Source organism: Streptomyces sp. NPDC090127 (genome assembly GCF_044746945.1).
Classification (GTDB): Bacteria; Actinomycetota; Actinomycetes; order Streptomycetales; family Streptomycetaceae; genus Streptomyces.
In genome coordinates, this window is the sequence record NZ_JBIVDE010000001.1 from 631926 (window position 1) to 746414 (window position 114489).

General features: G+C 71.9%; 99 protein-coding genes (1 of these 99 cut by a window edge). 40 read left to right on the top strand and 59 right to left on the bottom strand.

The window, feature by feature from the left end:
• Positions 1-310 precede the first annotated feature (310 nt).
• Complete coding sequence (locus tag ACIPPS_RS02755) at positions 311-1768, bottom strand: DUF3152 domain-containing protein (RefSeq protein WP_401425993.1); 1458 nt, start codon at positions 1766-1768, stop codon at positions 311-313.
• A 35-nt stretch (positions 1769-1803) separates the two neighbouring features.
• Positions 1804-2817 (bottom strand): alpha/beta fold hydrolase, encoded by a 1014-nt coding sequence (locus ACIPPS_RS02760; RefSeq protein ID WP_401425996.1) that lies wholly within the window; start codon positions 2815-2817, stop codon positions 1804-1806.
• 133 nt (positions 2818-2950) lie between these two features.
• Here ACIPPS_RS02760 and ACIPPS_RS02765 point away from each other — a divergent pair, with 133 nt between their 5' ends.
• The 4 genes from ACIPPS_RS02765 to ACIPPS_RS02780 all read left to right on the top strand — a co-directional run bounded on the left by ACIPPS_RS02765 (position 2951) and on the right by ACIPPS_RS02780 (position 4981).
• A complete protein-coding gene (locus ACIPPS_RS02765; protein WP_401425998.1) occupies positions 2951-3169 on the top strand; it encodes a hypothetical protein in 219 nt (72 codons plus the stop codon).
• A 147-nt stretch (positions 3170-3316) separates the two neighbouring features.
• On the top strand, positions 3317-3976 hold the full coding sequence (locus ACIPPS_RS02770) for a TetR/AcrR family transcriptional regulator (RefSeq protein WP_401426000.1): 660 nt from the start codon (positions 3317-3319) through the stop codon (positions 3974-3976).
• 113 nt (positions 3977-4089) lie between these two features.
• Positions 4090-4317 carry a DUF3107 domain-containing protein gene (locus ACIPPS_RS02775; RefSeq protein WP_401426003.1) on the top strand — a complete coding sequence of 76 codons (228 nt, stop codon included), beginning with the start codon at positions 4090-4092 and terminating at the stop codon, positions 4315-4317.
• Positions 4318-4711: 394 nt separating this feature from the next.
• On the top strand, positions 4712-4981 hold the full coding sequence (locus tag ACIPPS_RS02780; RefSeq protein ID WP_401426005.1) for a hypothetical protein: 270 nt from the start codon (positions 4712-4714) through the stop codon (positions 4979-4981).
• A gap of 166 nt (positions 4982-5147) precedes the next feature.
• Here the strand turns inward: ACIPPS_RS02780 and ACIPPS_RS02785 are convergent, their stop codons facing one another.
• Positions 5148-5930, bottom strand: coding sequence for a ferritin-like fold-containing protein (locus ACIPPS_RS02785; protein ID WP_401426007.1), 783 nt, complete (start codon positions 5928-5930; stop codon positions 5148-5150).
• Between the two features lie 486 nt (positions 5931-6416).
• On the opposite strand from ACIPPS_RS02785, the gene ACIPPS_RS02790 reads away from it, so the two are divergent.
• Together ACIPPS_RS02790 and ACIPPS_RS02795 are read left to right on the top strand one after the other, a co-directional pair.
• Positions 6417-8591 carry a DEAD/DEAH box helicase gene (locus ACIPPS_RS02790; protein ID WP_401426009.1) on the top strand — a complete coding sequence of 725 codons (2175 nt, stop codon included), beginning with the start codon at positions 6417-6419 and terminating at the stop codon, positions 8589-8591.
• Positions 8592-8886: 295 nt separating this feature from the next.
• Positions 8887-9762, top strand: a complete 876-nt coding sequence (locus ACIPPS_RS02795; RefSeq protein ID WP_401426011.1) for an alpha/beta fold hydrolase — start codon at positions 8887-8889, stop codon at positions 9760-9762.
• Here ACIPPS_RS02795 and ACIPPS_RS02800 read toward each other — a convergent pair.
• The gene (locus ACIPPS_RS02800; RefSeq protein WP_401426015.1) at positions 9759-10697 is read right to left on the bottom strand and encodes an NYN domain-containing protein; all 939 of its coding nucleotides are present in this window, start codon (positions 10695-10697) and stop codon (positions 9759-9761) included. The two genes, ACIPPS_RS02795 and ACIPPS_RS02800, sit on opposite strands and share 4 nt — an antisense overlap.
• Positions 10698-10878: 181 nt before the next feature.
• Here ACIPPS_RS02800 and ACIPPS_RS02805 point away from each other — a divergent pair, with 181 nt between their 5' ends.
• Complete coding sequence (locus tag ACIPPS_RS02805) at positions 10879-11031, top strand: hypothetical protein (RefSeq protein ID WP_315891306.1); 153 nt, start codon at positions 10879-10881, stop codon at positions 11029-11031.
• Between the two features lie 125 nt (positions 11032-11156).
• Here ACIPPS_RS02805 and ACIPPS_RS02810 read toward each other — a convergent pair whose 3' ends face one another.
• The 4 genes from ACIPPS_RS02810 to ACIPPS_RS02825 form a co-directional block, all read right to left on the bottom strand.
• A complete protein-coding gene (locus tag ACIPPS_RS02810; RefSeq protein ID WP_401426017.1) occupies positions 11157-11762 on the bottom strand; it encodes a MarC family protein in 606 nt (201 codons plus the stop codon).
• Between the two features lie 361 nt (positions 11763-12123).
• Positions 12124-12984, bottom strand: a complete 861-nt coding sequence (locus ACIPPS_RS02815; protein WP_401426019.1) for a PHP domain-containing protein — start codon at positions 12982-12984, stop codon at positions 12124-12126.
• A gap of 256 nt (positions 12985-13240) precedes the next feature.
• On the bottom strand, positions 13241-13879 hold the full coding sequence (locus ACIPPS_RS02820) for a DUF6758 family protein (RefSeq protein WP_401426021.1): 639 nt from the start codon (positions 13877-13879) through the stop codon (positions 13241-13243).
• Positions 13880-14056: 177 nt separating this feature from the next.
• Positions 14057-14641, bottom strand: a complete 585-nt coding sequence (locus ACIPPS_RS02825; RefSeq protein WP_401426023.1) for a suppressor of fused domain protein — start codon at positions 14639-14641, stop codon at positions 14057-14059.
• 415 nt (positions 14642-15056) lie between these two features.
• Between ACIPPS_RS02825 and ACIPPS_RS02830 the strand changes: the two genes are divergently transcribed.
• The 3 genes from ACIPPS_RS02830 to ACIPPS_RS02840 all read left to right on the top strand — a co-directional run bounded on the left by ACIPPS_RS02830 (position 15057) and on the right by ACIPPS_RS02840 (position 18375).
• The gene (locus ACIPPS_RS02830) at positions 15057-16199 is read left to right on the top strand and encodes a magnesium and cobalt transport protein CorA (protein WP_401426025.1); all 1143 of its coding nucleotides are present in this window, start codon (positions 15057-15059) and stop codon (positions 16197-16199) included.
• Between the two features lie 32 nt (positions 16200-16231).
• Positions 16232-16741, top strand: a complete 510-nt coding sequence (locus ACIPPS_RS02835) for a hypothetical protein (protein ID WP_401426028.1) — start codon at positions 16232-16234, stop codon at positions 16739-16741.
• Positions 16742-17115: 374 nt separating this feature from the next.
• Entirely contained in the window at positions 17116-18375 is a 1260-nt protein-coding gene (locus tag ACIPPS_RS02840) for a CapA family protein (protein WP_401426030.1), read from the top strand.
• 101 nt (positions 18376-18476) lie between these two features.
• On the opposite strand, the gene ACIPPS_RS02845 is transcribed toward ACIPPS_RS02840, so the two are convergent.
• Complete coding sequence (locus tag ACIPPS_RS02845) at positions 18477-19268, bottom strand: hypothetical protein (RefSeq protein WP_401427178.1); 792 nt, start codon at positions 19266-19268, stop codon at positions 18477-18479.
• Positions 19269-19493: 225 nt separating this feature from the next.
• Here ACIPPS_RS02845 and ACIPPS_RS02850 point away from each other — a divergent pair, with 225 nt between their 5' ends.
• From ACIPPS_RS02850 to ACIPPS_RS02860, 3 genes are all read left to right on the top strand, one after another.
• Complete coding sequence (locus ACIPPS_RS02850) at positions 19494-20765, top strand: magnesium transporter MgtE N-terminal domain-containing protein (protein ID WP_401426033.1); 1272 nt, start codon at positions 19494-19496, stop codon at positions 20763-20765.
• On the top strand, positions 20755-21342 hold the full coding sequence (locus ACIPPS_RS02855) for a DUF1003 domain-containing protein (RefSeq protein ID WP_401426036.1): 588 nt from the start codon (positions 20755-20757) through the stop codon (positions 21340-21342). The genes ACIPPS_RS02850 and ACIPPS_RS02855 overlap by 11 nt, the downstream gene beginning before the upstream one ends.
• Before the next feature lie 79 nt (positions 21343-21421).
• The gene (locus ACIPPS_RS02860; RefSeq protein ID WP_401426039.1) at positions 21422-22555 is read left to right on the top strand and encodes an Mrp/NBP35 family ATP-binding protein; all 1134 of its coding nucleotides are present in this window, start codon (positions 21422-21424) and stop codon (positions 22553-22555) included.
• A gap of 90 nt (positions 22556-22645) precedes the next feature.
• Here the strand turns inward: ACIPPS_RS02860 and ACIPPS_RS02865 are convergent, their stop codons facing one another.
• The 5 genes from ACIPPS_RS02865 to sigE all read right to left on the bottom strand — a co-directional run bounded on the left by ACIPPS_RS02865 (position 22646) and on the right by sigE (position 27555).
• Complete coding sequence (locus ACIPPS_RS02865) at positions 22646-23275, bottom strand: hypothetical protein (protein ID WP_401426041.1); 630 nt, start codon at positions 23273-23275, stop codon at positions 22646-22648.
• A gap of 93 nt (positions 23276-23368) precedes the next feature.
• Positions 23369-23833 carry a sec-independent translocase gene (locus ACIPPS_RS02870; protein ID WP_401426043.1) on the bottom strand — a complete coding sequence of 155 codons (465 nt, stop codon included), beginning with the start codon at positions 23831-23833 and terminating at the stop codon, positions 23369-23371.
• A gap of 91 nt (positions 23834-23924) precedes the next feature.
• On the bottom strand, positions 23925-25742 hold the full coding sequence (locus ACIPPS_RS02875) for a trypsin-like peptidase domain-containing protein (protein ID WP_401426045.1): 1818 nt from the start codon (positions 25740-25742) through the stop codon (positions 23925-23927).
• 80 nt (positions 25743-25822) lie between these two features.
• Positions 25823-26800, bottom strand: coding sequence for an anti-sigma factor family protein (locus ACIPPS_RS02880; protein ID WP_401426047.1), 978 nt, complete (start codon positions 26798-26800; stop codon positions 25823-25825).
• Positions 26797-27555, bottom strand: a complete 759-nt coding sequence (gene sigE / locus ACIPPS_RS02885) for an RNA polymerase sigma factor SigE (RefSeq protein ID WP_401426049.1) — start codon at positions 27553-27555, stop codon at positions 26797-26799. Before sigE ends, ACIPPS_RS02880 begins: the two co-directional genes overlap by 4 nt.
• A 152-nt stretch (positions 27556-27707) precedes the next feature.
• Between sigE and ACIPPS_RS02890 the strand changes: the two genes are divergently transcribed.
• Positions 27708-28373, top strand: coding sequence for an O-methyltransferase (locus ACIPPS_RS02890; RefSeq protein ID WP_401426051.1), 666 nt, complete (start codon positions 27708-27710; stop codon positions 28371-28373).
• A 187-nt stretch (positions 28374-28560) separates the two neighbouring features.
• On the opposite strand, the gene ACIPPS_RS02895 is transcribed toward ACIPPS_RS02890, so the two are convergent.
• Positions 28561-28728, bottom strand: a complete 168-nt coding sequence (locus tag ACIPPS_RS02895; RefSeq protein WP_006346801.1) for a DUF3117 domain-containing protein — start codon at positions 28726-28728, stop codon at positions 28561-28563.
• Positions 28729-29042: 314 nt separating this feature from the next.
• Here ACIPPS_RS02895 and ACIPPS_RS02900 point away from each other — a divergent pair, with 314 nt between their 5' ends.
• The 3 genes from ACIPPS_RS02900 (at position 29043) to ACIPPS_RS02910 (ending at position 32479) form a co-directional block, all read left to right on the top strand.
• Positions 29043-29846, top strand: a complete 804-nt coding sequence (locus tag ACIPPS_RS02900; protein WP_401426055.1) for an enoyl-CoA hydratase/isomerase family protein — start codon at positions 29043-29045, stop codon at positions 29844-29846.
• 112 nt (positions 29847-29958) lie between these two features.
• On the top strand, positions 29959-31209 hold the full coding sequence (locus ACIPPS_RS02905) for an FG-GAP-like repeat-containing protein (protein WP_401426058.1): 1251 nt from the start codon (positions 29959-29961) through the stop codon (positions 31207-31209).
• Between the two features lie 37 nt (positions 31210-31246).
• A complete protein-coding gene (locus ACIPPS_RS02910) occupies positions 31247-32479 on the top strand; it encodes an FG-GAP-like repeat-containing protein (protein ID WP_401426061.1) in 1233 nt (410 codons plus the stop codon).
• 58 nt (positions 32480-32537) lie between these two features.
• Here ACIPPS_RS02910 and ACIPPS_RS02915 read toward each other — a convergent pair whose 3' ends face one another.
• The gene (locus tag ACIPPS_RS02915) at positions 32538-33122 is read right to left on the bottom strand and encodes a DNA-3-methyladenine glycosylase I (RefSeq protein ID WP_401426063.1); all 585 of its coding nucleotides are present in this window, start codon (positions 33120-33122) and stop codon (positions 32538-32540) included.
• The gene (locus tag ACIPPS_RS02920) at positions 33119-33535 is read right to left on the bottom strand and encodes a hypothetical protein (RefSeq protein ID WP_401426066.1); all 417 of its coding nucleotides are present in this window, start codon (positions 33533-33535) and stop codon (positions 33119-33121) included. The genes ACIPPS_RS02915 and ACIPPS_RS02920 overlap by 4 nt, the downstream gene beginning before the upstream one ends.
• A 103-nt stretch (positions 33536-33638) precedes the next feature.
• Here ACIPPS_RS02920 and folP point away from each other — a divergent pair, with 103 nt between their 5' ends.
• Complete coding sequence (gene folP, locus ACIPPS_RS02925) at positions 33639-34499, top strand: dihydropteroate synthase (RefSeq protein WP_401426069.1); 861 nt, start codon at positions 33639-33641, stop codon at positions 34497-34499.
• A gap of 197 nt (positions 34500-34696) precedes the next feature.
• On the opposite strand, the gene ACIPPS_RS02930 is transcribed toward folP, so the two are convergent.
• The gene (locus ACIPPS_RS02930) at positions 34697-35446 is read right to left on the bottom strand and encodes a TIGR00730 family Rossman fold protein (RefSeq protein ID WP_401426071.1); all 750 of its coding nucleotides are present in this window, start codon (positions 35444-35446) and stop codon (positions 34697-34699) included.
• 84 nt (positions 35447-35530) lie between these two features.
• Positions 35531-36613: a succinyl-diaminopimelate desuccinylase gene (gene dapE / locus ACIPPS_RS02935; protein WP_401426074.1), complete on the bottom strand. Its 1083-nt coding sequence runs from the start codon at positions 36611-36613 to the stop codon at positions 35531-35533.
• A 29-nt stretch (positions 36614-36642) separates the two neighbouring features.
• On the opposite strand from dapE, the gene ACIPPS_RS02940 reads away from it, so the two are divergent.
• On the top strand, positions 36643-37707 hold the full coding sequence (locus ACIPPS_RS02940; RefSeq protein ID WP_401426076.1) for a hypothetical protein: 1065 nt from the start codon (positions 36643-36645) through the stop codon (positions 37705-37707).
• A 300-nt stretch (positions 37708-38007) separates the two neighbouring features.
• Entirely contained in the window at positions 38008-38460 is a 453-nt protein-coding gene (locus tag ACIPPS_RS02945) for an ATP-binding protein (RefSeq protein ID WP_401426078.1), read from the top strand.
• An 86-nt stretch (positions 38461-38546) separates the two neighbouring features.
• On the opposite strand, the gene dapC is transcribed toward ACIPPS_RS02945, so the two are convergent.
• Both dapC and fdxA read right to left on the bottom strand, forming a co-directional pair.
• Positions 38547-39659 carry a succinyldiaminopimelate transaminase gene (gene dapC / locus ACIPPS_RS02950; RefSeq protein ID WP_401426080.1) on the bottom strand — a complete coding sequence of 371 codons (1113 nt, stop codon included), beginning with the start codon at positions 39657-39659 and terminating at the stop codon, positions 38547-38549.
• Between the two features lie 105 nt (positions 39660-39764).
• Complete coding sequence (gene fdxA, locus ACIPPS_RS02955; protein ID WP_003985062.1) at positions 39765-40085, bottom strand: ferredoxin; 321 nt, start codon at positions 40083-40085, stop codon at positions 39765-39767.
• Positions 40086-40197: 112 nt separating this feature from the next.
• Here fdxA and ACIPPS_RS02960 point away from each other — a divergent pair, with 112 nt between their 5' ends.
• Positions 40198-41208, top strand: coding sequence for a GNAT family N-acetyltransferase (locus ACIPPS_RS02960; RefSeq protein ID WP_401426082.1), 1011 nt, complete (start codon positions 40198-40200; stop codon positions 41206-41208).
• Positions 41205-42032: a tetratricopeptide repeat protein gene (locus ACIPPS_RS02965; RefSeq protein WP_401426084.1), complete on the top strand. Its 828-nt coding sequence runs from the start codon at positions 41205-41207 to the stop codon at positions 42030-42032. The genes ACIPPS_RS02960 and ACIPPS_RS02965 overlap by 4 nt, the downstream gene beginning before the upstream one ends.
• Positions 42033-42076: 44 nt before the next feature.
• Here the strand turns inward: ACIPPS_RS02965 and ACIPPS_RS02970 are convergent, their stop codons facing one another.
• Entirely contained in the window at positions 42077-42397 is a 321-nt protein-coding gene (locus ACIPPS_RS02970; RefSeq protein WP_401427181.1) for a hypothetical protein, read from the bottom strand.
• A 334-nt stretch (positions 42398-42731) separates the two neighbouring features.
• On the opposite strand from ACIPPS_RS02970, the gene ACIPPS_RS02975 reads away from it, so the two are divergent.
• Both ACIPPS_RS02975 and ACIPPS_RS02980 read left to right on the top strand, forming a co-directional pair.
• The gene (locus ACIPPS_RS02975) at positions 42732-43310 is read left to right on the top strand and encodes a phosphoesterase (RefSeq protein WP_401426087.1); all 579 of its coding nucleotides are present in this window, start codon (positions 42732-42734) and stop codon (positions 43308-43310) included.
• The gene (locus ACIPPS_RS02980; protein ID WP_401426090.1) at positions 43307-44881 is read left to right on the top strand and encodes an alkaline phosphatase D family protein; all 1575 of its coding nucleotides are present in this window, start codon (positions 43307-43309) and stop codon (positions 44879-44881) included. Before ACIPPS_RS02975 ends, ACIPPS_RS02980 begins: the two co-directional genes overlap by 4 nt.
• A gap of 71 nt (positions 44882-44952) precedes the next feature.
• Here the strand turns inward: ACIPPS_RS02980 and ACIPPS_RS02985 are convergent, their stop codons facing one another.
• From ACIPPS_RS02985 to ACIPPS_RS03000, 4 genes are all read right to left on the bottom strand, one after another.
• Entirely contained in the window at positions 44953-47379 is a 2427-nt protein-coding gene (locus ACIPPS_RS02985) for a hypothetical protein (protein WP_401426092.1), read from the bottom strand.
• 185 nt (positions 47380-47564) lie between these two features.
• Complete coding sequence (locus tag ACIPPS_RS02990) at positions 47565-47903, bottom strand: DUF6113 family protein (protein ID WP_401426094.1); 339 nt, start codon at positions 47901-47903, stop codon at positions 47565-47567.
• A gap of 2 nt (positions 47904-47905) precedes the next feature.
• Positions 47906-48823 carry an N-acetyl-1-D-myo-inositol-2-amino-2-deoxy-alpha-D-glucopyranoside deacetylase gene (gene mshB, locus ACIPPS_RS02995; protein WP_401426096.1) on the bottom strand — a complete coding sequence of 306 codons (918 nt, stop codon included), beginning with the start codon at positions 48821-48823 and terminating at the stop codon, positions 47906-47908.
• Positions 48824-48877: 54 nt separating this feature from the next.
• On the bottom strand, positions 48878-49072 hold the full coding sequence (locus ACIPPS_RS03000; protein ID WP_260229051.1) for a hypothetical protein: 195 nt from the start codon (positions 49070-49072) through the stop codon (positions 48878-48880).
• A gap of 175 nt (positions 49073-49247) precedes the next feature.
• Between ACIPPS_RS03000 and ACIPPS_RS03005 the strand changes: the two genes are divergently transcribed.
• Entirely contained in the window at positions 49248-51485 is a 2238-nt protein-coding gene (locus ACIPPS_RS03005) for a prolyl oligopeptidase family serine peptidase (protein ID WP_401426099.1), read from the top strand.
• A 1-nt stretch (position 51486) separates the two neighbouring features.
• On the opposite strand, the gene ACIPPS_RS03010 is transcribed toward ACIPPS_RS03005, so the two are convergent.
• From ACIPPS_RS03010 to ACIPPS_RS03070, 13 genes are all read right to left on the bottom strand, one after another.
• Positions 51487-52407 carry a hypothetical protein gene (locus ACIPPS_RS03010; RefSeq protein ID WP_401426101.1) on the bottom strand — a complete coding sequence of 307 codons (921 nt, stop codon included), beginning with the start codon at positions 52405-52407 and terminating at the stop codon, positions 51487-51489.
• 232 nt (positions 52408-52639) lie between these two features.
• Positions 52640-53722 carry an ABC transporter ATP-binding protein gene (locus tag ACIPPS_RS03015; RefSeq protein ID WP_401426103.1) on the bottom strand — a complete coding sequence of 361 codons (1083 nt, stop codon included), beginning with the start codon at positions 53720-53722 and terminating at the stop codon, positions 52640-52642.
• The gene (locus ACIPPS_RS03020; RefSeq protein ID WP_401426105.1) at positions 53715-54689 is read right to left on the bottom strand and encodes an ABC transporter ATP-binding protein; all 975 of its coding nucleotides are present in this window, start codon (positions 54687-54689) and stop codon (positions 53715-53717) included. The genes ACIPPS_RS03015 and ACIPPS_RS03020 overlap by 8 nt, the downstream gene beginning before the upstream one ends.
• A 6-nt stretch (positions 54690-54695) precedes the next feature.
• On the bottom strand, positions 54696-55682 hold the full coding sequence (locus ACIPPS_RS03025; protein ID WP_401426107.1) for an ABC transporter permease: 987 nt from the start codon (positions 55680-55682) through the stop codon (positions 54696-54698).
• Positions 55675-56598, bottom strand: coding sequence for an ABC transporter permease (locus tag ACIPPS_RS03030; RefSeq protein ID WP_401426110.1), 924 nt, complete (start codon positions 56596-56598; stop codon positions 55675-55677). The genes ACIPPS_RS03025 and ACIPPS_RS03030 overlap by 8 nt, the downstream gene beginning before the upstream one ends.
• Positions 56599-56680: 82 nt before the next feature.
• Positions 56681-58306, bottom strand: a complete 1626-nt coding sequence (locus tag ACIPPS_RS03035; protein WP_401426113.1) for an ABC transporter substrate-binding protein — start codon at positions 58304-58306, stop codon at positions 56681-56683.
• 173 nt (positions 58307-58479) lie between these two features.
• Entirely contained in the window at positions 58480-59643 is a 1164-nt protein-coding gene (locus ACIPPS_RS03040) for an ABC transporter ATP-binding protein (protein WP_401426115.1), read from the bottom strand.
• The gene (locus tag ACIPPS_RS03045; RefSeq protein WP_401427184.1) at positions 59636-60694 is read right to left on the bottom strand and encodes an ABC transporter ATP-binding protein; all 1059 of its coding nucleotides are present in this window, start codon (positions 60692-60694) and stop codon (positions 59636-59638) included. The genes ACIPPS_RS03040 and ACIPPS_RS03045 overlap by 8 nt, the downstream gene beginning before the upstream one ends.
• A 23-nt stretch (positions 60695-60717) precedes the next feature.
• Positions 60718-61662 (bottom strand): ABC transporter permease, encoded by a 945-nt coding sequence (locus ACIPPS_RS03050; RefSeq protein ID WP_401426117.1) that lies wholly within the window; start codon positions 61660-61662, stop codon positions 60718-60720.
• Positions 61655-62584, bottom strand: coding sequence for an ABC transporter permease (locus tag ACIPPS_RS03055; RefSeq protein WP_401426120.1), 930 nt, complete (start codon positions 62582-62584; stop codon positions 61655-61657). The genes ACIPPS_RS03050 and ACIPPS_RS03055 overlap by 8 nt, the downstream gene beginning before the upstream one ends.
• Before the next feature lie 128 nt (positions 62585-62712).
• Complete coding sequence (locus ACIPPS_RS03060; RefSeq protein WP_401426122.1) at positions 62713-64329, bottom strand: ABC transporter substrate-binding protein; 1617 nt, start codon at positions 64327-64329, stop codon at positions 62713-62715.
• A 435-nt stretch (positions 64330-64764) separates the two neighbouring features.
• Positions 64765-66666: a translational GTPase TypA gene (gene typA, locus ACIPPS_RS03065; RefSeq protein WP_401426124.1), complete on the bottom strand. Its 1902-nt coding sequence runs from the start codon at positions 66664-66666 to the stop codon at positions 64765-64767.
• Positions 66667-67036: 370 nt separating this feature from the next.
• Positions 67037-69535, bottom strand: a complete 2499-nt coding sequence (locus ACIPPS_RS03070; protein WP_401426126.1) for an ABC transporter substrate-binding protein — start codon at positions 69533-69535, stop codon at positions 67037-67039.
• Between the two features lie 265 nt (positions 69536-69800).
• Here ACIPPS_RS03070 and ACIPPS_RS03075 point away from each other — a divergent pair, with 265 nt between their 5' ends.
• The 4 genes from ACIPPS_RS03075 to ACIPPS_RS03090 all read left to right on the top strand — a co-directional run bounded on the left by ACIPPS_RS03075 (position 69801) and on the right by ACIPPS_RS03090 (position 73612).
• Entirely contained in the window at positions 69801-70028 is a 228-nt protein-coding gene (locus ACIPPS_RS03075; RefSeq protein WP_401426129.1) for a hypothetical protein, read from the top strand.
• 95 nt (positions 70029-70123) lie between these two features.
• Entirely contained in the window at positions 70124-70960 is an 837-nt protein-coding gene (locus ACIPPS_RS03080; RefSeq protein WP_401426131.1) for a hypothetical protein, read from the top strand.
• Position 70961: 1 nt separating this feature from the next.
• Positions 70962-72845: a fumarate reductase/succinate dehydrogenase flavoprotein subunit gene (locus ACIPPS_RS03085; protein WP_401426134.1), complete on the top strand. Its 1884-nt coding sequence runs from the start codon at positions 70962-70964 to the stop codon at positions 72843-72845.
• Entirely contained in the window at positions 72842-73612 is a 771-nt protein-coding gene (locus ACIPPS_RS03090) for a succinate dehydrogenase/fumarate reductase iron-sulfur subunit (RefSeq protein ID WP_401426136.1), read from the top strand. The genes ACIPPS_RS03085 and ACIPPS_RS03090 overlap by 4 nt, the downstream gene beginning before the upstream one ends.
• A gap of 100 nt (positions 73613-73712) precedes the next feature.
• Here the strand turns inward: ACIPPS_RS03090 and ACIPPS_RS03095 are convergent, their stop codons facing one another.
• Positions 73713-74732 (bottom strand): hypothetical protein, encoded by a 1020-nt coding sequence (locus ACIPPS_RS03095; protein WP_401426138.1) that lies wholly within the window; start codon positions 74730-74732, stop codon positions 73713-73715.
• 158 nt (positions 74733-74890) lie between these two features.
• On the opposite strand from ACIPPS_RS03095, the gene ACIPPS_RS03100 reads away from it, so the two are divergent.
• Positions 74891-77017 carry a TPM domain-containing protein gene (locus ACIPPS_RS03100; protein ID WP_401427186.1) on the top strand — a complete coding sequence of 709 codons (2127 nt, stop codon included), beginning with the start codon at positions 74891-74893 and terminating at the stop codon, positions 77015-77017.
• 89 nt (positions 77018-77106) lie between these two features.
• A complete protein-coding gene (locus ACIPPS_RS03105; protein WP_401426140.1) occupies positions 77107-77814 on the top strand; it encodes a PspA/IM30 family protein in 708 nt (235 codons plus the stop codon).
• A 178-nt stretch (positions 77815-77992) separates the two neighbouring features.
• Here ACIPPS_RS03105 and ACIPPS_RS03110 read toward each other — a convergent pair whose 3' ends face one another.
• From ACIPPS_RS03110 to ACIPPS_RS03135, 6 genes are all read right to left on the bottom strand, one after another.
• Positions 77993-80575: a SpoIIE family protein phosphatase gene (locus ACIPPS_RS03110; protein ID WP_401426142.1), complete on the bottom strand. Its 2583-nt coding sequence runs from the start codon at positions 80573-80575 to the stop codon at positions 77993-77995.
• A 147-nt stretch (positions 80576-80722) separates the two neighbouring features.
• Positions 80723-81142, bottom strand: a complete 420-nt coding sequence (locus ACIPPS_RS03115) for an ATP-binding protein (RefSeq protein WP_401426144.1) — start codon at positions 81140-81142, stop codon at positions 80723-80725.
• A gap of 143 nt (positions 81143-81285) precedes the next feature.
• Positions 81286-81708, bottom strand: coding sequence for a (deoxy)nucleoside triphosphate pyrophosphohydrolase (locus ACIPPS_RS03120; RefSeq protein WP_401426146.1), 423 nt, complete (start codon positions 81706-81708; stop codon positions 81286-81288).
• A 98-nt stretch (positions 81709-81806) separates the two neighbouring features.
• Positions 81807-81986: an SPOR domain-containing protein gene (locus ACIPPS_RS03125; RefSeq protein ID WP_401426148.1), complete on the bottom strand. Its 180-nt coding sequence runs from the start codon at positions 81984-81986 to the stop codon at positions 81807-81809.
• Positions 81987-82142: 156 nt separating this feature from the next.
• Entirely contained in the window at positions 82143-83852 is a 1710-nt protein-coding gene (locus ACIPPS_RS03130; RefSeq protein ID WP_401426150.1) for a purine-cytosine permease family protein, read from the bottom strand.
• Between the two features lie 317 nt (positions 83853-84169).
• Positions 84170-84922: a GntR family transcriptional regulator gene (locus ACIPPS_RS03135; RefSeq protein WP_401426152.1), complete on the bottom strand. Its 753-nt coding sequence runs from the start codon at positions 84920-84922 to the stop codon at positions 84170-84172.
• Between the two features lie 225 nt (positions 84923-85147).
• Here ACIPPS_RS03135 and ACIPPS_RS03140 point away from each other — a divergent pair, with 225 nt between their 5' ends.
• Positions 85148-86566 (top strand): glycoside hydrolase family 18 protein, encoded by a 1419-nt coding sequence (locus tag ACIPPS_RS03140; protein ID WP_401426154.1) that lies wholly within the window; start codon positions 85148-85150, stop codon positions 86564-86566.
• 236 nt (positions 86567-86802) lie between these two features.
• Here ACIPPS_RS03140 and ACIPPS_RS03145 read toward each other — a convergent pair whose 3' ends face one another.
• Together ACIPPS_RS03145 and ACIPPS_RS03150 are read right to left on the bottom strand one after the other, a co-directional pair.
• Positions 86803-87810, bottom strand: coding sequence for a DUF4190 domain-containing protein (locus ACIPPS_RS03145; RefSeq protein WP_401426156.1), 1008 nt, complete (start codon positions 87808-87810; stop codon positions 86803-86805).
• Positions 87811-88376: 566 nt separating this feature from the next.
• A complete protein-coding gene (locus ACIPPS_RS03150) occupies positions 88377-89951 on the bottom strand; it encodes a S8 family peptidase (RefSeq protein ID WP_401426158.1) in 1575 nt (524 codons plus the stop codon).
• A 178-nt stretch (positions 89952-90129) separates the two neighbouring features.
• Between ACIPPS_RS03150 and ACIPPS_RS03155 the strand changes: the two genes are divergently transcribed.
• Positions 90130-91251 (top strand): pyridoxal-phosphate dependent enzyme, encoded by a 1122-nt coding sequence (locus ACIPPS_RS03155; RefSeq protein ID WP_401426161.1) that lies wholly within the window; start codon positions 90130-90132, stop codon positions 91249-91251.
• A 169-nt stretch (positions 91252-91420) separates the two neighbouring features.
• Here ACIPPS_RS03155 and ACIPPS_RS03160 read toward each other — a convergent pair whose 3' ends face one another.
• The 9 genes from ACIPPS_RS03160 to ACIPPS_RS03200 all read right to left on the bottom strand — a co-directional run bounded on the left by ACIPPS_RS03160 (position 91421) and on the right by ACIPPS_RS03200 (position 102562).
• Entirely contained in the window at positions 91421-91651 is a 231-nt protein-coding gene (locus ACIPPS_RS03160) for a hypothetical protein (RefSeq protein WP_401427188.1), read from the bottom strand.
• Positions 91652-91674: 23 nt separating this feature from the next.
• Entirely contained in the window at positions 91675-93054 is a 1380-nt protein-coding gene (locus ACIPPS_RS03165; protein WP_401426163.1) for a WhiB family transcriptional regulator, read from the bottom strand.
• Positions 93055-93169: 115 nt separating this feature from the next.
• Positions 93170-93799, bottom strand: a complete 630-nt coding sequence (locus ACIPPS_RS03170) for a hypothetical protein (RefSeq protein WP_401426165.1) — start codon at positions 93797-93799, stop codon at positions 93170-93172.
• 11 nt (positions 93800-93810) lie between these two features.
• Complete coding sequence (locus ACIPPS_RS03175) at positions 93811-96063, bottom strand: hypothetical protein (protein ID WP_401426167.1); 2253 nt, start codon at positions 96061-96063, stop codon at positions 93811-93813.
• Between the two features lie 48 nt (positions 96064-96111).
• Positions 96112-96648, bottom strand: a complete 537-nt coding sequence (locus ACIPPS_RS03180; RefSeq protein ID WP_401426169.1) for a hypothetical protein — start codon at positions 96646-96648, stop codon at positions 96112-96114.
• 40 nt (positions 96649-96688) lie between these two features.
• Positions 96689-99697 carry an ATP-binding protein gene (locus ACIPPS_RS03185; protein WP_401426171.1) on the bottom strand — a complete coding sequence of 1003 codons (3009 nt, stop codon included), beginning with the start codon at positions 99695-99697 and terminating at the stop codon, positions 96689-96691.
• A gap of 7 nt (positions 99698-99704) precedes the next feature.
• Positions 99705-100340, bottom strand: coding sequence for a hypothetical protein (locus ACIPPS_RS03190; protein WP_401426173.1), 636 nt, complete (start codon positions 100338-100340; stop codon positions 99705-99707).
• A gap of 82 nt (positions 100341-100422) precedes the next feature.
• On the bottom strand, positions 100423-100689 hold the full coding sequence (locus ACIPPS_RS03195; protein ID WP_401426175.1) for a hypothetical protein: 267 nt from the start codon (positions 100687-100689) through the stop codon (positions 100423-100425).
• Positions 100690-100810: 121 nt separating this feature from the next.
• Positions 100811-102562: a conjugal transfer protein gene (locus tag ACIPPS_RS03200; RefSeq protein WP_401426177.1), complete on the bottom strand. Its 1752-nt coding sequence runs from the start codon at positions 102560-102562 to the stop codon at positions 100811-100813.
• A 290-nt stretch (positions 102563-102852) separates the two neighbouring features.
• Between ACIPPS_RS03200 and ACIPPS_RS03205 the strand changes: the two genes are divergently transcribed.
• The 6 genes from ACIPPS_RS03205 to ACIPPS_RS03230 all read left to right on the top strand — a co-directional run bounded on the left by ACIPPS_RS03205 (position 102853) and on the right by ACIPPS_RS03230 (position 109642).
• Entirely contained in the window at positions 102853-103341 is a 489-nt protein-coding gene (locus ACIPPS_RS03205) for a hypothetical protein (RefSeq protein ID WP_401426179.1), read from the top strand.
• Between the two features lie 14 nt (positions 103342-103355).
• A complete protein-coding gene (locus tag ACIPPS_RS03210; RefSeq protein WP_401426181.1) occupies positions 103356-104003 on the top strand; it encodes a hypothetical protein in 648 nt (215 codons plus the stop codon).
• A complete protein-coding gene (locus tag ACIPPS_RS03215; protein ID WP_401426183.1) occupies positions 104000-104812 on the top strand; it encodes a DUF4913 domain-containing protein in 813 nt (270 codons plus the stop codon). The genes ACIPPS_RS03210 and ACIPPS_RS03215 overlap by 4 nt, the downstream gene beginning before the upstream one ends.
• A 226-nt stretch (positions 104813-105038) precedes the next feature.
• Positions 105039-105737, top strand: coding sequence for a hypothetical protein (locus tag ACIPPS_RS03220; protein ID WP_401426184.1), 699 nt, complete (start codon positions 105039-105041; stop codon positions 105735-105737).
• 6 nt (positions 105738-105743) lie between these two features.
• The gene (locus tag ACIPPS_RS03225) at positions 105744-107867 is read left to right on the top strand and encodes a peptidoglycan DD-metalloendopeptidase family protein (RefSeq protein ID WP_401426185.1); all 2124 of its coding nucleotides are present in this window, start codon (positions 105744-105746) and stop codon (positions 107865-107867) included.
• Between the two features lie 38 nt (positions 107868-107905).
• Positions 107906-109642: a type IV secretory system conjugative DNA transfer family protein gene (locus tag ACIPPS_RS03230; RefSeq protein WP_401426187.1), complete on the top strand. Its 1737-nt coding sequence runs from the start codon at positions 107906-107908 to the stop codon at positions 109640-109642.
• 72 nt (positions 109643-109714) lie between these two features.
• Here ACIPPS_RS03230 and ACIPPS_RS03235 read toward each other — a convergent pair whose 3' ends face one another.
• Positions 109715-112219 carry a molybdopterin cofactor-binding domain-containing protein gene (locus tag ACIPPS_RS03235; RefSeq protein WP_401426189.1) on the bottom strand — a complete coding sequence of 835 codons (2505 nt, stop codon included), beginning with the start codon at positions 112217-112219 and terminating at the stop codon, positions 109715-109717.
• A 320-nt stretch (positions 112220-112539) separates the two neighbouring features.
• Here ACIPPS_RS03235 and ACIPPS_RS03240 point away from each other — a divergent pair, with 320 nt between their 5' ends.
• Positions 112540-114249, top strand: a complete 1710-nt coding sequence (locus tag ACIPPS_RS03240; protein ID WP_401426191.1) for a PucR family transcriptional regulator — start codon at positions 112540-112542, stop codon at positions 114247-114249.
• Positions 114250-114394: 145 nt separating this feature from the next.
• Here ACIPPS_RS03240 and ACIPPS_RS03245 read toward each other — a convergent pair whose 3' ends face one another.
• Positions 114395-114489, bottom strand: partial view of a 2OG-Fe dioxygenase family protein gene (locus tag ACIPPS_RS03245; RefSeq protein ID WP_401426193.1) — the 3' end only. The gene runs 637 nt beyond the window's last position; only the last 95 of its 732 coding nucleotides appear in the window; the start codon falls outside the window, past its right edge; it ends in the stop codon at positions 114395-114397.

Consider the following 114489-nt stretch of genomic DNA (forward strand, 5'->3'; position numbering starts at 1 on the left):
AGCCTCCCCGTTGCGTGGGGTTGGGGTGGGGGGGGCCGGGGTCCCGGGGGGGGGGGCGGGGTTGGGGGGGGGGGGGGGGGGGGGGCGGCCCGCCCCCCCCCCCCCCCCCCCCCACCGGAAGGGGTGAATGCACGTAACTTTCCCGCCCCGGTGGCGTTCCGTCGCGCTACGGGACGGTTCATGTACGCAGCGTCAGGCTGCGGCCACGGCGGGAGGCGCCGAACCGGCGCACGGATAACGAGGGGAGGCGCGCGGACGGGCGTCCGTCAGGCGCGCCGGGCAGGTGCCTCGGCGCGCTCCCCCTCAGGGGTCAACTCCCGGGGTGCACCCAGGGATTGGGGCGGCACTTGATGCCGTCGATGTCCAGCGACTTGGTCTGCTGCTGCATCACGGGAGCGAGCGCGCCGGGGGTGCGACAGGTGACGTGACCGTGCCCGAGCCGGTGGCCGACCTCGTGGTTGATGAGCATCTGACGGTAGGCGACCATCGCCTTGTCCCCGAAGGTGTCCGATCCCTGCGCCCAGCGGAAGGCGTTGATCATCACGCGGGAGGTGGCCGCGGAGTCGCAGGAGACGTTGTCGACGGTGGTGTCGAGGCCGGACTTCGCACACCACGTGCCGGTGGTGCCGGGGCTGGCGAGGGTTACCACGAACTCCGGCTCCCCGCCGGAGATCCGTTCGAAGGTCATGGCGCCTCGACCGGCCCAGCTCCGCGGGTCGTTCAGCGTCTGCTGCACGGCCCGCGCGAAGAGCTTCGAGTCGAGTCCGAGCCCCTTCTCGACGTCGACGCGGTAGCGGATCTTGCGCCCCTTGCCCGGCGCCTTGTCGAGCCCGGCCACGGCCTCGAACTCGCCCGATCCCTTGAGCTCGGGGTCGATCGGGAACTGAAGGGCCAGCAACTGCTCGTACGTGGGCGGCAGGACGGCCTCGGCGGGCGCGGGCGGGGGGTTCGCGGGCGTCAGCCGGTCGTCGGAGCGCGAGGTCCCGCCGTTCTCGACGGCCCGGTCGGTCGGCCCCTCGGCCGAGTGCGCGACGGCCCCGCCGGGCTCCCCCTCGGCGACCTGCCCCGCCACGACGACGGCGAGGACGGTGGTGACGGCGGCGGCCGCGATGCCGGTGAACGTCCGGCCCTTGCCGCCGGCCTTGGCCGGGGCCTCCTCGGGGAGTTCCTCGGGAACGTCGTCCGCGTCGCTCTCCCGGCGCTGGCCCGGGATGAGCGGCGGGGGCGCGTCGGCGCCCCCGGCCGGCGCGGTCCGGGCCTGCGCGCTCTCCGCCGGCGCGGTCCGGGTCTGCGCGGTCCGGGTCTGCGCGCCCTCCGCCTGCGCGCCCTCCGCCTGCGCGGACTCCGCCTGCGCGTCCCGGCGCGGCCCCTGCCAGGCGCCGTCGCGCGCGGAGCCGGTCCGCGTCTCGGGGTGCTCGGGGTGTCCGCCCCGTACGGCCCCGTCGGTGGGGGCGGTGTAGACGGGGGTGCCGTGCATGGGCGTGTCCCAGACGGGCCGTCCGGCGGGCGCGGGCCGCTGCCCGTACCCGCTCGGCGCCTGTCCGTACACACCGGGGCCCACGCCCTGCGCGTACCCGGTCCGCTGCCCCTGCGCGGCCCCGCGCTCCCGGGCGTAGCCGTCCTGGACAGCGGGGTCCTGCGGGTACGCGCCCTCGGCGCCCGGCGCGCGCCTGCGGCGCCCCGTACCCGTACCGGCCGCCGGCCGCCCCTGGTCCCGCCCCTGATCCTGGTCCCGCCCCTGCGCCGTCTCGGCGGGGGGAGTGGGCACAGGACCCTTACGACTATGTCGTCCCACGCCCCGGATCAGCTCCCGCCGCTGTCGTCACTGTCGTCCATGTCGCCGTCGTCGTGCGCGCCGGCCTCGTCGGCATCGATCAGTTCCCTGACGGCCTGAGCGACCGTCTCGGGGTACTCCATCATGGCCACGTGCCCGGCGTCCGGGAGGGTCAGCAGGCGCGAGCCGCGGAACGCCGCGGCCGCCCTGCGTGCCATCCGGTACGAGACGAGCTGGTCCCGCCCCCCGTAGACGAGCAGGGTGGGCGCGAGCACCCGTTCCGCCTGCCGCCACAGGCCGTGCTGGCCGCCGAGCGTATAGGCGTCGACGATGCCGCGCGAGCTGCGGGCCATGGCGTCCCAGAAGTACGGGAGTTCCAGGCGGCGCTCCATCTCCTCCACGGCGTGTCGCAGACCCTCGTCGGTGACCTGGCCGGGGTCTCCGTAACAGAGCGCGAGCACCCCCCGGACGCGCTGCTCCGGCGTCCAGTCCTTCGTCAGCCGTGCGAACAGCGACGGGACGCCCGGCAGCGCGAGCAGCGCGGTCGGCCAGGCGCTGCGCTGCGCGCGCAGCTCCGGCAGGGCGGGGGATACCAGGGTGAGCGTGCGGACCAGGTCGGGACGGACGGCGGCGACCCGGGTGGAGACGGCGCCGCCGAGCGAGTTGCCGATCAGGTGGACCGGGCCGCGGCCGGCGGCGTCGAGGTAGCGGATGATCGCCCGGGCGTGTCCGGTCACGGAGTAGTTGCCGTCGTCGGGCGGCGGGGAGTCGCCGAAGCCCGGCAGGTCGACGGCCTCGCCGTCGACGCGGTCCGCGAGCAGCGGCATCAGCGCCGACCAGTTCTGCGAGGAGCCGCCGAGGCCGTGGACGTAGAGCGCGGGCACGAGACCCGGCCGGTCGCCGGGCCGGGCGCGGACGGTCAGCGTGAGCCCGGGCAGTGCGACGGAGCGCAGCCGCTCGCCGTCGGCGACCCGTACGGCGCGGGTCCGCGACGAGTGGGGCGCGGCGGAGGTCCGGGTCTCCGGAAGCTCGGTCGACGACATGGCCGCAATATTACGAGACGATCACGCGGCGGCGCGTGTGTGTGGCGTCACAGGATCGGGTGCGCCGCGCGGAGTGTGCTCCTAGGCTCGGAGGAGAGGCGTTCGGACAGAACCCTCTGCCGGAAGGAACCGCATGACTGTCGATCCGACCGAGCCGGACACATTCGCCGAGGAAGAAGAGGTCGTCGTGCTCGACGAGGAGATCCCCGAGGCCGACGCGGCCGAGCAGCGCACCGAACTGCAGCAGCGCGAGGACGAGCCGCCCACGCATGTCGAACGGGACTCGGCGAACGAGGCGGACTCCTCCGAACAGTCGCGGGTGGTCGCGCACGACGAAGACGACTACCGCTGATTTGTTCGGTTTAACGTTGAATCGCCTGGCGCTCTCGGCGTCCGGTCCGTGAAATTGTGCGTCCGCACCGCGCACAGCCGGGTTACCCAAAAGTACGATGGCGGGCGCGGCGCCACAGCGCGCATGGATCGATTTTTGGGAGGCGGCGTGACAGCCATCGAGCAGACAGAGGCAGCACGCCCTCGGGGCACGCGCCTGCCGCGCCGAGCCCGACGGAACCAGCTCCTCGGGGCGGCCCAGGAGGTGTTCGTCGCGCAGGGGTACCACTCCGCCGCGATGGACGACATCGCCGAGCGGGCGGGCGTCAGCAAGCCGGTCCTGTACCAGCACTTCCCGGGCAAGCTGGAGCTCTACCTGGCCCTCCTCGACCAGCACTGCGAGGCACTGCTCCAGGCCGTGCGCACGGCCCTGGCGTCGACGAGCGACAACAAGCTCCGGGTCGAGGCCACCATGGACGCGTACTTCGCGTACGTGGAGGACGAGGGCGGCGCGTTCCGGCTGGTCTTCGAGTCCGACCTCACCAACGAGCCGGCCGTGCGCGAGCGGGTGGACCGGGTGAGCCTGCAGTGCGCCGAGGCGATCTCGGCCGTCATCGCCGAGGACACCGGCCTGTCGAAGGACGAGTCGATGCTGCTGGCCGTGGGCCTGGGCGGGGTCTCCCAGGTCGTGGCGCGCTACTGGCTCTCCAGCGAGTCCGCCATCCCCCGCGACAAGGCCGTGGCGCTGCTGACGTCGCTGGCGTGGCGTGGCATCGCGGGCTTCCCGCTGCACCCCACGGACGGCCAGCCGATCGCCGAGGGTCAGTAGCTGTTCGCTCCTGGCGTTCCGCCGGTACGCCGTGCGGGTCCCCTCACCGGGCTAATGTGTGCAGCGTACGGCGCGGGAGACGCGCAACGCTGACCGTTCGGAGGGACATAGCCGTGGAGGTCAAGATCGGCGTGCAGCACGCACCCCGGGAGATCGTTCTGGAGAGCGGGCAGTCCGCCGAGGAGGTCGAGAGCGCCGTTGCCGACGCGCTGGCCGGCAAGGCGCAGCTGCTCAGCCTCGCGGACGAGAAGGGTCGCAGGATCCTGATCCCGGCCGAGAAGATCGCGTACGTGGAGATCGGCGAGCCGGCGGTGCGCCGGGTGGGCTTCGGCGCTCTCTGAGCCGTCCGAGACGCTTTCCGACGACGTCGGATACAGCCCGTCACTGGGGAAGGGCCCGGCGGATTCGTTCCGCCGGGCCCTTCGTCCATCCGGGTGGGCTCCGCGCCTCGTCCGTGCGGGAGGCCCGCACCTCGTCCGTCCGGGAGACTCCGCACGTCGCTCGTCCGGGAGACTCCGCACGTCGCTCGTCCGGGAGACTCCGCACCTCGCTCGTCCGTCCGGGTGGGCTCCGCTTCGCACCTCGTCCGTCCGGGTGGGCTCCGTACCGGCCGTGGCGCCTGGGGCCGGGGCGAAGGTGCAGGTGGGGCGGGCGGGGAGGATTGCGTTCGAGTCGCCCCGGGTAGGACCGCTAACGACCGCAATGCCCGCCCCGCACCGCACGCGAGGTGATCACGTGTTCCTGGAAGCCCTCGGCTCCGCACTGCTCGGATTCGCCCTGGCCTGGGCCGCCGTGCACCGGCTGCCCGACCGCCTCCCCGCGCGCACGGTCGTCCTCACGACCGGGACGGCCGGGGCCGTCTTCGGAGCCCTGGTGACCCACGGCGCCCTCGGCCCGGGCCACGCCCTGCCGACGCTCATCGGTGCCGTGGCCATCGCCGCGGTGCTGCTCTCGCTGCTGATCCGCCCGGCCTCCCGCCGACTGCGCCGATCAGCGGCGGCGTGAGCAGCGCCTCCCCCGAGCCGGCCGAGACCGGCCCCCGTCTTCTCCCGCCCACGCCGAAGGGCCCGGCACCGACACGCGCGAGCGTGCCGGTGCCGGGCCCTTCGGACGGGCGGACAGCGGACAAGCGGACGTAACCCCTTCGGCGCTGGCAGCCGCGCCGAAGGCGTTACGCCGCGAGGCCGAGCGCGGCCATGCGCTTCGTGTGGGCCTCGGTGATCCGGGAGAACATGCGGCCGACCTCCGCCAGGTCGAAGCCGTCCGCGACACCGCCGACCAGCATCGTGGAGAGCGCGTCGCGCTCGGCGACGACCCGCTGCGCCTGCGAGAGCGCCTCGCCCATCAACCGGCGCGCCCACAGCGCGAGCCGGCCACCGACGCGCGGGTCCGCGTCGATCGCGGCGCGGACCTTCTCGACGGCGAAGTTTCCGTGGCCGGTGTCGTCGAGGACGGACAGCACGAGGCGACGGGTGTCCGAGTCGAGTCGGGCGGCGACCTCCCGGTAGAAGTCGCTGGCGATCGAGTCGCCGACGTAGGCCTTGACCAGGCCCTCCAGCCAGTCCGACGGCGCGGTCTGCCGGTGGAAGTCGTCCAGCGCCTTGGCGAACGGCTCCATCGCGGCCGTCGGCTCCGCGTCCACGGCGGCCAGCCGGTTCCGCAGCTGCTCGAAGTGGTGGAACTCGGCGGAGGCCATCTTCGCCAGCTCGGCCTTGTCCCCGAGGGTCGGCGCCAGCTTGGCGTCCTCGGCGAGCCGTTCGAAGGCCGCCAGCTCGCCGTAGGCCAGCGCGCCGAGCAGGTCGACGACCGCGGCGCGGTACTGCGGCTCGGCGGAGGCGGTGGCCCAGTCCTGGGCGGCGATCCCGGTGAGTTCCCCGGCGGTCTCCGCCGCGGTCTCGTCCGTGGTCTTCTCCGCGTTCTCTTCGGCGGGCGTGGCGTTGTCAGGCGTCTCCATGAAGCGCACAATAGCCCGCCCCCCGGGGCGCTCAAGGCCCTGGTCAGTCACTGTGACGGCGCCCTCATCGCGAATTCTCCCAACACACATGCGCGAATCCGGGGTACAGTGGTAAAGCGCCTGCTGAGTATGCGGACAAGTTTTCGCACGTTCGGACGTACACGGTGGGCCACGCATGAATGAGGATGCCCGGTCGGTGGCCCGACTGGCTCCGACCCGACAGCCCTCCCCGCGCACCCGCAGGAGGGTCCCTCAGCGGCACGACGCTCGAGCGACGGCAGTGGTCCCGCGCCACCCGGCTGTGATCCATTCGTCGATCCGGCCGGCAGCGAATCGGCACGGTACGACCCCCAGCGTTCGCCTCGCGCCGCGTCTCACAGAAGAGGCAGCACCCTGACTACGACTTTCCGAGAGCTCGGAATCCTTCCCGAGACGGCCGAGGCGCTCGAAGCCGTCGGCATCATCACCCCCTTCCCCATCCAGGAGATGACTCTTCCGGTCGCCCTCTCCGGCACCGACGTCATCGGCCAGGCCAAGACCGGCACAGGCAAGACCCTCGGTTTCGGTCTGCCGATCCTGGAGCGCGTCACCGTCCCCGCGGACGTCGAGGCAGGCCGGGCCAAGCCCGAGCAGCTGACCGACGCCCCGCAGGCCCTGGTCGTCGTCCCGACCCGCGAGCTGTGCCAGCAGGTCACCAACGACCTGCTCACCGCCGGCAAGGTCCGTAACGTCCGCGTGCTCGCCATCTACGGCGGCCGGGCGTACGAGCCCCAGGTCGAGGCGCTCAAGAAGGGCGTCGACGTCATCGTCGGCACCCCGGGCCGCCTGCTCGACCTGGCCGGACAGCGCAAGCTGGACCTGTCCCACGTCAGGGTCCTCGTCCTCGACGAGGCCGACGAGATGCTCGACCTGGGCTTCCTGCCCGACGTCGAGAAGATCATGAACATGCTTCCGGCGAAGCGTCAGACCATGCTGTTCTCGGCCACCATGCCGGGCGCGGTCATCGGCCTCGCCCGCCGCTACATGTCGCAGCCGACGCACATCCGCGCCACCTCGCCCGACGGCGAGGGCGTGACCGTCGCCAACATCAAGCAGCACGTCTTCCGCGCGCACTCGATGGACAAGCCGGAGATGGTCTCCCGCATCCTGCAGGCCAACGGCCGCGGGCTCGCGATGATCTTCTGCCGCACCAAGCGCACGGCGGCCGACATCGCCGAGCAGCTGCAGCGGCGTGGTTTCGCCTCCGGCGCGGTCCACGGCGACCTCGGCCAGGGCGCCCGCGAGCAGGCGCTGCGCGCCTTCCGCAACGGCAAGGTCGACGTGCTCGTCTGCACCGACGTCGCCGCGCGCGGCATCGACGTCGAGGGCGTCACGCACGTCATCAACTACCAGTCGCCGGAGGACGAGAAGACGTTCCTCCACCGCGTGGGCCGCACCGGCCGCGCGGGCAACAAGGGCACGGCCGTCACGCTGGTCGACTGGGACGACATCCCGCGCTGGCAGCTGATCAACAAGGCGCTCGGCCTCGACTTCCACGAGCCGGTCGAGACGTACTCCAGCTCCCCGCACCTGTACGAGGAGCTGGACATCCCGGCGGGCACCAAGGGCGTCCTGCCCCGCGCCGAGCGGACCCGCGCGGGTCTGGGCGCGGAGGAGCTGGAGGACCTGGGCGAGCCCGGCGGTCGCGGTGGCCGCGGTCGCAAGCAGGCCGCTCCGGCGGCCGAGGAGGCCCCGGCCCGTACGCGCACCCCGCGCCAGCGTCGCCGTACGCGCGGCGGCTCCACGGCGGACGAGACGGCCCCGGCCGTCGCTCCGGCCGCGGCCGCCGCTCCCGTCGCGGAGGACGCGCCCGCGGAGCCGCGCACGCCGCGCCGCCGTCGCCGTACCCGCCCCGGCGGGGCGTCGACCGCGCAGGTCGCGCAGGTCGCCGAGACGGCTCCCGCCGCTCCGGCCGCCGTCGCCCCGGTCGCGGAGGCCCCGGCCGCCGCGGTCGCCGTCGCCACCGCTCCGGTGGTCCGGCAGGCCAAGCCGGTCGACCGGGCCCCGCAGGCCCGCACCCAGGCCCCCGATGCGCCCAAGGCGCCGCGTCGTCGCCGGGCGCGCGTCCTGAACGCCGACGCCGACACGGTGGGCTTCCAGACCGTGGAGACCGCTGCGGCCGCCCTCGCGGCGGCGGCGCCGGTCGCCGAGCCCGTCGCGGCGCCGGTCGTCGAGACGGTGGTCGAGGAGCCCAAGAAGGCCCCCGCCCGCCGCCGTACGACCAAGAAGGCCGTCGCCGAGGTCGTCGAGACGGCTCCTGTGGCCGAGGTCGCCGAGGTCTCCGAGACGGTCGCCGAGGAGCCGAAGAAGGCTCCCCGTCGCCGTACGACCAAGAAGGCCGTCGCGGTCGAGACCAGCGAGGCGCCGGCCGTCGAGGCCGCTGCCGAGCAGGCCGTCGAGGAGGCCCCCAAGGCCCCCCGCCGCCGCACGACCAAGAAGACCGCCGTCGCCGCCGAGGCCCCCGACGCCTCGGAGCCGAAGACGGCGCCCCGCCGCCGTACGACGAAGAAGGCGGCCGCCGCTCCGGCGGAGGCCACCGGAACCGTCGAGGCCGCCGAGGCCCCCAAGGCCCCGCGCCGCCGCACGACGAAGAAGGCCGCTGCCGCCCAGCCCGAGAGCTGACGCGCACCGTACCTTCCCCGTGGCCCGGCCCCTCCCCAGGGGCCGGGCCACTGCGCTGCCCGGGCCGCCCGGGGCTCGGACGCGGGTCGGCCAAGCGCGAGCCCGGCCCGCGTCCGCCGCCGGCGCCCACCCGAGCTCAACCCGGCGCGAGCCCGGCCCGGGCCCGCCGGGGCCCGCCCGGGGCCCGCCCGGGCTCGACCCAGCGTGCTCCCTCACTCGCTCCGGCGCGCGCGCCCGTCGCGACTCCGCCCGGTCCGGATCCGGTCGTCGCTGAACAGCGGTTACAGTCCCTTTCATGAGCAAGCCCCGGTCCCTGGCGCTGCCCCCGCGCACCCGTGCCTACCGGCTGGGCACCACGCGCGGCGACTTCGCCGTCCTCGACATCGCGCCCGAGGGCGCGACGCGCGGCACGGTGCTGCTGCTGCCCGGCTACACCGGCAGCAAGGAGGACTTCCTCGCCCTGCTCACCCCCCTCGCCGAGCACGGCTACCGCGCCGTGGCCGTCGACGGACGCGGCCAGCACGAGACCCCCGGCCCGCGAGGGCGCCACGCCTACAGCCGCCGGGCGCTCGCCCTGGACGTGGTGGCGCAGGCGGCCGTCCTCGGCGACGGCCCGGTGCACCTGCTCGGCCACTCCTTCGGCGGCCTGGTCGCCCGCGCCGCCGCCGAGCTCGCGCCCCCCGCGTTCCGCACGCTGACCCTGCTCTCCTCGGGCCCCGGCCGGGTCGCCCGCCCGCAGCGGATCAGGGTCCGTGCGCTGCGCGGCGCGCTCGCGCTGCTGCCCAAGGAGCGGGTCTGGCTGGCCACGCGCTGGCTGGACAGCCGGGGCGAGCAGCCGGAAGCCGCCGACCCGCCGGAGATCGTACGGTTCCTCCGGCAGCGCTGGATGCGCACCAGGATCGCCCAACTGTCAGGTGCAGGAAGGCTGTTGCTGCGCGACCCGGACGGCACCGCACGCCTCGCCGCGCTGCCGCTCCCGGTGCACATCGCGTACGGCGCCGAGGAGATGGTCTGGCCCGTGCACGGCCTGGCCGCCGCGGCGGCGCACACGCACGCGCACCACACCGTGGTCGCGGGCGCCGGCCACTCCCCCAACGTCTCGCACCCGGAGGAGCTGGCGGCCCGGCTGGCGGCGTTCTGGGAGATCGGCGACCGCGTCCGTACGGGCTAGAACTGCGCCTGGAGGTGCTGCCAGAAGCCGTCGCGCAGCGCCCTGCGCAGGGCGGCGTGGCCGCGCAGGGACCGGCTGAGGAGCTTCTCGGCCTCGATGAGCAGGTCCTGGTCGACCGGTCCCGGCAGGTACGGGTGGCCGGGCAGCAGCTCGGCCAGCGCGTCGCTGCCCCGCTCCGCGAGCCACATCGCGGCGATCCGGGCGCCGATGAAGCGGACCTCCTCGCGTGAGGGCGGCGGCTCGCCCTCGTTCTCGTAGGTCGTGACGGGCCGTCGGCTGACGTAGGGGCGCCAGAAGTCGAGGTCGAAGGTGCGCTGGCTGTCGACCTCCCAGAGCAGCGGCTCGGCCTGGTTGCGCCCCTCGGCGGCCTCGATGCCCCAGAGGTGGACGCGGGCGCCGTAGCCCTGGGCGGCCTCGACGGCCGAGACGAGGTCCTCGTCGCCCCCGACGAGCGCGGCGTCGCTGATGGCGCGGTGACGGGCGAGGGACTCCAGGTCCGAGCGGATCAGGGAGTCGACGCCCTTCTGCTGGTTGTTGGCGTTGAGGTTGCCGAGCCGGACCTTGACGTCGGGCAGCTCGGCGATGGACTGCTGCTCGGGCGTGTGGATGCGGCGGCGGGCTCCGTCGTACCAGTAGACGCGCAGCAGCCGACTGTCGGCGAAGATCGTGCGGGCCTTGTCGATGAAGGCCTCGATGAGCCCTTCGGCGTCGAGGTCGAAGGAGCGTCGGTCCTCGGTGCCCGCCACAAGCAACCCGGCCGCAGCATAGACGTAACCCGCGTCGACGAAGATGGCATGGGTCGAAGGGGTCTTGGCCACTTCGGCGAGCATCCGCTGGAGGAGCTCATTGGTGCGCTCCAGGCGGTCGCGCAGGGCGTGGACCGGGTCGGGGACCGGGTCGGCGGGCGGCGATGGGGGTGTCTCTGCGTCGTTCATACAGGGCTCATTCTCCGCCTGGCGCGTGACGCCCGCCACCATCCCCCACCCCTAGTAGTTAGGCATCCAAAAAATTTCCTTAGCGTAGGGAATGTTTGCAGGATGCATGTCGTTGGACACTACGTAACAGGCACAGCAGTTCTCCATCAGGAGGATCAACTCCAGACGAAGGGAGAAGCCCTTGCGCTTCGAAATCCTGCGACTCGACGACATCGACGGCACGCCCGTCGACCGGACCGTCGTGGACGCCGCCTCCGTCAACCGGATCGTGCAGCAGGCCGCTTCGATCGGCCAGCGCATCTGGATCCGCCCGGCCGACAGCACGGCTTCGTAACACGGCAGCCGCACCGACGCACCGCGCCCCCGCATGGACTCCGACGACCGGAATCCGTACGGGGGCGCAGTGCTGTGCGGGCCCAGTGCGGTGGGGCGCTGTGCCGCGCTGTGCTGTGTGGGGGCTCACGCCCCCTGGATGACCTGGGTGACGCCGTTGATGATCTGCTGCACGGCGATGGCCGACAGCATCATGCCGGCGAGCCGGGTCACGAGCACGACACCGCCGTCCTTGATGACACGGATGATCAGCAGCGAGTAGCGCATGGTCAGCCAGAGCACGACGTGCATGGCGCCGATCGCGGCCCAGACCGAGACCTGCGCGCCGACGCCGTCGGCGTGCTGCACGGCGAGGATCACGGAGACGATCGCGCCGGGCCCGGCGAGCAGCGGCATGCCCAGGGGCACGAGGGCGACGTTGACGTCCTTGGTCTGCTTGGGCTCGTCGGTCTTGCCGGTGAGCAGGTCGAGCGCGATGAGCAGCAGGAGCAGACCGCCGGCGATCATCAGGGCGGGAACGGAGACGTGCAGATAGGCGAGGATCTGCTGCCCGAGGATCCCGAAGACGGTGATGACGCCGAAGGCGACGGCGACGGCCTGCCAGGCCATCCGCCGCTGCACCTTGGCCGGCCGACCGGAGGTGAGGGCGAGGAAGATCGGGGTGATCCCGGGAGGATCCATGATCACGAACAGGGTCAGGAAGAGCGAGCCGAATACGGCGACGTCGAACACGGTGTGCCTTGCGCTGTGAGGTGTACGAGGGTGGGGGGAGCCCCGACGACCGGGGCATGGGCGGCTGGGCCCGGGAACGAGGTCGCAGGGGGACCGAGGGCGGCCGACCGCCGAGGGGCGCACCTCCGGCGGACCAGGGGCGCACCTCCGGCGGACCAGGGGCGCACCTCCGGCGGACCAGGGGCGCGCCATCGGCGGCCTCTCACCGGCGGAAGGCCGGCGGACCGCTGATGGGCCACTGACGGACCGACGACGGACGCCTCCAGGCCGCCGACGGGCCGTGCGGGGCAGGGAAGACCCCCCACACCGGATCCCCCTGAAGGGTGTCGGGAAAGAGGGGCGGGGCCTCGGGGGCCAGGGGCTAGGCGGGTCCGCCGGCGCCGGGGACCGGGAAGGCGCCGGTGGCGCGGCGAGTGATCTCGCCGTAGATCTCGGGGTCCGTCGTGTACTCGCCGAGGGCGCACGTCTTGCGGCTGCCGTGGTAGTCGCTGGACCCCGTGGCGAGCAGTCCGAGCTCCTTCGACAGCCCGCGCAGTCGCGCCCGCGTCGGCTCGTCGTGGTCCATGTGGTCGACCTCGATGCCGTCGAGGCCCGCCTCCGCGAGGCGCGCGAGCGCGTCCTCCGGGACGACCTCGCCGCGCTTGACCGCGAGCGGGTGCGCGAGGACCGTCACGCCGCCGGCCGCCTTGACCAGCCGGATCGCCTCGAACGGGTCGAGTTCGTGCTTGTCCACGTACGCCCGTCCGCCGTTCGCCAGCCACTCGGGCGTGAACGCGCCGGACACGTCGGGTACGACGCCGAGCTCGACCAGCGCCTCCGCCACGTGCGGGCGGCCGACCGAGCCGTCCCCGGCGATCCGGGCGACCTGGTCCCAGGTGACCGGGACACCGAGCTCCTGGAGCTTGCCGACCATCGCCCGGGCGCGCGGCACCCGGTCGTCCCTGACCAGCTCGCGCTCGGCGGCCAGCTCCGGCTCGGCGGCGTCGAAGAGGTACGCGAGCATGTGCAGCCCGACGCCGTCGAGGCGGCAGGACAGCTCGGCACCGGTCACGAGGGTCAGCCCCGCGGGCAGCGCGGCGATCGCGGCGGCGTGGCCGCGCGTGGTGTCGTGATCGGTGAGGGCGACGACGTCGAGGCCGGCGGCTGCCGCGTTGCGGACCAGCTCGGCCGGGCTGTCCGTACCGTCCGACGCCGTGGAGTGGGTGTGCAGGTCGATGCGCACGACGCGTTACTCCAGAGCTCAGGGCGGGCGAACAAGGGGACGCTCCAGCATAACGGGCGAACCAGGCCTACGAGCCCCGCACAACGAAGGCTCCGGCCGCGACCTGCCCCGCCGACCCAAGCCCCGACACCCCGGCGACCCACACATCCCAAGGCCCGCGAAGCGCCGCTCCCCCGTTCCTCCCGCTCCCCCGCCTCCGCGCCTCCGCGCCTCCGCGCCCCGCGCCCCGCGCCCGCGCCCGCGCCCGCGCCCGCGCCTACGTCAGCAGACGCGGGGTCAGCGCGCCGCACGGGAGGAGTTCGACCTCCGCGCCCGCGTCGCGCAGGTCCGTCAGGACCAGTTCGTCGTACATCAGCAGGCCCGACTGCTCCGGCCACACGATCGCCCAGAGCCACAGCCCGCGCGCCTCGCCCGCGAAGACCGCCCGGTCCCCCGGGGTTCCCGTCACGTGCCACAGGGGCGTCGGGCGGCCGGCGGCGAGCACCTTGGTCTGCGCGGGCTTGTCGACGGAGAACCCGGGTCCGGGATCCGGGCCGTCGAGCCCCGCGTACCGCGCGCCGAGTCCGACGCCCAGCTCCTCGGCCACGAGCAGCAGCTCACCGATCCCGCCGAGCGGACCCGGCCCGGAGCAGGCGACGGCGGTCGCCCGTCCCCCGCTGCGATCGTCACCGGCGTACGCGACCCCGGTGAAGAGCCAGCCGACGGGCAGCGGCCACGGCATCCAGACCGGCACCTGTGCCCGGTGCACGACGACACCGAGGGCCTCGACGCTGGGCGGGATCACGGGCTGCAGCGGGTGCACCGGGCCGTGCCCGGCGCACTGCCAGGAGTCGGCAAAAAGTCCGGGCGCCCTGACCCGGCCACCGCACCTCGGGCAACTGGGTTCGCCCCTCATAGAGCCCAACGGTCCTACCCCTCCGCGCCCGCGTCAAGGACGATCACCCGTCCGGACCGACCGGTTCACCCCGAGTGGCAGGCGCGCGGAGGGGGCGCGTGCGCGGTCGCGGGCGCTCGGGGAGCGGGGAGCGCGAGGCGGGCGGGCGGGTAACCCGGGGTCAGGCGGGGAAGTCCGTCAGTCCAGGGTCACCGAGCGGCGCAGCGGGTCGCGCAGGTCCGTGCCGTTGGCCAGCCAGCGCTCCTCCAGCGCCTGCGCCCCGTGCACCCGCTTCCACGCCGCCTCGTTGGACGTCATCGGCAGCAGCGGCAGGAACCGGACCGGCTCCCTGGGCTCGTCGAGCTCCAGGTCCTCCACCAGGCCGCCCGGCTCCGCGACCAGGACCGAGCTGAACGGGGCCCCGGGCCACAGCGGTTCACCGACGTCGAGTGAGGCACCGGACGCCACGACCACGCCCTCGACCTGCGGGGTCGAGGCGAGGACGGCGAGCGGGCGCAGCACCTTGTCGGTGTCGGCGAGCCCGGCCCGTACGGAGAGGACCAGCTCCGCGCGCGGGCCCTTCACCGGGTCGGCGAGCGCGGCCGTCGGGTCGGTCATCGGGTGCGCCGACATGCCGAGGGTCGCGTACCGGACGACATCGCCGTCGAGGAAACGGAGCACCTCGATCCGGTCCGTGCCCAGAAAGGTCACCGCGGCGCGCGCGTCCGGTTCACCGAGCGCCGACCGCAGCCGGGCCTCGACCAGAGCAAGAACTTCTCCCATGCCGCGAGCATAAAGCGCGTAGGGAACGGGCAAAGAAAGGGATTGGCCCTCTGTCGGCTGATAGTCTTGGCCGCTGGTCGGTACTCCCGACCACTCGTCATCCCCCACGGGGGACCGGCTGGAGGAGGTGGGGCTGCGTGGATCGAAGTCGATCGGGCAGTACCAACCGCTCTTCCGCCCCGCACCTGAGCCCGGTGCGACCTCTCCCGGTGATCTGAGGCCTTCCGCACCCGGTCCGCCCACCGTCACCCGGCATCTCGCACGACGGAAGAGCACTTCGCCTTTGCCTGTCTGTAGCGAACGCCGTCACCGCGATCCCGCGGTGCCGCCCGCTTTGTGGACGACGTAGCTCCACGTCCTCATTCCGGGCTGTGCCACGCCTCGCCGACGGCTTCTCCGTGAAGGAGCATGCCAAATGTCGATGATTCGTGACCTGCGCGCCGCGGTCCGTCCCTCCCTGCGCACCTCCCTGCGCAAGCCCACCACCGCCGGTGCCGTCTCGCCGTACGCCACCTACGACGCCACCCGTGACCCGTCCGCCTCCAGCGCCGTCGTCGACTGCGCCGTCTACCGCGACGGCAGCCGTGTGGACGACCACGCCTGCCTCACGCCACGCGGCGCGATGGCTCAGGTGCGCGAGAGCGGCGGCTTCGCCTGGATCGGTCTGCACGAGCCGACCGAGGCCGAATTCGCCGGTATCGCCGCCGAGTTCGGGCTCCACCCGCTCGCCGTCGAGGACGCCGTCCACGCCCACCAGCGACCCAAGCTGGAGCGGTACGACGACACCCTCTTCACCGTCTTCAAGACGATCCACTACGTCGAGCACGCCCAACTCACCGCCACCAGCGAGGTCGTCGAGACCGGCGAGGTGATGTGCTTCACCGGCCCCGACTTCGTCATCACCGTCCGGCACGGCGGGCAGGGTTCGCTGCGCAACCTCCGCCACCGCCTCCAGGGCGAGCCCGAGCTGCTGAGCAAGGGCCCCTCGGCCGTCCTGCACGCCATCGCCGACCATGTCGTCGACGGCTACATCGCGGTCGCCGACGCCGTCGAGCTCGACATCGACCAGATCGAGATCGACGTCTTCTCGCCGCCGGCGAAGGGCTCCACGCGCGGCACCGACACCGGGCGGATCTACCAGCTCAAGCGCGAGGTACTGGAGTTCAAGCGGGCCGTCTCCCCGCTGATGCGGCCGATGCAGCTGCTGAGCGAGCGGCCGATGCGGCTGGTGGACCCGGACATCCAGAAGTACTTCCGCGATGTCGCCGACCACCTCGCGCGCGTGCAGGAGCAGGTCGTCGGCTTCGACGAGCTGCTCAACTCGATCCTCCAGGCCAACCTGGCGCAGGCGACCGTCACGCAGAACGAGGACATGCGCAAGATCACCTCGTGGGCGGCCATCATCGCCGTGCCGACGGCGGTCTGCGGCGTGTACGGCATGAACTTCGACCACATGCCCGAGCTGGAGTGGAAGTACGGGTACCCGATGGTGCTCGTCGGCATCACGGCGATCTGTTTCGCCATCCACCGCACCCTCAAGCGCAACGGCTGGCTCTAGCAAGCCGACCGGCTCTGGATAGGCTGCTCGGCATGACAGACATGCTGCCCGGGGCCGCCCTCGTCGAGGAGGCCACGAAGAAGTCCGGCCTCATCTGGGTACGGGGCGACGCCCCCGCGGCGCGGGCGCTGTGGCACGTCTGGCACGAGGGCGCGGCGCACGTCGTCGGCGACGGCCCGGGCGAGCAGCCCCTGCCGGGGCTCGTCGCGGGCGCGACGGCCGAGGTCACGGTCCGCAGCAAGGACAAGGGCGGCCGGATCGTCGCCTGGACGGCGGCGGTCTCCGAACTGGCTCCGGGTACGGAGGAGTGGGACGCGGCGGTCGCCGAGCTGAAGGGCAAGCGCCTCAACGCCACGGACGGCGAGGCCATGCCGGAGCGCTGGGCGCGCGAATGCCGGGTCCTTCGGCTGGCGCCGCTCGACTCCACGACCGACCTGCCCACCGGCTCCCTCGCGGCGGCCCCGCAGCCCTCCGACGCGATCACCCGCCGCCCCGTCCCGGCCGCCCTCCCGCGCCTGCTGCTCAAGCGCCGCAAGCGCTGACCGCACCTCCCGGGCCGGACCTCCCGGGGCCGCACCTCCCGGGCGGCCGCACCTCTCGGGACGCGCCTCCCGGGACGCACCTCCCGGAACGCACCTCTCGGGACGCGCCTCCCGGGACGCACCTCCCGGAACGCACCTCCCGGGCGGCCGCATCTCCCGGACCGCACCTCCCAGGGCGGCACCTCCCGGACCGAACTCCCCGGAACGCACCTCCCGCAACGCCCTCTTCGCGCACCCGGCGCCGCCCAGGCCCCCTCGTGGGGTCCGGTGCCTCCTCGTCGTGCGCGTTCGCGGATCCTCAGGGAACCTGACGGGGAGCAGATTCATCTGCTCGTATGACAGTCGGTTGAATCCTTTCGGGACCGGGGCAGGCCATGACGAGCGACCACGAGGAGCCCGGACGGCGGCGCGGCGGATACGCCGTCGTGGCCATGGCCGTCTGCCTGGCCGCCGTCGGTGCGACCGGCGTCTGGTTCGCGGGCGGCGCCGAACCAGAGGCTCCCTCGCGCGGCTCCGGCGAGCAGGCCGCCCCCGCCGCCCCGACCGGCCCCGCCGCCCCTTCCGGCATACCGCCGACGCCCGCCCCCGGCCAGGACGCCCGCCCCTTCACCCTGGTCGCGACCGGCGACATCATCCCGTACCCGTCGATCATCCAGCGGGCCGCGGCGGACGCGGAGGGTGGCGCCGGGCACGACTTCCGGAAGATCCTCGCGGGCGTCGCGCCCATCGTCTCCGGCGCCGACCTGGCCCTCTGCCACCACGAGATCCCCTACGGGCAGCCCGGCGGCCCCTACACCGGCTACCCCGCCTTCAAGGCGCCCCACCAGCTCGCCGACGCGCTCGAGGAGACCGGTTACGAGGGCTGCTCCACCGCCTCGAACCACACCCTCGACGCCGGGTTCGAGGGCCTGAAGCGGACCCTCGACGGGCTCGACCGGGTCGGCCTGAAGCACGTCGGCTCGGCGCGCGACGCCGAGGAGGCCAAGGCCCCCGCCTGGTACACGGCCGGCGGAGCGAAGGTCGCGCAGCTGTCGTACACCTACGGGACGAACGGCATCCCGCTGCCCGAAGGCAAGCCCTGGGCGGTCAACCTGACCGACCGGCAGCGGATCGTCGACGACGCGCGCGCCGCGCGGCGCGCCGGCGCCCAGGTCGTCCTGCTCAGCATCCACTGGGGCACCGAGTGGCAGGAGGCCCCCGACCAGGCACAGCGCGATCTCGCGCAGGCGCTCACCACCTCCCGCACGGACGGCCTGCCCGACATCGACCTCGTCATCGGCACGCACAACCACGTGCCCCAGCCGTACGAGAAGGTCAACGGCACCTGGGTGGTCTACGGCATGGGCGACCAGGTCGCCAGCTTCTACTCCGCCGACAAGCTGCGCGGCAACATGTCCTCGATCCCGCGCTTCACCTTCGGCCCCTCGGCGGAGCACCCCGGCCGGTGGACGGTGACGAAGGCCGAGTACCTCACGCAGTACTCCGACATGGGCCCGCCGTTCCGCGTCGTGTGCGCGTCGTGCGAGGCGCCGGCCGACAAGCGGGCGCGGTACGGGACGGTCGACGCCCGGGTCACCGAGGCCGTGATGTCGCGGGGCGCCGGGTCCCAGGGGCTGACCCGCGCCACGCGGTGACGGCGGGGACCGGGGACGGCGGGGACGGTGGACGGCGGGGACTGCGGACGGCGGGGCTCCTGGGCAGGGGGACGCCCGCGGCTGCCGGCCGTGGTCCGCGGTCAGGTGCGCGGCAGCTGCTTGCCGTAGTCGAGCGTCTCGCCCGGGGCGGGCTCCTCCAGCGGGAAGTCCTTGTCCCACTCGGACAGCACGACCACGCCCGCCCCGCCGCCCCGCGCGAACTGGAGCGGGAACGGGGTGCCTTCCAGCGCGACGTCCAGGGTGCCGCCCTCGCCGTCCTCGCCGCCCTTGACCTTGACCGTACGGATGCCGCCGATCTTGTCGCGGTCGCCCTTCACCGGGTCCCCGTGCAGACCGATCAGCCCGTCCAGGAGGAGGTCCATGTCGGTGAAGCCGCGCAGCTGCTTGTACGAGGGGTCGTCCTGCGGCACCTTCACGTACTTGTCGTCGAGCTTGTCGGCGGCCTCGTCGTCGGCGTCCGAGCCGTCCGAGCCGTCCGAGCTCTCCGTGGGCGCCGCGGACGCCTTGCCGTCCTCGCCGTGCGTCCAGAACTCCGCGTCGGCCTTCATGAAGAGCGCGTCGCCGACCCGCAGCAGCTCGAAGGTGCTGTTCTTCGTCGTGACGGAGCCGGCCGCGCCGTCGTCCTTGAGCCGCATGTTGAGCTTGAACGTGCCGCCCTTGCTGACGAGCGTCCCGGCCAGCCGGACCGCCTTCGCGCCGTCCGCCGCCTCCTGCGCCTTCTGCTCGATGGCGTCCGGGGCCAGCTTCCCGACCCCGTTCGTCCCCTCGTCCGGGTCCTCCGCGCAGGCACCGAGTCCCGCCGCGAGACCGGCGCACAACGCCAGCGGCAGGACGACCCTGCGGATGCGCGATGCAGTGAGGAGTGCGGTCACCGGCGCGGCCTCTCGTCTGTCGTCGGCGTTCGCCGACGGTTCCGTACGTCGGCGCACGTCGATGGTGGGGGGACGGCAGCTCGCAGCGTACCCGGGCCGTGTACCGTCGCCGCAGGCAGCCGTACGGGTGCTCTCCCCGGGGCGCCACGGATGGGCACGGGCTAGCCTGAATCCGGCATATCTCAGCACGGACCCGAATCGTGCGGCACCGAGGAGGCGCGTGGCATGGCGGCAGGCGCCCCCCGGATCTTCGTCTCGCACCTCGCCGGTGTGCCCGTCTTCGACCCCAACGGCGACCAGGTCGGCCGTGTCAGCGACCTCGTCGCCATGCTCCGGGTGGGCCGCCGCCCGCCCCGGCTGCTCGGCATGGTGGTGGAGGTGCTCAGCCGCCGCCGGATCTTCGTGCCGATGACCCGGATCACCGGCGTCGAGTCCGGCCAGGTCATCACCACGGGCGTGGTCAACATGCGTCGCTTCGAGCAGCGTCCGACCGAGCGGCTCATCCTCGGCGAGCTCCTCGACCGCCGCGTCCGGTTGGTCGAGACCGAGGAGGAGGTCACCGTCCTCGACATCGCCATCCAGCAGCTCCCCGCCCGCCGCGAGTGGGAGATCGACAAGGTCTTCGTCCGGCGCGGCAAGCCCGGCGCGCTGCGCCGCAAGGGCGAGACGCTGACCGTGGAGTGGTCGGCCGTCACCGGCTTCTCGCTGGAGGAGGACGGCCAGGGCGCGGAGAACCTGGTCGCCACCTTCGAGCGGCTGCGCCCCGCCGACCTGGCCAACGTGCTGCACCACCTCTCCCCCAAGCGGCGCGCCGAGGTCGCCGCCGCCCTCGACGACGACCGGCTCGCCGACGTCCTGGAGGAGCTTCCCGACGACGACCAGATCGAGATCCTCGGCAAGCTGAAGGAGGAGCGCGCGGCGGACGTCCTGGAGGCGATGGACCCGGACGACGCGGCCGACCTGCTCTCCGAACTGCCGGAGGAGGACAAGGAGCGGCTGCTCACGCTGATGCGGCCGGACGACGCCGCCGACGTCCGCCGGCTGATGGCGTACGAGGAGCGGACGGCCGGCGGTCTGATGACGACGGAGCCGATCGTGCTGCGGCCGGACGCCACGGTCGCGGACGCCCTGGCCCGCGTACGGCAGCAGGACCTCTCGCCGGCGCTCGCGGCGCAGGTGTACGTGTGCCGCCCGCCGGACGAGACGCCGACGGGCAAGTACCTGGGCACGGTGCACTTCCAGCGACTGCTGCGGGATCCGCCGTTCACGCTGGTCAGCTCGCTCGTCGACAGCGATCTGCCGCCGCTCGGCCCGGACACCCCGCTGCCCGCCGTCACCAGCTACCTGGCCGCGTACAACATGGTCGCGGCGCCGGTCGTGGACGAGAGCGGGTCGCTGCTGGGCGCGGTCACCGTGGACGACGTACTCGACCATCTGCTGCCGGAGGACTGGCGCGAGACCGAGTTCCACGAGGAGGGGGTGACGCATGGCGGCTGAGCGCCTGCAGGACCAGCGGGAGCGGGAACGGGAGCGGGAGAGAGAGCGGGAACGGGAGCGGACCCTGCCCCGCATCCGGCTCGACCTGCCGCGCGAGCGGCGGGCCAGGCTGCTGCCGGAGTACGACCCGGAGGCCTTCGGCCGGTTCTCGGAGCGGATCGCGCGCTTCCTGGGGACGGGGCGGTTCATCGTCTGGATGACGATCACCATCATCGTCTGGGTGCTGTGGAACATCTTCGCGCCGCCGTCGCTGAAGTTCGACGAGTACCCCTTCATCTTCCTGACGCTCGCCCTGTCGCTCCAGGCGTCCTACGCGGCACCGCTGATCCTCCTGGCGCAGAACCGGCAGGACGACCGGGACCGGGTCAATCTCGAACAGGACCGCAAGCAGAACGAGCGGTCCATCGCGGACACCGAGTACCTGACCCGGGAGATCGCGGCGCTGCGGATGAACCTGGGCGAGGTCGCCACCCGCGACTGGATCCGCTCGGAGCTGCAGGATCTGATCAAGGAGCTGGACGAGCGCGGGGACGGCCGGCACGACGGTCAACGGGAGCGCCGGGATCTATTCCCCTAGGGCGCCCGTCGGACACGTGACGTACCCGACCGCCGACAGGTCTTTCCGGCGCCGGTGGTCGGCGCCGTACCATCTCCATATGGCTACGGAAGACGCGGTGCGCGAAGCACTGGCGACGGTGAACGACCCCGAGATCAACAAACCGATCACCGAACTGGGCATGGTGAAGTCGGTGGAGATCGGATCCGACGGCAGGGTCGCCGTCACGGTGTACCTCACCGTCTCCGGTTGCCCGATGCGCGACACGATCACGCAGCGCGTCACGGACGCGGTGGCACGGGTGGAGGGCGTCACCGGCGTCGACGTCACGCTGGACGTGATGAGCGACGAACAGCGCAAGGAACTGGCGTCGGCCCTGCGGGGCACGACGGCCGAGCGCGAGGTCCCGTTCGCCAAGCCCGGCTCGCTGACCCGCGTGTACGCGGTGGCTTCCGGCAAGGGCGGCGTCGGCAAGTCCTCGGTGACCGTGAACCTGGCGGCCGCGATGGCCGCCGACGGGCTGAAGGTCGGTGTCGTCGACGCCGACATCTACGGTCACTCGGTGCCCCGCATGCTGGGCGCGGACGGCCGTCCGACGCAGGTCGAGAACATGATCATGCCGCCGTCGGCGAACGGCGTGAAGGTCATCTCCATCGGCATGTTCACCCCGGGCAACGCCCCGGTGGTGTGGCGCGGCCCGATGCTCCACCGCGCGCTGCAGCAGTTCCTCGCGGACGTGTACTGGGGCGACCTGGACGTTCTCCTGCTCGACCTGCCCCCGGGCACCGGCGACATCGCGATCTCGGTGGCGCAGCTCGTGCCGAACGCCGAGATCCTCGTCGTCACGACCCCGCAGCAGGCGGCGGCCGAGGTCGCCGAGCGGGCCGGCTCGATCGCCGTCCAGACGCACCAGAAGATCGTCGGCGTCGTCGAGAACATGGCGGGGCTGCCGTGCCCGCACTGCGACGAGATGGTCGACGTCTTCGGTACGGGCGGCGGGCAGCGGGTCGCGGAGGGCCTGACGAAGACCACGGGCGCGACCGTCCCGGTCCTCGGCTCCATCCCGATCGACGTCCGACTGCGCGAGGGCGGCGACGAGGGCAAGCCGGTCGTCATCACCGACCCGGACTCCCCGGCGGGCTCGGCCCTCCGCGGGATCGCCGCCAAGCTCGGCGGCCGCCAGCGCGGCCTCTCGGGCATGAGCCTCGGCATCACCCCGCGCAACAAGTTCTGACGTCCGCACACACGGAGAGACCTGCGGGCCTACGGACGGACGCGCCGAAACAAAGAGGGCGCCCCCTGGCGGGGGCGCCCTCTCGCGTCGCTACGAGGCGTACGCCTCCAGGTCGTCGACACCGGCGAACCCCAGCCCGTACGCGCTCATCCCCCGCCCGTACGCCCCGATGTGCACCTCGCCCGCCGAGCCGGCCAGCACCCAGCCGAACTCGGACTCCCGGTAGTGGAACGGCACCGGGACCCCGTCCACCGGGAGCGACAGCGTCGTCCACTCCGGGCCCGTCAGGTCGTCCGCCAGCTCGAAGGCGGTCTCGGTCTGCTGGTCCAGCCAGTCGTCCCGCAGCGCGTGGTCCAGCTGCGCGGGCCAGGTGTACGCCAGAAGCCCGGAGCCGGCCAGCCAGGCCGCGGAGGCGACCGTGGTGGCGTCGAGCACCCCCGTACCGTCGCCGGTCCTGCGCACCGGGCTCGCCGCCACCGTCACGACGACGGCGAAGCGCTCCTTCTCGACCCCGCTCGCGTCGGACTTTATCGACGGCTCGTCCCCGTGGCCCATCGACCCGTGCTGGACGGTCCCGTCCGCGGCCGTGCCGACCTGCATCAGCCAGCGCGCTCCGGTGAACGCGTCGTCAAGTCCGTACCAGGTGAAGGGTGCGCGCAGATAGCCCTCGGCCGTCCGCCGGGCTGCGGGCACTCCCTCCACCCGACTCGTGGTCTCCATCTCGGCCGCCTCCTCGATCCGTCGTGTCCGCGACGGCGGACAACAGATGGAGGATAGCCACCGGCTCGCGTCAGGGTGCGTCAGCCCAGGTGGTCAGGTCGCGTCGGAGTCGTACGGGGGGCGCTCCCCGGCGTCCGGCTTGTCCTGCTTCTTCAGCAGGTCCGGCGACCCGTTGACCGCCGCGGGGACGGTGGCGGCGGCAGCGGCCGACGCGCCCGACGGCTCCGACTCGCGGCCGTGCACCGCGTCGGCGACCTCGTTCATCTCCTTCTTGAGGTCGAAGCTGCTGCGCAGCTCCTTCAGCTCCTTGAGGTCCTCGTTCCCGTCCAGCTGCTTGCGCAGGAAGGTCTTGGGGTTGAGGTCCTCGAACTCGAAGTCCTTGAACTCCGGCCCCAGCTCCGTGCGGATGTCCTGCTTGGCGCTCTCGGAGAACTCGCGGATCTTGCGCACGAACCGGGAGACGTCCTGGATGACCTTCGGCAGCTTGTCCGGGCCGAAGATGAGCACGGCGAGGACCACGAGCGCGACGAGCTCGAGTATGCCTAGGTCGTTGAACACCTTGCTGCTCCTTACACGGGGTCCGGGGCCCGCTCCACGGTACCCGCCGAAACAGCCGGGCGGGTACCTTGCGGTGTCCCCCACATGGCGCTCAGTCGCCCTGTGAGGAACCGAGGGTCAACGTCTTGGTCTGTTCCTTGCCACCGCGCTTCAACGTCAGCTCCAGCTCGTCGCCCGGGCGGTGGGCGCGGATCTTCACGATCAACTCCTCGCCGCTGTGCACCCGCTGGCCGTCGACCTTGGTGATCACGTCTCCGGGCCGGATGCCGGCCTTCGCCGCAGGGCCGCCCGGGGTGACGGACGCGGTGCCGTCCTTGCCCTTCTCGCCGACGCGGGCGCCGTCTCCGTTGAACTGCATGTCGAGGCTCACACCGATGACGGGGTGGGTGGCCTTGCCGGTGTTGATCAGTTCCTCGGCGACCCGCTTGCCCTGGTTGATCGGGATGGCGAAGCCGAGGCCGATGGAGCCGGACTGACCGCCGCTCTCGCCGCTCGAACCGTCACCGGCGGCGCGGATCGCGCTGTTGATGCCGATGACCCGGGCCTTGGAGTCGACCAGAGGCCCACCCGAGTTGCCCGGGTTTATCGGGGCGTCGGTCTGGAGGGCGTCGACATAGCTGACGTCGCTGCCGTCGCCCTTCTCGCCGCCGGCCGTGATGGGGCGCTCCTTGGCGCTGATGATGCCGGAGGTGACGGTGTTCTGGAGGTCGAAGGGCGCGCCGATCGCGACGACCGGGTCGCCGACGCGGACGTTGTCGGAGTTCCCGAGCGCGAGGGGCTTGAGGCCCGAGACCCCGGTGACCTTGACGACGGCGAGGTCGTAGCCGCTGTCCTTGCCGACGAGCTTGGCGCTCGCGGTCTCGCCGCTGCTGAAGGTGACGCTGATGTCGCCTGAGGCGGCGGCCGCGTCGACCACGTGGTTGTTGGTCAGGATGTGGCCCTGCGTGTCCAGGACGAACCCGGTGCCGGTACCGGACGAACCGGCGCCGCTGACGTGCAGGGTGACCACGCTCGGCAGGGCGCTGGCGGCGATCCCGGCGACGGACTCGGGCGCCCGGTCACCGCCCTCGACGCCCGCCTGGGGCAGCTCGACGGTGGTGATGCCGCCGTTGCGCTCGACGTAGGCGCCGACCGCGCCGCCGAGGACGCCGGTGATCAGGGCGAAGGTCAGCGCCCCGGCGAGCGCGAGCCCTCGGCGGGAGCGACGGGGCCTGCCGAGCGGCTCGGCCCCGACACTCAGCGGCCCGGCGGGCCCACCGGTCCCGCCGGGGGCGCCCCAGGGGTCGTACTGCACCCACTGCGCGGGCTGCGGCGCGACCGCCTGCGGGAGGGTCGGCTGCGGGATCGTCGGCTGGGGGACGGGCTGCGGCGAGGCGGTCGGCTGAGGGGCCTGGGGCGGCGGTACGGGCACGCCGTGGGCCGGGGTCGCCACCGGTCTCTGGACGGGCGGCGCGGGCGCCCAGGGGCCCGGCTCCCCGTAGGGCGGGGTCCGGTACTCGTCGGGCTCGTGCAGCGGCTGCGGCTGGGCAGGGACCTGGTCGTGCGGCTCGGCCGGAGCAGCGGCCGCCACCTCGGACGACCCGGCCGACGGCTCGGCCGGTGCCTGCTGGTCGGCCGGTGCCTGCGCCTCGACCGGCACCTGCGGCTCGGTCGACATCTGCTGCTGGTCCGGCGTCTGCTGCCGGTCCGGCGCCTCGGCCCGGGCCTGCTGCGGTACGGGAGCGGGCGCCGGGGCGGCCGGCGGATCCGGGGTCGCGGGGGCGGCGAGGGTGAAGTCACCCTCGTCCACGACCTGCCGCTGCGGTATCTCCCCCGCGCGCTGTCCGGGGGCGCCCGCGGCCTCGTGCGGCGTACTCGTCGGCCGACTCCACCACTTCGGCTTCTGGCCGGTCGACTTCCCGTCGTTCATGCTCTCCCCGCAACAGCTGACCTGTCCGCGCCCCCCCCTCACGGCGGGCGCCCGTGCCGAGGATTCAACCAGGTCCGGGCTCAGCGGTGGGAGGTGAGCGGCGTGGTCGTCGGGTTCGCGTCCGCGAGCGGGGCGGGAGCCGGGGTGGTGGCCGGGCCGTTCAGCGGGTTGTACGCGGTCGTGAACGCCAGCCGCAGGGCCGGTCCCGTGGGCCGTACGAACGGGGAGAGCTCGAAGACGGACTGGGCCGACGTCCCCTGGAGCCGGAGGGAGACGGGGGGTGCCGACTCACCGGGGAGGAGAGGTCCGGCGGCCACCGTGGCCGTGGTCGAGCCGACCCCGATCGGGCTCGCCGAGGTGCCGATGGACGCCCGCTCCTCCGTGCGCCCGCCGCGTCCGGCGGTCGTGCCGGCGCCCGTCCCCGTGCCCGTACCGGATCCCGTGCCGGTGCCGTTGGCCGCTCCCGTGGCGGAGGCCCGGAGCGGGGTGACGTTGTTGCCCGTGCCGTCGCCGCGCGCGCCGATGTTCACCGGGGCCTCCAGCGGCAGGGCTCCGCCGAGCGCTATCGCGGCGAAGGAGACCGCGCTGGCGGCCGCGATACCGAAGCGCCGACCTCGCCACGACGAGCGGTCGCTGTCGGGCCGGCCGCCGACCGCGTGGATACGGAAACCGGAGTGGTGCGGGGAGACCGGCGCGGCCGTGGCGAAGCCGTCCGACCTCACGGTGCCGAGGCCGCCTCCGACGCTTCCGCCTCCGCCGAGGCCGAAGAGGTCGTCGAACGGCCCCCGGCGATCGTCACCCCCCGGTTCGCCAGGGCCCCCGGGCAACCCCTGAAGGCGTGCGAGGAGCCCTTCGGAGGGCGGTGGTGGTGCGGTGGAGGCGAAGACGCTCTTCAGCCGGCGCTGGGCGTCGGCCTCCGCCTTGCATTTGGCACAGGTCGCGAGGTGCGCGAGGACCCGCTCGCGTGCGTCGTGGCCGAGCTCCCCGTCGACCAGGGCGGCGAGTCGGTCCCCGAGGTGCTGCTCCGCGGGGGTGGGGCCGGCAGGACTGGTGCTCACGCCGTTCCGCCCTCCCAGCCGACGGCGGCCAGCGCGCGCTCCGCCCGGGCTTCGGGGGAACGGTGCTTGAGCGCCTTGCGCAGATGCGAACGGCCGCGGTGGATACGGCTGCGGACCGTGCCGAGCTTCACACCGAGCGTGGCGGCGATCTCCTCGTACGACAGTCCTTCGATGTCGCAGAGGACGACCGCGGCCCGGAACTCGGGCGCGAGGGTGTCGAGGGCCTGCTGCACGTCCGCGTCGAAGTGCGTGTCGTTGAACACCTGCTGCGGGGAGGGCTCGCGGCTGGGCAGCCGCTCGGCCGCGTCGTCGCCGAGCGCGTCGAACCGGATCCGCTGCTTGCGGCGGACCATGTCGAGGAAGAGGTTGGTGGTGATGCGGTGCAGCCAGCCCTCGAAGGTGCCCGGCGTGTACGTCGACAGCGAGCGGAAGACGCGGACGAAGACCTCCTGCGTGAGGTCCTCGGCGTCGTGCTGGTTGCCGGTCAGCCGGTACGCGAGGCGGTAGACCCGGCCACTGTGCGTGCTGACGATCTCCTCCCAGGTGGGCGGAGTCCACGCCTGCGATTCCGCATCCGATGCGAAGGTCGCGGTGGTGGGAGCGGAGTCGGCGGTGTGGATTCGGTCAGCGGTGTGTGTCACGGATTTCGGCTCACCCGCCGACCTGAGAAGACGCCGAAGCACTCCTCCCCGATCCACAGGCGCAGCCGCACCTCCCCTATCGGCTCTGGTGGTGTCCAGTGGAGCCCCTACCATAGCCACCTCGCCCGTTAGCTCCGGATAAGAATCTTTACGCGAATTTGGGGACGGGGTCATCGATTCCCCCCGTCGCCCGTCCTCGGCGTTCTTACCTCTGTGAACGCGCGGTCCCATCTGCGGGTTCCCGAGCGCAGCGGATACAGTCACCGTTGCGCCAACTACGGGGACAGGAGAGGGCCATTACCGCCAACCGGCCGACGAGCTGGGCGTTCGCCGACGCCTTTGTCGCCGAGGACGAAGCGCTGCGCTGGGCCCGTGACCGGGCCCGGGAGGCAGCGCTGCCCTCGGTGTCACCGGGCACCGGCGCGGCCCTGCGCCTGCTGGCCGCGACGGCGGACGCGAAAGCGGTGGCCGAAATCGGTACCGGCACGGGCGTGTCCGGCATCTATCTCCTGCAGGGCATGCGGCCGGACGGGGTCCTGACGACGGTGGACCTGGAGCCCGAGCGCCAGCAGTTCGCGAAGACGGCGTTCCGGGCGGCGGGCTTCGCGGGGAACCGGGCGCGTTTCATCCCGGGTCGCGCCCTGGACGTCCTGCCCCGGCTCGCGGACGGCGGGTACGACCTCGTGTTCTGCGACGGCGACCGGCTGGAGTGCCTGGACTACCTCGCTGAATCGTTGCGCCTGCTGCGACCGGGCGGTCTCGTCTGCTTCGAGGGCGTCTTCGCGGACGGCCGCACGGTCGACTCGGCGGCACAGCCGCCGGAGGTGCTCCGGATACGGGAGCTGCTGCGGGCGGTCCGGGAGAGCCAGGAGCTGCTGCCCTCGCTCCTGCCGGTCGGCGACGGCCTGCTCTGCGCGGTACGCCGGGGCTGACGCCCGCCCGCACCGGGCCCTGAGAGCGGAAGGCCCGGAGGCCTGGAGCCCTTGTGCCCCCAGCGCCCTGAGGGCGGGCCGGACCCGGAGGCGTACCCCCGGAGACGTGCCCCACCCCCGACACACCCCTGCCCCGGCGCGGTCGGTACCGTGCCGGGGCAGGAGTGGACAAACCTGGCTTGTCTCGTCAGCCGACTACCTGCTTCAGGGCGTCGCCGAGCGCTTCGGCCTCGTCCGGCGTCAGCTCGACGACAAGCCGACCGCCGCCTTCGAGCGGAACGCGCATGACGATGCCCCGCCCCTCCTTGGTCACCTCGAGCGGGCCGTCGCCCGTCCGCGGCTTCATGGCCGCCATGCTTGTTCCCCTTCCTGAAACCAGCTCTTCGTCAGCCGACCGGGGTCGTGATCGGGAGCACACGTCACCGGCATCGAACACATTGCTTCCAGGTCATTATCCCGCATCACAGGACCCGATGACCAACATCGGAGTGCATCGCTTACGCAACGCGCTTCCGCAAAACCGCCCATTTCGGCGATCCGCCTGCGATACTTCGCCGCCGCCGCGCCACCAACGCCCCGCAGCACTTTGACGCAGGTCACATGTGCGGGGTGGGTGATCTCCGCCATGCTGGGCGGGTCAGGGACGCGAAGACGCGAAGGGAAGCCGCGATGGCCGACACCGTGCTGTACGAAGTGACCGACGGACTCGCCACGATCACGCTCAACCGGCCCGAGGCCATGAACGCGATGAACATCGAGGCGAAGCTCGCCCTGCGGGACGCCGTCGAGGCGGCGGGCGCGGACACGGCCGTACGGGCGGTGCTGCTGACGGCGGCAGGGGACCGGGCGTTCTGCGTGGGGCAGGACCTGAAGGAGCACGTGGGCCTGCTGATGACGGACAAGGAGTCCGGGTCGCGGGCGACGATGAACACCGTCCGGGACCACTACAACCCGATCGTCAGGGCCCTGACCGGCATGAAGAAGCCGGTGGTGGCGGGCGTGAACGGGGTCGCGGCGGGGGCGGGCTTCGGCTTCGCGCTGGCGGCGGACTACCGGGTGGTCGCGGAGACCGCCGCGTTCAACACCTCGTTCGCGGGCGTGGCGCTCACCGCCGACTCCGGCATGTCGTGGACGCTGCCCCGGCTGATCGGCCAGAGCCGCGCCTCCGACCTGCTGCTCTTCCCGCGCTCGATCACCGCGCAGGAGGCGTACGAGCTGGGCATCGCGAACAAGCTGGTGCCGGCCGCCGACCTCGCCGACGAGGCCCTGAAGGTCGCCCGCACCCTCGCCGAGGGCCCGACGGTGGCCTACGCGGCGCTGAAGGGGTCCCTGGCGTACGGGGCCGACCACTCCCTGTCGGAGGCCCTGGAGAAGGAGGACGAGCTCCAGACGGCGGCGGGCGCCTCGGAGGACCACACGATCGCGGTGCGGGCCTTCCTGGCGAAGGAGAAGCCGAAGTACGTCGGCCGCTGAGGCCACACCGGGACCCCCCGGGGCGAGTGGTGCGCGGCTCTATATGATCCGCACACCACTCGTTCATCCCGAGTGCTCCACATCTTCTTCACGCACACACCTGGGGGGTTCCGTGCGTCAACTCTCCGCGTCGCGATCCGTTCGCGGCGCTCTCCTCACCACCCTGACCCTCGGCCTGTCGGCGACGGCGCTCACGGTTCCGGCGCAGGCGCTCGACGGCTGGGACAGGTGCCCCTCCGGCAAGGTCTGCGTCTTCAGCAAGCCGCTCTACCAGGGCGACATGCTCGTCGTCGGCAAGCCCATGTACTCCCTGGGCGCCTGGGACAACCGCGTCCGCTCCTTCGTGAACCACAGCGCGGACGCGGTCTGCTTCTACCCGCAGCCCGGCTTCGCGCCCGAAGGGTCCACGCACTTCTACACTTCGGAGTCCTTCGACGAGAGCGCCTACCCCGAGCTCGACCGCGCGGCCAGCTCGATCGATGTCGGGCCGGAGGCGGACGACTTCTGCGGGTCCGAGAGCCGGACCCCGGGCTGGTACGGCGTCGATGCCCTTCCGGCGCTCCGGCCCGCCTCGTCGTCGGCGCTCGGCGCGTTCGGCGACGTCAACGGCGACCGCTACGCCGACCTGCTCACCCGTGACGCGGTCGGCGGGCTGTGGACCACCCACACCTGGGAGAGCACCGGCGCCTCGCAGCGCATCGGCGGAGGCTGGCAGACCATGACCAAGCTGACCCGCCACGGGGACCTCGACGGCGACGCCGTCGAGGACGTCCTCGCGCGCGACACGTCCGGCGTCCTGTGGCTCTACCCGGGCACCGGCAAGGGCCTGTTCAAGCCCCGTCTCAAGATCGGCGCGGGCTGGAACACCATGCGGGACATCGCCGCGGCCGGCGATCTGACCGGAGACGGCAAGACCGACCTGCTCGCCGCCGACACCGCCGGGGTCCTGTGGACGTACCCCGGCAACGGCAAGGGCTGGTTCGGAACCCGGCAGAAGGTCGGCGCCGGCTGGAACGTCATGAACGAGCTCGTCGGCGCCGGTGACATGAACGCCGACCGCCGGGCGGACCTCGTGGCCCGGGACACGGCGGGCAAGCTCTGGCTCTACCCCGGCAACGGCCGCGGCGCCTTCGGTGCCCGCAAACTCATCGGCACCGGCGGCTGGAACGGGCTGAAGGAACTGGCAGGCCTCGGCGACCTCACGGGCGACGGCAGGCCCGACCTGGTCGCGCACAGCCCCGGCACCGACCCCTGGGACCGGACCACCCCCATGTACCTCCGGGTCTACCCGGGCAAGGCGGACGGCGGCCTCCAGGCCCCGAAGACCTTCGCCACGCTCCGCTCGTCCCACGTCGTCTTCTGACGCCGACCCCACTCCTCACGTGAAGGGAGTCCGATCCGTGGTCGGAACCTCTCGGGCCCGGCGCGCCCTCGTCGCGGCCGTCGCCGCCGTGGCCTCGCTGACGACCCTCGTCGTCGCGGCGCCGAACGCCGCCGCCGGCTCGTCCCGCTGCCCGGCGGGCAAGCTCTGCCTCTTCCAGTACCCGGGGTACGAGGGCGAGATGAGGATCATCTCGTCCAGTCAGCCCACCCTGGGCACCTGGAACGACAAGACCTCGTCGATCGTCAACAACTCCGGTCTGTACGCGAGGACCTTCCCGGGCCCTCAGTACGCCAACAGCAACGACGTCCTGACCATCTCCCCGTACAACGGCCGGATCGACCTGGGCGACGCGTTCGACGGCAGGCTCGACAACGACATCAGCTCGATCCAGGTCGCCAGGACCGACTGGGAGATCTCCTACGGCGTCCCCTGGATGGACTGGCTGGCGCCCAGCGCTCGGCCCGAGCCCACCCCCGTGACCACGCACGGCGACCTGGACAACAACTGGGTCCCCGACCTCCTGCACCGCGCGGAGGACGGCCGGCTGTGGTTCCTGCCCGGCTACGTCCCCCGGGGCGACACCAGCTACTCCCCGAAGGGGCGGCTGATCGGCGCCGGCTGGAACGCCATGACCCAGCTCGTCCGGCACGGCGACTACAACGGTGACGGCAACGAGGACGTCTTCGCCCGCGACACGGCAGGTGTGCTCTGGCTCTACCCCGGCAACGGCCAGGGCTGGTTCAAGACGCGCGCGAAGATCGGCGCGGGCTGGAACACCATGCGGGAGATCGCCGCGGTCGGTGACATCACCGGCGACGGCCGCCGCGACCTGGTCGCCCGGGACACGGCCGGCGTGCTCTGGACCTACCCCGGCAACGGCAGGGGCTGGTTCGGCACCCGGCAGAAGGTCGGGGCCGGCTGGAACGCCATGAACCGGCTGGCGGCGCCCGGCGACATGAACGGGGACGGCAGGTCCGACCTCGTCGCCCGTGACGGCTCGCGCGCGCTGTGGCTCTACCCGGGCACCGGGCGGGGCACCTTCGGCGCCCGCACGAAGCTGCCGTACGCCTGGCCCGGCACCGAGGAGCTGCTCACCGTCGGGGACGTGACCGGCGACGGCCTGCCCGACCTCATGCGGACGATCAACTACCGCGAGCTGTACGTCGACGCGGGCAACGGGCGGGGCGGCATCGGCGCGCCGTCGTTCCTGACGTCCTTCGACTACACCGACGGCGTCCGGGTCTTCTGACGGCCGTCCGAACCGAACCAGGCCCGGTTCGGTTCGGTTCGGGTGTCCCGGGGCGTCTCTAGTGGGCGCGCCGGGACACGCAGTCCTTGAGGTGGTCGTCGACCAGGCCGCAGGCCTGCATCAGGGCGTAGGCCGTCGTGGGGCCGATGAAGCGGAGGCCGCGCTTCTTCAGGGCCTTGGAGAGGGCCGTCGACTCGTCCGTCACCGCCGGGACGTCCACGGTCGTCAGCGGTGCCGGGCGGCTCGCGGAGTCCGGGGCGTAGGACCAGATCAAGGTGTCCAGCTCACCGGGGGCCCACTCCGCCAGCACCTTCGCGTTCGCCATGGTCGCGTCGATCTTCGCGCGGTTACGGATGATGCCCTCGTCCGCGAGGAGCCGCTCCCGGTCCGCGTCCCCGAACCGGGCGACCGCGGCGATCTCGAAGCCGGCGAAGGCGCGGCGGAAGCCCTCGCGCCGGCGCAGGATCGTGATCCACGACAGACCGGACTGGAACGCCTCCAGGCACAGCCGCTCGAAGAGCGCGTCGTCCCCGTGGACCGGACGGCCCCACTCCTCGTCGTGGTACGCCACGTAGTCCGCGGTCGACAGGCCCCAGGGGCAGCGGAGTCCGCCGTCCGGACCGGAGACGGCCTCGCCGGTCACGACCCCAGCCCTTCGTCCTTACGGAGGGAGGGACCGGAGGACGGACCCTGACCGCCGTCCCCACCACGGCCTCCGTGCCCACCGTGACCGCCATGTCCGCCGGGACCCTCGTGCCCGCCCTGACGGCCCGCCAGCGCCGCCTCCAGGTCCGCGATCCGGGCGTCCCGCTCCTCGATCTCGGCGCCCAGGCGCCCGAGGACGTCGTCCACGTCCGCCATGCGGTACCCGCGCGCCGTCACCGGCAGCCGGAGCGCCTCGACGTCGGCGCGGTCCACCGGGCGCGTCGCCGGCAGCGGGTCCACGAGCCGCTCGGGCGCCACCTCGGGCAGCACCTCGCTGTCTCCCCCGCCGATCACCGCGAGGGTGACCGCCGCGACGACCACGACCATCGCGATCAGCAAAAACCAGAACACCAGCGCGCCTCTCCCCGAAGTGGAATTCGTCCCGTGCCGATCGTGCCATGCGCCACGGACAGTTAGGGTCGCAGGCGAACGGACGCGAGGGAGGACAAAAGGGATGCTGCGCTTGGGACGGCGTGAATTCGGGCCGCACGAGCCGGTGATCATGGCGATCGTGAACCGGACCCCGGATTCCTTCTACGACCAGGGCGCCACCTTCCGCGACGAACCCGCCCTCGCGCGCGTCGAGCAGGCGGTCGCCGAGGGCGCCGCGATCATCGACATCGGCGGGGTGAAGGCGGGCCCCGGCGAGGAGGTCACGGCCGAGGAGGAGGCGCGCCGCACGGTGGGCTTCGTCGCGGAGGTACGACGCCGTTTCCCGGAGGTGGTCATCAGCGTCGACACCTGGCGCGCGGACGTCGGCGAGGCGGTCTGCGAAGCCGGCGCGGACGTCCTCAACGACGCCTGGGGCGGGGTGGATCCCCGGCTCGCGGAGGTCGCGGCTCGGTACGGCGCCGGCCTCGTCTGCACCCACGCGGGCGGCGCGGAGCCGAGGACCCGGCCGCACCGGATCGCGTACGAGGACGTGATGGCCGACATCCTGCGGGTGACCGTCGGCCTGGCCGAGCGCGCGGCCGAGCTGGGCGTGCGGCGGGACGGGATCATGATCGACCCGGGCCACGACTTCGGGAAGAACACCCGCCACAGCCTGGAGGCCACCCGGCGGCTCGGGGAGATGACGGAGACGGGCTGGCCCGTGCTCGTCTCCCTGTCCAACAAGGACTTCGTGGGCGAGACGCTCGACCGGCCGGTGAAGGAGCGGGTCCTGGGGACGCTCGCGACGACGGCGGTGTCGGCGTGGCTGGGCGCGCGGGTGTACCGGGTGCACGAGGTGGCCGAGACACGGCAGGTCCTCGACATGGTGGCGTCCATCGCGGGCCACCGCCCGCCGGCCGTGGCGAGGCGGGGGCTGGCGTAGGGAGTCCGGAAAGTATGGCCGCCCGCCCGCAGGGCGGGGCTCGCGGCGTCCGGTGCGTGCGTGCCGGGCGTCGCGGGCCAGGCCAGACGTTCCGGACACGACCTGGGCCCGGAAGGGCCGGGCACCCCGCGCCCGGCCCTTCAGGTGCGGCCCCTCGTCCGAGGGCCCGGCCCTCTCGGAAGGTCTCCGGGCGCGGTCTAGCGGCCCGTCTCCTTCGACACCAGGGCGACCGCCTCGTCCACGTCGTCCGTCACGTGGAAGAGGAGCAGGTCCCGCTCCGAGGCCTTGCCGCCCGCGACGACCGAGTCGCGGAGCCAGTCGACCAGGCCCTTCCAGTACTCCGTGCCGAAGAGCACGATCGGGAAGCGGGTCACCTTGCGGGTCTGGACCAGGGTGAGCGCCTCGAAGAGCTCGTCCAGGGTGCCCAGGCCGCCGGGGAGGACCACGAAGCCCTGGGCGTACTTCACGAACATCGTCTTGCGGACGAAGAAGTAGCGGAAGTTCACCCCGATGTCGACGTGCGGGTTGAGCCCCTGCTCGAAGGGGAGCTCGATGCCCAGGCCGACCGAGATGCCGTCGGCCTCCCGCGCGCCCTTGTTGGCCGCCTCCATGGCGCCCGGGCCGCCGCCCGTGATGACCGCGAAGCCGGCCGCGACCAGCGCGCGGCCGAGCCGCACGCCCGCTTCGTACTCCGGCGAGTCCGGCTTGGTGCGCGCCGAGCCGAAGACGCTGATCGCGCTCGGCAGTTCGGCGAGGGCGCCGAAGCCCTCCACGAACTCGGACTGGATGCGCATGACCCGCCACGGGTCGGTGTGCACCCACTCCGAGTCGCCCTCGGTGTCCAGCAGACGCTGATCCGTGGTGCCCGGCTGGACCTGGTCGCGGCGCCTCAGCACCGGTCCCAGCCGCTGCTCCTCCGGCTTCGACGCTCCCTCGGGGATACCCATGGCCTGCTCCCTCCACCGATCCACTGATCTTCTGGTTCGGTCAGGGTAGGTCCACAGACGTGACAAAAAGCAGAATTTCGGCTGTCAGGCAGTGAGCCAGTCGCGGAGGCGCGCCTCGCAGTGCACGATCCGTTCCACGACGACGTGCTCGTCCACCTTGTGCGCGTAGATCGGGTCGCCGGGGCCGTAGTTGACCGCGGGGACGCCGAGGGCGCTGAAGCGGGCCACGTCCGTCCAGCCGAACTTGGGGTACGCCGTGCCGCCGACCGCCTTCATGAACGCCTCCGCCGCCGGGTGCGAGAGGCCGGGCAGGGCGCCCCCGCTGTGGTCGTCGACGACGAACTCGGCGACACCGCAGTCGGCGAAGACCTCGCGCACGTGCGCCTCGGCCTCGGCGGGGCCGAGGTCGGGCGCGTAGCGGTAGTTGACGACGACCGTGCAGGCGTCGGGGATGACGTTGTTGGCGACGCCGCCCTCGATCCGTACGGCGTTGAGGCCCTCGTGGTACTCCAGGCCGTCGATGACCGGCTTGCGCGGCTCGTACGCGGCGAGCCGGGCGAGGATCGGGGCGGCGGAGTGGATGGCGTTGGAGCCCATCCAGGAGCGTGCGGAGTGGGCGCGCTCGCCCTCCGTGCGCAGGAGGACGCGCAGGGTGCCCTGGCAGCCGCCCTCGACCTCGCCGTTCGAGCCTTCGAGGAGGACGGCGAAGTCGCCCTCCAGCCAGTCGGGGTGGGCCTCGGCGACCTTCCCGAGGCCGTTGAGGTGGGCGGCGACCTCTTCCTGGTCGTAGAAGACGAAGGTGAGGTCGCGGTTGGGCTCGGGGACGGTGGCCGCGATCCGGAGCTGGACGGCGACGCCCGACTTCATGTCGGTGGTGCCGCAGCCCCACAGGATGCCGTTCTCGTCGAGCCGCGAGGGCACGTTGTCGGCGATCGGCACGGTGTCGATGTGGCCGGCGAGGATCACCCGCTCCCCCCGGCCCAGGGTCGTCCGGGCGACGACGTTGTTGCCGTACCGGTCGACGGTGAGGTGCGGCAGGGTCCGCAGGGCCTGCTCGATCGCGTCGGCGAGCGGCTTCTCGGTCCCGCTGACCGAGGGGAAGTCGACGAGCGCGGCGGTGAGCGCGGGGCCGTCCAGCGTGAGGTCCAGGGGAGCGTTGTCAGCCATGTGCCGACCCTAACCCGGCCTCCAGTACGGTGGGCCCCGTGTCCGAGCCCAGCCGTATCCCCCGCACCCCCCGCACCGGCGGCAGAGGCCGTCTCGCCAGGTACACGGCGGCCTTCGCCGTGCTCTGCGGCCTGATCGCCTATGTGGCCGTACACCACATCACGGGCTCCAAGGGCGCGCCCACGTGCACGGTGGGCAGTGGCGAGAACACCTACGAGTTCACACCCGAGCAGGCGGCGAACGCGGCCACCATCTCGGCCGTGGGCACCACGCGCCGGATGCCGGAGCGGGCCGTCACGATCGCGCTGGCGACGGCGCTCCAGGAGTCCGCGCTGCGGAACATCGAGCACGGCGACCGGGACTCCCTCGGACTGTTCCAGCAACGCCCGTCGATGGGCTGGGGGACGCCCGCGGAGATCATGGACCCGGTCTACTCCTCGCGGAAGTTCTACGAGGGTCTCGCGAAGGTTCCGGGGTACTCGCGGCTTCCGCTGACGGTGGCGGCGCAGAAGGTCCAGCGCAGCGGTTTCCCGCAGGCGTACGCCAAGCACGAGCCGGACGCCGCCCTCCTCGCCGCTGCCCTGACGGGCCGCTCGGCGGCCTCCCTGAGCTGCACGACGAGCTCGCTGGAGACCGGCGAGCCGGGCGACCCGGCGAAGGTCCGCGCGGAGCTGGTACGGGCCTTCGGCGAGAAGGCCGCCCCGAGGACGACGGCCGGCGGCGGCGAGCGTGGCGAGGGTAGTGAGGGGTCCGCCGACGCGGGCACGGGCGGCTCGGCGGACGCGGGTGCGGGCAGCTCCCCCGGCGGCGGCGCGGGCGGGAACGCGGGCGGTGGCGGCGCGGACGCGAAGGCCGGGGCCGCGCCCGCGCCCGCCGTGATCTCCGTACCCGTCCTCGCGACCTCGGGCACGGACGCCCAGCGCGGCTGGGAGCTGGCCCACTGGGCGGTCGCGCGCGCGGACGACCTGCGGATCGCGGAGGTCGCCTACGCGGACATGGTCTGGCGGGCGAGCGACACCTCGGGCACCTGGACCCGGTCGAGGACGGCGGACGCGGCGGACGACGGGTCGGTCCGTATCCGGCTGGAGCGATAGCCGGGGCGAGGCAGCCGTCGGAGCCCCCGACCGGCACTCGGGCGCGCGTGCGGACGGTCACCCGACCGGGTATTCGCTGCGGCCTCTCCCGGGGCGAACCCCATCAGCCCCCGACTCCCCTTGGGGCACAAGGGGAGTGACGGTTCAGCGGGGCTTGGATCTTCGACGCGTTCGTCCGCTTTTCTCCCCACCCGATAATGCGATGCATCGCGGGGTCTTTACCTTCGAACGCCGAAACCTCACCCTCCCCCGCCTCGGTTGAGCACGGCGTCAGAACGTCCTCTCCGTCGAAGGAGCACCATGTCCCTCCCCCTGACCCGTCGGATCGCCCGCGCCGCCCTCCTCGTCGCGGCCGGAGCAGCCCCCGTGGTCGGTGCGGCCGGCTCCGCGAGCGCCATGGAGCACAACATCGCGCCCACGGGCGCCCTGTCCGGCATCAGCTCGCTGGACGGCGCCGGGGTCGGCAACACGGTCGACGGCGCCTCGCAGACCGCCACCGGTGTCGTCGGCGAGACCGGCAGCAAGGCCGTCGGCAAGGCCGTTCCGGCGGCCGGCAAGACCGTGGGCGCGGCGGGCAAGACCGCCACGCCGGCCGCGCAGAAGGTCGCGGGCGAGACCGCCGGCAGTGCGGGCGAGGTCCTCGGCGAGACCGCGGGCGCGGCCTCGGAGAGCGCCCCGTCGACCGGCGCCCTCGGGAAGGGCCTGCCGACCGGCGGCGTCCCGTCGCTGGGCGGCCTGCCGATCGGCGGCTGACCCCCGGACCGGTAACTCCAGCACCGGTACGGGAAAAGGGCCCGGGGAGCGCACGCTCCCCGGGCCCTCTCGCGTCCGTACGCCGGTCAGACGGCCAGCCGCTTGACCGCGGCCTCGACCCGCTCGTCGGTCGCCGTGAAGGCCACCCGGACGAACCGCTCCCCCGCCACTCCGTAGAAGTCGCCGGGCGCGACCAGGACGCCCTTGTCGGCGAGGTACGCCACCGTCTCCCAGCACGGCTCGTCGCGGGTCGCCCACAGGTAGAGGCTCGCCTCGCTGTGCTCGATGCGGAAGCCGTGCGCCTCCAGGGCCGTCCGCAGCGCCGCGCGCCGGGCGGTGTACCGCTCGCGCTGCTCGGCGACGTGCGCGTCGTCGCCCAGGGCGGCGACGGTGGCGGCCTGCACCGGGGCGGCCGTCATCATCCCGCCGTGCTTGCGGATCTGCAGCAGCTCGCCGAGGACGGCCGCGTCGCCCGCGATGAACGCGGCGCGGTAGCCGGCCAGGTTGGAGCGCTTGGAGAGCGAGTGGACGGCGACGATGCCGTCGTACGTACCGCCGCAGACGTCCGGGTGCAGGACCGAGACCGGGTCGGCCTCCCAGCCCAGCTCCAGGTAGCACTCGTCGGAGAAGACGAGGACGCCGTGCTCGCGCGCCCAGGCCACGATCCGGATCAGCTCGTCCTTGCCGAGGACCTTGCCGGTGGGGTTGGACGGCGAGTTCAGCCAGAGCAGCTTGACCGCGGCGGGGTCGAGGTCGGTGACCGGGTCGTCGTAGACGACGGGCTCCGCGCCGCAGAGCCGGGCGCCGACCTCGTACGTCGGGTAGGCAAGCCGCGGGTAGGCGACCTGGTCGCCGGCGCCGAGGCCGAGCTGGGTGGGCAGCCAGGCGACCAGCTCCTTGGAGCCGACGACGGGCAGCACGTTGCGGTGGGTGAGCGCGACGGCGCCCAGGCGCCGCTCGCCCCAGCCGGTGAGGGCGTCCCGCAGCTCGGTGGTGCCCCAGACCGTGGGATAGCCGGGCGAGTCCGCCGCCTCGACCAGCGCCCGCCGGATCAGCTCCGGGACGGGGTCGACCGGGGTGCCCACGGACAGGTCCACGATGCCGTCCGGGTGGGCGATCGCCGTCTTCTTGTACGGCTCCAGCTTGTCCCAGGGGAAGGCGGGGAGGCGCGCGGAGACTGCGCCCGAGACTGCGCTCACGAGTGGCTCACTTCCTCGTACGTACGAAAGGGACGCGTCGGGAAACGCGTCGGTCCCGTACAGCGCGCCGGCGGGCGAGGCTGTACGGGACCGAGGACGGTTCGATCAGCCGTTCTGCGGCGGCAGGGCGGCGATGAAGGGGTGGTCGCGCTCGATCAGGCCGAGCTTGGAGGCACCACCGGGCGAACCGAGCTCGTCGAAGAACTCGACGTTCGCCTTGTAGTAGTCCTTCCACTCCTCCGGGGTGTCGTCCTCGTAGAAGATGGCCTCGACCGGGCACACCGGCTCACAAGCACCACAGTCGACGCATTCGTCCGGGTGGATGTACAAGGACCGGGAGCCCTCGTAGATGCAGTCGACGGGGCACTCCTCGATGCATGCCTTGTCCTTGACGTCGACACAAGGCTGCGCGATGACGTAGGTCACGCTGTCGTTCCTCCTCGGTAGGGCTGGTCTGCGCGGGAGCGCGGCGTCGTCGATGCCCGCCCCTAGTATCTCCGTTCTTGGGGTCGATCCGAACAGGAGGGGCGGAGAAGCTGTGGAATTCACCGCAGGAGGGCGCCTTGAGGTGCGTATAACCCACGCTGACGTGGGAAAACGTGTCTCAGTTCGGTACGTGACGAACGCGGGTGACCCGGGTGGGAAATTCACCGACGCGGTCGGAGTTCTCACATCGTGGGATCATGCTGTGGTCTTGATCACACGACGGACGGGTGAGACCGTCCGGATCGCGGAATCCGCCCTGGTCGCGGGCAAGGTGGTGCCCGCCGCCCCGGCCCGCCGACGCGGCCCCGCCGCCTCCTTCGAGGAGCTGGCGCGGGCGACGGCGCGCGGCTGGCAGCCGGTGGAGAGCGAGGCGCTCGGGGAGTGGACGCTGCGGGCCTCGCACGGGTTCACGCGGCGCGCCAACTCGGTGCTTCCGCTCGGTGACCCCGGGCTGCCGACGGACGCCGCGCTCGCGCGGGTGCGTGACTGGTACGGGCAGCGGGGCCTCACTCCCTACGTACAGACGTCGACGGGCGCCGAGGGCACGCAGGAACTCCTGTGCGCGGAGCTCGAGCGGCGTGGCTGGCGGGCGGAGGTCACGGCGGAGGTACAGGTCGGCGGGCTCGCCCCGGTCGGTGACCTGGACGCGGACGTCTCGCGGGTGCGGCTCGCGCGGGACGTGGACGAGGCGTGGCTCCGCCGCTACAACCGGTTCGGTGTGGCCGGGCCCCATGTGCTGAGCCTCCTGTCCAGCGGCCCGAGTGTGTGGTTCGCGTCCGTACCGGGCACCGGAGGCATACCGGCGGCGATCGGACGGTGTGTGGTCGACGGCCGCTGGGCCGGGTTCACGGCGGTGGAGGTCGACCCCGAGCAGCGGCGCCAGGGTCTGGCCACGGCCGTGATGGCGGCGCTCGCACGGCGGGCCCTCGACGAGGGCGCGTCGGCGGCCTGGCTCCAGGTGGAGAGCGACAACGCCGGGGCGCGGGCGATGTACGAGCGCATGGGCTTCGCGGTCCATCACCACTACCACCACTACCGACCGGCCGAGGCCGCGGGGAGGTGACCGGCGTGACCGACTGGCGACGGGAGTTCGCCGCTCAGGCGCGTGCGCGGCGCCCGGACCTCGCACGCCTCTGTCTGCTGATCGGCGCGGTGGCGGACGACGGCCTGACCGAGGCCGACCTGGACGCGGCCGAGATCGAACTCGACCGGCTCGCGGGAGAGCTGCCGTACGGCGTGCGGGACCCCGCGGACTGGGTGGCCGCACTGGCCCGGCTGCTCGGCGGACGGTACGGGTTCCAGGGCGTCCCCGCCGACTACCAGCGCCTGGAGTCCTCGCTGCTGCACGAGGTGCTGCGGCGCCGCCGGGGGCTGCCGATCCTGCTCTCCGTGGTCTGGATGGAGGTCGCGCGACGGGCCGGCGCACCGGTGTACGGCCTCGGGCTGCCGGGGCACTTCGTGATCGGCTTCGGCGAACCGGCGGCCCAGGTCTTCGCGGATCCCTTCGCGGGCGGCCGGCGGATGACCGGTGTGGACGCGGAGCTGCTGGTCGCGGGCGCGACGGGCGAGCCCCTCGAACCCTCGATGCTCCGCCCGACGGATCCGCTGGACATCGTCCTGAGGATCCTGAACAACATCCGCGCCTGGGCGGCCCCTCGCCCGGAGCGGTCGGGCGTGGCGCTGTGGGCGGTGGAACTGTCGCTGCTGCTCCCCTCCCACCCGGCGCGGCTGCGCTACGAGCACGCGGAGCTGCTGGTGCAGCGGGGCGAGTTCCAGGCGGGGGCGGCGGAGATGGAGGCGTACGCCTCGGTCGTGGACGCCGTCGAACCGAGCGCGGCGGCGTCGATCCGCAACAGGGCCCAGGCGGCGCGGGCGCTGCTGAACTAGAACGGCCGGCATCCAGGGCGGCCGCTGGACCAGTCGGGAGCCGGCTAGGCCGAGCCTGGGGCGTCGAGGAGACGGAGCAGCACGGCGGCTTCGGCGCGGAGCCGGGCGGCCCGGTCGGCGTGGGCGGGCGCGGTGAGGCCCTCGGCGACGTCGAGCCGCTCGGCGGCCTCGGCGCGGACGACGTCCTCCACCTCACGCTCGCTGAGCTCCCGCCGCGCCGCCTCGGTGGTGCCGACACCGACCGGCGCGTGCTCCAGGGCCACCCCTCGGAGCGCGGCCTCGTCCACGGGCACGGCCTCGGCGTTGTCGAGCGCGGCGAGGGTCGCGCGCAGGGCGCTCACGGCGGCCTTGTCGCGGGCGCGCATGGCTTCGGGCAGTGCGTGACGCATACGGAGACGGAGAGACATGCCGCGACCCTACGGGGGCGCCTCAGGGCCGACAACGCGATAAGCGGCGCCCACGTGCCCGCCGAACAGCGCTGCGCCCGCCGAACAGTCCTGAGCCCGCCGAACAGCCTCTTCCGCGCCGCGCCGGCCCTCGCGTCCGGCGGGCGGAGGCGCCATCTCGGCAGCGCTACCCGGGAGTTGTCTGTACAACTCCCGGTCGCCGTTCCCCGACTGGCCTTCGAGGGTTCACCCCCGACTGCTGCGATACACGCGCCATGTGAACAACGAACAGCGCTTGATCGAGGAGGCTCGAGTGAATCTCGTAGTCAACGGCGACGCGGAGAGCGGGCCCGGCGGGTCCGCCGACCCGGTCGCCGCGGTGACCGGGTGGACGGTGCCCGAGGGGGCGCCCGCGCTCATCTCGTACACCCTGGGCAACGGTTACCCCGGCCCCGGCGACCCCGGGCCCGCGAGCCGGGGCAGCCGGTTCTTCTCCGGGGGCGACAGCCCCCGTACCGCGCTCGTCCAGGACATCGACCTGCCCCGCGACGGCACCACGGGGTGGCGGCACATCGACGCCGGGAGGGTGAGCTACACGCTCTCCGGCTGGCTGGGCGGGTACGCGACGCAGGAGGACGGCGCACGGCTGTCGGTGGAGTTCCGGAACGCGCAGGGCACTCCGGTCGCCCTGTCCGTCCTCGGCCCGGTCACGGCCACCGAGCGGCTGTCCCGTACCGCGCTGTTGGAGCGCACCGCCACCGCGCGCGTGCCGCGCACCGCGCGCACCGCGCGCGTGCTGCTCGTCTTCACCCGCACCGGCGGCGGGACGTCCAACGACGGCTACGCCGACGCCATATCGCTCACGCTGCACACCACGGGAGGACGCAAGTGACCAGGCTCAACCGACGCGATCTGCTGAAGGCGGCCGGAGCCGCCGGGGCGCTGAACGTGGTCTGGCCGCTGTCCGCCGGGCTTTCCCCCGCGCAGGCCCTGGAGGCCGCCCAGGCACTCGGCGCCGACTACGACCCGGCGCCGTTCACCCTCGGCGTCGCGTCCGGCGACCCGCGGCCCGGCAGCGTCGTGCTGTGGACGCGGCTCGCCCCCGAGCCGCTGGCGGCCGAGCAGAAGCTGAGCGAGATCGTCGAGGTCGAGTGGTTCGTCTCCACCGACCCGCAGCTGAGGAACATCGTCGCCAGCGGCTGTGTGCCCGCGTCCGCGACGCTCGGGCACAGCGTGCACGTCCCCGTCTCCGGGCTGCGCCCGGGCATCCACTACTGGTACGCCTTCCAGGCCCTGGGCAGGCGGAGCCGGATCGGCCGGACGAAGACCGCGCCCGTCGGCCACGTCGCCTCGGTCCGCTTCGCCGCCGCCAACTGCCAGGCGTTCCACGACGGCTTCTACGCGGCCCACCGGGGCATCGCGCGCGAGAACGTCGACTTCGTCGTCCACCTCGGCGACTACATCTACGAGCACGGCCAGGTCGGCGGTGTCCCGGCCGACCACGTCCGCGACCACGAGGGCCCCGGGGTCTTCACGGTCGCCGACTACCGCCGCCGGCACGCGCTCTACAAGGGCGACGCCTCCCTGCGCGAGGCGCACGCGGCCCACCCGTGGTTCCTGACCTGGGACGACCACGAGGTCGTCAACGACTACTCCGGTACGGGTGGCGGCGCGTCGTTCATGCAGCGGCGGGCGGCCGCGTACCAGGCCTGGTACGAGAACATGCCGCACCGCGACGGCGGCGCCGGGACCAGGACGGCGCTGCCGGACCCCGAGATCCACCGCGTGCGCCGCTGGGGCGACCTGCTGGAGCTGAGCGTCCTCGACCTGCGCTCGTACCGCTCCGCGCAGAACCTCGCGGACGGCACGATCCTCGGCTCCGGGCAGAAGAGCTGGCTGAAGAAGACCGTCGACGGCGCTCCCGACACCTGGCACGTGTGGGCCAACTCGATCATGCTCAGCCAGCTGCGGGGCCGGCCGGGCGGTTCGTACATGTTCACCGACCAGTGGGACGGCTTCCTCGCCGAGCGCAAGGAGGTCCTCGGCCATGTGCACGACTCGGGCATGGAGGACCTGGTCGTCATCACCGGCGACTGGCACTCGGCGTTCGTCGACGACATCCGGCCGGACTTCGACGACGTCTCGTCGCCCGTCATCGGTACGGAGTTCACCGCGCACTCGGTGACCTCAGGCGCGTACTCCGCGAGCTGGAACGCCACCAACGGGCCGGTCATGGGCGCGGCCAACCCGCACCTGAAGTACTTCGAGGGCAACCGCTACGGCTACGACGTCTACGAGGTCACCCCGCAGCGCTTCAGCGCCCACATGCGGGTGATCGGCGACCGCCGCGACCCGGCCTCCCCCGTCACCACGCTGACCACCTTCCACGTGGACCGCGGGAAGGCGGGCTCGTACGAGGACCCGGCGACCAGGAACTCGCCGGCGCAGTACCGCCGCGACTGACGGCACGGAAGCGAAGAGCGCCCGTCCCGCCGGTCGACTCCGGCGGGACGGGCGCTCCCGTACGTCCGTCCTCAGCCCTGGCCGCTGAGGTCTATCGTCTTCGTCCGCTCGGCCAGGGTCTTGCCCTTCAGGGCGTCGCGCATGACGAACGCGACGTCGTCGGCGGAGACCTGGTGCTTCTTGCCGTCGGCCTTGGTGATCATGACGCCGTCGAAGACGCCGTCGAGGAGCCGCTCGATCGCCTTCTTGTCGTAGACCTCCACCAGGCGGCCGTTGACGGCCTTCATGGAGAGGATCTGCGGGAGCGAGCGCGCCGGGCCGAACTTGATCTCCTTCGGCCCCGCCTTGATCAGGATCACGTCGGACATCGCGGGCTCGGCGAACTCCTTCATCGCCCGGTCCAGCTCGGCCTTGCTGATCGTGGGCTCGCGGGTGACGACGGGCAGTTCGACGGCCTTCGCCTTGCCCGTCTCGACCTGGGCGCGGTACGCGTCCTTGACGAAGAGCATCGAACGGGCGACGTCCAGGCCCTTGCCCGGCTTGCCCTCCACGGCGGTGACCTTGCCGGGGGCGAACCTGATCGCGCCCTCGGTCGCCGAGCCGGAGGTGCCTGCCACGTCGGTCAGGGCGACGGCCAGCTTCTCCTCGTCGACCGGGAGCTTCGGCTCGGCGACGCGCTCGCCGCCGAAGAGGGAGCCGATCACCGAGACGGGGTTGTAGTCGCTGCCCGCGGCCGCGCGGACGGTCTCCTGGCTGTCCAGGGAGAGGCCGGCCTTGTCCGGGGCGAGCGTGACCGTCTTGCCGTCGACGCTGAGCTGGAGCGGGGCGTGGGCCCGCTTGCCGAGGGCGGCCTCCAGCTTGTTGACCCCCTCCTCCTTCGTCCCGCCGCCGATGTCGACGCCGAGGACGGTCGTGCCCTTGGGGACGTCGGAGTGGTTGAGGAGCAGCCCGGCGCCGTAGGCGACACCGGCGAGGCCGAAGACGCCGACGCCGACGAGGACCAGCTTGGAGCGGCCCTTCTTCGGCGGGGCGGAGGAGCGGGACGGGGAGGCGGCGGGCGCGGGCGACGAGGGCGCGGGGCGCGGCTCGGCCGGGGCGCCGCCGAGGTACTCGGGGGTCGAGAAGCCTCGCTCCGGCGTACGGGGCGTCAGGTCCGGGCCCGCGGGGACGACCGGGATGCCGCTGGTGAGCGTGTCCCCGGAGACGTGGCCGCCGGGCGGGGTCGGGCCGCCGGGGCCGGGGTTCTGGGGCGTCAGGACGGCGGTGTCGTCGCTCATCCGCGGCGCTCCCCCGAAGGGGTCACCGGTGATGAGCGGGTTGCCGCCGGGCGGCGGGTTGCCACCGGCCAGGGGGTCGCCACCGGGCCGGGGGCCGCCCGTCAGGGGGTCGCCGACCGCCAGCGGGTTGCCCGCCGCGGGGCCGACGCCGGCCAGCGGGTTGCCCGCCGTGGGACCGCCGGCCAGCGGGTCGCCGCCCATGGTGGTGCCACCCGTGGGTGCACCACCCATGGTGCCGCCGCCCACAGGGCCCGCGCGCAGCGCGCTGGTGCCGGTCGCCGGGCCCGTGGTCGGGCCGGTCGGGGGCTTCGGGCCGGCTGCCGGGGGCTGCGGGGCTCCCTGGGCGTACGGGGCGCCGCCGGGGCCGTACGCGGCCTCGTCCTGCGGCGGGGTCGAGAGGAACATCGGCGTACCGGAGGCGGGCGTGGCCGAGATGGAGGCGCCGCCGACCTTCGGGATGCCGCCCGTCGCGGGCCCGGCGAAACCGGAACCGCGCGACTGGCCGCCCGTGGCCGGGGGCCGTACCCCCGCCGGGGGCGTCCGGCCCGGACCGGCTCCGCCGGGACCCGGGCCGCCCTGACCAGGCGCGCCCGGACGCGGCGCACGGGCACCGGCGCCACCGGGACCCGGGCCGGCGGTACCCGGGCCCGAGCCCGGTTCCGAGATCTGGGACAGGCCCGACTTCGCGGCCGGACCGCCGCCGGCACCGGGAGCACCGGGCCCGCCAGGGGCGCCGGGGCCGGAGGGGCCGGACGGGCCGCCCGAGGGCGCGTCGGGCGCGGCCGACCTGCGCGGCGCGAACCAGTCGCTGGTCGGCTTGTCCTCGGCCTGCGGCGGTTCCGTCCGGGCGGGCTCCGGCGGGGCCGGGGCCTCGGGCGCGGGGGCCGGGGCCGGTGCGGGGGCGGCCTGGGCGGGCGCGGAGTCCGAGCCGGCGTCACCGACCGGCTTGCGGACGACCACGGGCGGGATCGGCCGCGAACCCGGGATGTTGATCCGGATCCGGGTGGTCAGCGTGGTCTCGGTCTTCGGCTCTTCCGGCTGCGCAGGAGCGGGCGGCGCGGCGGCGGCACCGGCGGTCTCGTCGGATCCGTCCTGCGTGGGGTGGAGCGACGGATACTGGCGGGATCCGTACGGCGGCGTGCCCGACGGGTACGCGGCTCCACCGCGCCCCTGGGCGCCGGAGGACGAACTGTCAGTCTCTCGACCAGTTTCACGACTCAAAGCAGGTTCTCCCGGTTGGCTCCACCGCCCGCTCTTGCTGGTGCTCGTGTACCCGGGCGGCTCGGCGGCGCGCACCACCATACTGGCCGTCGCCGACAGACACCTGGTGGACGGGTGTCGAGTAAGGGGCAATCCGGCCGAAGTTTGGGCAGCTCTTCACCGAAGCTCCCCTCAAGTCACCCTGTTCACGCGGCCGGACGGACGAGCCGCGACATCGTGGCGCACATCACAGCGATCGCCATGCCCCCGAGAAGGAAGATCATCTCAGCGGCGCCTCCACCGAAGGCCCCGTCGCCTTCCGGGCGTCCGAGGCTGAGCAGCACGATGGCGACGAGCCAGCCCGCCCCGGGGGCGACCAGGCCGAGCTGGGTGCCGGTGGCCCGCAGGCCGCCGTAGAAGACCCCGGCGGCCGCGAGCAGGCCGAGGATCAACCCGCCGGGGAACCAGGCGTTTTGGGCGAAGGAGCCCGCGATGCCGACGAGGGCGCCGAGGACGAGGAGGAGGGCGTACCAGACGATCCGCATGTTCACGTGTTCCCGTCGCTCTCGATGCCCGTGTCGACACCCGCGAAGAGGTCCGTCTCGCGCGCGCCCTCCGGCGCGCCCGGCGTGCCCCTGACCAACTGGTAGTGCTCCGTGGTGAGGATCGGCTGACCCAGGTCGTTCGAGAGCGCGAAGAAGGGGCCCTCGACGGCGATTTGGGTGGCGTGGGCACGCATCGCGGCGGCCTTGCGCACCGCCCAGGTCTGCTCGCCGTCGATCTCGGCGGTGATCATCGAGTCGTCCACGACCCCCGGCACGTCGTCGATGTCCGCGACGCCGGGGAATCCGGCGCCCCCGGCGGCGCGCAGCCGGGCGAAGGCGGCCTCGGCGAGCGGGCGCGGGACGCGGTTCCAGTAGATCTTCGCGATCGTGTGGGCCGGGCCGAGGTCGGGGCGGTAGGCGGGGTTCTCGGCCAGCTCGGCGGCGCGCATGGCGACGCGGTGGGCCTGGATGTGGTCGGGGTGGCCGTAGCCGCCGTCGGGGTCGTAGGTGACCAGGACCTGCGGGCGGGTCTCCCGGACGATCTCGACCAGGTACGGGGCGGCGGTGTCGACGTCCGTGTTCCAGAAGGCGTTCGCGCGCCGGTTCTGCTCGACGCCCATCATCCCGGAGTCGCGGAAGCGGCCGGGGCCGCCGAGGAAGCGGTGGTCGGTGACGCCCAGCTCCTTCATCGCGTCGGCCAGCTCGCCGACGCGATGGGGCCCGAGCCGGTCCTCCCGGTCGGGCGCGAGATGGGCGAGCCCGGGCGGGATGACCTCGCCCTCCTCGCCGAGCGTGCAGGTCACGAGCGTGACCTGGGCGCCCTCGGCCGCGTACCTGGCCATGGTGGCGCCGTTGTTGATCGACTCGTCGTCGGGGTGCGCGTGCACCAGGAGCAGACGACGGGCTGGGAGAACCGTCATGGCCCCACCCTACGAGGCGGGGCCGGACACCCCCGAGCACCCCCGGGCACGGGGTCAGAACTTGAGGCCGCCGATCATGCCCGCCACGTTCGTGGTGAGCTGGCTGATGGACGGGGCGATGGACGAGCTCGCCAGGTAGAACCCCAGGAGCGCGCAGACCGCCGCATGTCCAGCCTTCAGTCCGGATTTCCGGATCAGCAGGAAGACGACGATCGCCAGCAGCACCACCGCCGAAATCGAGAGTGCCACGGCGGTTCACCTCCACAACTTCTTCGGTCGGATATTCGGACGGTCAGTTCGGCGAGCATGTGCCAGGTGTCAGGGTGACCTCTACCCACCTAGCGCTACGGATCATAACTATGTGTGGCAACGCATTGATGGTGTACGGGGGCACAGGGGGGCGCACAGCGCTAGTTTCGGTCGCATGACCTCCACGCAACTGCCGTCGTACCCGCTCTCGTTCCCCCGCCAGTACGCCCGGACCCAGCGCTTCTCGCTGGGGGTTCCCCGCACGTTCACGGTCTCCCCGGACGGTGAACGCGTGGTGTTCGTCCGCTCGTCGTCCGGCACCGACCGCTCCCACGGACTGTGGGTCCTCGACCTGGCCCAGGAGCCGTACGAGCGGCTCGCGGCGGACCCCGGGACGCTGCTCGCGGGCGCGGCCGAGGAGTTGTCGGCGCAGGAGCGGGCGCGGCGGGAGCGGAGCCGTGAGGGCTCGGGCGGGATCGTGGCGTACGCGGTGGACGCGGCCGTGGAGTTGGCCGCTTTCGCTCTCTCGGGGCGGCTGTTCACGGCGGAGCTGCGGGCGGGCACCGCGCGGGAACTCCCGGCCCCCGGGCCGGTGATCGACCCCCGGCCGTCGCCGGACGGGCGGCACGTCGCCTATGTGGTGGGCGGCGCGCTGCGAGTGACGGGCGCGGACGGCGAGGGCGACCGGGCGCTCGCGGAGCCGGAGGACGCGCACACGACGTACGGGCTCGCGGAGTTCGTGGCGGCGGAGGAGATGGGCAGGTCGCGCGGGTTCTGGTGGGCGCCGGAGTCGGACCGGCTGCTGGTGGCGCGGGCCGATGACCGGCCGGTGCGCCGGTGGTGGATCGCCGATCCCGCGCATCCGGAGCGGGAGCCGCAGGTGGTGCCGTATCCGGCGGCGGGGACGCCGAACGCGGAGGTGCGGCTGTACGTGATGGATCTGACCGGGGCGCGTACGGAGGTCGCGTGGGACCGGGAGCGGTATCCGTACCTGGCGCGGGTGCACTGGTCGCCGGACGGGGCTCCGCTGCTGCTCGTCCAGGCGCGTGACCAGCGGACGCAGCTGCATCTGGCGGTGGACCCGGCGACCGGCGCGACGCGGACGGTGCGGGCGGACGAGGACCCGGTGTGGCTGGAGCTGCTGCCGGGGGTGCCGGCCTGGTCGCCGGAGGGGCGGCTCGTGCGGATCGCGGACATGGACGGGGCGGCGGAGGCGGGCGGGGCGGCCCCCATGGTCGGGGCCGGGCGCGCCGACGGGGGCGGAACAGGGGCCGGCGGCGGCGGTGCCGCCCCCGGCGGGGCGCGCGTGCTGATGGTCGGGGAGCGGGCGCTGACCGGGGCGGGGCTGCAACTGCGCGCGGTGCTGGACATCGGGGAGGACGACGTCCTGGTGTCGGCCTCGGCGGGCGAGGGGCGAACGGAGCCGGAGACCGGTGAGATCCATGTGTACCGGGTGGACGAGCGGGGTGTGGAGCGGGTCTCGGAGGGCGTGGGGGTCCACTCGGCGGTGCGCGGCGGCGGGGTGACGGTGCTGGTCTCCGCGCGGCCGGACGCGCCCGGAAGCGTGGCGCGGGTGCTGCGGGACGGTGCCCAGGTGGCGGTGATCGCCTCGTACGCGGAGCCGCCGGTGCTGTCGGCGGGTGTGCGGCTCGTCGAGGGGGGCGCACGGCGGATTCCATGCGCCGTCCTGCTCCCCTCGGGCTACGTGGAAGGGGACGGGCCGCTTCCTGTGCTGATGGATCCGTACGGCGGTCCGCACGGCCAGCGGGTGGTCGCCGCGCACAACGCGCATCTGACGTCGCAGTGGTTCGCCGACCAGGGCTTCGCCGTGATCGTGGCGGACGGGCGGGGTGCGCCGGGCCGGTCGCCCGGCTGGGAGAAGGCGATCAAGAACGACCTGATGCCGACCCTCGACGACCAGATCGAGGCGCTGCACGCGCTGGCGAAGGACTTCCCGCTCGATCTGGGCCGGGTGGCGATCCGGGGCTGGTCGTACGGCGGCTATCTCGCCGCGCTCGGGGTGCTGCGGCGCCCCGACGTCTTCCACGCGGCGGTGGCGGGGGCGCCGGTGGCGGACTTCCGGCTGTACGACACCCACTACACCGAGCGGTACCTCGGGACGCCGCAGGACGACCCGGCGGTCTACGCGGCGAACTCCCTGGTCACCGACGACGGGCTGGTGGCGCCGGAGGAGCCCGCGCGGCCGCTGATGATCATCCATGGTCTGGCCGACGACAATGTGGTGGTGGCCCATTCGCTGCGGCTCTCCTCCGCGCTGCTCGCGGCCGGGCGACCCCATGAGGTGCTGCCGCTGACAGGCGTGACCCACATGACCCCGCAGGAGCAGGTGGCGGAGAACCTGCTGCTGCTTCAGGTCGACTTCCTCAAGCGGTCGCTGGGCATGGGCCGGTGACTCACCAGCCGGGCGGGCGCGGGTGCGGCGGGGCGGGCGGCAGGGCGGCCACCGGCTGACGGGGTACGGGGCGGGGCACGCCGCGCACGGAGAGCAGGACGAGCACGGCGGCCCCGGCGAACAGTCCGTACGCCGAGGTGGCGAGGGCGAGCCGGCCGTCGTCGCCCAGCGCGGCGACGTGGTCGGCCCACCCGGTCCGTAACGCCGTGGCGACCCCCGCGAACCCCCAGCCCGTCAGGAACAGCCCCGCGAACAGGCCGAGGGGGCGGGCGTGCGGGGCGCGGGCGAAGGCGCTGCCGGCGGCCACCAGGAGAAGAAGGGCGAGCATGACGTTCAGCCAGGCCGGCGGGACCGCGAGGGCGGGCAGGTGGAGCGAGCGGCCGCCGGTGAACCGGTCGACGGTGGCCTCGACCGGCAGCTCCCTCGCCCGGTGCACCTCCCACGCCACCCGGGCGGCCCCGGCGACGGCGCACAGGATGCCGGCGGTGACGGCGGGGCCCGTACGGAGGCGGGCCGGCCGCGCGGGGCGGGTGCCGCGGCCCGCGGCCGCGGTGACGACGAGGCCGGCGGCGAGGGCGAGCGTCAGGAGGGTCGTGACGAGTGCGTCGACCCCGGTGGCCCACAGGCCGGGCAGCCGCAGCGCGAGCGTGACCGCCCCGGCGGCGGCGAGCGCGGGCGCGGCGAGCGAGGAGCGGAGCGCGGCGAGCGCGGTGGCCGTGTAGGCGACGAGCAGGAGGGGATCGAGCAGCGAGGTGGCGGACCTGCTCCGGAGCAGGAAGGCGTGGTCCCCGGCCCAGTACCAGCCCAGTGCGGCGGGCGAGCCGAAGGCCGCGAGGTCCCGCAGGAGCCAGACGACGATGACGAGCGTGAGCGCGCCGCACAGCGCGGCGCCGGTGAGACGTGCCGGTCGTGTCACTGTCACGGAGCCGATACTCACCGCTACCACGCGCCGAAACAAGCGGTTCCGCATATTCGACCGGCAAGTCGAGGACGGGTGGCGGCCGGCCGGGACGACATGGCGCGTACCGGCCGGCCTACGGCACCCGCACGGCCGTACGCTGTCGAGACTGACGGGTTCGTATATCGGATCCGGGTCGGCGGAGTTGCCTGCGCGTTAACGAATCTGACGGTGCTTTATGCGGACATGGTCCGTATTACTCCGGGGTCTGGCCGGGCGCCGCCCCCGGAGCCTCCCCCTCCCCCTCCCCCTCGTCCGACGGCACCACGTGCTTCTCCTCCGCGAAGTGGCACGCCGAGTCGTGCTTCGCCGGGGTGTCCGTGTGCCGGAAGACGGCCGGCACCGCCAGCAGGGGCACTTCGAGCGCGCAGCGCTCCTGCGCCTTCCAGCAGCGGGTGCGGAAGCGGCACCCCGAGGGCACGTTGGCCGGTGAGGGCACGTCACCACTGAGGATGATCCGCTCGCGGTGTTCCCGCGCGTCCGGGTCCGGCACCGGGACCGCCGACAGCAGGGCCTGGGTGTAGGGGTGCGTGGGGTGGTCGTAGATCTGGGCGTCGGTGCCGATCTCGACGATCCGGCCGAGGTACATGACGCCGACGCGGTCGGAGATGTGCCGGACGATGGACAGGTCGTGGGCGATGAAGACGTAACTGAGCGAGAACTCGTTCTGGAGCTTCTCCAGGAGGTTGACGACCTGGGCCTGGACGGAGACGTCGAGGGCCGAGACCGGTTCGTCGGCGACGATGATCTCCGGCTGGAGCGCCAGGCCGCGGGCGATGCCGATGCGCTGCCGCTGGCCGCCGGAGAACTGGTGCGGATAGCGGTTGATGTACTCCGGGTTGAGGCCGACGACGTCGAGCAGGTCCTGGACCTTGCGCCGCCGGTCCCCCTTGGGGGCGACCTCGGGATGGATCTCGTACGGCTCCCCGATGATGTCGCCGACCGTCATCCGCGGGTTGAGGGAGGTGTACGGGTCCTGGAAGACCATCTGGATGTTGCGGCGGACGGCCCGCAGGGCGCGCGGGGACATCGTGGTGATGTCCTCGCCCTTGTAGCGGATGGCACCGGAGGTCGGACGCTCCAGGTTGACCAGCATCTTCGCCACGGTCGACTTGCCGCAGCCGGACTCGCCGACGATGCCGAGGGTCTCCCCGGCCACCAGGTCGAAGTCGACGCCGTCGACGGCCTTGACCGCGCCGACCTGCTTCTTGACGACGACGCCGCGCGCCAGCGGGTAGTGCTTGTACAGGTCCCGGACCTGGAGAATCGGCTCAGCCACGGAGGGCCTCCTGCCAGAAGTGGCACGCGCTGCGGCGCTCCTGCGACACGTCGTACAGCGGCGGCTCGTCGGTGCGGCAGACGTCCCGGGCGAGCGGGCAGCGCGGGTTGAAGGCGCAGCCGGGCGGGATGGCCAGCAGGTTCGGGGGCAGGCCCTTGATCGCGTACAGCTCCTGGCCCTTCTGGTCCAGGCGCGGGATCGAGTCGAGCAGGCCGCGGGTGTACGGATGGGCGGGGGCCTTGTAGATCTCGTGGACGGGGGCGGTCTCGACGATCCGGCCCGCGTACATCACGGCGATCTTGTCGGCGACGTCGGCGACGACGCCGAGGTCGTGGGTGATCAGGATGAGGCCCATGTTGAGCTCGCGCTGGAGTTCGGCGAGCAGGTCCATCACCTGGGCCTGCACGGTCACGTCGAGGGCGGTCGTCGGCTCGTCGGCGATGATCAGGTCGGGTTCGAGGGAGAGCGCCATCGCGATCATGATGCGCTGGCGCATGCCGCCGGAGAACTGGTGCGGGTACTGCCCCACGCGCTCCTTGGCGGCCGGGATGCGGACCCGGTCCATCAGTTCGACGGCCTTGGCCCGGGAGTCCTTGCGGGAGAGGCCCTGGTGGACCTGGAACATCTCGCCGAGCTGGTCGCCGACGCTGATCACGGGGTTGAGGGAGGACAACGCGTCCTGGAAGATCATCGCCATCTTGGCGCCCCGGACCTTGCGCCGCTCCTCCTCCTTGAGCTTCAGCAGGTCGCGGCCCTGGAAGAGGATCTCGCCGTCGGTGATCTTTCCCGGCGGGATGTCGAGGATGCCCATGACGGCCTGGGCGGTGACGGACTTGCCGGAGCCGGACTCGCCGAGGACGGCCAGGGTCTCGCCCGCGTCGACCGAGTAGCTGACCCCGTTGACCGCCTTGGCCACCCCGTCCCGGGTGTGGAACTCCACGTGCAGATCGCGCACTTCGAGCAGCATGGGCGGCTACCTCAGCTTCGGGTCGAGGGCGTCGCGCACCGCGTCGCCGAGCATGATGAACGCGAGCACGGTGATGGCGAGCGCGCCGGCCGGCCAGAGCAGCATGTGCGGGGCGTTGCGGATGTACTGCGAGGCCGAGGAGATGTCGATGCCCCAGGAGACGGTGGGCGGCTTCAGCCCGACGCCGAGGTACGACAGGGTCGCTTCGAGCGAGATGTACGTACCGAGGGCGATGGTCGCCACGACGATGACCGGGGCGACGGCGTTGGGCGCGATGTGGCGGAGCAGCATGCGGGAGTTGGAGGCGCCGAGCGCCCGGGCCGCCTGCACGTAGTCGTTCTGCTTGGCGGTGATGACGGAGCCGCGGGCGATGCGGGAGATCTGCGGCCAGCCGAGCAGCACCATGAAGCCGATGACGGGCCAGATCGTGGCGCTGGTGACGACGGACAGCAGGACGAGGCCGCCGAGGACGACCGGGATGGCGAAGAAGACGTCGGTGATCCGGGAGAGGATCGCGTCCCAGCCGCCGCCGAAGAAGCCGGCCAGGCCGCCGAGGAGCGAGCCGAGGATCCCGACACCGAGGGTGGCGAGGACGCCGACGGCCACGGAGGTCCGGGCGCCGTAGACCGTACGGGTGTACACGTCGCAGCCCTGGCCGTTGAAGCCGAAGGGGTGGCCGGGCTGGGAGCCCTCCTGGGCCTTGGACAGGTCGCACTGGAGGGGGTCTCCACTGGCGATCAGGGACGGCCAGATGGAGATGATCACGAGGAAGAGGATGATCAGGCCCGAGACGATGAAGACCGGGTTGCGGCGCAGGTCGTGCCAGGCGTCGGACCAGAGGGAGCGGGGTTTGCCGGCCGGTCCGGTGCCCTGGGGCCCGCCCGGTGTCTTCTCCAGGGACGCGCCCTCCTCCATGGCGAGGTCCGTGGCGCCGCCCGCCCCCGTGTGGTCGATGGCGCGCCCGTCGTCGAACGGCTCATGGGGCTCAGGCATAGCGGATCCTCGGGTCAAGGACGGCGTACAGGAGGTCGACGAGGAGGTTGGCCACCAGGAAGACGATGACGAGGACGGTCACGAAGCCGACGACGGTCTGGGTGTTCTGCCGGACGATGCCCTGGTAGAGCTGGTAGCCGACGCCGTGGATGTTGAAGATCCGCTCCGTGACGATGGCGCCGCCCATCAGCGCGCCGATGTCGGCGCCGATGAAGGTCACCACCGGGATGAGGCTGTTGCGCAGCAGGTGGCGGGTGATGACCCGGTGCCGCGGCAGGCCCTTGGCGACGGCGGTACGGACGTAGTCGGCGCGCTTGTTCTCCGCGATCGAGGTCCGGGTGAGCCGGGTGACGTAGGCGAGGGAGACCGAGGCGAGGACGAGGCCGGGGACGATCAGCTCGCCGAAGGCGGCCTCGGAGGAGACGGCGGGCTTGATCCAGCCCCACTTCACGCCGAGGAGGAGCTGGAGCAGCAGGCCGGTGACGAAGGTCGGGATCGAGATGACGACCAGGGTCAGCAGCAGGACGCTGGTGTCGACGGGCCGTCCGCGCTTCAGGCCCGTGAGGACGCCGAGGCTGATGCCGATGACGATCTCGAAGAGGATCGCGACGATCGTGAGCCGGATGGTGACCGGGAAGGCGCTGGCCATCAGCTCGGTGACGGGCTGACCGTTGAAGGCCGTACCGAAGTCGCCGGTGAAGAGGTTGCCCATGTAGGTCAGGTATTGCTGCCAGACGGGCTTGTCGAGGCCGAACTCCTTCTCCAGCTGGGCGGCGGTGGCCGGATCGCAGGCGCGGTCGCCGCAGAGGCCCGCGATGGGGTCGCCCATCACGTTCACCATCAGGAAGATCAGCAGGGTGGCGCCGATGAAGACCGGGATCATCTGCAGCAGACGCCGGATCACATAACGACCCATGAGGGGCTCCGGGGGTGTGGGGTAGGCGTACGGCCCGGCGCGTGGGAGATCGCCGGGCCGGACCGTACGCCGACGCGCTGCGTCAGTTGACCTTGATCTGGTCGTAGACCGGGACGCTGAACGGGTTGAGCAACACGTTGGACACGCGGTCGGAGTAGCCGGCGCTGCCGTTCTGGTACCAGAGCGGGATCGCGCCCATGTCGTCGCGGAGGACTTCCTCGGCCTGCTGGAAGGTCTCGACGGCCTTGCCGATGTCGGACTCGGCGTTGGCCTGGTCGACGAGCTTGTCGAACTCCGGGTCGGTGTACTTGCCGTCGTTGGACGAGGCGTTGGTGTAGTACAGCGGCTGCAGGAAGTTCTGGATGAGGGGGTAGTCCATCTGCCAGCCGGCCCGGAAGGGGCCGGGCATCTTCTGCGTGGAGACCTGGCTGCGGTAGTCGGCGAAGGTGCCGATCGGGTTGCCGACGCAGGCCCGGTTGTTGCCGAGCGCGTTGTTGATGGAGTTGCAGACGGCGTCCACCCACTCCTTGTGGGAGCCGGTGTCGGCGTTGTACGAGATCCTCATCGTGCCGCCGGGGATGCCGCCGCCCTCGGCGACGAGCTTCTTCGCCTCCGCCGCGTCGTACGTGCAGAAGTCGCCGCAGATGTTCTTGAAGCCGCCGTCCTCGCCGAGGACCGGGGAGGTCCAGTCGACGGCGGGGGTCCGGGTCTTCTGGAAGATCGTGTCGGTGATCTGCTCGCGGTTGATCGCCCGGGAGAGGCCCTGCCGCAGCTTCTCCTGACCGGGCTTGTTCCACGCCGGGTCGTAGAAGGGGAAGCCGAGGGTCTGGATGATGCCGGCCGGTTCGTTGATGTACCGGTCGCCGAGGTCGGCCTGGACGTTCTTGAGCTGCGAGGCCGGCACGTCGTCGACGAGGTCGAGGTTGCCGGCCGTCAGGTCGGTGTAGGCGGTGTTGTTGTCGGTGTAGACCTTGAGGGTCACGCCGCCGTTCTGCGCCTTGTCCCCGCCGGGGTAGCCGTCCCAGCGCCTCAGCTCCATCTGGGAGCCCTTGGCGTACGAGTCGACCGTGTACGGGCCGTTGCCGACGGGCTTGTCCAGCCAGCCGGCGTGGTCGTCGTAGAAGGCCTTGGGGAGCGGGGAGAACGCGGCGTAGCCGAGGGTGTCGGGCCAGGTGGAGAACTTCTGGGTGAGCTTGACCGTGAAGGTCTTGGGGTCGACGACCTTGAGGCCGGACATGGTCTCTGCGGTCGGCTCGCCCTTCTCGGGGTGGACCTGGTCGTAGCCCTCGATCTGGCCGAAGAAGGAGGCGTTCTTCTGGTTGTTCTTCAGATGGGCGCCGTAGTTCCACGCGTCCACGAAGGAGTTCGCGGTGACCGCCTCACCGTTGGAGAAGGTCCAGCCGTCCTTGACGGTGATGGTGAAGTTCGTGGAGTCCGTGGTGTCGATCTTCTCGGCGAGCATGTTCGTGGCCGCGCCGGTCTTCGGGTCGTACTGCTTGAGCCCACGGAAGATCATGGAAAGGACCTTGCCGCCCTGCACCTCGTTGGTGTTGGCGGGCTCCAGCGGGTTCTGCGGGTCACCCCAGGAAGAGCTCACGACGCCGTCCGCGCCACCACCTCCGCCGTCGTCTCCGCCGCCGCAGGCCGTGGCCGTGAGGGCGACGGCAGCGGCCAGTGCGGCCCACTTGGCGTGCGTGGCTCCGCGCATGAGGTGCCTCCCGAGGGTCCTGGTATGTACCGAGAGCCCCAATATCACCCGAGTGCGGGCGGTATGCACCTTAGCGACACCCGGTCGGCGAGGCCCGGACGGGAAACGCGCGAGGGCGCCCCGGCCGTGATGGCCGGGGCGCCCTCGTCACGTACAGCGCCGTCGAGAAGGGGCTACGCCGCGTGGACGACGTCCTTCTCCTCGGCGAAGTGGCACGCCGACTCGTGCGCGGCCGGGGTGTCCGCGCCCTGGAACCGCTCCGGGATCGCCAGCAGCGGGACCTCGGTGGAGCACTTGTCCTGCGCCTTCCAGCACCGGGTGCGGAAGCGGCAGCCCGACGGCGGGTTGGCCGGCGAGGGGACGTCACCGGTGAGGATGATCCGCTCGCGGCCCTCTCGGGCGTCCGGGTCCGGGACCGGGACCGCCGACAGCAGCGCCTGGGTGTAGGGGTGCGTCGGGTGGTCGTAGATCTGCGTGTCCGTACCGATCTCGGCCATCTTGCCGAGGTACATCACGCCGACCCGGTCCGAGATGTGCCGGACGATCGACAGGTCGTGCGCGATGAAGAGGTAGGAGAGGTTGAACTCGTCCTGCAGCTTCTCCATCAGGTTGATGACCTGCGCCTGGACGGAGACGTCCAGGGCGGAGACCGGCTCGTCGCAGATGATGATCTCGGGGTTGAGCGCGAGGCCGCGGGCGATGCCGATGCGCTGGCGCTGACCGCCGGAGAACTGGTGCGGGTAGCGGTTGATGTACTCGGGGTTCAGACCGACCACATCGAGCAGCTCCTGCACCCGGCGCCGCCGGTCGCCCTTCGGGGCCACCTCGGGGTGGATGTCGAAGGGCTCACCGATGATGTCGCCGACCGTCATCCGCGGGTTCAGCGAGGTGTACGGGTCCTGGAACACCATCTGGATGTTCCGGCGGACGGCCTTCAGCGCGCGGCCGGACAGCTTGGTGATGTCCTGGCCCTTGTAGAAGACCTCGCCGGCGGTGGCCCGCTCCAGGGTCATCAGCAGCTTGGCGACCGTGGACTTGCCACAGCCGGACTCGCCGACGATGCCGAGGGTCTCGCCCTGGTAGAGGTCGAAGGAGACCCCGTCCACGGCCTTGACCGCGCCGACCTGCTTCTTGAAGAGGATGCCCTGGGTCAGCGGGAAGTGCTTGACCAGGTTGCGCACCTGCAGGATCGGCTCACCGCGCTCGACCGGCGCGTCGAGGGCGGCCACGGCCTCCGCCTCGCCGGCGACCTCGGCCGTGTGCACCTCGGTGACGTTCGGAGTCGCGTCCGCGGCGGAGCCCTCCGGCGATGTAGCAGCCTTGCTGAGCTCAGCCATGGATCGTCTCCTTCCAGAAGTGGCAGGCGCTGCCGCGACCGAGCAGCTCGGTGCCGTCCTGCTCGGTGACCGGCGTGAGCGCCGGGATCTCCGTGCGGCAGATGTCGTCGGCCTTGGGGCAGCGCGGGTTGAACGCGCAGCCGGTGGGGACCCGGAGCAGGTTGGGCGGCAGGCCCTTGATCGCGTACAGCTCCTGGCCCTTCTGGTCCAGGCGCGGGATCGAGTCGAGCAGACCCCGGGTGTACGGGTGGGCCGGGCGCTTGTACAGCTCGTGGACCGGGGCGGTCTCGACGATCCGGCCCGCGTACATCACCGCGATCTTGTCCGCGACGTCGGCGACGACGCCGAGGTCGTGGGTGATCAGGATCAGACCCATGTTGTACTCGCGCTGGAGCTCCGCGAGCAGGTCCATCACCTGGGCCTGCACGGTCACGTCGAGCGCCGTGGTGGGCTCGTCGGCGATGATCAGGTCCGGCTCCAGGGCGAGCGCCATCGCGATCATGATGCGCTGGCGCATACCGCCGGAGAACTGGTGGGGGTAGTCGTTGACCCGGGCCGCGGCGGCCGGGATCTTGACCTTGTCCATCAGCTCGATGGCCTTGGCCTTGGCCTCCTTCTTGGAGAGGCCGTGGTGCACCCGGAACATCTCGCCGAGCTGGTAGCCGACGGAGAGGACCGGGTTGAGGGAGGACAGCGCGTCCTGGAAGATCATCGCGATCTTCCGGCCGCGGATCTTCCGGCGCTCCTCGCCGGACATCTTCAGCATGTCCTCGCCGCGGAAGAAGATCTCACCCTTGGGGATCTTGCCGGGCGGCATGTCGAGAATGCCCATGACGGCCTGCGCGGTGACGGACTTGCCGGACCCGGACTCGCCGAGCACGGCGAGCGTCTCGCCCGCGTTCACGCTGTAGTTGACGCCGTTGACCGCCTTGGCCACACCGTCACGGGTGTGGAACTCCACGTGCAGGTCCCGCACTTCGAGGAGCGGGCCGGTGTGCTCGTCGCCGCCGCGCGGGGCGGGGACGCTCGCGGTCTTGTCAGTGTTGTCGATGAGACTCACGTTGTACGCCCTCCTCAGCGCAGCTTGGGGTCGAGGGCGCTGCGGACCGCATCGCCGAGCATGATGAACGCCAGGACGGTCATCGACACCATGACCGACGGGATGATCAGGACGAACGCCGCGTTGCGCAGCTGCTCCTGACCGGACGAGATGTCGACGCCCCACGAGACGGTCGGCTCGGCGAGACCGATGCCCAGGAAGGAGAGCGTGGCCTCCGCGGAGATGTAGCCGCCGAGCGCGATGGTGGCGACGACGATCACCGGGGCGATGGCGTTCGGCAGGATGTGCCGGAGCAGGATCCGGGTGGTCGAGGCGCCGAGCGCCTTGGCCGCCATCACGTAGTCCGCCTGCTTGATGGTGATCACCGAGCCGCGGGCGACTCGGGCGATCTGGGTCCAGCCGAGGAAGGCCAGGGCCAGGATGACGACCCAGAGCTTGCGCTCCTCGAAGGAGGTCAGGACGACCATCGCGCCGAGGATGAAGGGGACGCCGAAGAAGATGTCGGTGATCCGGGAGAGGATCGTGTCCGCCCAGCCGCCGAAGTAGCCGGCGAGCATGCCGACGACCGTACCGAGGACGGTGACGAGCACGGTGACGACGACGGCGACGGCGATCGAGGCGCGGGCGCCGTAGATGACACGCGCGTAGATCGAGCGGCCCTGGATGTCGTAGCCGAACCAGTCCTCGTTGAAGAGGCTGCCCCAGTTCGGCTTCTGGAGGTAGTGCTTGGCCAGGTCCGCGTGGCGCGGGTCGGCGCCGGTGAACAGGCCGGGGAAGACGGCCATCGTCAGCAGGACGACGATCAGGACCGCGGAGACCAGGAAGATCGGGTTACGGCGCAGATCGTGCCAGGCGTCCGACCAGAGGCTGCGCGGCTTCTCGGCCTTCTCGACCGGCTGGGCGGCGGTCGCGTCCGCCGAGGGCTGTTCGGCGACAGCTTCCTTGAGTGCCTCAGGCATAACGGATCCTCGGGTCCAGGACCGCGTAGAGCAGGTCGACGAGCAGGCTGGCGACGAGATAGACGACCACGATCAGGGTCACGATGCCCACGACGGTGGCGCCCTCACGGTGGCGCAGCGCGGAGAAGACGTTGTAGCCGACACCCTGGACGTTGAAGATGCCCTCGGTGACGACCGCGCCGCCCATCAGGGCGCCGATGTCGGTGCCGAGGAAGGTGACGACGGGGATCATCGAGTTGCGCATCAGGTGCACGCCGATGATGCGGCGGCGCGGCAGGCCCTTGGCCACCGCGGTGCGCATGTAGTCGGAGCGCAGGTTCTCGGCGATCGAGGTACGCGTGAGCCGGGCGACGTACGCCAGTGACAGCGAACCGAGCACGATGGCCGGCAGGAGCAGTTCGTTCCACTCCGCCAGGGCGCTCACGTTCGGGTCGACCCAGCCGAGCTGGTGGGCGAAGAAGTACTGCGCCAGGAAGCCGAGGACGAACGAGGGGACGGAGATCAGGAGCAGGGTCAGGACCAGCAGACCGCGGTCCCGGAGCGTGTCGGCCTTCAGCCCGGCGAAGACACCGAGGGAGATACCGACGAGCGCGGTGAAGGTGAAGGCGAACAGGGTGAGTCTGATCGTGATGGGGAACGCGTCCGCGATGATGTCCGCGACGGGTTGCCCGCTGGCGATCTGCGTGCCGAAGTCGCCCTGGAACAGGTTGACGAGGTAGTTCCCGTACTGGACCAGAAGCGGCTGGTCGAGTCCGAGGTCCTTCTTCATCGCGGCGATCTGCGCCGGGTCGACGGTCTGCTCTCCCGCGAGCGCGCGCACGGGATCGCCGGGCAGCGCGTACATCATGGAGAAGACCAGCAAGGTTGATCCGATGAAGACCGGGATCATCTGGAGCAGTCGCCGCGCGACATAACGCCCCATGTTTGCCTCCGATATGAATACCTACAGCCCCCGGGGCCGGTCCCTGGTTGTGGGATCCGGCCCCGGGGGCCTACCGCCAACTGCGGTGGCGGGGTGACGGCCGATGTGGGGTGGGCCCGTGGGGCTCGTTACTTGGTGGTGACCTCGGTGATGTTGAAGTCACCGTGGAAGTCGACGGTCACGTTGTCGACAGCCTCGGAGTGACCACCGTTGATCTTGTACTCCCACAGCGGGATCGCCGGCATCTTCGTGAGGACGAGCTTCTCGGCCTCCTGGTAGAGCTTGATCGACTCTTCCAGGGTCTTGGCGTTGTCGCCCTTCTTGAACGCGGCGTCGACCTGCGGGTCCGAGAAGCGACCGTTGTTCGCCTCGGCCGTCGTGCCGTACAGCTCACGCATGAAGTTGACGTTCACGGGGTAGTCGGCCACCCAGCCACCGCGGTACATCGCCTTGACCTGGTTGTTGTCACGCGCTTCCAGGTCGGTCTGGAAGTCCGGCTTGGCGTCCGGGATGCAGTCCACACCGGTGGAGTTGCGGATCGACTCGCAGACCGCGGTGATCCACTCCTTGTGGCCGCCGTCGGCGTTGTACTGGATCCAGATCTTGTTCTCCGGAACGCCGCCGCCCTCGGTGACGAGCTGCTTGGCCTTCGCCGGGTTGAACTTGAAGATGTCGCTGCCGAGGTCCTGCTTACCGGCGACACCCTGCGGGATGAAGCTGGTGGCCGGCTGGCGGGTGCCGTTGAGCACCGTCTTCGTGATCGTGTCCCGGTCGATCGCCATCGACAGACCCTGCAGGACCTTCGGGTTGATGCCCTTGAAGGTCTTGGAGTAGAAGGTCGGGACGAGGCTCTGGATGGCCGCGTACGGCTGCTCGACCGCGCGGTCGCCGAGGTCCTGCTTGTACTTCGGCAGGTCCTTCGGGCCGACCTGGCGGATCATGTCCAGGTTGCCGGAGAGGAGGTCCTGGTACGCGGCCTCGACGGTCGCGTAGTTCTTGAAGAGGACACCCTTGTTCTTGGCCTTGTTCGGGCCCAGGTAGTCAGGGTTGGCCTTGACCTGGATGACCTTCTTGTGGTCCCACTTCTCGAAGATGTAGGGACCGTTGCCGACCGGCTTCTGACCGAACGCCTTGGTGTCCTTGTAGAAGACCTCGGGCAGCGGGGCCCAGGTCGTGTACCCGAGCTTGTACTCGAAGTACGGGACCGGGTTGGTGAGCTCGATCGTGAAGGTCGTGTCGTCGACGACCTTCAGGCCCGACATCTCCTTCTTCGTCGGGGCGCCCTTCTCCGGGTGGACGTCGGCGTAGCCGGCGATGTCCTCGAACCAGAAGGCGTTCTGCTGCTTGTTCTCGATGTTGGCGTACCAGTTCCACGCCTTGACGTAGGACGCCGACGTGACGGGCGTGCCGTCGTGGAACTTCCAGCCCGGCTTGAGCTTGACGGTCCACGTCTTCGAGTCGGTCGTCTTGATCGACTCGGCGTTCGTGTAGACGATCTTGCCCTGCGCGTCGAAGTCCAGCAGCTGCGTGAAGACAGACTGGATGACGTAGCTACCGAGCGACTCATTGGTGTCGGCCGGGATCAGCGGCTTCTGGGGCTCACCGACGTCGATCGAGACATAGCCCTCGGGCTTGCCCTTCTCCTTCGAGGCGTTGTCATCGCCACTACCCCCGCCACAGGCGGTCGCTGCCAGGGCGACGACGATCGCGCCCACTACCCACTTGGCGCTCTTGGCACCGCGCATGGGTTCCTCCTCATGAGTCCACTTGTCACTACAAGAAGGGCACTTCCGAGTGCGCCGACACCCCTGACGGCGCTGCACTCATGTGCCCCGAGTGTGCTCGTGAGTCGGCACTCCCCACAGTGCGTGACCCATTGACCCGAGCTCAATGCAGCCAACTATTAAGTACGCCCGGGCTGTAAACCACACTTAAGTGGTCTCGTTTTGGCAACATCACCAGGGGCCATGAGACCGAAATCCGGACAAAGCGATCACAGACAGACACCCGCGAAACGGACCGTTAACACACGTTCCGGAGAGCGACGGCCGATATCCGGACACCCCGCCCATGAAATGGATTTGACGAAAGGCCCGGATCCCCACAGTGACTGCGGGGATCCGGGCCTTGGGTCTGAGGCGGCGTCAGCCTGTGCGTAGGCCGACGCGTCCGTCGATGCGTCAGCCGTTCTTGGCGCGCGACGCGGTGCGACCGCGCTGGTTCTGGTCCAGGACGACCTTGCGGATACGCACGGCCTCCGGGGTGACCTCGACGCACTCGTCGTCGCGGCAGAACTCCAGGGACTGCTCCAGGGAGAGCTTGCGCGGCGGGACGATCGCCTCGAAGGAGTCGGCGGAGGCGGAGCGCATGTTGGTGAGCTTCTTCTCCTTGGTGATGTTCACGTCCATGTCGTCGGAGCGCGAGTTCTCGCCGACGATCATGCCCTCGTACACCTCGGTGCCGGGGTCGGTGAACAGGACACCGCGCTCCTGGAGGTTGGTCATCGCGAAGGCGGTGACCGCACCCGCGCGGTCGGCGACCAGAGAACCGTTGTTACGGGTCGTCAGCGTGCCGAACCACGGCTCGTGGCCCTCGTGGATCGAGTGGGCGATGCCCGTACCGCGGGTGTTGGTCAGGAACTCCGTACGGAAGCCGATGAGGCCACGGGACGGAACGACGAACTCCATGCGGACCCAGCCGGAGCCGTGGTTCGACATGTTGTCCATGCGGCCCTTGCGGACACCCATGAGCTGCGTGACCGCACCCATGTGCTCCTCGGGCACGTCGACCGTGAGGCGCTCGACGGGCTCGTGGGTCTTGCCGTCGACCTCCTTGGTGACGACCTGCGGCTTGCCGATGGTCAGCTCGAAGCCCTCGCGGCGCATCTGCTCGACCAGGATGGCGAGCGCGAGCTCACCACGGCCCTGGACCTCCCAGGCGTCGGGACGCTCGGTGTCGAGGACGCGGAGCGAGACGTTACCGATCAGCTCGCGGTCCAGACGGTCCTTGACCTGGCGGGCGGTGACCTTGCGCTGCTTGACCGCGGACTTGGCGTCCGCGCCCTTGCCCGTGCCACCACGGCCGACGAGCGGCGAGGTGTTGGTGCCGATGGTCATGGAGATGGCCGGCTGGTCGACCGTGATCAGCGGCAGCGCGATCGGGTTCTCCGGGTCGGCCAGGGTCTCGCCGATCATGATGTCCGGGATACCGGCGACGGCGCAGATGTCACCGGGGCCGGCGACCTCGGCCGGCTTGCGGGTGAGCGCCTCGGTCATCATCAGCTCGGTGATGCGGACGTTGGAGATCGTGCCGTCCCGCTTGATCCACGCGACCGTCTGGCCCTTGCGCAGCTCGCCCTGCTCGACGCGGAGGAGCGCGATACGGCCGAGGAAGTTGTCGGCGTCGAGGTTGGTGACGTGCGCCTGCAGCGGCGCGTCCTCGTCGTACGACGGGGCCGGCACGTGCTCCAGGATCGTGGAGAAGAAGGGCTCCAGGCTGTCGCTGTCGGCGGGGACCGTGCCGTTCTCCGGCTTGGTCAGCGAGGCGATGCCGTCACGGCCGCAGGCGTAGACGATCGGGAACTCGATCTGGTCCTCGTCCGCGTCCAGGTCGAGGAAGAGGTCGTAGGTCTCGTTGACGACCTCGTCGATCCGGGAGTCCGGGCGGTCCGTCTTGTTGATGCAGAGGATGACGGGCAGGCGCTGCTGGAGGGCCTTGCGCAGCACGAAGCGGGTCTGCGGCAGCGGACCCTCGGAGGCGTCCACGAGAAGGACGACCGCGTCGACCATCGACAGACCGCGCTCGACCTCGCCACCGAAGTCGGCGTGGCCCGGGGTGTCGATGATGTTGATCGTGATCGGGGCCCCGCCGTCCTTGGGGTGATACTTCACCGCCGTGTTCTTGGCGAGGATCGTGATGCCCTTCTCACGCTCCAGGTCGTTCGAGTCCATCATGCGGTCGTCGAGGTGCTGGTGGGCGGCGAAGGCACCGGCCTGCTTGAGCATGGCGTCGACGATGGTCGTCTTGCCATGGTCGACGTGGGCGACGATGGCGACGTTACGGATGTCGTGGCGCGTGGGCATGGGTGCTTGCGCTTCTCTCGGATCGTGGGATGCGGCGTCAGTTCCTCTTACGCCCGCCGGGCGGACGCGCCACGGCTATGTCCCATGGTACGGGGCCGCCGCGCAAGGGGCTTCCCCGCCCGGAATCGAGAGGGTGTGGTGGGGAGGAGTGGGGGCACTGAGCGTGCGGAACGGGCCGGGTCAAGGGGCCGGACGTGATCCTGCCCGCCGGGGGCACCGGCGGGCAAGGAAATTGAGCGGCTTCTGAGGTTGCGACCTGCGGTTTCTCCTACTTGCGGGGGGTGCGACCGCTACGTGCGGGGGTGCGACCGCTACGTGCGGGGGTGCGACCACCACGTGCCGGGACTCGACCACCACGTGCGGCGGGCGCCTACTTCTTCGTGTTGCTCTCCGCGCCCTTCACGCCCGCCGGCTTCTTGTAGCCGATGTCCTGATAGCGCGGGGCGGCGAAGCCCCAGGCGCCGGCGTTCACGATGCCGGGCTTGACCGCCACCAGCTGGGGACGCTGATAGAGGGGAATCGATCCTGCGGCGGCCCAGATCCGGGCGTCGGCCTGGCGGACCAGGTCGCGGGCCTCCTTCTCGTCGAGGGTGGCCACCGCCTGGTCGAACAGTTGATCGATACGGTCCGTCCCGACGCGGGAGTAGTTCTGCTCGACCAGGAGCGAGCCGTCCGAGGCCGGCTCCGGCTTGGCGAAGATCGGCCGGGCGTCGGTCGCCGGGAAGGCGGTGGCGGGCCAGGAGTAGAGGGCGAGGTCGTAGTCGCCCGCGGCGATGTGGTCCTTGAAGAAACTCTCGTCGGCGACCTTGATGATCTCCGTACGGATGCCGACCTCGTCGAGCATGTGGACGATCTTGTCGCCGACCGTGCGGAGCGACTCCGAGCCGGGGCCGGAGGGAAGGACGAAGCGCAGGTTGAGCGCCTCGCCGTCCTTGCCGAGCGCCTGACCGGCGGCCGCCGGGACGGCGGGGGCGGCGGTGCCGCGCGGGGCGTAGGCACCGGCGACGCCCTTCTCGGGGCGCGCCGGGTTCTGGGCCTTGGCCTCGGCCCCCGCGTCGCCGACCGCGGCATTGTCCCGTGCGTCGAGCAGGCTGGCCTGCCGCAGCACGGCGATGTTCTGCAGGGCCGCGCCCGGGGCGGGCGCGAGGACGTTGGTGCCGTTCTCCGGGCCGGCGGCGCCGATCACCGGCTCGCCGGCCTTGCCGTCGACGCGGGCCGCGGTGGAGCCCGGCTTGTCGTCGCCGACGATGTAGAGGCCCTCGTCGGAGGCGGCGTCGGAGGCGGGCTTCTTCTCGGCGGGCTTCTCGGCGGGCTTGTCGGACGCCTTCTTCTCGGTGTCGGCCTTCTCGTCGGCGCCCGTCCCCTTCTTCTCCCCGTCCGTCTTCTTCTCCGCGCCGTCCGCCTTCTTCTCGGAGTCCGTCTTCTCGGTGTCGGCCTCGCTGCCCGCCTTCGTCCCTGCGGGCTTCTTCGTCGCGCCGCCCGGCACCCAGCCCGCGTCCGCGAGGAGGGCCCGCGCCTCCTTCATGTCCTGGTCCCCGAGCGCGTCACTGCTGTCCGCGTACGCCGCCTGCCCCGCCAGGGCCAGGTGGCTGCCGGGCGGCCGGGCCGGCAGCCCCAGCGGCTTGAGCACGGATTCGGCCAGTTCCTGACGGTCGAGCGCGCGGGCCACCGCCCGCCGTACCCGCTCGTCCGCGAGCGGACCGGACTCACCGTTCAGGGAGAGCTGGGTGTACGCGGGCTCCAGCGACTTGCGGACCACGAACGCCCCGAGCGCCCGCTGCTCCTCCGCGTACCGGTCGACGGCCAGCTGGTTCTTCTCGCGGGCGGCCTGGACGACCTCCGCCTTCTCCTCGTCGGAGCCGTTGGCCAGCGCCCAGGACTTCAGAGCGGCCGACGGGGTGATCGCCGCGCCCGGGCCGTGCGAGAGGGCCTGCGGGCCGCTCTGGCCGGCGCGGGAGTCCCGTACCGCGAGCGCGATCCGGTCGGCGCCCGCCCGGTCGATCTCGGCCAGATCCAGGTCTCCTTCGGCGAGCGCGGCCACGCGGTCCTTGCGCTCCACGGCCTTGAGGACGAGCTGGTCGAGCTTGGCCGGCTGGCCCCACCAGCGGGGGTTCCGGGCGAGGGTGACCGTGCCGGCCTTGCGGTCGGAGGCCTTGAGCAGGAACGGTCCCGCGGTGGACTTCAGGGTGGTCCGCGCGCCGTCGTTGAAGGAGGCCGGGGAGCCCATCACCTCCTTCGGGTAGAGGGGGGTGAAGAGGGACTGCCAGTCGGCGTACGGCTTGCCGAAGGTGACCCGTACCTCCAGGTCGTTCTTGCCGCGCTCGATCTTCTCGATCCGCTCGTAGCCGGAGTTGCGGGCGGTCCAGTACGCGGTGTCCCGTCCGCTCAGGGCCCGCCACTGCGCGACGAAGTCGGGGGCGCCGAGCTCGCGGCCGTCGCTCCACACCGCCTGCTGGTTGAGCTTGTAGAGGACGACCTGCTTGGGCTCCGTCTCGACGACCTGCGCGGACTCCAGGAAGTCCGGGTTGCGCTGCGGTCGGCCGCTCCCGTCGAGGGTGTAGAGCGCGGGCAGGACGGCTCCGACGATCCGGGAGGTGGCGCCGTCCGCGTCGGCCTGGAAGGCGTTGAGCGTGGTGGGCATCGCGTCCACGGCCCAGTTCAGCGTGCCGCCGTCCTTCACCCGGTCGCGGGCCGCGGGCGCGTGGTCCGGGGCGGCGGCCGCGGCCTCCTCGCCTCCGTCGGCGGAGCTGCATCCGGCCAGGACGGAGAGGGCGAGCACGGCGCTGGTGAGCGTGGCGACGGAGCGGAGCGTGCGGGAGCGGGGGCTCCTGGAGCATGTCCTCCCGCGAGGGGCGCCGACCTGGGACATGACTTGTACCCCTTCGTCCAGTTTTATGGCATATGGCGATGATCACACCTATTGCTCATCCACTGAAAAGGACGGACCGGATCCGGCCACGGCGACACGGCGGCAGGACGGGGCAAACCCACCCGTGCGGCCCAACCGCCCGGGCGGCGCCGCTCTCCGGACGAGTGGAATCCCGTACACATGGCTTCACAAGCGGGATGTGACGCGCAACACTCTCCCCCCATCGCGTGTTCGCCACCCGCACTCGCGGAAGTGAGGGCAATCCATGTCCCTTCAGGACGATCTGGCGGCCGTCAAGGGCTGCCTGGAAGACCTGGTCCGCACGGTCGGACAACTGGAACGCGGCATCGCGGCGGAGCGGGGCGGTGTCCCGGCGCCCCCTCCCCGCCGCCCCGAGGACCTCGTGACGATCCCCGACACCCCGTACGACAGCGGGCTGTGGACGGACTCGGACGACGAGGGCCTGGGAGGACGCGACCGGCGCGCCCCCTAGGAGATCGCCCCTGAGAGCCGCGCCCGTGCGGCACGTGCCCCAGGACCCGCGCCCCCCGGAGACCGACCGTCGCCACGCGTCCCAGGAGAACGATCTTGGCCACAGGAACCGAACCGCCGTCCACCGGCAGGGGGGTGCCCGCCACCGGCGTGCACTCCCCTTCCCGTGCGGCCATCGCACCGCGCCACCTCAGGACCGACCGCTGGTGGCTGGCGCCCGCCGTCACCGCCGCCGGGCTGCTCGCCTTCGTCGCGTACTCCACCTGGCGCGCCTTCGCCAACAGCGACTACTACGCGGCCCCCTACGTCTCGCCGTTCTACTCACCCTGCCTCGCCGAGAACTGCGTCCCGATGAAGGGCGGCCCCAACTGGGAGATCTTCGGCAGCTGGTGGGGCCTCTCCCCCGCCCTGCTGATCCTGATCTTCCCGCTCGGCTTCCGGCTGACCTGCTACTACTACCGCAAGGCCTACTACCGCGGCTTCTGGGCCTCCCCGCCGGCCTGCGCGGTCGCCGAGCCGCACCGGACGTACACCGGCGAGACCCGCTTCCCGCTGATCCTGCAGAACATCCACCGGTACTTCTTCTACGCCGCCGTGCCGGTCGCCGCGATCCTCACGTACGACACCGTGCTGACCTTCCGGGACTCCTCCTACGCGTGGGGCCACGCGGGCCTGGGGACTCTGATCTTCCTGGTCAACATCGTGCTGATCTGGGCGTACACCCTCTCGTGCCACTCCTGCCGGCACATCGTCGGCGGGCGGCTCAAGCACTTCTCCCGGCACCCGGTGCGCTACCGCATGTGGAGCCTGGTCGGGCGTCTCAACGCGCGCCACATGGTGCTCGCCTGGGCCTCCTTGATCTCGGTCGCCGTCTGCGACCTGTACGTGTACCTGCTCGCCACCGGTACCTTCGACGACCCGAGGATCTTCTGACATGGCGCAAGTCGAGCGGCAGCAGTGGGACGTGGTCGTGGTCGGCGCGGGCGGCGCGGGGCTGCGGGCCGCGATCGAGGCGCGCGAGCGGGGCGCGCGGACCGCCGTCATCTGCAAGTCGCTGTTCGGCAAGGCGCACACGGTGATGGCCGAGGGCGGCATCGCCGCCTCCATGGCCAACGCCAACCCGCACGACAACTGGCAGGTCCACTTCCGCGACACCATGCGCGGTGGGAAGTTCCTCAACCAGTGGCGGATGGCCGAGCTGCACGCGCAGGAGGCGCCGGACCGGGTGTGGGAGCTGGAGACCTGGGGCGCCCTCTTCGACCGGACGCCGGACGGCCGGATCTCCCAGCGCAACTTCGGCGGCCACGAGTATCCGCGCCTCGCCCACGTCGGCGACCGGACCGGCCTGGAGCTGATCCGTACGCTCCAGCAGAAGACGGTCGCCCTCCAGCAGGAGGACTTCCGGGAGACGGGGTCCTACGAGTCCCGGCTGAAGGTCTTCCAGGAGTGCACGGTCACCCGGGTCCTGCGCGACGACGCGGGGCGGGTCGCGGGGGTGTTCTGCTACGAGCGGGAGACCGGCCGCTTCTTCGTCCTGGAGGCGCCGGCCGTGGTCCTGGCGACCGGCGGGATCGGCAAGTCCTTCAAGGTGACGTCCAACTCGTGGGAGTACACCGGCGACGGCCACGCGCTCGCGCTGCTCGCGGGCGCGCCGCTGGTGAACATGGAGTTCGTGCAGTTCCATCCGACCGGGATGGTCTGGCCGCCGTCGGTGAAGGGGATCCTGGTCACCGAGTCGGTGCGAGGCGACGGCGGTGTGCTGCGCAACTCCGAGGGCAAGCGGTTCATGTTCGACTACGTCCCCGACGTCTTCAAGGAGAAGTACGCGCGGACGGAGGAGGAGGGCGACCGCTGGTACGAGGACCCGGACAACAACCGGCGCCCGCCCGAGCTGCTGCCGCGCGACGAGGTGGCGCGGGCCATCAACTCCGAGGTGAAGGCGGGGCGCGGCTCGCCGCACGGCGGGGTGTTCCTGGACGTGTCCACGCGGATGCCGGCCGAGGTGATCAAGCGCCGACTGCCGTCGATGTACCACCAGTTCAAGGAGCTGGCGGACGTCGACATCACGGCGGAGGCGATGGAGGTCGGGCCGACCTGCCACTACGTGATGGGCGGTGTCGCGGTCGACTCGGAGACGGCGGCCACGGTCGGCGTCCCGGGTCTCTTCGCGGCCGGTGAGGTCGCGGGGGGCATGCACGGCTCCAACCGGCTGGGCGGCAACTCGCTCTCCGACCTGCTGGTCTTCGGGCGCCGGGCGGGATGGCACGCGGCGCTGTACGCGACGTCGTCCCCGCGCACGGCGGTCACGCAGGCGGGTGTCGAGGCGGCGGCGGCCGAGGCGCTGGCACCGTTCGGCGCGGCGGAGGAGCCGTCCGCCGAGAACCCGTACACCCTCCACCAGGAACTTCAGCAGACCATGAACGACCTCGTCGGGATCATCCGGCGGGAGGGCGAGATGGCCGAGGCGCTGGAGCGGATCGCCGAGCTGCGTGTCCGGGCCCGGCGGGCCGGGGTCGAGGGGCACCGACAGTTCAACCCGGGCTGGCACCTGGCCCTCGACCTGCGGAACATGCTGCTGGTGAGTGAGTGCGTGGCCCGCGCGGCGCTGGAGCGGACCGAGAGCCGGGGCGGGCACACCCGGGAGGACCACCCGTCGATGGACCGGGAGTGGCGGCCGGTGAACCTGCTCTGCCACCCGGCGGACGACGGCATCGCCCTCGAACGGACGCGCACGGAACCCATCCGTCCGGACCTCCTCGCGCTGTTCGAGAAGGAGGAGCTGGTCAAGTACCTCGCCGAGGAGGAGCTGTACGAGTGAGTACCTATGACGCGCACTTCAGGGTGTGGCGGGGCGACACCGACGGCGGGGAGCTGACGGACTTCACGGTCGAGGTGAACGACGGCGAGGTGGTCCTGGACATCATCCACCGCCTGCAGGCCACCCAGGCCCCCGATCTCGCCGTGCGCTGGAACTGCAAGGCGGGCAAGTGCGGTTCGTGCTCGGCCGAGATCAACGGACGGCCGCGGCTGCTGTGCATGACCCGGATGTCGACCTTCGACCGGGCGGAGACGCTCACGATCACCCCGCTGCGGGCCTTCCCGGTCGTGCGCGACCTGGTGACGGACGTGTCCTTCAACTACACGAAGGCGCGGGAGATCCCGGCCTTCGTGCCGCCGGAGGGGGTCGCTCCGGGCGAGTACCGGATGCGGCAGATGGATGTGGAGCGCTCGCAGGAGTTCCGCAAGTGCATCGAGTGCTTCCTCTGCCAGGACACCTGCCATGTGGTGCGCGACCACGAGGAGAACAAGACCGCGTTCGCCGGACCGCGCTTCCTGATGCGCGTCGCGGAGCTGGACATGCACCCTCTGGACGCGGCGGCCGAGAGCGGCCTCGACCGGAAGCGGACCGCACAGGAGGAGCACGGGCTCGGCTACTGCAACATCACGAAGTGCTGCACGGAGGTGTGCCCCGAGGGCATCAAGATCACCGACAACGCGCTGATCCCCTTGAAGGAACGGGTCGTGGACCGTTCGTACGACCCGCTGGTCTGGCTGGGGAACAAGATCCGGCGACGGGGGGAGTAGGCGAGGGGGCCCGGCAGCGGGAGACGTGGGCGGCGGGGGCGCAGGCGGCGGGTCCCTGGCGGCTCGCCCCTAGCGGCGCGCCCTCCGGGTCCGCGCGCCGTCAGTGCCAGTCGCGGCGGTAGGCGGTCCAGTCCTCCTCCTTCGCGGCGAAGTCGACGTAGAGCGCGACCCCGAACCGCTCGCGGTCGTGGTCCGTGCGGCCCAGGCCCAGCCGGGTGCCGCGGATCGCGGCCGCGACGGTCTCCGCGGACTCGTGGTGCCCGAGGTCGTCCTCGTGGAAGAACGGCAGGCCCATGAGCAGGTCGGTCGTCTCGGGCGTGACCTCCAGGGCGAGACTCGTCTGCTGGGCGACGTACCCGCCGTACATCCCCTCCAGCGGCATCCAGGTGTCGTACGACATGACGGCTATCTGGTCGACGCGGCGGGCGACCTGGCCGAAGAACTGCTGCGACCACCACTTCTCGCTGCCGCTGACCGCGCCGTTCACCGCGTGCAGGGCGGGCAGGGGGTCGATCTGGTGGGCGGCGACGGAGAGCGGGGCCTTGCGGGCCCGGGTCAGCTCGCCGAGGTCGTCCAGGAGGGAGAGGTAGTGCGCGTCGTCCGAGAGCAGGGGCTCCAGGTCGAAGTGGACCCCGTCGAAGCCGGCGTCGAGGATCTGCCGGGCCGAGCCCACGACGGCGGCGCGTGCGGCCGCGTCCTCCAGGCGCAGCCCGTCAGGGCCCTCGGTGGCGAGGACGTCGCCGAGCCAGGCGTGCACCCGTATGCCGGGCATCGTGCGGCGGACGGCGTCGATCAGCCACGCGGCGCGGGGATACCGGGCGGTGGGGAGCGTGCCGTCGTGCTCCAGCGGGCCGGCGTGGACGTACAGGTCCCGTATCCCCGTGCCCTTGATCCGGGCGGCGAAGGCGGCGAGGTCCGCGTCCTTCCTCCGGCCGTCCACCCAGGCGTGGCCCAGCCAGATCGCGTCCTTGCCGCGCGTGAGCGTGCCGGAGCGGAGGTCACCCGTGTAGTTCAGCCGGAGCGCCAGCGCGGAGCCGGCCGCGGGGACGATCAACAGCAGGGCGAGCACGAGCGCGATCCATCGGCCCCGCCGCCACCACAGACGTACGCGCCCGTTCATACGACCCCCCAGATCCGTACCGATGTGATCACCACCGTAGCGGCGGCTACCGACAGTGACGCGGGCCTGTGGAGAATGGTTTCCGCCCGGTCGCGAGCGGACAGATCGGGACATAACCTCCCCCTGTGACGCGAACAGCCACCCGAGCCCTTCTCGCGATGCTGGTGGCGGCGTGGTGGCTGGTCGTCCCGGCCGTTCACGGCGCCCGGGCCGACGACCCCGTCGTGCTCTCCCGAGACGGACAGATCACCGACACGGTCGGTGCGCTGGGTGACCGCCGCAGCGCGGTCACCCAGGCCCTCGACCAGCTCTACGACGACCGGCGGGTGCAGCTCTTCGTCGTCTACGTACGGGACTTCTCCGGCCGCTCCGGCCAGGGCTGGGCCGACGCCACCGCCACCCGCAACGGGCTCGGCGTGGACGACGTCCTGCTCGCGGTGGCCACGCACGACCGGCAGTACGGCTACTCGGCCGACCCCGACTCCCGCTTCACCACGACCCAGCTCGACGACGTCGCCCGCACCGCGATCGAACCGGCCCTGCGGCAGAACGACTGGGCGGGCGCCGCGATCGGCGCGGCGAACGGTTACGACGCCGTCCTCGCCGGCCGGCCCGTGCCCACGCCCGCGATCACCCCCGGCCCCGCCGATCCCGGTGGCGCGGCCGAGGACGGAACCTCGGGGACCGACCTGGTCCTGCCCGTCGTCCTCGTCGGCGGAGCGGGCGCCGTCGCCGCGTACGCCTGGACCCGGCGCCGGCGCGGCACCGGGGCGGGAGGCGCCGGCGGGGCAGGAGGCCCGGGCGGCCCGGGCGGCGGCACGAAGCCGCAGGCCGGGCAGGGCTGGGGCGCCCCGAAGGAACCCGCGCGGCTCCCGTTGGACGAGCTGGACGCGCAGGCGCGCCGGACCCTGGTCGGCACCGACGACGCCGTCCGTACGAGCCAGGAGGAACTCGGCTTCGCGACGGCCCAGTTCGGCGAGGAGGCGGCCCAGCCGTTCACCGTCGCGGTGGCGTTCGCGAAGGAGCAGCTGACGGCCGCGTTCCGGCTGCGCCAGAAGCTCGACGACGCCTTCCCCGAGGACGACGCCACCCGCCGCTCGATGCTGGACGAGATCGTCCGGCGCTGCGGCGAGGCCAACGCCCGCCTCGACGCCGAGTCGGAGGACTTCGACCGGCTCCGGGCCCTGGAGCACAACGCCCCGGGGGCGCTCGCCCATGCCGAGGGCGCCTTCCGGGAGGAGACCGGGCGGGTCGGTACGGCGGAGGCGGCGCTCACCGCGATGCGGGACCGGTACGCCGAGTCGGCCGCCTCCCCCGTGGCGGGCGACGTCGAACAGGCCAAGGACCGGCTGGTGTTCGCGACCACGCATCTGAACCAGGCCCAGCAGGCCGTCGACTCCGGTGACAACGGCATCGCGGCGGTCCACATCCGGGCGGCCGAGGGGGCTCTCGATCAGGCCGCCCGGCTGAGCGAGGCCGTGGACCGGCGCGCGAAGGAGCTGGCCGAGGCCGTGGGCAGGCTGCCGACCTCGCTCGCCGAGACCGAGGCGGACCTCGCCGACGCGCGCGGCCTGCTCCAGGGCACGGCCGAGGGCGTCTCCACCGCCGACCTGCAGGGCCGGATCGCCCGGGCGGAGTCCGTCGTCGCCGACGTACGGCGGACCGTCGACGCGGGACACTACGACCCGCTCGACGCGCTGCGCCGGGTGGAGGAGGCCGACGCGGCGCTCGACGAGGCGTTGGCCGGCGCGCGGGAGCGCGAGTCGGGCACGCGGCGCGCCCGCGCGCTCCTCGACCAGGTGATGCTGACCGCCCGGTCGGCGATCGGAGCGGCCGCCGACTACGTCACGACCCATCGCGGCGCCGTGGGCAGCGAGGCCCGGACCCGCCTGGCCGAGGCGCAGCGACGGCTGGAGAAGGCCAAGGCCCTCGCGTCGGCCGACGACCCGCAGGCCGCGCTCGCCGAGGCCCAGCAGGCGGACGCGCTGGCCCGGCGCGCGCAGGACCTCGCCGAGCAGGACGTCCGTACGTACGGGAACCCGGACGGTCTCGGCGGTACGACCGGAGTCGGCGGGGGCGGCGGAGGGCTCGGGGGAGCGGTGCTCGGCGGCATCATCCTCGGCGGCCTCTTCGGCGGCGGACGGGGAGGCGGCGGCCACGGCGGGGGCTTCGGCGGAGGTTTCGGCGGAGGCGGCGGGTTCGGCGGGGGCGGGTTCGGCGGGGGGCCCGGCAGTTTCGGCGGCGGGGGAACCCGAGGCCGGCTGGGCGGTGGAGGCCGGTTCTGACCCTCCCGGCACTCCCGGCGCCCATTCCCTGAGTCACTCACTTCGTCGCCCCTCCCCCCTCCCACCCCTCGTGTGCAAGGAGAAGGACCATGAGCAAGCAGACCGTCCTTGGCCGCGTCACCCAGCTGGCGAAGGCCAACATCAACGCCCTGCTGGACCAGGCCGAGGACCCGCAGAAGATGCTGGACCAGCTGATCCGCGACTACAGCAACAACATCACGGAGGCGGAGGAGGCCGTCGCGACGACGATCGGCAATCTGCGGCTGATGGAGCAGGACCACCAGGAGGACGTCGGAGCGGCGAAGGGGTGGGGCGAGAAGGCGCTGGCGTCGAGCAGGAAGGCGGACGAGCTGCGCGCCACCGGACAGACGACGGAGGCGGACCGCTTCGACCAGCTGGCCAAGGTCGCGCTGGGCCGCCAGCTCCAGTCGGAGAAGGAGGCCGGCACGGCCGAGCCGACCATCGCGGCGCAGACCGAGATCGTGGAGAAGCTCAAGAGCGGGCTCGATCAGATGAGGGCCAAGCTGACGGAGCTCCAGTCCAAGCGCGACGAGCTGGTCGCCCGTGCCAAGTCCGCGCAGGCGCAGAACACGATGATGGACGCCGTGAAGAACATCGACGTGCTGGACCCGACGAGCGAGCTGAACCGTTTCGAGGACAAGGTCCGCCGCGAGGAGGCGAGGGCCATGGGCAAGCAGGAGCTGGCGGCCTCCTCGCTGGACGCCCAGTTCGAGCAGTTGGACACGCTCGGCGACCACGCGGAGATCGAGGCCCGGCTCGCCGCGCTCAAGAAGTAGCGGCCCGGACCGCCACCCTCAAGGAGCAGCGCCCGGACCGCCACCCTCAAGAAGCAGCTCCCGGACCGCCGCGCTCGACAAGCGGCTCCCCGTCCGCCGCGCCCAGGAGCAGTGCCCCGCCGGCCACGCTCAAGAAGCAGCACCCCGCCGCGCTCGACAAGCAGCGCGGCGGCTCCGCTCAGAACATGCTCAGGAGCTGCTCCACCGTGGGCTCCGCCGCCCCGTCGCCGTCCGGCAGGGGCAGTTCGAACCAGACGGTCTTGCCGCGCGGGGTGCGGCGCGAGCCCCAGGCGGCGCTGAGGAGGCCGACCAGTTGCAGCCCGCGTCCGCCCTCGTCGGTGTCCCGGGCGCGGCGGCGCCTCGGCTGGACGAGCCCGGCGTCCCAGACCTCGCACACCAGCGTGCGGTCGCGCAGCAGCCGGAGCCTGATCTCGCCCTCGCCGTAGCGCAGCGCGTTGGTGACCAGTTCGCTGACGAGCAGTTCGACGGTGTCGACGAGCGCGTCGAGGTTCCAGGCGCTGAGCTGCGCGCGGGCGAGCTCGCGGGCCCGGCCGACCGAGCGGGGTTCCCTCGGCAGCCGCCAGTCCCCCACCGCCTCGGTGGGCAGTCCCTGGATACGGGCCATCAGGAGGGCGATGTCGTCCTCGCCGTGCCCGGTGTGCAGGGTGGTCAGGACGCGGTCGCAGACGTCTTCGAGGGGCATGCCCGTGCCCGTGAGCGTGCTGCGGAAGGCGGACAGCCCCTCGTCGAGGGGATGGTCGCGGGACTCGACGAGCCCGTCGGTGTAGAGGGCGAGGAGGGAGCCCTCCGGGAGCTCGACCTCGACCTCCTCGAAGGGCTCGCCACCCACGCCGAGCGGCATCCCCGGCGGCACGTCGAGCAGCAGGGCCTTCTCGCCCGGTTCGACGAGGACCGGCGGAAGGTGGCCGGCGTTGGCGAAGGTGCAGCGCCGGGTGACCGGGTCGTAGACGGCGTAGACGCAGGTCGCGAGGTAGACCTCGGAGAGTTCCGGGCCCCGGGCCTTGTGGGCGCGGCCGCTCTGCTGGGCGCCCGCCGGAGCGCCGAGGCCGCGGGCGATCTCGTCGAGGTGGGAGAGGACCTCGGCGGGTTCGAGGTCCAGCTGGGCCAGGGTGCGGACGGCGGTGCGCAGTTCGCCCATGGCGACGGCCGCGCGCAGACCGCGGCCCATCACGTCGCCGATGACCAGGGCCGTGCGGTGGCCGGGGAGTTCGATGACGTCGAACCAGTCGCCGCCGACCTCGGTGGCCGTGGTGCCGGGGAGGTAGCGGCAGGCGATGTCGAGGCCGGCGGCCTCGGGGTCGCCGGGCGGCAGCAGGCTGCGCTGGAGGATGAGGGCCCGCTCGTGCTCGCGGCGGTAGAGGCGGGCGTTGTCGATGCAGACCGCGGCGCGGGCGGCCAGCTCGACGGCTAGGGCCCGGTCCCGCTCGCCGAAGGGCTCGCTGCCCTTCGTACGGGAGAACTGGACGAGGCCGACGACGGTGTCGTGGGCGACCATCGGCACGACCAGGGTGGACTGGACGAGGCTGCCCTCGCCGCCCGGTACCGACCTGACCCGGCCGGTGCGGAGCGCTCCGGCGCAGGGCGAGTTGAACGGGTAGCGGTGGACGGAGCCGACCTCGACGGGCCCGGTGCCGCAACAGCCGCCGCTCGGGTCGGAGCCGCCGGTGGTGCCCTCGGGGCCGCGGAGCGGGGCGTCGGACACGGCGCTGGCGAAGGCGACCCGGCGCAGTTCGGCGCTGCCCGCGCCGTAGCCGACGTCGTGGGAGTTCCCCCACCGTCCGGGCGGAGCCTCGTCCCCGGTCAGCAGACCCTGGTAGAGGTCGACGGAGGCGAGGTCGCAGAAGCCGGGGACGGCCACGTCGAGCAGCTCGCGGGCGGTGGCCTCCAGGTCGAGGGAGTTGCCGATGCGGGCGCCGGCCTCGTTGAGGAGGGCGAGGTTGCGGCGGGCGTTGGCCGCCTCGCGGGCCGCGGTGTGGCGGCGGGTCACGTCGATGCCGAGGCCGGCGACGCCGACGGGCCGGCCGGAGCCGCTGTGCACGCGGTAGAGGTTGATCGACCAGTGGCGCCGGTCGGTGGAGCCGGGAGGGGCGCCGACGATCTGCAACTCCGTGACGGACTCGCCGGTCTCCAGGACCCGCTGGAGCGCGGCGGTCATCCGGTCGGCCTCGGGCCGCGAGAGGTAGTCGTGGACCGTACGGCCCCGGTGTTCGTCGGCCGAGCCGCCGAAGACCGTGGCGAAGCGCTGGTTGGCGCGCTGCACCGTGAGGTCGGTGCCGAAGAGAAGAAACCCGAACGGGGATTGGCCGAAAATCGCCTGCGACGCGGCGAGGTCGGTCTCGATGTGCCGAAGCGCCCGCACGTCCACGACGATGCAGAGCGCGGCCCGCTCGCCGGCCTCGGTCTGGCTCGGCATGACGTACATCTCGGCGAGCCCGTCACGCCGGTTCTGGCCGGGTATCCGGAACGGGACGAGGCCCGTCCACTCCTTGCCGTCGAGGATCTCCGCGACCCGGCGACGGCCACGCTCCCGCAGGTCGGCGGGCATGAAGGCCTCGACCGGGTCCTTGCCCACGGCCTCGTCGGCGGGCACGCCGAAGAGGTCCACGGCCCGCCTGCTCCACTGGTCGACGAGCCCGTCGGACCCTATCGAGAAGGAGGCGACCCGGATGTAGTCATAGATCGAGCCGGGCGTGCTGCTCTGCCACACGACGCCGCTCGCCGACTCAGGTATCTCGCTCACGCGACCGTCCCCTCCAGCTCACCGCACCGGACCGGCCATGCCCGCAGTATTCAGCACTACGGCCCCCGACGGCACGACGTTCACGATCACAGGGTGGTCTCGTTCATTTCCGGCCGAGACCATGGTGATCGTCGTCCCTCCCCTCTCTTAACCCGGCAGGGCCAGCTCGAACCACACTGTCTTGCCGGATCTCCCCTTACGGATCCCCCAGCGCTGTGCTGAACAGGCCACGAGCTGGAGTCCGCGACCTCCCTCGTCGTCGGGGCCGGCGGCGCGTTCGGTGGGCGCGTCCGGAAGCGGATCGGAGACTTCGACGAGCAGGGCGGGGCGATGCATGATGCCGGGCGCACCGGGCTGGAGGTGGACGAGCCGGACGCCGATCGGGCCGGAGGCGTACCGCAGGGAGTTGGTCACCAGCTCGCTCACCAGCAGGACCGTGACATCACCCACCGCCGCGTCGATGCGCCAGCTCCGCAGCGTGTCGCGCACCGCGTGACGGGCCGTGCGCACGGCATTGGCCTCCGCCGGGAAACTCCACTCGACGCAGTCGCCTTCGGTGTCGATCACGCCCGATCACTTCCCCAGCCCATCACCAGAAGGGAGGCCCACGTCCTTTTTCGGGGGGTTAATGGGCACATACCCGATATTGGGGGCGGGCTATCGCGGTGAGGGGCTCCGTGGGGGCACGGTGGCACGAACGGCGTAGAGCCTCAGCCGGGCGGCAGACGCAGGCCGGCCTCGGCGACGGCCGGGCGGTCCTGGTCGAGCCAGTCGACGGAGTCCAGTTCGTGGCGGGCCAGCCAGCGCAGCTCGTCGTGGTCCTCCAGCGGGCGGGGTTCACCGGAGAGCAGTCGCGCGGTCCACACCTGGAGGACGTACCCGGGCTTCAGCGGCCATTCGCCGGGGATGCGCTCACCGGGCCGGGTCTCGACCCCGAGCTCCTCGCGCAACTCGCGGACCAGGGCTTCCTCGGGGCGCTCCCCCGGCTCCAGCTTGCCGCCGGGCAGTTCCCAGCGGCCGGCGAGCTCGGCGGGGGCGCTGCGGCGCGCGGCCAGCAGGCGCCCCCGGTCGTACAGGGCTCCGGCGACCACGACCACGTGGTCGGCCACGTGGTCGGACGTGCTCTCTGTCATGGCCCGGAGCGTAACCCGCGCGGGTCGGAGCACGGGGCGGTGCGGGGTGGTGCGGGGTCATGCGGGGCGGTACGGGGCCACGCGGAGCGATACGGGAGTCAGAGCGCGGGCTGACCGATGCGCTCGACGCAGTAGAGCTGCCGGTGTCCCCGGTCGTCGAGGCCGTCGGCCACCTTCTGGGCCTCGTCCCTCGTCGCGTACCGCCCGACCCGATAGCGGTTGCCGTTGTCGTCCTGCCGTATGACCAGCCAGGGCAGGACAGGGCCGCTGTCGGTCATCGGGCTTCTCCCTCCGCCGGTCCGGACGTCTCTATGGATCTCCCTGAAATGGCAATCCGCATATGCCCGACCCTACGCCTGACCTTTACACAGCGGATACGGGTTTTCACAAAGAGGTACGGATCCGGCCGGGAACCGACGGAGGGAGGCCGAAGATCAGGCCCTGAGGGCGGCCCGGGGGACGGTCGGCACCGGCATCAGGACCGGACCGGTGGACGCGGGGTCCTTGCGGCAGACGTCGCCGCACTCGGCGTCGAGCGAGCAGCACAGGGAGCAGATCGGCCCGGACCGCACGGGGCAGTCGGCGATGTCCGGCAGCTCGTACGCCGTCTCGCAGACCGCGCAGAGGTGAGTCGCCGTCACATCCGCCACCGCGACCCCGGGGCCGGACACCGTGTTCGGGCGGGCCAGGTAGTAGCGGCCCCGGGTGGCCCAGGCGATCAGCGGGCAGAGGACCAGCGCGAGGCCGGCGGCGATGAAGGTGGAGAAGGCCTGCGCGTAGACGCCGAAGAGTCCGAAGAAGGCGAGGATCGAGACGGTCGAGGCGACCACCATCGCCCCGAACCCGGCCGGGTTCACGGCGTACAGATAGGCGCGCTTGAACTCGATGTACGGCGGGCTCCAGCCGGCCCGCTTGTTGATGACGAGGTCGGCGGCGACGGCGGCGATCCAGGCGATGCCGACGTTGGAGTAGAAGCCGAGGAGCTTGCCCAGGGCCGCGAACATGTTCATCTCCATCAGCGTCAGCGCGATGGCGAGGTTGAGGAAGATGTACCAGACCCGGCCGGGATGGCGGTGGGTGACGCGGGAGAAGAAGTTCGACCAGGACAGCGAGCCGCTGTAGGCGTTGGTCACGTTGATCTTGATCTGCGAGACGATCACGAAGACGGCGGCGGCGGGCAGGGCGAAGGTGCCGAGCCAGGGCTTGAGCGCCTCGATCTGCGGGGCGATCGGCTCCAGGGCGTGGGTCTTGCCGACGACGGCCAGGGCGACGAAGGCGAGGAAGGCCCCGCCGAGCTGCTTGGCCGCGCCGATGATCACCCAGCCGGGGCCCGCGGCGAGCACGGCGAGGTTCCAGCGCCGCTTGTTGGCCTCGGTCTTCGCCGGCATGAAGCGCAGATAGTCGGCCTGTTCGCCGATCTGGGCGATGAGCGAGAGCGCGACGCCCGTGCCGAGGCCGAAGCCGATCCAGGAGAAGCCCGAGCCCGCGCCCTCCGTACCGCCGAAGGAGCCGAAGGCACCCCAGGCGTCCGGGGCCTCGAAGGCGAGGACGAGGAAGGGCAGCACCATGCCGACGATCCAGATCGGCTGGGTCCAGGCCTGCACCTTGGCGAGCGCGCCCATGCCCCGGAAGACGATCGGGATCACGATGAGGGTCGTGACCAGATAGCCGATCTCGACCGGCAGCCCGACGGCCTGGTGCATGGCCTGGGCCATGATCGAGCCTTCGAGCGCGAAGAAGATGAAGGTGAAGGAGGCGTAGATGAGGGAGGTGAGGGTGGAGCCGAAGTAGCCGAAGCCGGCGCCACGGGTCACCAGGTCCATGTCCAGGCCGTAGGTGGCGCAGGCCCGGGCGATGGGGATGCCGGTGAGGAAGATGATCGCCGCGGCGGTGAGGATCGAGGCGAGGCCGCTCGTGAAGCCGTAGGTGAAGACGATCGAGGCGCCGATGGCGAAGTCGGCGAGATAGGCGATGCCGCCGAGCGCCGTGCCGGCCACCATCGAGGGGGACCAGCGCCGGAAGGAGTGCGGCGCGTAGCGGAGGGAGTAGTCCTCGCGGCTCTCGTCGGCGGCCAGCTTCGCGTAGCTGCGGCGGGGTGGCGTGGCGACCGCCGGGGACTCGGCTGGGGTGACCGTATCCGTCATGAGGGTTCCTGTCGTCCGACCGGATTGCGGGTACGGACCAGGAAGGTAGGAGCGGGGCGTGACGACGCGGGTCGGCGCGCGGTTGCCTCGCGGTTACGGGAGCCGACGCGCCGTTAACTCCCGGAAAACCCTTCGGACGACGCACCCCGCCCAGCGGTCACGGGTCACCACCCCGGCGGCCGAAGCCCGCCGAGGGCCACCGGGCGCCACCGCCGGACGACGGACCACCCAGCCGTCACCGACCCCCGGGGCCCCGCTCCGACGGCGAGGCCGCCCCCTCCGCCTCCTCCGTCCCCCGCCCCGCCCCGCGCCGCCCCTCAGCGCACCGGCAGGTGGTAGGCGATGCGGTAGCGGTCGGCCGGGACGACGACGTCGGCCGTCTCGACGGCGCGTCCCGAGGCGTAGTACGTCCGCTCCACGACCATCACCACGTGTCCCGGGACGCCCCCCAGCGCGAGCAGCTCCTCCGCGAGCCCCGGGCGGGCGCCGACCTCCTCCACCACGTTGTCCACGACCACGTCGATCGCCGCCATCCGCTCCACGACCCCGCAGCCGCCGAGGGGACCCTCCTCCGGCAGCATCACCGGCGTCCGCCCCGTGACCGCGAGCGGCTCCCACGAGGTGGAGAGCATCATCGGCTCGCCCGCGTCCCGGTACACGTACCGCGTACGCATCACGCGCTCCCCCGGCTCGATGCCGAGCCGGGCGGCCACCGAGGCGCTCGCGTGCTCCTGCTCGCTGCTGGACTCCCAGGTGCCGCGCGCGCCGTCGGCCGCCTGCTCCTGGCGGAAGGGGTTGGCGCCGGACGGCGGCCGATATCCGGAGCGGGCGATCCGGCGCGGCACCGGCCGCTCCCGGACGTACGTCCCCGAACCCGAGCGGCCCTCGACGAGCCCCTCGGCCATCAGCACCTTGCGGGCCTCCAGGGCCACGGTGTCCGAGACGCCGTACTCCTCGCGGATGCGTGCCTGCGACGGGAGACGGGTATGCGGCGGAAGCGAGCCGTTGGCGATCTTCTTCCGGAGATCGCTCGCCACGCGCAGGTAGGCGGGCTGCTCACCGAACGTCACAGGACACTCCCCTCAGGTTGACGGACAGCTACAGACTGACAACCCTCGGTGGCCACCCGCAAGCATGGGCCAAAGTTTCACTCGAAGTGATGACTTACCTTTACGCCTGCACTTACCGCAGGTATGGCCACCCAACACCTTGACGTTAATGGTCCAGACCAATAGCTTCCTGTGCGCACCGCTGAGCACCGCTCCCTTCCGGCACACGCACAGGAAACGAGCCTCATGCGTCGAACAACCCTTGCCCGGCTGACGATCGCCGCCCTCTCCCTCGGCCTCGTGGCCGGTCTCGCGCCCGCCGCGGGCGCCGACCCCGCGCCGTCGTCCGCGTCGGCGTCCGCCTCCTCGCCCGACTCCTCGTACGGCTCCTCGCACCGCCCGGGGTCCGGCGCGTCGTACAAGCGCGTCGGCTACTTCACCCAATGGGGCGTCTACGGACGGAACTTCCAGGTCAAGGACCTGGAGATCAGTGGTACGGCGGCCAAGCTCACCCACATCAACTACGCCTTCGGCAACGTGAGTCCGGACGGAAAGTGCTTCACCGGCAACACGCCCGGAGAGGCCGACGCCTGGGCCGACTACGTGCGGCCGCTGGACGCGGCGGGCTCGGTGGACGGCGTCGCGGACACCGCCGACCAGCCGCTCGCCGGCAACTTCAACCAACTGCGCGAGCTGAAGGCGAAGCACCGGGGCCTCAAGGTCCTGATCTCGCTGGGCGGGTGGAGCTGGTCCACCCACTTCTCCGACGCGGCCCGCACCCCCGCCTCGCGCAAGGCCCTCGTCGCCTCCTGCATCGACCTCTACATCAAGGGCAACCTGCCCACCGACGGCGCCCGTGGCGGCGCGGGAGCCGCCGCGGGTCTCTTCGACGGCATCGACCTCGACTGGGAGTGGCCGGGCTCGGCCGGCGACGTCGACACCGTCTTCCGCCCGGAGGACAAGCAGAACTTCACCGCGCTCGTACGGGAGTTCCGCACGCAGCTCGACGCGTACGCGAAGGCGCAGCAGCACCAGCGGGGCGGCGGCAGCGCCGACGGCAAGCGCACGCACTACGAGCTGACCGCCTTCGTGCCCACCGCTCCCGCCAAGATCGACGCGGGCTTCGAAGTCCCCAAGATCATGCGGGACCTCGACTTCGTGAACCTCCAGGGCTACGACTTCCACGGCCCCTGGGAGACCACGACCGCCCAGCAGTCCGCGCTCTTCGCCAAGTCCGGCGACTTCAGCGTCGACCAGACCGTGAACGACTGGCTGCGGCGCGGGGCGCCCGCGCGCAAGCTCGTGGTCGGCATGCCGTTCTACGGCCAGGGCTGGACGGGCGTCTCGGGCGGCGGCGACGGGCTCGGACAGCCCGGCACCGGCCCGGCCCCCGCCACCTGGGCGAACGGCTACGAGGACTACAAGGCCCTGAAGAAGCTCGCGGACTCCGGGGCGTACAAGGTGCACCGCGACTGGCGCAACGGCCACGCCTGGCTCTTCGACGGCACGAACCTGTGGACGTACGACGACCCGTGGGTGCTGGGCACCAAGTCGGCGTACGTGCGGGCGAAGGGGCTCGGCGGCGCGATGTTCTGGTCGCTGGACGGGGACACCCCCGACGGCGAGCTGATCACGGCCGTCGACCGGGTCCTCGGCCACCGCTGACGGGCGTCGACCGGCCTCGGCCACCGCTGACGGGCGTCGACCGGCCTCGGCCACCGTGACGGGCGTGGAACGGGCCCTCGGCCACCGCTGACGGGCGTAGGCCGGCCCTCGGCCGCCGTTGACGGGCGACAGCCCACAGGCCTGCTGACGGGCGGCGGCGCACCGGTCCGCTGACGGTACGAGGACGGGGCCGGGACTCCTGAATGGAGTCCCGGCCCCGTCACGTACGCCGTCCGTCAGGCCGAGGGACCGGCGTCCGGCGACTCGGTCGACGGCGAGGTCGCCGCCAGCTTCAGCGTGGCGCGGGCCTTGGCCTCCGCGTCCCAGAAGGTCCCGTCGTAGGCCACGTCGTAGCGGTCCCAGAAGACGTCCGCGTCGGCCGACCTCGCCAGCTCGTCCCACTCCTTGGCGGACGCGTCCAGCTCCTTGGCGAGTGCCTGCACCTCGGTCGTGGACGCCGCCGGCCAGGAGTGGGTCCCCAGCCCGCGGCTCGCGGCGGCGACGACGTCGTGGACCTTCCGCGCCCAGGCCGTGTTGGCGTCCAGGTCCTCGTCGGCGTCGTCCTCCGGCTCCTCGGCGAGGACGTCGTCGATCCGGTTCATGGTGGTGAGGAAGTGGAGCTGGTCGGCGTCGAGGGTGGCCTTGTCCGCGCGCAGCGACTCCTTCATCGTCTCGCCGCCGTCGACGATGAACGCGCAGGTCACGGTGCGGTCGCCGACGCGCCAACTGTCGGGGCTCGGCATGTAGTAGAAGTCGTAGACCTCCTCGGGGAAGGCCCAGCTGTCGAGCGCGTACGCGTTGCCGATGTCGGCGCAGCGCTCGGTGGCGATGTCGTCGAGGGCCGTCTCGCCGGGCCACTTGGTGAATTCGGTGATCTTGAATCCGCCGGTGACCTCGCCCTCGTGCGGCCGCGCGCAGTCGACGACCTCGACCTCCGAGGTCAGCGCCTCCAGGTCGCCGTCGACGTTGTAGCACTGGCCCGTGCGCAGCGAGAACGCGGAGCTGGACCGCGCGGCCTCGTCCACGCCCTTCTGGAAGCCCCGCCACGCCTCGCCGACGGCGCCGGAGACGAGACCGGCGACTATGAGGAGGCAGGCGAGGGAGGACAGGACGATGCCGGTGACGGCGAGACCCTTGCCCGTCTGGTTCTTCTTCCTGATCTGCGGCAGGGCGATCAGGCCGAAGACCAGGCCGAGGGGCGGAAGGCAGCACACGATGCCGGAGACCAGGGACGCGATGGCCATCCCGTTGGTGGTGGGCCGCTGCGGCATCCCGTAGGGGCCGGGCCCGAAGCCAGGGCCGGCGACACCGGGCCCGTACGGCCCGTAGGGCCCGTAGGGGCCGGAGCCGTACGGCCCGGGAACCGCGGGTCCCCCGGGCGCAGGGGGAGGAGCCGGCACCGCCCCGGGCGCCGCGGGGACTCCGGGAGCCGCAGATACCCCGGGCATCCCGGGAGCCGCAGTCGCAGGGGCACCAGACACCCCGGGAGCCGCAGGGACACCAGGGGCCCCGGGGGCCGGCTGCGCTGCCGGCGGGCCGGTCGGATCCGACGGCTCGGGAGCGGGCCGGCCCTGACGGGGCGGCGGAGAATCCTGGGGCGGCTGGGAGGGCTCCACGAGTACGGTGCTCCTGTAGAGGCGGGGTGGTACGAACGTGCGATCGGGCGGCCGAATCGTACGTGCTCACGGGGCGAGGGCGGTACACGGAGGCGTGGACGCGTTGCTCCGCCTCCCCTGACATGGGTGAAGGGGCGGTCGCCGAGGATCGGCGGCCGCCCCTTCTCATTCGGGGCTCATGGGTCGGAGGTGGCTCAGAACTGCAGCGCCCAGGAGTCGATCTTGCCGGTGTCGGCGTTCGCGTTGTCGCTGACGCGCAGCTTCCACGTGCCGTTCGCGACCTCCGAGGAGGCGTTCACGGTGTAGGTGGTGTTGATGTTGTCGGCACTGCCGCCCGTGCCGTACCCCTTCAGCGTGTACGCCGTGCCGTCGGGGGCGATCAGCTGGACCTGAAGGTCACCGATGTAGGTGTGAACGATGTTCACGGGGACCTGGAGGGCGGCGGGGGCGTTGCCCGTGACGCCGCTGACGGTGACCGGGGACTCGACCGTCGTGTTGTCGGCGATGGCGAAGTCCGCGGTGTTCTCGAACTTCTTGCCGGGCGGCGGGGTGGTGCCGCCGCCACCGACGAAGAGCAGCCGGTTCGGCGAGCCGGTGCCGGGGTTGCCGACGACGTTCGGTGTGGCGGCGTTGGTCAGCGCCGTCGACACCTGGGCCGGGGAGGCCGACGGGTTGTCCGCGAGGTAGACGGCGGCGGCGCCCGCGACGTGCGGGGTGGCCATCGACGTACCGGAGATGGTGTTGGTGGCGCTGTCGCTCGTGTTCCAGGACGACGTGATGGAGGAGCCCGGCGCGAAGATGTCCAGCACCGTGCCGAAGTTGGAGAAGCTGGAGCGGGCGTCGGTGTTGGTCGTGGAGCCGACCGTGATGGCCTCGGTGACCCGCGCCGGCGAGTAGTTGGAGGCGTTGGAGCTGTCGTTGCCCGCGGCCACGGCGTACGTGACGCCGGAGGCGATCGAGTTGCGCACGGCCGTGTCGAGCGCGGTGTCGACGCCACCGCCGAGGCTCATGTTGGCGACGGCCGGCTTGACGGCGTTCCGGGTCACCCAGTCGATACCGGCGACGACCTGCGCGGTCGTGCCGGAGCCCTGGTTGTTGAGGACGCGGACGCCGACGATCTTGGCCTTCTTGGCGACACCGTAGGAGGATCCCCCGACCGTGCCGGCCACGTGCGTACCGTGGCCGTGCCCGTCCTGGGCGACGTTGTCGTTGTCGATGGCGTCGTAGCCGTTGAACGCCCGGCCGCCGAAGTCGCTGTGCGAGATCCGGACGCCGGTGTCGATGATGTACGCCGTGACGCCCTGACCCGCGCTGTCCGGGTAGGTGTAGCTCTGGTTCAGCGGGAGGGCCCGCTGGTCGATCCGGTCCAGGCCCCAGGACGGCGGGGAGGGCTGCGTGCCGTCGACGGTGAAGACGCGGTTCTGCACGACGGAGGCGACCGACGGGTCGCCGGCGAGCTTCTTCGCCTGCGCCTCGGAGAGCTCGACGTTGTAGCCGTTCAGCGCCGAGGTGTACGTCTTCTTGATCGTCGCGCCGTGCTTGGCCGCGACCGCCCGGCCCTTGGAGGTCTCCGCCGGGGCGGACTCCTTCAGGGTGACGATGTAGCTGCCCGCGATCGTGCCGGGGGCCCCGGCGTTCTGGATCACGCCTTCGGGCGCTGCCTCGGCCGCGGTGGCCGGGAAGCCGGCGGCAGTGCCGAGAGCCAGGGCGGCGACGGCTATGGCACTGGCCGCGGCGAGTCTGCGCCGCGAGTCACGCATCACTGACATGTGAGGGATCCTCCTCATAGGTGGTGCGCTGCTGTGGGGGTATGGCAGGCGCATGTCAAAGCGGCATGGAGTGTCCACACCGTTTCGTACATCCGGCTGCCGAGCGAAAGATTGGCTGATCCATAGGAATCTCACAAGAGCCCCGAGCGCCCCGAAACACGTGCGTCACACAGCTGCCATGCTGACGCCCATGACGGCCTACGTGTGTCCCCGCTGCCACGTCCGCTCCCCCGCCGACGCCCTCACCTGGTGCTGTCCGCGCTGCGGCGGCCCCTGGGACCTCGAATTCACCAGCGCCGCGGTTTCACTCAAGTCCCTTGCGTCACGCGTGAATTCATTGTGGCGTTACGAAGAGGCGCTGCCGCTGGCGACCGGGGCGCCGCGCGTGACGCTCGGGGAGGGCCGCACCCCGCTCGTCCCGCTGGCCGACGACATCTCGGCCAAACTCGACTTCCTCATGCCGACGTTGTCCTTCAAGGACCGGGGCGCGGTCATGCTCGCCGAGCTCGCCCGACGGCTCTCCCCGCGCCGCGTCCTCGCCGACAGCAGCGGCAACGCGGGCACGGCGATCGCCGCGTACTGCGCGCGGGCGGGCCTCGACTGCGTGGTCTACGTACCGGCCGGCACGTCCGCCAAGAAGCTGGAGCAGATCAGGGCGCACGGAGCGCGGCTGACGGTCGTGCCCGGGGACCGCGAGGCGACGGCGCGGGCGGCCCGCGCGGCCGCCGACGAGCCGGGCACCTTCTACGCCTCGCACGTGTACAACCCGCACTTCCTGCACGGTACGAAGACGTACGTGTACGAACTCTGGGAGGACCTCGGCGGCCGCCTCCCGGACACGCTCGTCGTCCCGGTCGGCAACGGAACGCTCCTGCTGGGCGCCGCCCTGGCCGTCGAGGAGCTGGACGGCCACGGCCTGATCGACACCCGCCCCGCCCTGGTCGCCGTCCAGGCGGCGGCGGTGGCGCCGCTGGCCGAGGCGTTCCACGCGGACGCCGACGAACTCCTGGCCCCGGCACCCGCCCGCCCGACGCTGGCGGAGGGCATCGCGATCCCGAACCCGCCCCGCGCGGCCCAGATCCTGCGGGCGGTACGCGCGACGGGCGGCACCTTCCTGACCGTGACGGAGGACCAGCTCCACGCCGCCCAGGTGGACCTGGCACGCCGCGGCCTCTTCGTCGAGTCGACGGGCGTGGCCTGCTGGGCGGCGATCCGCGCGACGCCTCCACGTCCGGGTCTGACGGTGCTGCCGCTGTGCGGGGCGGGCGCGAAGACGGGGATGAGCCCGGGGCGGGGGTGAGAGCGGGGCAGGGGTGAGAGCGGGGCAGGGGCGAGAGCGGTGGGGCCCCGTGCGGACGGAGGAGACCTGGCCCCGCCCGTACGAGAAAACCTGGCCCCGCCCGCACGAGAAAACCTGGCCCCGCCCGTACGAGGAGACCTGGCCCCGCCCGTACGGACACGACCTGGTCCTAGTCCAGCGCCTCCGTGGTGCCGTCCGCGTGGATGAGGAGGCGGATCGCGCCGCCGTACCGGTCGTCGGTGATGGACGCCGGGGCCGGGGCGCCGAACTGCTGGGCGCGCTGCTGGAGGATCGAGATCACGACCTCCTGGATGTCTCCGTACGGCGGGGCCGTGACCGGAACTCCGTCGATCAGCCCCGCGTTGGGGGAGAAGATGCGGACTTCGGCCGCCGGGGGCATGGGCTGCACGACTCGGGGTCCTTTCAGGAGTGCGCGGCGAGGTCGCCGGCGGACGGGGCTTCGTCCAGGGGACGCGTAGCGACCACGGGGTCCATGGTGTACGTGCCGCGGGACACGCGCCGCAGCCGCCCGGACTTGACCATGGCGGACAGGACGTTGCTGATCGACTTCGCCGACTCCTGGAAGACCTCAGGAGGCAGCGCGAGCAGGACGTCCCGGGCGGTGAAGGGTCCGGGGAAGGAGACGACGGCCCGGTCGACGGCCTGGCGCAGGCTCGTCGTGGCCGGAAAGGCGCGGACCACGGCGTCACCGGTGGCCACGGCGCGCAGGCGCGGGACGGTGGTGGGGGCGGCGGCGGTACCCGCCGCGACGCTCTCGTACGCCTCGATGCGCGCGGCGAGTTCGCGCAGGGCGACCCGGAGGTCCGCGAGAGTGGCCGAGGTGCGGGCGGCACCACCGACTCCCTCCCCCATGTCGAGGACCGACATGACCGCCTCGATACGGACGATCGACTCCGAGACCCGCCTCAGGAGAGGCTCGAAGAGGTCCTGCCGCAGGGCGGTGATCGGGTCGCTGGTGGCCAGTTCGACGCTGACGGAGCCGACGAGTCCGGTGTCCGCCCGCGGCCGGGGCGCGTCCTCGCTGCACTCGGCGCGCCAGGTCTCCAGGCAGCGGCGCACTCGGCGGCACGCCTCGGCGAGCTCCGGCGTCAGCCCGGCGGACGGCGCGTGCGCGAGCATCCCGGCGAGCTGCTCGGTCGCTTCGACGGCGGGCAGCGCGGCATGCAGCAGTGGTGCGAGGACGGCCTTCCGCACCGCGACGACGGGATCGTCGAGCGGGAAGGTGATCCGTTCTCCTGCCGGAACCGCCATGGATACCTCTGCTGAGTGGTGTGTCTTCTGGGGTGGGATCACAGGCCTGGGACCTGTCCGGGGAGTCGGCCGCTCTCCGTGTCCGGCCTCGTGCCCGGCGTCCCAGTGCGCGGGCCGGGCCGCGTGCCGTGGCGCGAAAGCATCGAGTACGGCGGTGAGTTCGGCGGACCGGTGGCGGAGGTCGGCGGGCGCGGTCAGGTCACCCTGCGGCGTACCGATGCCGAGCCGGCGGCGGATGAGCCGCCGGTCCTGCTCGGTGGTCCCGGCGAGGTATCCGCCCGGATCCGGGCGGAGGACGGCGTCCCGCAGGCACTCCTGCCGAAGCGGGCAGGAGGCGCACAGCTGACGTGCCGCGTGCGCGAGCGCCTGCGCGCGCCGACCTTGCAGGGGCAGCTCGGCGGCAGCGAGGGGCGGGTTCTCCAGAAGGGGATGGCGGAAGATGTCCGGTCGGCGGTGGCAGGGCAGGGAAGCGGTGGCCGCGCCGGTGGATATGGATGGTGCGGGACGGGTCCTGCGAGCGGTTGTGACCATGAAAGTGCCCCCCGTGGCAATTTTTGATACCTGGGGACTCTAGAGCAGTGCAAATGGCGACCGCAAAGCTGTTCCAAACTGTAACCGAGTCGCGCGAACGCCTCCTGAGCCGCCATCAGGCCTGCTTGCGGTCGGCTCTGGTGGCGTTCGCGTCGGTGTCCTCGGAGGGCCGCCGCACGAAACGGCGGGCGAATCCGCGGAGGGCGGCGCCCCCACCGCCCCGGGCCGTGAGGACGGCGGCGATGCCGAGGAAACCGAGCGGCACGGCGACCGCGGGCACGACCGTCCCCACCCCGGCCGCCACCAGCAACACGACGTCGGCGAGCACGACGGTGATCCCGCGCCGGCCCGGATGGTCCTTGGCCATCCAGGCCCCGAGCAGCGCCATCCCGGCGAGCGCCCAGTGCCCGAACACGGCCTGCCCGCTGAGCAGGCCGGAGGAGACCCCCCGTGCGATGTCCCCCACGGCCGCCAGATACCCGGCGAACGCGGCGGTCACGACCGTCGACCCGAGCGCCAGCAGCAACTGGCCCCGCCGGCGCAGCAGGAACACCAGCAGTCCGAGCGCCGCCAGCGCGCAGAGCGTGAGGAAGGAACTCATCCCGGCGGAGGCGAGGATGAAGAGCGTGTACGCTCCCGCGATCCCGAGGACGAGCCGGGGCAGCAGCTTCACCGCCCAGGCATCGCTCTTCTCCTGCCGGAAGAGCCGCCGCACGGCCCCGACGACCGCATCCGATCGTGACATGGACGAACCTCCTATCGGGGCATGCGGTTGTCGTCACGGGGCGTCTGCGGGGGCAGCTGAGGCGGCTGCGGCTGCGTGGGCTGCGTCTGCACCGGCTGCTGCGGCGGCTGAACCCGCTGCGGCCGGGGCGGCGCGGGCTGCTGCTGCGGCACGGGAGCGGGCGCGGGCTGCTGCTGCTGCGGCGCGGGAGCCGGGGCCGGGGAGCCGGTGGCGGCCGGGGGCGGAGTGGTGCCGCCCTGACTGACGCGGCCGGTGCGGCGGGGCGGCTGCTGCGCGGCCTCTTCCGTCGGGGCCGCGGCCGGACCCGCGTTGTTCCCCACCTTCTCGAACGACTCCTCCTGGATCGCCCGCGACTGGTAGGCGCTCTTGCGCTGCTGGCGCTTGGAGTTGTTCTGTGCGAGCCACCCGCCCTTCTGGAGGCGCTCGCCGTTCCACTTCTTGTCCGCGCCCCGAGCGGCGTACCCGGCTCCCTTCGCGGCAGCTCCCGCCGCGACCCGCCCGGAGGTCTTGGCCGCTCCGACACCCATGCGGCCGGCGCCGGCGAGCATCGGCACGGCCTTCCCGGCGACGGCTCCCGGCATGTCCCCGATGCCGAGGTCGGCGGCGCCGGCGATCTGCGGGCTGAAGTTCCCGGCGATGAGCTTCTTGAGCATCATCACGACGGCGACGGTGACGAGCAGCAGCATGAGGAGCTGCATGCCCAGGGAGATCCTGGCGGGCAGGATCATCTGGTAGAGCACCAGCAGCACGGTCAGGATGATCCCGAACCCGGCCCGCAGCACGAAGCTGTGGATGAACGTCTGCAACCAGCCCTTGAGCAGCTTCTGCTGGGTCGGGTGGATGCCGATCGTGGCGATCAGCGGCAGCATGATGATCAGGATCAGGGTCACGGCGTGCCACAGCAGGGTGAGGGCGCTGAGCACGATGACCATGATGCCGACGATGAGGACGGCGATCAGCGAGTAGAAGGCGATGCCGACGCGCGTGCCGGCGTTCTTCCCGGACCATTCGTCGAAGCCGACCGGATAGATGCTCTTGTCGGCCTCGTCCTCGCCCACCGCGATGTCCTTGCGGATCTGCTCCCACTCGTTGTCGAGCTTGTTGAACTCCTTCTTGCTGAGCGCCTCGTTGTTGTTGAGGGACTGGGACTCGACCTGCTTGACGCGGAGGTCTTCGCAGCGGACCCCTACGCCCGAGGGGCACTTGGCCGAGTTGTCGGCCGGGGTGCAGGTGCCGTCCTTGACGCTGCCCTTGTTGTTCTTGAAGATGCAGCTGGTTCCGGCATCGCCGAACTGGCCCAGAGCCCAGGGCCTGAACGCCAGCGTGTCGTACATCGCGCAGCTCGACACACGCAGACCGCGGTTCTCCGCGTTGTCCGCGAGGTCGCAGGGAGACTGCATCTTCCCCGACACGCCGGCAAGGGCTGCTTCGGACACCAGGGCGTTGGCCTGGGCGATCCCCGAGTCCGCTTCCTCGATCAGCTTGCCGAAGTTGCCACCCGTGAGCAGAGTGACGACGGCGATGGTCGTCAGGGTGGCCCACCCGACGCCCGACCAGACTTCACGCATCTGCTGCTGCCGCCACTTGGTGAACACCCAGATGCCGGTGAGCATGATCATGACGGGGACGGCGGGGATGAAGATGTTCCGCTTCAACGTCTCCACGACGTTGTCGCGCCCCTCGTAGAGGCCGCTGAGCGGGCTCGGGTTGGAGGCGTACTCCTTGATGGAAATCGCGACGCGGGTCAGGAGCTTGGTGCCGTTGAACACCATGTCGGCGATGTTGTTGTTGACATAGTCCATGATCGAGCAGTTGTCGGCGCCGCTGCCCCAGTCGCCGTTGTCCTCGGAGGCGTCGCCCTTCCCCTTGAAGGTCATCGACCAGTCGAGGCCACGCAGCGCGTTGAGCTCGTAGAGCGTGTACCGCTCCGGGTGATCCGCGTCCATGGGGACCGCCCCGGTCACCATGCCCGTGGTGTCGTTCAGGTTCTTCGCCTGCTTGGAGTCACCCTCCCACTGGGCTACCGCGGGGAAGATGCTCTCGCCGTTCGCCCCCGGGTGGTCCATCTGATAGTTGTCGGAACCGGTGAACTGGCACGTGAAGTCCGCGTGCGCCGTGCCGGGGACGGCCATGGTCAGCGCGAACATCGCCAGGACCAGGAACAGGCCGGTCCTCGCGAGGCGCCCCGCGCCGCGCACCCGGTGGCCCAGCGACCGGGATTCGGCGGCGGTTCCGCGTGACATGGCCTTACGGCGCACGAACATCGGTTTCCTTCCAGAGTTCCGCTACAGGGAGGCGTGCGGGGGTGCCCGTTACGAGGGGATGTAGTTCGTGGTGAAGCAGCCCTTGACCTGGCTCTCCGTGACGGTGAAGCCGCTGGGGATGTCCTCGCGCTTCGACGGGTCGCAGGTCATCGCGAGCAGGCCGCTCTGCATCAGGGCCCGAACCGTGCCATCGCCCACCGGCACCACCGCGAAGTTCTGCCCGATGATGAAGTCCTTGCCTTCGTCCTTGGCCTGCGCCTTGACGTTGGTCTCCTGGAGCTTGGTCATGTCGTCGACGAGCAGCAGGACCATGTCGTCGCCCTGGGCGTCATGGCAGACCGCGCGCTCCTTGATGCCCCAGGCCGGGTCCTTGGCCTCTTCCTCCATGTAGGAGGCCTCGTCACCCCTCGGCTCGAGCTTGTCGCACTGGGCACCCCGCTCGTTGATGAGCTGCTGCAGCGCGGCCATGTTGTCCACCTTCGGAAGGCCCGAGTCCTCCATCGGGTCGTCGCCCCCGCACCCCGTCAGCGTCACGAGCGCGGTCAGGGCGACCGCTCCGGCCGCGAAGGTCTTGGACAGGCGCATGGGTTTCTCCTTGGGTCGAGTTCGGGGTGGGCCGGGTCGGTCAGACCGTGGCCGGGGCTTCGCGCGACGGGGCCGGTGTCGGGTCCAGGTCGTTCGTCTCCTGGAGGAAGGTCCAGTCCCAGACGCTCAACGGCGGGTTCACGCCCTGCCGCGACGGGCGGGTCGTGCCGTTGGTGTCCGTGGCCGCGAGGATCTCCTTGAAGACCAGGTCCACCGCCACCGTCCCCACCCGCTTGTCCGCGTCGCGCTGGAGGCAGACACCGGTGCGGAGCTCCTGCAGCGCGGCCACCACCTTCGCGTCCGACTCAGGGCGGCCGAGCAGCGGCGCCACCAGGGACGCCTCCTGCGCGGACTTCTGCTTGAACGCGAAGACCGTGTGGATCTGGTTCGCGCCACCGCTGCGCGCCTCGGAGTCCTCGATCTGGACCAGGTCGATCGCCTGTTGGGTGATCAGTACCGTCACCGCCAGGTACGAACGTCCCTGCTTCAGCGCGCGCCGCATCAGGTCCCGGCCGCTCTCCGTCGCCGTGACGACGTACGCCTCGTCCACGAACAGCGCCTTCGGGCGCAGGCCGATCTCGCCCGTCACCGGGTTCTTCTCGTACCCGACGTCCAGCATCTGGCTGCCGAGCTCCACGACCGCCATCAGCGCCGTCGCCGCCAGCCGCTCCGCCGGGTTCCAGTTGCGCGGGTCGGAGGCCGCCGGCGACTGGAAGCCGCGGAGTGTGATGACCGTACGGCGCTTGCGCATCGCGGACAGCGTCTGCGGCTTCTCCGCGAACGCCAGTCGCGCGTACGGCAGCGTCCGCAGCTCGGTCAGCAGCATCTGCGCGAGCTTCAGGTCCTTCGCCGCCTCGCGGTCGTTCGTCGCGAGGGCGTGCTCGTAGGCCCGTACGACCTCGTCGACGACGTTCCACAGCGTCGGTCGCGGCACCCGCTGCTCGGCGTCCCGGGCGCTCAGGCCCTGCTCCGTCGCCTGCCGCATCGCCGAGTTGTACCAGCCGACGACCGTCGCCATCGCCTCGATGACGGGCAGGCGGACACGCTGGTAGTCCTCGTCGCCCAGGAAGCCACGCAGCATCGACTCCGCCAGCAGCCGGCCCGACGGCACGTCGCGCGCGATCACCCACGGGTCGAGCACACCCGCCTGGCCCTTGAGGAGGTCGACGACCTCCGTCTCCGCCCAGAACTCCGGGTTCACCGGCTGGAACCGGCTCTCCGGCGTCCCCAGCACGCCCCGCTCCGCGTCCCCCGCGAAGTCCGGGTCGTTCACCTGGGCGCCGTAGCCCAGGTAGTAGCAGAGCTGCGCGAAGTCCGTCTTCGGATCGATGACCAGGCAGCGGACGCCCGACTCCGACTCCTCGTAGAACTTCTGCAGCGCCAGCGAGGACTTTCCACCACCGGACGCGCCGACGATGGCCAGGCCACCGCCGTCGTTACGGGCCGGGCCGACGTGCAGCGAGTAGTGCACCGGCATCTTGCCCGCCCAGCCGACCAGGTTCCCCACCCAGCCGAGCTTCTTGCCGGACCGCTGCTCCGGGTTGTCGCCCAGCTCGGTACCGGCCGTCGGCAGCCCGGCGCCGAGCTGCTCGACCTCCTGCAGCCGCAGGTACGGCGCGATCGGCAGCTTCGGCGCGTTGCCCGGCAGCTGCGACTGGAGCAGCCGCCACTGCTGGCGCGTCGGACGCAGCAGGGTCACCTTCAGGTCCTGCTTGAACTGCATCTCCAGGATGCGGCGCCGTCGCTCCAGCTCCGCCGGGTCGGACGCGGAGACGGTGAAACGGATCTGCGCCTCCATCCCCGGCATCTTGTGCTCCTCGATGTCGTCGACGAGGTGCTGGGCGCGCGTGACCTGGTTGGCGAGCTTGGTGTCCGGCGAACGGCCCGAGTTGGCCATGTCGTTCATCTCGTCGAGGAGGTTGCCGCTGATCTTCCCGGCGCGGTCCTTGAACCTCATGTACGGGATGAGGGTGAAGCGCATGTCGATCTCGACCGGGAACTCCACGTTCTGCGCCGCGTACCGCGCCCACGCCGTGGACTGCCGGAAGCGGGTCTCCGTGGGCCAGTTGGCGGCGACCAGCGTCGTCGTGTAGCTGGTGTGCTGCTCGCCGGTGACCTCGTCGTACTGGTGCAGCACGATGTGCGTCTTACGGTTCTCGCCCGAGAAGTCGACGACCAGGTCGAACTGGTCCGGCCCCCACGACCGCGAGCCGAGCACCGGCTCCGGCGGCACGGGCAGGTCGCCGTGGAGCGGCTTGCGGATCAGCCAGACCAGCTCCTCACGGGCCAGCGGCGTACCGCCGAGGCTCTCCAGGCTCTCGTGCACCTCGCGCGCGACCTGCGTCCACTGGGCGAGGAGGCCCGGCGACAGGTACTCGCCGTGGACACCGGTCGCGCCGGCCACCGCCTTGTCGGCCGCGCCGGTCAGGGCCCGGGACAGCGCCAGGTCCTCGACCGGGTCGTCGCCGCCGGGCAGCACGCCACTGCCGTCACCGGAGCCGCGCTTGAGCGAACCCAGTTTCACCAGCAGGATGTTCCGCTCGCGCATCGCCCCGATGCGCTCCTGGTACTCGGCCTTGCGGAAGTTGTACGCCTTGTAGTTCTCGGTCGGGTCCCAGGCGACGGCGTTGAGCTCCTCGGCCCAGCCGACGGCGGTGATCGGCCGGTACACCTTGCGGTAGTGGCACTCGACGTTCCGGTCACCGCGCGCGAGGTTGAGCAGCGCGCGGGCCGGTGCCTCGGCCATGGCCTGGAGCTCGGTGGGGTTGAGGTACTCGTCGATGGAGGTGGGCAGGACGATGCCGGTCCACACCGAGTCGCCGTGCACGAAGATCATGTCGTCGGCGTAGCGGTACGGCAGCCGCATCTCCTCACGGCGGGCCTGCGTACGGTCCTGGTTCCGGGACCGGTTGCCGGAGCCCTGCTTCCCGGACTGTCCGTCGGCGCCCTGGTTGCCGTTGGCGCCCTTGGCCTTGGAGGAGGTGGCGGCCATGATCATGGCGATCACGAAGAAGGCGACCGCCCCGCCCAGAAGGATCATCATGAACATGGAGGAGTCATCCTGCGGTCTCGGAGGAGGAGGGTGCGGCGGTGTGGGCCGGGGGTGCCGCCGACGCGGAAGATCCCGCGGGGTCGGCATGCGCGGCGGGTGCGGGAATCGGGGGCGTCGTACCGCCGTACGCGGCGGGTGCCGGAAGCGGGGGCGTCGTACCGCCGTACGACGAACCGTGCCGCGCGGCCTCGGCGAGCGCCTGCTCGTAACTCTGCTGCCAGCGCGGCGTACCCGGCTGCCAGAGGATCACCTGCCAGTGCAGGTGCTCCGGCTCACGGTCGGCCGCCAGGCCCTGCAGGCGCTTGGGCTGCCACCAGTAGTCGGCCCAGACCACCAGCTGCTGGCTGAGGGTGAGGGCGGAGGGAAGCGGCCGGCCCCAGACGAAGTAGACGCCGACGGGCGGCCCGAGGTAGAGCACCGACGTCAGCATCGACATGCCCAGGAACGGCATGAAGGCGGAGAGGGAGAGCAGCGTCACCATCCACACGACACCGAAGCCGAACGCCGCGCCGAGCGCGGGCAGCAGCAGGCCGGGAAGCGGGATGTTGCCCCAGTTCCAGATGCGCTTGGGCCGGTTGAGCAGGTCCGTGTGGTCGTAGGCGACCATCGGCTCCGGCTCGCCCTGGATGTTCTGCGCCATCGGTCACTCCCCCTCTCTCGACAGCGTCGCCTTTCCTGTGGCCCTCGGGCCGGCCGGGACGTCACGGTCCCGGCCGGGTGGCTCAGTTGCCGCCACCGCCACCGATCTGGTCGCCGAGACCGATCAGGACACCGGCGAGGCCGGTCGCGCCACCGATGATCAGGGCGGCCAGCGCGATCATTCCGAAGCCCTGGAAGGCCTCGCGCATACCGTCGCCGCGCTTCATCGACATCAGCATCCGGATGCCGAGGATGAGCAGGGCGATCACCGCGACCATCGTTCCGGCGCTGCGGAGGATGTCCTGGATCTCGCCGAACATGCCCTCCAGCGTGGTCGCTGCCAGGTACATGGGGTGTCCTTTCGTTCTGCGGTGTGCTGCTGTCCGCTGATGGGGGTGGTGATGAGGGAAGTGCGGTGAGGAAGTCGGAGACCGACGGGGAACCGCCGGTTTCCCGTCAGGACATGACGTGTCAGGGCTTGGGCTTCGCCGGCTTGGTGGCGGGCTTCGTCGCGGGCTTCGTCGCGGGCTTCGTCGCCGGCGGCTTGGCGCCGCCGGTGGCGGGCGGCGTGGCGGTCCCGCCGGCCGGCGGGGTCTCCTGCCCCGGGGACGGGCTGGCGCTCGGCTCGTCGCCGTCACCGCCTCCGCCCGCCGGGTCGAGGACCGCGCCGCGGACGTCCTTGATGAACCAGCCCTGGGCGGTGTTCACGACGGTCAGCCGGTACGAGCGCTTGACCTGCGTGGTCGTGGTCTCGCCGACGGCTCCCTCGGGGCGGGCCCCGCCCCAGACGACGGTCACCCGCACCGGCACGGACTGGCCGTACTGGTACGTGATCGTGTCGCTGTCGTCCGTACCGGCCGGGGCGAGCGCCTCGACCGTCTGGACCTGGGGCGCGGACAGCGCGCCGGCCAGGCCGGAGGTCGCGGCGGCGGTGGCGTCGGGGGTGGTGAAGCGGGACATCGAGGTGGCGTCGGAGGCGCCCCAGGCGATGAAGTACCCCTGCAGGACCCGCTCCTTGAGCTGGTCCGAGAGCACGTCGTCGACGATCTCGGCGTCCCGGTCCACCTCGGGGGCGGTGCCCCGGCCGGGCAGCGGCATCTCGCCGATGTCGCCGACGACCCGCAGCCCCGAACCGGCGGCGGGGTTGGCCACGTACACGGGGACGGAGACGGTGGTGACGCGGCCGGTCGACAGGGTGACCTGGACCCCGAGGTAGCGGCCGTTCTTGCCGTACTCGGGCAGGTCCTCGACGCTGCCGTCCCAGGCGGCGCCCGTGACGCTCTGGGTGCCCTGGCCGTTCCACCCGCACTCGCGGTCGACGCCGGAGGTCGTGTAGCGGGCGAGCTCCTCGCGCCGCTGGTCGGCGGCCTTCGGGTCGTACGTCAGACAGAGCGCCGCGTACTTCTCGGCGAAGGTGGCGGCGGACCGGGTCGGGAACTCGGTGAGCCGGTACTTCTGGACGTCCTTCTTGTCGAGCGCGGCCGTCGGCGCACCGGAGGACTTCCCGATCGCCAGACCGACGACGCCGCACGAACCGAGCGCGAACGCGCAGGTGGTGAAGAGCAGGGTGGCGCGCAGGGCGACGTGGGTACGGCGCCCCTGCGCGGGCAGGCGGCCGCCGGGGCGGGGGATGTCGAAGCCCGCGGAGGGGCCGCCGGCCGTGGCCGTGGAGGTGGTCGGGTGCGTGGCCGTGGAGGTGGTCGGGTGCGTGGCCGTGGACCCTGCCGCGGGGGTCGCCGCAGGGGCTCCTCCGCGCTTACGGCTCTCCCGCTCGGCCTTCTTCGCCTCGTACGCGGCCTTCCGCTCGGCCTTCGCCTTCTCGCGCCGGTCCTTCTTGTTCTGCGCGGCGGCGCCGGGGGCCGGGCTCTGGCGCGGCGGAAGGGCCGGTACGGCGGCTTCGCCGGGCGGCACGGCGGCCTGCGGGGCGCGGCGCGTCCAGGCGGCGGCCACCTGGGCCCGCGCGGCCTCGGACGCCATCGGCGGCTGTTGGGCGGACGTGGGGGCGGGGTAGCCGTAGGGCGAGGGGCCCTGGGGCTGGTGGGCCTGCTGCGGCGGCTGAGGCTGCTGCGCGTGCTGCTGCGGCTGCGCTTGCTGCGGCTGCGGCTGCGGCTGCTGCTGCCCGGCGTCCATGTTCGGCGGTCCGAACTGGCCATGCTGCGCGGGCGGCTGGCTTCCGCCGCTGGTACCGCCGGTACCGCCGGCAGGGCTGGTGTGGTCCGTCATCGGCTCGATCTCCCCCCGCGTGTGATCCCGGCCGCCGATCGGGCGCGGCGGGCCCTGGTGAGGCCAGGTGCGGTGGGCAGTGTGGCAAACGGCGGGGACGACAACGCCTCGATTTCCTCGGCGAGGAAAACGAGGAGTGCGATCGAGGAAAGCCGAGGAATCCGGACGGGCCGACCGGGCCGCCCCCGGGACTCGAGAAGGCCACGCGGCCGGGCGGGCTCGGCACAATGCGGGTGCCCCCACGCGCCGCCGGGCGCGCCGAAGCGTCCCCGACCTTCCAAGGACGACAGTTGAGCGACCAGACCGCAGGACCGGAACACCCCGCAGCTGCCGCCGCGCAACCGGCCGCACCCGTGGCGCCCTCGCCGGGGGCGGTGCCGACCGCGCCCGCCTACGCGGCCCAGCACGCCTGGATCGACGGCTACGAGCCGGGCAACCCGTGGCAGGCGCGCCTCGTTCTCGAGACGGAGTTCGGCACGGTCGCGTACCCGCTCACCCCGCACACGATGCCGGAACTCCTGGAGGGCCTGGTGATGGTGGCGCAGGAGCAGCAGGGCATCACGGGCGACCTGGACCCGGACGACCCGGACGTCCTCGCGGACGCGGACCACCTCGAGGCTCCACAGTCCTCCTCCCCGAGCATCCACGACGGTCGCGCGGCCCGCCTGACGGGCTGGGCCGTGGTCCACGACCTGTGGGAACGCGAGGACCCGAAGGCCCGCCTGATCATGGGCGGCGTGGTGGTCGTCCTCCTGCTCCTCGGCATCTTCCTCACCTGACCTGGAGACGACCCATGCCGACAGAGACCACGGGGCGAACCCCGCACGACCTCGCAGCCGAGCTGACGGCCGAGTTGGCGGTGGACTGGCCGCGGCTGTGGCGGGGGCTGCCCCAGCTCGGCGGACCGGAGTTCCGCACGCTGTTCGAGAGCTGCGGCTGGGAGTACGAGGTCCCGGTCCATGAACGCGGGGCCGTCAGCGTGCGGACTCCTACGGACGCGCACCTGACCGTCTTCATGGACGGCCGCCACCGCGTCGAGGTCGCGCGCCACTACGCGTGCCAGGTGATGGCGGACGACCCGGCCGAGAACGCCGCGGTCCTCGCGCGCGCGGCCCAGGACTGGCCCGACCATCTGAAGGCCGTGGAGTCCGTACTCGGCCCGCCGACCTGGACCGGACCGTGGGACGCGGCGGACTTTCCCGAGCCACCGCACCCGTCGTACTGGCCGGACGGGGCGTATCGACTCGAGAACCGCAGTCCGGAGGCGTTGGCGTACTGGGAGCCGGCCGGCGGCGCGGAGGGGCGACCGTGGGTCCTTCTGGAGCAGTCGGTCTCCCGCCCCACCCGAACCACGACCCGCCCCGGCAGCTTCCTCGTGACACTCGACCTGTGGGCGCCGCCCGAGTCCCTGAACGCTGCGAACGTGAGGGGTACGTCATGAGCAGCGACGCCGATCACACCCGCATAGCCCCGGCGCTGGCGCGGCACGCGGTCCTCGTCGTGGACTCGCAGGCCTGGGAGTCCACGCACAGGAGTCTGTCGCTCTTCCTGGCCGGCGCCCGGTCCTCACACGAGGAGGGGTACCACAGCCACCAGCTGGACCTCTGGAAGCTCCGCCTGCTCGCCGCCCGCGCGAAGGGGGACGCGAGCGCCGACGCGAACGCGGGGGCCGAGCTGAGCGCGATGGTCCTCGCCGAACTCGGGCAGCGAAGCGATGCCATGGCGCAGCTGCTCGCCGCGTTCCCTATGCTCACGGCGCCCGCCGCGGCCCCGGCACAGCCCGCGCAACCTCCCCAGCTCCAGCAGTCCCAGCAGTCACAGCAGCAGCTTCAGCCCCAGCCGGAACCGCAGCAACAGCAAGGCGTCGAGCCGCAAGCGCAGGGGCCGGCCGAGGACGAGCCCCAGTTCTACTTCGCGGACGTCTTCGTCTTCGTCACCGATTACCTCGCCCCGATGCTGCGCCGCCGGGTCAACGGCTCCTCCTCCACCTGGTGCCCCCGCTGGTGGGCGCATCCCGAGGCCGGCGCGCGGCTGACCGCGCTCTGGCTCGCCTGGGAGCATCTGCGGCAGGAGCCGGGCACGGGCATGTCCACCTGGTGGCTGCACCACGCGGACCCGCATCTGCGGATGCTGATGGACCCGGACGCGGGCCCGTTCGCCGCCTGTTCGCCGAAGGACGGACACACGGCGTACCCCTTCGACCCGCTGCCCGTGGAGCCGTACGAGGAGAGCGCGGATCCGCTGCGCTGAGCGGCGGTGCGTGGGTACGAGAGACCGGTCGGGGCGGGCACGGTGAGGATCCCGTCGGGCCGCCCACACCACTTCCCCACATACCGCCTCCGCCCTCCCGTCGCCCCGATTCCCCGGCTTTCCTCGCTCGTTCCCCGCGCTTTCCCCGCCGGGGAAAACATGCGGTCCCTCACCCACCTCTCCCCCTACCGTGGCTCGGCAACCTGACTGAGGGAGGCCCGGGACGGTGGAGTCACCCGCCGAGAACAAGCGAACTGCGGCACTCGCCCTGGCGGTACTGGGGCTCCTGCTCGTCGGCGCCCTGGTGGTGCTGACCCTCTTCGACGGGGAAGACGGCGCCGCGGACGACGCGTCCGGGAACCCGTCCGCCACCGGTGCCGCCCCGGACGGGAGTTCCGGCGCCACGAACGGCTCCGGCGACGGCAAGGGCGGGGCGGACGGCAACGCCTCCGGCGGCTCCGCGGTCGAGCCGATCCTTTCGCAGACCGAGGCAGCCGAGGCGCACAAGCTGATGACCGACTACATGGCCGGCATCAACACGTACGCGCACACCGACGACAACGCCTCCTGGTCCGAGCCGCTGCTCGCCCTCACCACCGGCGATCCCGGCCTGAAGGAGGAGACCGCGCTGCCGACCGGCAAGGCGTGGGACACCTGTGTGGCCGCCGAGTGCACGTCGCGCGGCGCGGCGACCGTGCTCCGCGACGCGATGGTCGCCGACGACCTCGTACGCGACAGCGGCAAGACACTCTCCAGCCAGGTCCGGGTGACCGCGACCCGGAGCGAGGGCGGCCGCACCACCGGTACGGAGACCAACTACTGGCTCGTGACGGCACAGAAGGAGCGCGGCGGCACCTGGCGGGTGTCCTCGGTCTCGCTCTTCGGCCTCGGCAACGTGGGCGCGTCCGACCAGGCGGGAGAGTAGGCACCGATGGTGGCACCTGCCGTTCTCGCGGCCGCCGCCAAGGCAGCCAAGGTCGCCAAGGCGGCGAAGGCCGCCAAGGACGTCGCCCAGTCCGCGCGCGGAGGCGGCGGACAGGGTGGCGGCGGTCAGAAGAAGAGCAACCTCAAGTGGTGGCTGATCCTCGGCGGCGGCGGGCTGCTGCCGATCGGCGGCGTGGGTTTCGTCGTCCTGGTGATGATCGGTGGCCTGGTCGGCGGCCTCGGCGGCGGTGGGGCGCAGGCCGCCTGCGGTGACTACGGCGACAACGCGCAGGCCGGCAACACCGGCGACGCGGCCGCCACGTCGCCGATCATGCCGGCGGGCAAGGTGTACCTGCCGAGCGAGACCGCGCGGCACGAGATACCCCCGAAGATGATCCTCGCCGCCATGCGCGCCGCCGCCCGTTACGACGGGCTCGACTGGACGCTCATCGCCGGGCAGATGTACCAGGAGACCAAGTACGGGCAGGACCCGTCCGCGGCGCCCGGCGGCAAGAACAGCGCCGGGTACATGGGCATCCTCCAGTTCGGCACGCCCGCCTGGCAGGACTACGGCGCCGACGGCAACGGCGACGGCAAGAAGGACCTCTACAACATCGACGACGCGGCTTTCGCCGCCGCCAACTTCCTGCACGCGATGAAGGCGGAGACCAACGCCTGGAACGCGCTGATGAGGTACTCGGGTTCCCGCCCGAGCAACACCATCTACATGCGCGTCGTCCTCACCCAGGCCGCCCGCTACCGCGGGAACCTGACGGGCGACAAGGACCGGATCAAGGACTGGTACAGCCACCTCGCGAAGACGATCGACAAGAACCCGACCTTCCCGACGCTCGGTCAGCAGTCGGACATCCCGGAGCCGGTCGGCAACAACGCGCAGCCGAACGCGGCGCTGAGCATCGCGACGTCCCCGGCCCGCTCCTGGTCCACGCCGCCCCTGGAGGGCGACGGCGCGACGACCACGACGGCGATGGCGGCGCAGGGCGGTTTCGACGAACTCGCCCCCCTCTCCCTGGCGGCCGCGCCGCAGGCGCCCCAGGGACCGCCGCAGGCACCCGCCCCCGACCCGGACGCGCCCGCGACCGGCAAGGACTGGCAGTGGCCGATGAAGGAGGGCGCGTACCAGAAGGGCACCAAGTACCGCGCGCGCGGCGGCATGTGGAGCCTCGGCTACCACACCGGGCTGGACCTGACCGCCCCCATCGGCACCCCCCTCTACGCCCCGGCGGACGGCAAGGTCGTGAAGGCCGGGATGGGCGGCTCGTACGGCAACGAGACCCAGATCGAGCACGCGAACGGCGTCATCACGCTCTACGCCCACCAGTCCCGGATGGACGTCAAGGTCGGCGACCAGGTCAAGCGCGGCCAGCAGATCGGGGCCGTCGGCGTCACCGGCAACACCAGCGGGCCGCACCTGCACTGGGAGGTCCGCATCCCCGGTGTGGACAACCCCTTCATCGGCGGCCAGGACAACGGCCCCGGCATGATCGACCCCGAGGACTGGCTGAACGGGAAGATCACCGCCAACCCCGACTACGGCAACGCGCCCGGCGGCGGCGACGGACGGGACGCGGAGTACGCCAACTGCGCCGAGGGCAGCGGCGGCACGCCGGTCGCGCCCGACGGCGCCGGCGTGACGGGCGTCCTGCCCGACTCCGACGACCCGGTGATCCGCGCCGTCCTCGGCTGGGCGCAGCGCGGCGTCGGTCTGCCCTACGTGTGGGGGGCGCCGCGCCTGCAGGGCGACAACCCCGTCTCGTTCGACTGCTCCAGCCTCACGCAGTGGGCGTACTACCAGGCGAGCGGCGGCAAGATCAACATCGGAGCCGTGACGTACGAGCAGGAGAAGAAGCTCGCCGCGTACAAGGTCGACCTCAGCAAGTCGCAGCCCGGCGACATCATCTTCTTCCGGCCGGGCCCCAGGGGTTCGGAGCACGTCGGGCTCGTCTGGGACCCGAAGGGCAAGAAGATCCTCCACGCCCCGCGTCCCGGCAAGAACGTCGAGTTCAGCACCTGGGACGTCCAGGACAAGATCACCGGCGTGTACCGGGTGCCGATCCCGGCCGGCACCAACCCGGCGGAGTCCGGCGGCGGGGACCACGAAGATGCATGACCCGCGGGACGCAAGGAAGGTCGAGGAAGGTCAGAGAGATGTCCGCTGAACAGCAGAAGAAGCCGCGCGCCGAGGACGACTGGACGTACGAGATAGTCGGACTCGTCGCCGTCGTCCTGGTCGTGCTGTGCGGCGCGTGGGGCGCCGCGTACCTCGGCGCGTCCTTCGACGACGCCCCGACGCCGCCGAGCAACCCCTTCTCGTTCGCGGTGGCCCTCGCGCAGGGCGACTACACCTGGCCGGGCAGCGCGGCGAGCGCGGTGGCGGCGGGAGAGGCGGTCCTGCTCCTCGTCCTGATCCTCTGGATCTACCGCCTGCGTCAGCGCGCCAAGCGGAAGCCGGGCGTCGACGCGGCCGCCCGCCACCTGGCGAAGGGCGAGCAGCTCGGCAAGCTGACGATGAAGGGCGCGGCGGCGACCGCGGAGCGGCTGGGCGTGACGAGCCGCGTCCCGGGCGTCTTCATCGGCCGTTCGGTACGGGGGAAGCAGCCCCTCTTCGGTTCGTTCGAGGACATGCACGTCGACATCTGGGGTCCGCGTACGGGTAAGACGACGCGGCGCGCGATCCCGGCGATCCTCGACGGCCCGGGTGCGGTGCTGGTGACGTCGAACAAGCGGGACATCGTCGACGCGACGCGCGGTCCGCGCCAGGCGGTGGGCCAGGTGTGGGTCTTCGACCCGCAGCAGGTGGCGACGGAGCCGCCCGCGTGGTGGTGGAACCCGCTCTCGTACGTCACCGATGTCGCCAAGGCCCGGAAGCTCGCCGACCACTTCGCGTCCGGCTCGCGCGACCCGAACGCCTCGACCGACGCGTACTTCGACCCGGCCGGCCAGGACCTGCTGGCCAACCTGCTCCTCGCCGCGGCCACCGGCAACGCCCCGATCACCCAGGTCTACACCTGGCTCGCCAACCCCAAGGACGACACCCCGGAGCGCATCCTGCGCGGCGCGGGCCACACGATGCCGGCCGACGCGCTGAACGGCGTCATCACCGCGCCCGACAAGCAGCGCAGCGGCATCTACGGTGTGGCGCAGCAGATGGCGTCGTGCCTGATCAACCCCGAGATCAACAAGTGGGTCACGCCGAACGGCCCGCAGGACACGCGCCCGCAGTTCAACCCGCACGAGTTCGTCCGCAGCCCCGGCACCCTCTACTCCCTCTCCCGCGAGGGCACGGACTCGGCGGGCCCGCTGGTCACGGCCCTGACGGTGGCGACGGTCGAGGCGGCCGAGGAGTACGCGACCACACAGCGCGGCGGCCGCCTCTCGCAGCCTCTCGTCGGCGTCCTGGACGAGGCGGCGAACGTCTGCCGCTGGCGGGCGCTGCCGGACCTGTACTCGCACTACGGCTCGCGCGGCATCATCCTCATGACGATCCTGCAGTCCTGGGCGCAGGGCGTCGAGGTCTGGGGCGACCGGGGCATGGAGAAGCTCTGGTCGGCGGCGAACATCCGCGTGTACGGCGGCGGTGTCTCGGACACCCGCTTCCTGGGCGACCTCTCGGACCTGGCGGGCGAGTACGAGCACCGCGAGTACTCCACGACCCGAGAGTCGGAGTCGGGCCACTGGTCGGGCAACCGCACGGTCAACGAGTCGGTCCGCCGCGAACGCGTCCTGCACGTCTCGGACCTCGGCTCGATGCCCCCCGGCCGGGCCCTGGTCCTGGCCTCGGGCACGAAGCCGGTCCTGGTGGAGACGATCCCGTGGTGGGAGGGCCAGTACGCCCAGGCGGTCCAGGCCTCCCTGGCCACGTACGACCCGGGCGCGAAGCGCTGACGCGACGCGCCGTGTGAGCAGTAAGGGGGGCGGCGAGGCCGGGGGCCTCGCCGCCCCGCGGGCTGTCGGGGCTCAGAGGCCGAGCAGGTGTTCCGGGCGTACCGGCGTTCTGGTGAGTTCCAGGCCCGTCGCGTTCCGGATCGCCGCGAGGACCGCCGGGGTGGACGACAGGGTCGGGGCCTCGCCGATGCCGCGGACTCCGTACGGGGCGTTCGGGTCGGCCAGTTCGAGGTAGTCGACGGGGATCGTGGGCGTGTCCAGGATCGTCGGCAGCAGGTAGTCGGTGAAGGACGGGTTCTTCACCTTCGCCGTCTTCGGGTCCACGATGATCTCCTCCATCACCGCGACGCCCAGGCCCTGGACGGTCCCGCCCTGGATCTGGCCGACGACGGAGAGCGGGTTGAGCGCCTTTCCCACGTCCTGGGCACAGGCCAGTTCGACGACCTTGACCAGGCCGAGCTCGGTGTCCACCTCCACCACCGCGCGGTGCGCGGCGAACGAGTACTGGACGTGCCCGTCGCCCTGCCCCGTCCTCAGGTCGAAGGGCTCGGTGGGCCGGTGCCGCCACTCCGCCTCGACCTCCACGACCTCGTCCTCCAGGACGTCGGCGAGTGCGGCGAGGACGTCCCCGCCCGCGGTGACGACCTTCCCGCCCTCCAGGCGGAGCTCGGCTGTCGTCCACTCCGGCACGTACGCACCGAACTTGCGCCGGCCGACCTCCAGGACCCGCTCGCGGACGAGCTCGCAGGAGTTCTTGACCGAACCGCCGGTCATGTACGTCTGCCGGGCCGCCGACGTCGAACCGGCCGACCCCACCTGGGTGTCGGCGGGGTGGATGGTGACCTGCCGCACGCCGAGCTCGGTGCGGGCGATCTGGGCGTGGACGGTGACCCCGCCCTGGCCGACCTCCGCCATGGCCGTGTGGACCATCGCGACGGGCTCGCCGTTGATGACCTCCAGGCGCACCTTCGCGGTCGAGTAGTCGTCGAAGCCCTCGGAGAAGCCGACGTTCTTGATGCCGACGGCGTACCCGACGCCCCGGACGACGCCCTCGCCGTGGGTGGTGTTCGACAGACCTCCCGGCAGGCCGCGTACGTCGGCCTCGCCGTCGGCGACCTCCCATTGCTGCTCGGGCGGGAGCGGGCGCTCCTTGACCATGCGCAGCAGCTCGGCGACCGGGGCGGGCGAGTCCACGACCTGGCCGGTCGGCATGACCGTGCCCTGCTCCATGGCGTTGGTCCGGCGCAGCTCCACCGGGTCCATGCCCAGCTTCGCCGCCAGCTTGTCCATCTGCGCCTCGTACGCGAAGCACGCCTGGACCGCGCCGAAGCCGCGCATCGCGCCGCACGGCGGGTTGTTGGTGTAGAGGCCGACCGCCTCGATCTCGACGTCGTCGACGACGTAGGGGCCGACCGAGAGGGACGCGGCGTTGCCGACGACCGAGGCCGTGGACGACGCGTAGGCGCCGCCGTCGAGCACGATCCTGCACCGCACGTGCGTGAGCTTGCCGTCCCTGGTGGCGCCGTGCTCGTACCGGAGCTTCGCCGGGTGGCGGTGGACGTGCCCGAAGAAGGACTCGTAGCGGTTGTAGACCATCTTCACCGGCTTGCCGGTGCGCAGCGCGAGGACGGCGGCGTGGATCTGCATCGAGATGTCCTCGCGCCCGCCGAAGGCCCCGCCGACACCGGCCATCGTCATACGGACCTTCTCCTCGGGCAGGCCGAGGACCGGGGCGATCTGCTGGAGGTCGGAGTGCAGCCACTGGGTGGCGACGTAGAGGTCGACACCGCCGTCCTCGGACGGCACGGCGAGGCCGGACTCCGGGCCGAGGAACGCCTGGTCCTGCATGCCGAAGGTGTACTCGCCGGTGACGACGACGTCCGCACGCCCGGCGGCCCCGTCGGCGTCGCCGCGGATGATCGGCTGGCGGTGCACGATGTTGGGGTGCGGGACGTGACCGGCGTGGTGGTCGGCGCGGTTCTCGTGGATCAGCGGTGCGTCGGTGGCGAGGGCCGAGGCCTCGTCGGTGACGACCGGCAGCTCCCGGTACTCGATCCTGATCTTCGCGGCGGCCCGGCGCGCGGTCTCGGGGTGGTCGGCGGCCACGAGGGCGACCGGCTCACCATGGTGACGGACCTTGCCGTGCGCCAGGACCGGGGTGTCCTTGAACTCCATGCCGTAGTACTTCATCGGAGCCGGCAGGTCGTCGTAGGTGAGGACGGCGTACACACCGGACAGCGTGAGCGCCTCGGAGACGTCGACGGAGACGATCTCGGCGTGCGCGACGGTCGAGCGGAGCGTCTGACCCCAGAGCATGTCCTCGTGCCACATGTCCGAGGAGTACGCGAACTCACCGGTGACCTTGAGGGTGCCGTCCGGACGGAGCGTGGACGCGCCGATGCCGCCTGTGCTCCGGGAGCCCTGGGTGACGTCGGTGGGGATGCCGGTCGGGATGCCGGTGGAGGCGCCGGTGGGAGCGCCGGTGGGGATACCGGTCGGGACGCCGGTCGGGATGCCGGTCGGGATGCCGGTGGGGGCGCCCGTGCCCGTATGGGTACCGCTGGGGATGCCAGCCATGATCAGACCGCCTCTTCCTGGTGTTCTCGTGATCCGCGCGGCGGCCGGTGCCACCCGCGCCGTGCCGGTGCCGCGACCCCTGTACGCGGCTCCGAGGCAGCGGGCGTGGGCGGCCGTCGGACCGGGCGCCTCCGTCGGGCGCCGTCGGGGACCGCACGCGCAGAAGTAGACAGCGCGGTCGACGGCCCCAGGCAGTCACCGATCACTCAGAGCAGGCTTCCCCGCCGGCTGTGGACAAGGGTGCGTTCCCACCGCAGCCCGGCGCTGAACTGCGTGAACACCCCTCCCCCGATGCGGTACGGCGTGAGAAACTGACGATCATGCGGCTGCGCGAACTCCTGGACGTCGACGCGCTCGGGCTCCGTCCGCTCGTGGTCCCGGAGGCCGACGACGGCGTCCTCGACCGCGCCGTGTCCGCCGTGCCGACCGTCGACCTGGCCGACCCCGGACGCTTCCTCACCGGCGGCGAACTCGTCCTCACCGGGCTCGCCTGGTGGCACGAGGACGGTGACGCCGAGCCGTTCGTACGCGTCCTGGACCGAGCGGGCGTCGCCGCGCTCGCCGCCGGGGAGGTCGAGCACGGACGCGTCCCGGACGACCTCGTGGGCGCCTGCCGGCGCCACGGCCTCCCCCTCTTCGCCGTACGGCCGGAGACGTCGTTCTCCACGATCACCGAACACGTCCTGCGCGGACTTCACCGCCCGCGCCACCAGGACGTCGACGCCCTCGCCGCCGTGGTCGAACGCCATCGGCAGCTCCTCACCGACGAGGCCGCGCCCGACTCCGTACTGGAGCTTCTGCGGCACAGTCTCGGCCTCGACCTGCGCGTCCTGTCCGCGACCGGGCGTCAGATCGCCGGGGCCCACCCTCCGCTGCGCGCCAGGACGGCGGTGGCGCTGGCCGCGAGGTATCTCGCGGCGCGCCGGTCCGGGCAGACGGCTCCCCACCGGTGCGCGATCGGGGCCCGCGCCTACTCCCTCGTCCCCGTACCACTGCTTCCGTCGGCCCCTCCGCCGGTCCCGTCGGCCTCTCAGTCGGCCCTGACGTCGGCCCCTCCGTCGGCCCCTCCATCGGCCGAGGCCGCGCCGGCCGGCGGCTGGAGCGACTGGCTGATCGTCGTGGAAGGGGACACGTCACTCTGGCCGGCCATGGACGGGGAACTCCTCGACCGGATCGTGGAACTGGCCACCGACGCGCGGTCCGCGCACGAAAAGACGAAGGCGGCGCTGCACGATCTGGCCGACCGGCTCCTCGACCTGATGCGCCGTCGCATCCCGCCCGAGGAGATCCCCGTCCGGCTGCGCGGCACCGCGCAAGGCGTGGTCAGCCAGGTCGACTTCTGGCCGCGCTGCCAGTTCGTGGTCGCCGCGGGCGTGGGTCCCGGGGCCCGCCCGCTGCCCGCCGCGGCCCTGCGCGCTCTCCTGGAGGAGGCCCTGCTCCAGCCGGACGGCGAGGTGCGGGTCACCTCTCAGGACATCGCCTCCACCACCGACGGCGACCAGGCCGTCCTGCTCGTGCTCGCCCCCGAGGGGGCCCTCGACGGCGCCGCCCTGGAGCGGAGGCTCGGTGCGGTGCTCGCACGCTGGCTCGGCCCCACGGAGAGCGTGTCCGTCGGTGTCAGCACACCGGTCGCGGAGCCCGGGAACGCCCAACGGGGGCTCGACGAGGCCCGTACGGCACTCAAGGTCGCCCACGACGCCCCGGAGCGGGTGACCGTACGCGGCCCCGACGACCTCACCCGGCACATCCTGTCGCTGCTCCCCCTCATCCCGGCCGAAACCCGCCGCGCCTTCGCCGCCCGCCTCCTCGGCCCCCTCCGCGACCACGACGCCCGCCACCGCACCGACCTGCTGACCACCCTGGACACGTTCCTCGCCTGCGACGCGTCCTGGACCACCTGCGCGTCCCGCCTCCACCTCCACGTGAACTCACTACGCCACCGCATCACCCGCATCGAGCACCTCACGGGCCGCGACCTGTCCCGACTCGAAACCAGACTGGACTTCCTCGCGGCCCTGAGAACCACCTGACGCAGGCACCCCGGAAGGCCCGCGGAGAGGGCCGCCCGGGCCACGGCGAAAGCCCCTGGCGCGCCGGGTGTTCTCGTTGACACCCAGCCACCAGGGGCTTTGCCGTCGTTCCTCTCGACCCCACTGCCCCGCGGGCAGGCGGGGGTCACCGTGCGGTGAAGGCCATGATCAGGACGTCGCGGTGCCCCGGCTGTCCGTCATCCTCGGGGCGCACCGCCGTGACCGCGTGCAGGGTGCGGC

Excerpts from the sequence above, each read along its gene's own strand:
- ACIPPS_RS02760 (WP_401425996.1), bottom strand. The coding sequence starts at position 2,817 with ATGTCGTCGACCGAGCTTCCGGAGACCCGGACCTCCGCCGCGCCCCAC.
- ACIPPS_RS02765 (WP_401425998.1), top strand. The coding sequence starts at position 2,951 with ATGACTGTCGATCCGACCGAGCCGGACACATTCGCCGAGGAAGAAGAG.
- ACIPPS_RS02785 (WP_401426007.1), bottom strand. The coding sequence starts at position 5,930 with ATGGAGACGCCTGACAACGCCACGCCCGCCGAAGAGAACGCGGAGAAG.
- ACIPPS_RS02790 (WP_401426009.1), top strand. The coding sequence starts at position 6,417 with ATGACTCTTCCGGTCGCCCTCTCCGGCACCGACGTCATCGGCCAGGCC.
- ACIPPS_RS02795 (WP_401426011.1), top strand. The coding sequence starts at position 8,887 with ATGAGCAAGCCCCGGTCCCTGGCGCTGCCCCCGCGCACCCGTGCCTAC.
- ACIPPS_RS02800 (WP_401426015.1), bottom strand. The coding sequence starts at position 10,697 with ATGAACGACGCAGAGACACCCCCATCGCCGCCCGCCGACCCGGTCCCC.
- ACIPPS_RS02820 (WP_401426021.1), bottom strand. The coding sequence starts at position 13,879 with ATGAGGGGCGAACCCAGTTGCCCGAGGTGCGGTGGCCGGGTCAGGGCG.
- ACIPPS_RS02825 (WP_401426023.1), bottom strand. The coding sequence starts at position 14,641 with ATGGGAGAAGTTCTTGCTCTGGTCGAGGCCCGGCTGCGGTCGGCGCTC.
- ACIPPS_RS02830 (WP_401426025.1), top strand. The coding sequence starts at position 15,057 with ATGTCGATGATTCGTGACCTGCGCGCCGCGGTCCGTCCCTCCCTGCGC.
- ACIPPS_RS02835 (WP_401426028.1), top strand. The coding sequence starts at position 16,232 with ATGACAGACATGCTGCCCGGGGCCGCCCTCGTCGAGGAGGCCACGAAG.
- ACIPPS_RS02840 (WP_401426030.1), top strand. The coding sequence starts at position 17,116 with ATGACGAGCGACCACGAGGAGCCCGGACGGCGGCGCGGCGGATACGCC.
- ACIPPS_RS02850 (WP_401426033.1), top strand. The coding sequence starts at position 19,494 with ATGGCGGCAGGCGCCCCCCGGATCTTCGTCTCGCACCTCGCCGGTGTG.
- ACIPPS_RS02855 (WP_401426036.1), top strand. The coding sequence starts at position 20,755 with ATGGCGGCTGAGCGCCTGCAGGACCAGCGGGAGCGGGAACGGGAGCGG.
- ACIPPS_RS02860 (WP_401426039.1), top strand. The coding sequence starts at position 21,422 with ATGGCTACGGAAGACGCGGTGCGCGAAGCACTGGCGACGGTGAACGAC.
- ACIPPS_RS02865 (WP_401426041.1), bottom strand. The coding sequence starts at position 23,275 with ATGGAGACCACGAGTCGGGTGGAGGGAGTGCCCGCAGCCCGGCGGACG.
- ACIPPS_RS02875 (WP_401426045.1), bottom strand. The coding sequence starts at position 25,742 with ATGAACGACGGGAAGTCGACCGGCCAGAAGCCGAAGTGGTGGAGTCGG.
- sigE (WP_401426049.1), bottom strand. The coding sequence starts at position 27,555 with ATGGTAGGGGCTCCACTGGACACCACCAGAGCCGATAGGGGAGGTGCG.
- ACIPPS_RS02895 (WP_006346801.1), bottom strand. The coding sequence starts at position 28,728 with ATGGCGGCCATGAAGCCGCGGACGGGCGACGGCCCGCTCGAGGTGACC.
- ACIPPS_RS02900 (WP_401426055.1), top strand. The coding sequence starts at position 29,043 with ATGGCCGACACCGTGCTGTACGAAGTGACCGACGGACTCGCCACGATC.
- folP (WP_401426069.1), top strand. The coding sequence starts at position 33,639 with ATGCTGCGCTTGGGACGGCGTGAATTCGGGCCGCACGAGCCGGTGATC.
- ACIPPS_RS02930 (WP_401426071.1), bottom strand. The coding sequence starts at position 35,446 with ATGGGTATCCCCGAGGGAGCGTCGAAGCCGGAGGAGCAGCGGCTGGGA.
- dapE (WP_401426074.1), bottom strand. The coding sequence starts at position 36,613 with ATGGCTGACAACGCTCCCCTGGACCTCACGCTGGACGGCCCCGCGCTC.
- ACIPPS_RS02945 (WP_401426078.1), top strand. The coding sequence starts at position 38,008 with ATGTCCCTCCCCCTGACCCGTCGGATCGCCCGCGCCGCCCTCCTCGTC.
- ACIPPS_RS02970 (WP_401427181.1), bottom strand. The coding sequence starts at position 42,397 with ATGCGCGCCCGCGACAAGGCCGCCGTGAGCGCCCTGCGCGCGACCCTC.
- ACIPPS_RS02990 (WP_401426094.1), bottom strand. The coding sequence starts at position 47,903 with ATGCGGATCGTCTGGTACGCCCTCCTCCTCGTCCTCGGCGCCCTCGTC.
- mshB (WP_401426096.1), bottom strand. The coding sequence starts at position 48,823 with ATGACGGTTCTCCCAGCCCGTCGTCTGCTCCTGGTGCACGCGCACCCC.
- ACIPPS_RS03005 (WP_401426099.1), top strand. The coding sequence starts at position 49,248 with ATGACCTCCACGCAACTGCCGTCGTACCCGCTCTCGTTCCCCCGCCAG.
- ACIPPS_RS03020 (WP_401426105.1), bottom strand. The coding sequence starts at position 54,689 with ATGCTGCTCGAAGTGCGCGATCTGCACGTGGAGTTCCACACCCGGGAC.
- ACIPPS_RS03025 (WP_401426107.1), bottom strand. The coding sequence starts at position 55,682 with ATGCCTGAGCCCCATGAGCCGTTCGACGACGGGCGCGCCATCGACCAC.
- ACIPPS_RS03030 (WP_401426110.1), bottom strand. The coding sequence starts at position 56,598 with ATGGGTCGTTATGTGATCCGGCGTCTGCTGCAGATGATCCCGGTCTTC.
- ACIPPS_RS03035 (WP_401426113.1), bottom strand. The coding sequence starts at position 58,306 with ATGCGCGGAGCCACGCACGCCAAGTGGGCCGCACTGGCCGCTGCCGTC.
- ACIPPS_RS03040 (WP_401426115.1), bottom strand. The coding sequence starts at position 59,643 with ATGGCTGAGCTCAGCAAGGCTGCTACATCGCCGGAGGGCTCCGCCGCG.
- ACIPPS_RS03050 (WP_401426117.1), bottom strand. The coding sequence starts at position 61,662 with ATGCCTGAGGCACTCAAGGAAGCTGTCGCCGAACAGCCCTCGGCGGAC.
- ACIPPS_RS03055 (WP_401426120.1), bottom strand. The coding sequence starts at position 62,584 with ATGGGGCGTTATGTCGCGCGGCGACTGCTCCAGATGATCCCGGTCTTC.
- ACIPPS_RS03060 (WP_401426122.1), bottom strand. The coding sequence starts at position 64,329 with ATGCGCGGTGCCAAGAGCGCCAAGTGGGTAGTGGGCGCGATCGTCGTC.
- typA (WP_401426124.1), bottom strand. The coding sequence starts at position 66,666 with ATGCCCACGCGCCACGACATCCGTAACGTCGCCATCGTCGCCCACGTC.
- ACIPPS_RS03070 (WP_401426126.1), bottom strand. The coding sequence starts at position 69,535 with ATGTCCCAGGTCGGCGCCCCTCGCGGGAGGACATGCTCCAGGAGCCCC.
- ACIPPS_RS03075 (WP_401426129.1), top strand. The coding sequence starts at position 69,801 with ATGTCCCTTCAGGACGATCTGGCGGCCGTCAAGGGCTGCCTGGAAGAC.
- ACIPPS_RS03085 (WP_401426134.1), top strand. The coding sequence starts at position 70,962 with ATGGCGCAAGTCGAGCGGCAGCAGTGGGACGTGGTCGTGGTCGGCGCG.
- ACIPPS_RS03095 (WP_401426138.1), bottom strand. The coding sequence starts at position 74,732 with ATGAACGGGCGCGTACGTCTGTGGTGGCGGCGGGGCCGATGGATCGCG.
- ACIPPS_RS03100 (WP_401427186.1), top strand. The coding sequence starts at position 74,891 with ATGCTGGTGGCGGCGTGGTGGCTGGTCGTCCCGGCCGTTCACGGCGCC.
- ACIPPS_RS03105 (WP_401426140.1), top strand. The coding sequence starts at position 77,107 with ATGAGCAAGCAGACCGTCCTTGGCCGCGTCACCCAGCTGGCGAAGGCC.
- ACIPPS_RS03120 (WP_401426146.1), bottom strand. The coding sequence starts at position 81,708 with ATGACAGAGAGCACGTCCGACCACGTGGCCGACCACGTGGTCGTGGTC.
- ACIPPS_RS03125 (WP_401426148.1), bottom strand. The coding sequence starts at position 81,986 with ATGACCGACAGCGGCCCTGTCCTGCCCTGGCTGGTCATACGGCAGGAC.
- ACIPPS_RS03130 (WP_401426150.1), bottom strand. The coding sequence starts at position 83,852 with ATGACGGATACGGTCACCCCAGCCGAGTCCCCGGCGGTCGCCACGCCA.
- ACIPPS_RS03140 (WP_401426154.1), top strand. The coding sequence starts at position 85,148 with ATGCGTCGAACAACCCTTGCCCGGCTGACGATCGCCGCCCTCTCCCTC.
- ACIPPS_RS03145 (WP_401426156.1), bottom strand. The coding sequence starts at position 87,810 with ATGGCCATCGCGTCCCTGGTCTCCGGCATCGTGTGCTGCCTTCCGCCC.
- ACIPPS_RS03150 (WP_401426158.1), bottom strand. The coding sequence starts at position 89,951 with ATGTCAGTGATGCGTGACTCGCGGCGCAGACTCGCCGCGGCCAGTGCC.
- ACIPPS_RS03155 (WP_401426161.1), top strand. The coding sequence starts at position 90,130 with ATGCTGACGCCCATGACGGCCTACGTGTGTCCCCGCTGCCACGTCCGC.
- ACIPPS_RS03160 (WP_401427188.1), bottom strand. The coding sequence starts at position 91,651 with ATGCCCCCGGCGGCCGAAGTCCGCATCTTCTCCCCCAACGCGGGGCTG.
- ACIPPS_RS03165 (WP_401426163.1), bottom strand. The coding sequence starts at position 93,054 with ATGGTCACAACCGCTCGCAGGACCCGTCCCGCACCATCCATATCCACC.
- ACIPPS_RS03170 (WP_401426165.1), bottom strand. The coding sequence starts at position 93,799 with ATGTCACGATCGGATGCGGTCGTCGGGGCCGTGCGGCGGCTCTTCCGG.
- ACIPPS_RS03175 (WP_401426167.1), bottom strand. The coding sequence starts at position 96,063 with ATGTTCGTGCGCCGTAAGGCCATGTCACGCGGAACCGCCGCCGAATCC.
- ACIPPS_RS03180 (WP_401426169.1), bottom strand. The coding sequence starts at position 96,648 with ATGCGCCTGTCCAAGACCTTCGCGGCCGGAGCGGTCGCCCTGACCGCG.
- ACIPPS_RS03185 (WP_401426171.1), bottom strand. The coding sequence starts at position 99,697 with ATGTTCATGATGATCCTTCTGGGCGGGGCGGTCGCCTTCTTCGTGATC.
- ACIPPS_RS03190 (WP_401426173.1), bottom strand. The coding sequence starts at position 100,340 with ATGGCGCAGAACATCCAGGGCGAGCCGGAGCCGATGGTCGCCTACGAC.
- ACIPPS_RS03195 (WP_401426175.1), bottom strand. The coding sequence starts at position 100,689 with ATGTACCTGGCAGCGACCACGCTGGAGGGCATGTTCGGCGAGATCCAG.
- ACIPPS_RS03200 (WP_401426177.1), bottom strand. The coding sequence starts at position 102,562 with ATGACGGACCACACCAGCCCTGCCGGCGGTACCGGCGGTACCAGCGGC.
- ACIPPS_RS03210 (WP_401426181.1), top strand. The coding sequence starts at position 103,356 with ATGCCGACAGAGACCACGGGGCGAACCCCGCACGACCTCGCAGCCGAG.
- ACIPPS_RS03215 (WP_401426183.1), top strand. The coding sequence starts at position 104,000 with ATGAGCAGCGACGCCGATCACACCCGCATAGCCCCGGCGCTGGCGCGG.
- ACIPPS_RS03225 (WP_401426185.1), top strand. The coding sequence starts at position 105,744 with ATGGTGGCACCTGCCGTTCTCGCGGCCGCCGCCAAGGCAGCCAAGGTC.
- ACIPPS_RS03230 (WP_401426187.1), top strand. The coding sequence starts at position 107,906 with ATGTCCGCTGAACAGCAGAAGAAGCCGCGCGCCGAGGACGACTGGACG.
- ACIPPS_RS03235 (WP_401426189.1), bottom strand. The coding sequence starts at position 112,219 with ATGGCTGGCATCCCCAGCGGTACCCATACGGGCACGGGCGCCCCCACC.
- ACIPPS_RS03240 (WP_401426191.1), top strand. The coding sequence starts at position 112,540 with ATGCGGCTGCGCGAACTCCTGGACGTCGACGCGCTCGGGCTCCGTCCG.